Source organism: Psychrobacter sp. CX16, from assembly GCF_057396245.1.
In genome coordinates, this window is the sequence record NZ_JBXYJF010000006.1 from 1 (window position 1) to 112,510 (window position 112,510).

Here is a 112,510-nt window from a genome sequence, read left to right on the forward strand (position 1 = left end):
TCTTAGATGAAGATGGCAGCGATGATGACAACCTACCAGACCCTGTCACCGTGTCTATCACCGATAGCGTCGATAGTGTCCTTGAAGGCAGTAGCGGCAGTTTCCCAATTGAGATACGCGATCAAAACGGTGCGCTAATCAAAGCGGCAAGCGATGTGACCGTTGATGTGACCTACTCAGGTGTGGCACAAAATGGTACTGACTTTACCGGTGTGGTGCAAGTCACCATTCCCGCAGGCGCAAGCGCAACCAGTCTTGATCTTGCCACGCTTGTCGACAACCTTGTTGAGGGCGATGAGCTGGTGAACATCAGTATCAGTAACGCCCAAGGCGGCGGCTTTGAGGGCATTAGTGTCGATAGCACTGCCAATACGGCAGATATGATTATCACCGATGGTACTAAACCAACGACTATTAGCATTGATAATGTGACTGTTAATGAAGATGCAGGTACAGCGACCTTTACCGTTACGTTAAGTGGCACGACACCAACCTCCGATGTGACCGTCGATTATGCTACCAGTGATAATACTGCTATTGACAGTTCAGACTACACCGCTACATCAGGTAGTTTAACGTTTACACCAGGAACAACCACTCAAACGATTACCGTTGATATCTTGGATGACAGTGTATGGGAGACCACTGAAAATTTCAGCATTATACTTAGTAACGCTAGTAGCAACGCCACTATCTTCAACAACGGTATTGGTACCATTCTTGATAATGATATTTTGGCTGTCAATGATAGTGCTGCAGCGATTGAAGCAGGTGGTATCAATAATGGAACCGGTTCTCAAGACGCAACAGGTAACCTGCTGACTAATGATGTACCAGACCAAACCAACGCTACAGTGACTGATATAAGAGTGGGAGGCATAGAAGGGACAGGTAATGCAGGTTCTCTAGGAACTGCTTTAATAGGTACTTACGGTACTTTGACAGTTAATTCTGACGGCTCATACGTTTACGAAGTTGATGATAGCAATGCAACAGTTCAAGCATTAAATAACGGTAATACGTTAACAGAGAGCTTTAACTATACGATGTCAGACGGTACGCTATCAGACATTGCGGTACTTGATATCACTATTGAAGGTAATAATGATTATGCCATACCGACTGTTACCTCAGTAGTCGTATCAGAAGAAGGGCTAACGGAATATGATGCTATTGCCGATATAGAAGGTAATAACGATACTACAGATAGTCCTACTGCAAGTGGTCTCATCAGTTTTACAGATATTGATAACTCTAATTTATCCGACTTCTCTGTAGATATTACAGGACCTGCGAACATCACTGTAAAAGGTGAAGCAGTAAATTGGGTTTGGGATGATGCAACTGATCTTTTAACAGGTCAAGTGTTGCTTGATGGTAATTTGATAGATGTCATGACAGTTGAAGTTGGGGCAATTACCGGAATTGGTTCAATATATCAAGCAGACTATGATGTTACTCTACTACATGCTGTAGACCATGCTTCAAACAATGACGAAGATCAATTAGATATTTTATTCGATGCTATTGTAAACGATGGTTCTGGAACGGCAACAACTAGTTTCTCAGTTACCGTCGAGGATGATAGACCGTTCATTGCAGAAGGTGACGTGGATATTGCAGTTGCTCCTGCAGACTCTAATATTATGATTGCTTTAGATACTTCTAAAAGTATGGATGTAGTGATAAATACAGATACTAACGAAACTCGTCTCGACTTAGCTATTGCGGCTATTGAGAAATTACTAGATGGATATGCAGAAGCGGGTGAAGTTAGAGTTCAGCTGGTTACTTTTTCAGGGGCTGCTGAGGCTCAAACTCAATGGTTAACTATAGATGAAGCGAAGACGGAGCTAGCGAGTATTACAGCCGATGGAGGCACTAATTATGACGCCGCCTTAAATACAATTATGAATAGTTATAATAATTCAGGGGCTATATATGGTGGTAATAGTTTCTCATACTTCCTAACAGATGGTATTCCAACATACGGTCATGGAACGGTCAATGATTTTGATGATTCGACGCTCAATGGTACAGGCTATAGTAATAGTACGCACCCTGATCAAGGTATTCAAACGGGTGAAGAAATATTGTGGAAGACCTTCTTAAGCGATAATAATATTAAATCTTATGCATTTGCATTTGGTTCTGGTGTCAATGATACCACCGAACTGGATCCTATCGCTTATGATGGTCAAACGGGTAACAATGATGATGCTAATTTGGCACGAGTGATAACTGATCTGAGTCAGCTTGATGATATTCTTGTTGATACAGTACCTGATTTAGTGACCAGAGATTTAGTCAAAGGAGACTTATTGGCCGATCAAGCGGGTTATGGTGCTGATGAAGGTAACATTTCAAGCTTTACCATTGATGGTACTATCTATAGTTACAATGGTGATGACGGGACTATGATAGTAACGGGAGATATGGCCAATACTCACACTTATGATCAGTCTACAACAACCGTAATGGTTGATACTTTAGCAGAAGGTGTATTGTCCCTTAACTTCGAATCAGGTGTTTATTCATATAAAGCTAAATCTACCATTGATGACTATGAAGAAACTGTTAGCTTTACAGTCATAGATGATGACGGGGACGTTGTCACAGCAGATCAAACGATATTTATATATAGTCTATCTGCAACTGATGATAATATAATTACGAATGAAACCTCAGGTGTACTACCTGTAGATCAAGAGGTACTAGTTGCTAATGACAATACCTCTCCTAATTCGTCAGTCACGACAACATTTGATGTGAATGGTGGCTCTACAAGTGGTATTAATCCAGTAATTTTCACAAGCTTTGGCAATACAGCCAGTAGTTTCCTTGAAACTGTTGTAAATCCAAATGATTCAGGTGATAACGAGTTGAATGGGCAATTAGCGAATGCAATAGATCTGACGGATCGTTCGCAATTTGGATTATCGACAGATGCTAATGCACCCAGTAGTACAGCCGCTTTAGTCAACTTTTCAGGACGTATAGAAGACGAAGGTTCAGCTGATAAAGATATGATTAAAGTATATCTAAAAGCAGGCGAAGAGCTTATATTAGATGTCGATGGTGGTTCTGGTGGTGCCCAAAATGACAATATTGACACACGTATTCGACTACTGAATGCTAATGGAGTTGAGTTGGCTGAAAATGATGACTCCTTAAATTTAGATACAGGGTCAGTCGTGCATCCAACTAGTACCAATGCAGGGACTCAAGATTCTGCCTTGGTATACTCAGTGATTGAAGATGGTGAATATTATGTGGAAGTTGGCAGTATTCAAGGTAATAATTATAGTGCAGATGCAGGCTCTTATAGTATTTGGATAGGTATAGATGACTACAGTAATTCAAACTCGTTTGATTATACAATTAGTGAGAATCAAGAGTCTAACTCTGCCTTAGTTAATATCGAATTCCAACAAGGTAACACCGTACTGGGAACCAGTAATGATGACACTTTGATAGGTCGCGAGATTCAAGACGATGATCTTCAAGGTATGGGTGGCGATGATATCCTTCAAGGTAAATCTGGCAATGACACCTTAACGGGTGGTTTAGGCGAAGATATCTTTATCTGGACTTCCAAGGATAAAGGCAGTGTGGGTTCGCCAGATAATGATGTGATAACTGATCTATCATCTGGAGATAAAATCCATATAAGTGACTTACTCCAAGGTGAAACTATTGGGGATGCTATAAGTTTAGCTGAGTACCTAAACTGGGATGCCGCCAATGAGGTATTAAGCATTAGTACAAATGGAGGATATAGTAGTGGATACTCTGCGGTTCAAACAGATTTAACGATTAGTCTTGAGAACTATACCGGTGATTATACTAGCTTAGTTAATGACTATATTATTTAGTCTTTAATTTATAAAATATCTATTTAAAAACTTATAATTTATAACCATTACTTTAAGCAAAAATATTAGGTAGTTAAGAGAAGTCAATTAACTAGCTAATATTCGGTAAAGGTCAATAAATGCACCGTTTATAAAGAGCTACGTTAAACTTAAGTTACCTTATATTCAACAAATTAAGTCCAGAATTAATTTCTGGATTTTTTTTGTTTTTATTTTTAGTTTAGGGCGTGTGGAACATTGGTATAAAAAGGAGGTGACAAAAAAATAGCAAACGACAACCCTTTAAGTTCTCACACAAAAAGAAATCGTTTGCTATGCCTCGAACCATGCTCAAAGATGAACAATGGACAAGACTAAGACCTATACGACTAGAACTTAAGATGTATGACAAAGGGAATCTTAGACGTACTGTAGAAGGTGTACTTTATCGTATGCAAACAGGGTGTCCTTGGCGTGACGTACCTGAAGATTTTGGCAAGCCTAATACTATCTACAGGGCTTACCACCGTTGGTTTAAGAATGATAAGCTAGTTAAACTTTTTAAGCTTATGATTAAAGACTCAGACCTTGAGTGGGTGTTTATAGATGGTACCCATATAAAAGCTCATCAACATAGCAACGTAGCTTATGAGAAGGAGCAGGCCATTAGTAAAAGTGTAGCTGGGCGTGCCTCTAAAATCCATCTAGCAGTAGATGCTCATGGTAACCCTATCACCTTTATTATCACTGATGGTACCACTCATGATGTTAAAGTTGCGACAGACTTAGTTGACCAAGTGGATTTGAGTGATACGGCAGTTGTCTGTGCTGATAAAGGCTATGACTCAGAAGATTTAAGAGAGCATATTGAACAAACTGGTACAGGTAGCAATATTCCTAAAAAAAGTAATTCTAAAACAGGGAATAGCCATATGGACTGGGACTTGTATAAGATCAGACATTTAGTTGAAAACGCCTTTGCTAACTTAAAAAGGTTCCGTGCTATAGCAACAAGATTTGATAAACTCAAGCAAAGTTATGAAAATAATGTCGCTTTAGCTTGTGCTTACATTTGGCTGAAATTATGAATGTTCCACACGCCCTAATTAATTAAAAAACTTTTCATTTAGTATGTTTGTACTATAAACCTAACTAGTGTTCTCATCTATAGTAAATAACTCAAGGTAATAGGTACAACTTCCAGTACCTATTAACACATCAGAAATAGATTAAAAGGGTATATGTATGAACACTCAAACAAAAAAATCAGTAGTTAATGAAAATTTAGAAGTTTCAATATTATCTCAAACAGTAACTCAATCATTCATAAGCGAAAACCTTTCTTTAGAAGATACAGTTACAGCGTACTCGGTTGTCATTGATCCAATAACTGGTGACGATATCATCAATATTGCAGAAGCTAATCAGGATATTATTATAACCGGTCAAGTATTTGGTAATTACGAAGTTGTATTGGAAGTCAATTTAAATCTGAATGGCACCACTTATATTGCGACTATTGCTCCTGATGGAACTTATAGTGCCTCTATTGCAGGTAGTGATTTGGCAGGTTCTTCTTCTATTACTGTCGAAGCTGTGGTAGGTGCAAATTTTGAGAATACTTATACGGTTAAATCAGAACGCGTATATGACACTCAATTAATAGCTCCAATCAAACCTACCGTTGTTATCACTGAAGATGCAAATAATGATGGATTCATAGATGTTAATGAATTACAAGGCAATGTTGATTATCTAGTCACTGTACCTGAGGGCGTAGAGGTAGGTGATAAACTAGTAATTGAAGTCCATCATGGTATATATGATGCTATTACATTTGAGCAAATAATAGTCACGATTACACCAGATATAATTAATAATGGTTACATTGGCACAGTTCCCAATAGCGACTATATGGTAGACCCCGCTTTCGTTAGAGTTGAAGCAACTATTCAAGACCAATATGATAATTTATCAGATCGAGCAATAGATTTGGCTAACTTTGATGCAACACCTATTGATCCCTGCCTAGATCCAGGCGTAGATGCCGATCCTCAATTCTTATGGCATTTAGGAGCGAACCTAACCGCTACACAAGGTCCATCAGATCATCATGGCAAAACCGGTGGTAAATATGGTGATGCTATTAGCTATGCCACAAGTGATTCAAACGATGCCATTTATATAGGGTATGAGGGATTTGATGCCGCTGGTGCATTGATAGAATCCTGCTGGGATGGCGACTTTGAGCGAGATTCAGAAGACGGCAATGTGCTATGGAACCTAGAGACCTATGCCGGTAATGATTTGGTACATATCCGCGAAGATCAAAATGCCTTTACTTCGGCCAAACTAGGCAGCGGCAATGATACGTATTACGTACAAGGCGAGATGGACTCAGTATTAGGGCTTGCACAGAGCAATTTAGAAGCACGTAGCTATATTTATACCGAAGAGTGCCATGATACCGTTGTTATTGGCGGTAATGGCGATGGCAAAGTTACTGGTTGGGGCATTGATGGCGGCCGTATCTTCACCGGTAGTGGAAATGATAAAGTGGTAGTATATGGTGAGATGGATGATGGCGGTGTCATCGATTTAGGCGCAGGGCGGGTTGAGTTTGCTTTAGACGAGCAGGCTGCTGCCTCGGTAGATAACGAAACGAATACTAACTATTTAACCATCACCAAAAACCTTGGCAACGCAGGCTTATATGACTTTGGTCACGTATTTGGCGGTGCAGGCAATGACAATGTGTCCGTGGGCACTTTTGTTGAAGGTGCCAGTGTGATTGATTTAGGCGAAGGCACCAACAACGTCACTATTGGCGATGATTTAGACGGTCAAGCTAAAGTGATTACTGGTAGCGGCAATGACACGCTGGTCATTGGCGATGATACCGAAGACTACTCGTCTATTAACTTGGGTGATGGCAACAATAGCATTTCGATTGCCAGCACCGTTGAAGACCACAGCGTGATTAAAACCGGCAATGGCGACGACACCCTAGAAGTGGGTTATGCCATTGCTAACTATGCCGACGTAAACCTAGGCGATGGCAACAACAACATCAATGTCGCCGATGACATCGATGGTTATTCTGGCGTACGTACGGGTAGTGGCGATGACGTTCTAAACATCGGTGACGATACCGAAGATGGTTCAATAGTGGACTTAGGCGATGGCAACAACTCTATTACGATTGCTAGCAATGTGGAGGATAGCTCAAGCATTCGTGTGGGCAGTGGTAATGACACTATCAACGTGGCCACCTCGATGCTTAACAGTAGTGAGATACGCCTAGGCGAGGGTAACAATACGCTAACCTTTGGCAAGAGCATTATTGGTGCTACCAAAATTACCGCAGGTGCGGGCGATGACGTATTAGAAGTGGGTTATAAAACAGACGGCACTACCATGATTGACTTAGGGGCTGGGAACAACACGATTAGCACGGGTGACGATGTGGATGGCTATACCAAACTGACCACAGGCGATGGTAACGACACCTTAACCATTGGCGATGATACCGAAGATTATGCAGTTATCAACTTAGGCAATGGCGATAACGTGATTCACGTTGCTGATGCGTTAGAAGACTGTTCAAGCATCATTACTGGTAATGGTAGTGACACGTTAACTGTAGGCGGTTCGACTTGGAACTCGGCCACTGCAGAGCTTGGCGCAGGCGATGATGTGGTGACCATCAGCGGTAATATGTATGGCGCATCAAGCATCCATTTGGGCGCAGGCGATGATGTGATGACGGTTGCTGGCAAAACCTTAACTGGTAGCATTGCAGGCGGTGCGGGTCAAGATACGTTAGTGCTGGATTACACTCAAGACAGCAGTGCGGTAGATTGTAACTTGCATGTAACCAATGCCACTACAAAGCATATCACTGGCATTGAAATGATTGAGCTTGCCGGTCAAAATGCATTGGATGTGCGTTTTGAAGACTTACTAGCTGATACTGGCCGTGATGGCGCTTTGTTTATTCAAGGCGATAGCAGCAGCAAGGTTGATTTGGGCTCAACAAACTGGAACAGCGATGGCGTAGAAAAAGCGCAAATGCGTGATGCCACTACTGATGGTACTTGGGCTAAAGCCGATAGTGCGACCGTTGATGGCGTCACCTATGATGTATATCATCACTCCTATGCGACTGATAACGCAAATGATGTCTACATTGAACAAGGCCTTATTGTTATTTAGAACCCTTAAGGATCATGTATCTAGTATCACAATTCAATACGTAAAAAGACCTAAAGTACTGTATTTAAATAGGTTGATTTAAAGAACGGCTAGAACCGTATTAAAAAACATGGCTACAATTACTTCGTTATGATTAGAATTAAATAAAGTATTTTTTCAATCTATTGTTATTATGTATTGAATAGATGTTACTGAAATTTTATAATCTTAATGATGAATACTGGTTATAAGTCTGCAAGTAACGTAAATTAACGATAACTTTTAAATTATTAGATTTCTTTGAAACTTAAGATATTTCAATATTTCAAGGCCTATTTATTGATAAAACTTACGTTTTCAAGAAGTCTATAATTTAATTATAAATAGGAGAATAAAAATACAAATAAAATTGATACAATGTGGTAAGGTTGTTATACGGAAACTTATATAAAAGTAATAATGAATAATTTAATGTAAGTAACTGTAAAACTATTGTAGAAGTAATTATCTTTAACAACTTTTATGAACCTAAGGCCATGAATAACATTAAAAGCAAAAAAAACATTTTATTAATAGATGACCATGAGTTATTTAGGGCAGGCTTACGACTCATTTTAGAGTCAGAAATTGATGTCAATATATTCGAGATAGAAAAAATTAGTGATTTATCATCTTTAAAAACTGAAATGGACGTGATATTGCTAGATATATGTTTACCTGGAGTGAACGGTATAGATGGCATCTCGATTATTCAAAAACATTGGCCTACAGCAAGAATTATGTTGCTTTCAGCTTCTAGCTATCATTACGATATTAATTCCGCACTACAGGCTGGAGCGAATTGCTTTTTAAATAAAAATTCAGCACCAAAAACTATTATTAAAACTGTTCAATCATTACTAAAAAAGCGAACATCAAAGTCTTTAACAACCAGTATTACATCTAAAAATTTGATAGATATACCAAAGATTATGCTTAGCAATCGTCTATTAGAAGTATTGAGTCTATTAGCTGAAGGAGCGAGTAATAAAGAAATATCTGATAAACTATGTATTAGTGAGCATACCACGCGTAATCATATTTCAACATTAATGAATCATTTCGATGTCCATAATAGGACTCAAATTATAATTGAGGCGCAACGAGCTGGTTACCTCTCTAAGTTTGACTAATTATCAACAAATCTTTCTTCCTTCCTTTTAGTGACTTGAAGTTATATCATTTTAGAACTTACGCACTACCTCTCAAAGAAATAGTACGATATAGCCTCAGATTAACAAATAAGCGCCAGAACCCCCCCACCATATCAAGGTATGCCTACGAATTTTTCTTTAAACTATGTGGTATTTATATGAACCTACATCCTTTGATACGTAATAGATGTAAGGGGTTGCTAATAATCAATCAGTCTAAGTACATTAACGTATATTAAAAATTTAGGGCACTGTTTGGGCACCAATGAATGATAGTGTTTTGACCGCCACTGTTACTCGTGATTTTCTAAGTTATTCACAGAAAGTTACGCTTTTAGCTAGTAACATGACATTGATAGACTCTAAAAAGCTGAGATCTAAAGTCTATAAATATGAAACATACGCTGTAATCAATACTCAAAAATAAGTATTGTAGACTCAAACAAAAAACCCGTAGTCATTGACTACGGCTTTTTTGTTTGTTGTCCGATTTATTTATCTGACTGTTTACTCTTGCGCATTGGATAAGGGCCTCCCAGACACTTGTTTATTCTCATGGCAGCTTAGTTCTACTTATTTAGTGTTTTAAATTTGGGGGTATTTCTCTACTGCCATATTTGTTTGTCTTGATCCATTCCAAGAAACTCACCGACAATCTCCATGCATATAATCTCGGTGTCACTTAGTTTAGGAGCATAACCGCCTCTTATTAAAGGCTTTTGAACGACTAAGTTGTAATATTGTTCTGCCATTAGATAGATATTAATGATAAATTCGTCAAGTGGCATCTCATTGTCCTTTAGTCTTCTTGGTCGAAAACTTGTAGGATGGTGAGGTGCCCTTATTTTTTCAACCCCTTAAGAGAGTTGAGAGTGGGGTCTATATATCTTATGTTTGACTAAACGGCAACCAAAGCTATGACCACCAAAATACTAGGCAAACTACACCCGTCAAGATACAGCCCGTTGCCATACTTTATCGAAAAGGTACCGGCAGGCTTTCCTTCGCCTGCATCGGGCTATATAGAAGCCAGTATTGACCTTAACGAGCTATGTATCAGTCATCCCAATGCCACCTTCTTGGTTCGCGCTGGCGGGTTATCTATGATAGATGCTGGTATTTATCCAGAAGATTTACTCGTTGTCGACCGAAGCCTTGAGGCGCAGCATTGTGACATCATTGTTTGTGCTGTTAACGGTGAGTTTACGGTCAAAGAGCTGTGTCTTGAGCCAGAGCCTAAGTTGGTGGCTTATAACGATGACTTTGATGATATTCCTTTAAGTGATGACATTGAGTTTGAAGTATTCGGTGTGGTCAAAAACATCATTCGCGAAGTGAAGCGTGGCCGTGGTCAACAGCGACGTTTTGACTTCTAAACTAAATATCTGACCCTCATTATCTATCAATCACAGCCTTTCATCTTATCTTTTTAAGTGTTAAGCGACAATCCTCGTCGCAAATCATTTGTTAGATCTACTCATTCCTTACTCAATTCTGCTATCTTAGTGATGTATCTATTTGGTGAGAGGCTTATTCTACAAAAGCTCTTTATTCATTATCCTTAGTATCAATTAGATTGAAACTAGCCTATGTATGCTCTGATTGATTGCAATAGCTTTTACGCTTCCTGCGAAAAGCTGTTTAGACCTGACCTTAAAAACAAACCTGTTGTCGTTTTATCTAACAATGACGGCTGCGTGGTTGCGCGCTCACCAGAAGCTAAAGCCTTAGGCATTAAAATGGCCGTGCCTTATTATCAAGTCAAAGACTTTTGTACTCAACATAACGTTGCAGTGTTTAGCTCAAATTATGCGCTGTATGCAGATATGTCACACCGAGTGATGAGCACCTTGGAGTCGCTGTGTCCTACGGTCGAGGTGTATTCGATTGATGAAGCCTTTTTATATTTGGCAGATTATCCAGTGGCTATGCAAGATTTAGATGCCTATGCCAAAAAGATTAAGCAAATCGTTGAGATGTATACAGGTATTTCGGTTGGTGTGGGAATTGGAGAAACAAAGACACTAGCGAAGTTAGCTAACTATGCTGCTAAGAAATACCCCGCTACTAGAGGAACATGTGTATTAACCAATCCAAGATGGATTAGGCGACTGATGCAGATTACAGATGTCGGTGAGGTATGGGGCGTAGGCAGGCGTTATAAAAACAGACTCAAAGCAATGGGGGTTGAGACCGTATACCAACTGGCAATTTGTGAGCCTAAAAAAATACGTCAGCACTTTGGCGTGGTATTAGAGCGAACGTGCCTAGAGCTAAACGGACAACCTTGTCTCGATATTGCAACCATTGAGCCCAAAAAGCAAATCATCTCATCCCGATCTTTCTCAACACGTATCACGTCGCAAAATGATTTGGCAGAAGCAGTATGCGCACATGCCGCACGTGCTGCTAATAAACTGCGTCAGCAAAACAGCGTATGTCGCTTTATGACTGTATTTGCTAAAAACAGTGCATTTAATAAAAACGAGAAATACACACCCATATCAGGTCAATATCAGTTTGAAACACCAACTGCGGATACTAGAGATCTAGTTACAGCAGCTAGAGCAGTAATGGCAAAGATTTACAAAGACAACATTCGTTATGCAAAAGCAGGGGTTATGCTGTCAGGCATTTGTCAGTATGATGAGGTGCAGCTGGATTTATTTAGTGCAGGCGTTGATGCTGAAGCTTATAATAAAAAACAGGCACTTATGGCAGTGATGGATGAGCTAAATAGCAAGTACCAAGCAGACCGGCATCAGCAAAGCGCTCTGTTTATAGCCAGTGAGGGGATAAAGGAGGCACAGGGGTGGCAGATGAGTCGTGAGTTATTAAGCCCTTGTTATACAACCAGAGTGAGTGATGTGATTGTGGCGAAATAAGGTGGTCAATTGAATTGACCTAAGCCTTTTTCGTCATCATCACATTAAACCATTCATCATCTCGATTCTCTCTTAGATCAGAGGTAATCCAGCAATCATACTCAATCGTACAATCAACATAAAGCTGATGCAGCACCTCTAACAATCGCTCTTCATTCATATCACAGAAAAAGCGCTCTCCGTCCATTCTCTCACCCGTGCCATGTTTAAAAGAGGCGTACATAATGCCCTCAAATTTTAAGGTTTTGATTAAATCCATCATCAGGTAAGGCAGTGCTTTAAAAGGAACATGCAATAAAGAGGCGCAAGCCCAGATCCCCGTGTACTTATCTTCCCAACCTTGGACTTTAATCTCATCAAACAGGACGTTTAGCCACTTAACCTCACTGAGCTTATAGTTTTTCTTATTAATCTTAATCATCTCTGAGCTACCATCGATAGCAGTGACATTTATTGCGTATCTATTAGAGATCCAAAAAGCATCACGACCAGAGCCACAGCCAACATCTAAGACATGATGAGGAATACCGAGATGAAATGGCAACTGGTAAACAAACTGATCACACAAATCATTAGTTCGGAGATTTTTCGTTTGCTCTATATAAGTTTTAGCGTTTTGGTTATAGTAGTTTAGAGTCTCTGTGGTTTTCATATTTATCTACCTGCATATTAAACCCCCCACCATGTCAAGGTGAGGCTCTACTATATTTTGATTTAATGAGCCTTGGTGTACCAGCATACGATATTGAATATTAAAGCATAAGCTATGAAGCAACATAAGACGAGATATCGCAAAATTCGAGGCATCAACCGCCGCAAACGCCATATAAAAGACTGGGGCGACTATTACAAAGACCTTGATGTAGAAGCATTAAAGCAGACGCATTGTGATTATGTAAAGTTTTGGGTGCATCCTTGGTCGAGTCTGAGCTTTACCAATAGTGTCTATCCTGAACCAGAGGGAGAACTTAGAACGCTATTGATTGACAATTTGCTAATGATATATCAATCGTGGGATACATCTTTAAAGCCATTGGATACGCCTTATTATTTACAAATCTGGCTGTTCGAAAATCAGTTAAGCCACTCACAAGTCGTTTGTGCTATTGATGACCTGAAAGATTTTTATCAAAACGCATTTAGTCCTATAGACGTTCAGCCCAGTGACGGGATACAAAGCTCACAGCATTATAACGAAGCTACAGCTAAGTATTTAGACCGTTATAACTGGGCGCAATATCGCTATACTCACGCCTTTGATATGGACGATGCTTGGGATGCTGAGAGTTTTGCACTGATAGCTAATGAGCAGCGACTAGGTGAGCATATTATTGGTGATAAAGCTTATCAAGTGGTTGAGATGGACAAGGTTTGGCTGGTATCGAAGACATAGTGCGTGCTTCACTCTAAGTGAGTAAGCTTATGGAAGAAACATGACAATTATAAAAAGGAGGTAGCATAATGCCTCCACTAGTCATAATAAATAAAGAGATTTCGGTGTCCTTTTTAAAAGCTTTCGTTTTACGAAATATTTGAATATATTCGTCTGTTTATTGAAAGTGGTGAGTTAGAGTTTGCGTTTTACGATATTAGAAAGATAGTACACTTATGATATGTTGATAGCGTTTAGTCATCGTATTTAACAAAAGCCATGGAGTTTATTCGTATTAAGTTAATCTTATTTATTTTCGTGCTAGGTTATTCAGTAATATCTGCTCGTTTCTGGTCAAACAGGTACCTGCGCTATCTATTACCGAGTTTTTTACTGCTATTCGTTATGATTGTGGGTGATTTTCAACGTCAACATATCAACATCAATAGTTTGCTTGGATTTACAGGACTTTATGTCTTGTTCCTCTATATAAATTATGGAATATATAAAGAATGTTTTAAGAAGTAACAGGCCTGCTTTGTATGAATGCGAAATGTATTAAGAGTAGATAAGACAGTGCAGCAGTACTGTCTCTAATACAGACCTTCGCGACCCTTCTCAAATTTTAAAAGATAATGGATAAACCATGACCGACATAACGCGTGTATCAACCTTTCAAAACGACATCATTAAAGATATGGTGGCTAAGGGCAGGATTGGCTACGAATAAAATGGTGTCAAAAATATCACGAAAATCACAGCTGTCGACAGAACAGTGTTTATAAACCCTAAAACAGGCGCAAAGGATGACAAATAACCATAAGACGGATGACGCAAGCATTGAAATTTATGAGCTGGACGATGGGCAAACTAATATAGAGATTCGCTTAAAGAAAGAGACGTTGTGGCTATCTCAAGCACAGTTGGCGACTCTTTTTGATAAAGATACCGATACGATTGGCTTGCATCTGAGGAATATTTATAAAGAAGGTGATCTGGATGAAAAAGCAACTACCGAGGAATCCTCGGTAGTTCGTCAAGAAGGCAATCGACAGGTACGGCGTAAGATTCGTTTTTATAATTTAGATGCGATTATCTCGGTAGGCTATCGGGTAAATTCTAAGAAAGGTACGCAGTTTCGGATATGGGCGACCAATCGTTTAAAGGAATACTTACAGCAAGGTTATATCATAGACAAACAGCGCTTTGAGAAAAATGCAGATGAGTTGCAACAAGCGTTGGCATTGATTAAGAAGACAGCACAAAGCCCAGCGTTAAAGACGGATGAGGGGCGAGGGCTGGTGGAGATTATCAGCCGTTATACGCAAACCTTTTTGTGGTTGCAGCGTTATGATGAGGGTTTGCTCGATGAGCCAGATGTTGAGGTGGGCGGTGTGTTGCCAAGCCCTGATGAGGCAATGGCAATGTTAAATGAGTTAAAAGCACAGCTTATAGATAAGGGTGAGGCGACCAAGCTGTTTGCAAACCCTCGGGGTGATGGGCTGGCAAGTGTGCTAGGTACGCTTGAACAAACGGTATTTGGCGAGCCTGCATACCCCTCTATTGAGAGCAAGGCAGCACATCTATTGTATTTTATGGTTAAGAATCATCCGTTTACCGATGGCAACAAGCGAAGTGGTGCGTTTATGTTTGTGGACTTTTTGCACCGCAATCATCGCCTGCTTAATAGTCAGGGCGATATGGTGATTAATGATACAGGACTTGCTGCACTGACGTTACTTGTTGCAGAGTCTGACCCCGACCAAAAAGAGACGCTTATTAAGCTAATTATGAATATGCTGTCACTTGAAAATACGATTTAACACATTTGCGATAAACAAAACAACCAAACGGACGAACCATGACGGATATCACGCGGGAATCAACCTTTCAAAATGACATCATCAATAAGATGGTGGCCAATGGCTGGGTACAAGGCACGAACTCAGGCTATCATCGTGAAACCGCCTTGTATGAGCGTGATGCACTTGATTACGTACAACGCACTCAAGCGGATGAATGGGACAAGTTTTGTCGATTATTTCCACAAAACCCAGAGTGTGAGTTTATCAACCAACTGGTTAAGCAGTTAGGTAAAGCCAGTGAGCAGACCATTGATAGAGCCTCACGCACTTACGGTACAGCTCTTTAGCGGGTAACACTGCATCAGCTTATTTTAATATCGATACTATTTGAGTCTCAGTCATTCGTTTGCTCATATCAAAACTCCTTATGGGTGTTTTATAAGAAATTCTACGTTTGAGCTGTGTTATTTTAGGGGATAGTTACACGAGGTTATTCCAAAGCACATTGATTGGTGCGCCCACAGGGACTCGAACCCCGATCGATCGCTTAGGAGGCGACTGCTCTGTCCTGTTGAGCTATAAGCGCATAGATTGAAATGGAGATAGAAAGGAGAATTATTTTATCATAATTAATCAGGTGTTTGCCCCTCTTTTATAGGCGTATTTTCTATGACAATATCAAGCTATGAGCATAACAAGAATCTATCCGTGAGGCTAATAGCCATACTCACTAATGCTATAAGTTTCTAACGCTATAAGTGACTAGTGCTATAATACCGCCATAATCGATATTTATGAAGGGTTTACATCATGGCACGTACCGCTAGCGCATTACATATTTTAGTAAAAGACAAAGAACTGGCTGAAGAGATTATTACCAAGCTGAAAAAAGGTGCACATTTTGATGTGCTAGCCAAGAAGCACTCTACATGCCCATCCGGTAAAAAGGGCGGCGATTTAGGTGAATTTAGAAAAGGCCAAATGGTGCCAGCATTTGATAAAGTCTGCTTTAATGGCGAGCTTTTAACTCCGCATTTAGTAAAAACCAAGTTTGGTTGGCATGTGGTTAAGGTACTTTACAGAAACTAAGCGCTAGAGCCAAAGCCAAAGGCTTGATGGTAAAGGCTATGTATTTAAGACAGTAAAGATAAGGATAGGTTTCAAAGCAAATCTATCTAAAATTGAAGCAATGAAAAAATGGATAAAGATGGATATTGAAAGCGGCACTGATAGTCAAACAGATACACAAATAGATAACCCGATAGAGATTGTCTATGAAGATGAGCATCTAGTAGCCATCAATAAAGAAGCGGGTCTATTGGTGCATCGCAGTTGGCTTGATAAAGGGGAGACGCGCTTTGCCATGCAGCTTACCCGTGATGCTGTAGGTTGTCATGTATTTCCGGTACACAGATTAGATAGACCAACCTCGGGCGTATTATTATTCGCTAAGAGCTCTGCTGTGGCTCGCAGTATCACCGAAGCCTTCACTGAACGCAGAGTTGCTAAGCAGTATTTGGCTGTGGTGCGCGGCTTTATGCCAGAAAAAGGCACCGTTGATTATGCGTTAAGCTTTAAGCCGGATGCCATCGCTGATAAATTTGCTGATTTAGACAAACCTGCTCAACAAGCAGTGACTCATTGGCAGAGCTTAGCCCAAATTGAGCTGCCATTTGCCGTATCAAAAAAGCACAATACCAGCCGTTATAGTCTAATACGCTTAATGCCTGAAACTGGGCGAAAACATCAGCTGCGTCGTCACATGAGACATCTGTTTCACCCGATAGTAGGAGATACCAGCTACGGCGATGGACGCCACAATAAATTTTTCCGTACTCAATATGATTGCACGCGCATGATGTTACACGCTCAGACTTTAGCACTTGATCATCCCGTCACCGGTGAGCCGTTATTATTAAAAGCGGGATTCGATGATCAATGGAACCGCATCTTGGAAGCGTTTGATTGGGTAGATAACGCTAAGCTTAACGCCGTAATCTTTTAGTAGTTCGCTGACTATAATAGTTACTCAAAAATCCCTTTTATCGACACACCCTTAACATCAGAGTCAGCGTTTTTGTTAAACAGTTCATCTACGGTATTGTCATCGTTCTCTATACTGTCAAGCATAGATGCGCCATCAAGCTTGGATGACTGTAGCCGTTTTTGTACACTGCTGGCTAGCAAAAAGCGCTTAAATAAATCCGTCGCTGAATTGTTCCCCGCTACTGGTTCATTGTCCGCTACAGGGCTCGAGACATGACTGTCTGAATCCAAGATATACCCCTGAATCTTAATAGGATTTGTTTGCTCAGCGTTTGCCGTTTGGGTCTTTAATGATGCAAAGTCAAAAGGTATCTCATCTACCTGAGTCTCTAGCGTGTCATTAGAACGATTAGACTGACGATGATATAAACCCTCAATCGCATCGGCATCACTAATCACAACGTGTACCGGCGAGTGACTACGCACATAATCTGGTAGCTCATCTGCGCCCACATAGCTCACATGGGTGGTGATATGCGGATAATACTCATTGAATTTGTTGATAATGGAATCCAAAGATGGCTCAAGGTTTGCACGGACAACAATGTGAATGGTTTGATTGGATTGGGTAGATCCTGCATTCTCACTGACCGAAATATTATCACTGTCTGTGAATGGCAGTGGATGCGATATATTCTGATTTTGATACCATAAAATGCTAAATAGCACTGCAATGATCAGCACGATTAATCCAACGACCAATAGCAGGTAAAAAGACAAAGGTTTGTGTAAGCGTTTCATAAAGCAAGGCTCAGTAGGTCGGTATGGATGAGATAGAATGGTCATTTTAGGCGAATAAGCTACAGCTTATCGCACAATGGCGTTAGGTGAAAGTTTTGTTACTTGAGTAAACATAGTAAAGCGGTCTTATATTGACTTTATCAGTCGCTGAAATGGTTCTGATGGCAATACTTACGACAGTTGCTGACGTTTAAAATCAATCAAGGGTTTTCTTAAGCAAATAATCAGTTATGCTTATACCCACAGCTCCTTATAAAACATCTAAAAAAAGAAAAACCCTCTATGTTCAAGATTATCCAATCGCATCGCACCGAAAACTTAGTCGATGAACTGCTGGTCGAATATCAATCTGTGCAGCAGTCTATTTTTGATCCCTTTGTGGTTATTGTGCCGTCAATGGTTTTGGGCGATTGGCTCGATAAAACCATTGCTAGCCGTGCTGGTATCAGCACCCTTGTGATGACTAAGTTTTGGGGTCAATATCAGTGGACGCTGATGCAAGATGTGTTAAGTCGCCACAATGCTTATCTACTGCAAAATAACCCTGATGAGACTGTGCTCAATGTGCCTGAAGTAGCGGTGCTGTCACCGACTGTGATGCAGTGGCGTCTGTTTGGTTATCTCACTTATTATCAGCAAACTATTATCGAGGATGATAAGCATCCCGTGTATCCGCTGCTGTCGTCATTAATTGATGAGCCACAAGAAGGCGTTGAGCCGGATAAGGCGCAGCAAGATGCAAGGATTTGGCAGCTGGCAAGTGATTTGGCACGAGTGTTTAACCGTTATTTGACCCACCGTGAGGATTGGTTAAGTCTGTGGTCGGATAATAAGCCACTTGATGTGGACACATTGATTGCAGAAAAAGATGCCTTAGCTTTGCGCTTTGATAAATATGCACGCGGCACCCCAGAATGGTTGGTTGATCATTATGTTGAGTTGGAAGCAGCTCAGCGTTATCTGTGGTCGCACCTGTTCGCTGATGTGCATCAGTATCGTGCTGAATTAGAAAAGAGCTTTTGGGAAGCTTTAGAGAGCGATAAGGCTGGCGAGCGCGAACAGTTACCCAAAGTACTGCGTATTTTTACCATTCAGCAGCTGCCACAGACTGAGCTTTATTTTTTGCAGCGTCTATCTCTTTACATGGATATCACGTTACTGCACTACAACCCTTCTAAGCTGTTTTGGGCGGACATCGTCGATAAGTCGTGGTTACAGCGTCAGCAGATTATTAACCCTGAAAGCGTGTTTTTACGTGACTATGGGCATAGTCTGTTATCGCGTCTGGGCAAGCAGTCCCGAGACACCTTTGCCATGCTCGCTAATTTGTCCGGTAATGAGCTGTATAAAGATGCGGTTGTGGATTGGCAGGATAATTTTGACGTTGAGTTGTCTGAGGATTTTATCAATGACTTTGAGCAAGATTCAGCTTCTCAAACCCAAAACAGCACCAGTTTATTAAGACGCTTGCAAAATGATGTGTTGATGCTTGATGAACGCTCAACGCAGCAAGCGACTGCAGTTAAAGTGTCACAAGCCATTAGTGATCACATTGAACTAAGTTCTGATGATAACGCTGATACAGAAACGAGCACTCATGATAATGATAAGAATCTAGACACGGCTGCTTGGTATGAAGATGAGGTACTTGAGAATAAACGCTTTGAAAAAGAGCGCCTGTGGTCAATGTCGTCTCAAGATAATAGCCTAAGCATTCATTCGTGCCACAGTCTGCAGCGTCAACTTGAGGTGCTGCGCATTATGATTGGGCGCTGGTTGAATGAGCCATTACCGCCTGGTGCAAAAAAGCGTCACATTTCAGATATCGTGGTGCTACTACCCGATGTAGAGCGTCATTATGCGTTAATTAGCTCAATCTTTGTTAATGGTAAAGGTCAAGATGGCCTGACTCTACCAGCAAAGGTAACGGGTGTGGTTGATGCCTCCATTCGTCAATTATGGGAGGCGATTATTGGGTTCTATAAGCTACTTGGTAGTGACAGCGCCCGCTTTGAAGCTGCTGAAGTATTAGACTGGTTAATGCTGCCGCCACTATACGAAAGCTTTGGTTTGACCCATGATCAGATGAGCCGTGGCTGTGATTTATTGGTTGAGGCGGGCTTTATTCGTGGTTTTGACGAGTGGCATCTGAAGCAGACGTTAGATGGTAATGACTTTGATTACCGCTTTAGCTTTGCCCAAGCGTTAGACAGATTAACCTTGGGGCTAATTATGCCCGAAGCGCAAATGAGCGACTGCCTGTATCCGCTTGAGACGCAGCAATGGCCAAGTACGGCGATTGCTGAGATGAGCTTGCCATTGTCTGAGGTAAGTCTTAATGATGCGCCTATTATTGAAGCGCTGTGCCGCATTTATAGTGGCCTGCTTGCCCGCCGTGATGACCACAAACAAAAGTTAAAAGCTGAGGATTGGCTCGATCAAATTGAGCGCCAAGTGATTCATCGTTATTTTGGTGATGTGGACCAGACCCGCAGTATGCGCGCCATTTATAACGCCATGAACGGCTTTAAGTCGAGCCTGCGCGCCAACCGTCATTATAGACAATATGCCAGTAGTGATAACTCCGATAACCGAGAAGTTGAGCAAAGGCTGGCGAGAGTTGAGCAATTACCGCTAAAGCTAAGCTTTATGCTCGATAGTATTGAGGCGGAGCTTGAAAGTCAGCAAGTGAGTGCTGAGCCAACTGGCGTGATTACCTTCGGCCGCTTCGGGGCGTTGAGAAATGTGCCGTTTGATTTGGTGGTCATGCTCAATATGAACCTCTCTGAGTTCCCAGCGCGTGACCGTGATAATCGTTATGATTTGATGAAAGCGACTATTTCACGCCGCGGTGACCGAGTGAGTGAGGACGATGACAATGGGGCGTTCTTGGATGCCTTATTGTGCGCGCGCAGTGCTTGCTGGATATTTTATAACGGTCAAAGCCTGACCGATACCCACGAGCACTTGCCGGCCAACCCAGTCAGCGAGCTATTGCAATTCTTGCAAGGGGAGGTGCAATGGCAGGTCAATTCGCTCGATAGTCTACCAGAATTGGTAGACCCAACCACCGAAAGTCTAAAACGTCATCTGCCTAAGCTGGTCAAACAGTGGCTGGTTACCGAGCATCCAGCATTGCCTTTTGATAAGCGTTTGTTTGAGCAAGCGATAGAAGATAGTGAGTCTGAGACGAGTTTAAAAGAGCATGAACCCTTACGAGAAAATAGCCTAAGCAATAAAAATAAAGACTCAAATCAGCAGGCAGCATCGACTGACTTAAACGACTCGAATAAAGAGCCTTCTGATTTTGATGCTTTAGAGGGTATATTAGATAAAGCAATGCAAAAAACCAAACTGGCTCAGCAGCGTCAGTTCCCGCCAGCACCTTTGTGGCAGGCAGTGTTTCACACTCTAAAATCTAGAGACTCTAGCGAACTTCCGCAGTTGGTCAAATTACCGAATCAAGCCCATTATCAGGCAATCGCTCAGCTATTAGGCAGTGGGTTAGGTCAATTAGGAGATATCAACTCTCAAAACTTGGCCGCTCTGAATGACTTATTAGCGATTGATGCCAAACTAGATCCTAATGAACAAAATAAAGCCTTGGCTCAAGCCTTATTTGATATTGGTGAGATTGATGTTGAAGGGGTGTTGGCTTATCAAGTGCGTCACCCAGCCAAAGCCTTTTTGCGCACACAACAGGTGCATATCGTACAGGGTGAGGAGGCAATGGCGAACCAAGAGCCGCTGTTTTTGGATAACTTGACCACCTATCAGATTAAAGACTATTTAATTCATGAATTAGCCAATGCTTCAGTCGCTAATCAGTCAGATAGCTTAGATGATTCGGATAATTTGGAGAAGCAGGTAGATACGAAATCTCAAGACAGGCCAATTTTACTGTATCAAAAAATAATGCCTGCGGGGGTAGCCCGCCATACTACCTTGCCCAATCAACAGCAAAAGCTACAACAACAGTGTAAGGCTTTTAAAGAACAATTGATTGTTAATGGTGTTGATATTGAAGAATCGAACACAGAGCTGCCAATTATTACGCCCATTATCGAGCATCCCGTACAGATTGAACTGGCAAGTGTGTTTAATCAAAAAGGGGAGACTACACTGTTATCCTTTTTGCCGAAAACGATTAAGATTAAAGGTGTGGTACCGATACAGGTTGATGAAGATGGCGCATATCTAAAGGCAGGCGTGTCGTATGCCAAGCAGTCGCCTAAGCATTGGTTTAATATCTTACCTAACTCCGCTAGCCCCAGACATTTGCTTAAGTTTTGGTTATCCCATCTGAATTGGCAGGTGGCCAGACACACCACAGATGAGCAGGTGGCGTTAAATGACGGCATGAGTGTTTGGCGTTTTAATAAGTCAGGCACTAAAGTTAAAAAGCTTGAAAAAGCGACTGCCTATAAGCTAAGTCCCGTTGTTTATGAAGATGCTGTGATTGAGCTGATTAAATGGGCCGTTTTCGCCAAGCTATCGGGTCAAGTACCGCTTACCTTATTGCCAGAGTATGCATTTGGTTATTTGGACAATTGCCTAAAAGCTCAAGAAGAAGAGAGTGCTGATTATTGGCCAAAACGAGGTGATTTCTCAGAGTGGCTATTCCCAAATTATACGTCAGATACGATATATGATACTTGCTCGCAACATGCCATTTGGCAATATATTCTACGTGATCAAGATGCGTTTAAGGCATTAACGGCTTCTTTAACAGCCTTGGCTCAGCCTTTGTATGAGCCTTTATTTGCTGCGCTTGATGGATTAGAAGGCTGATTTTGCTAAAGCTAATCTCTTGATAATTTGATCAGCCCCTTTGGCTTTATAGATAATAATAAAAGCATATCCCCTTATGACAGACATGACCGATACCAATAAATTATACCCATCTTATCCATACTCACAGCAAGATGAGGATGTATCCGTTACGACAGATGCGTCTACTCAAGCACATCAGGGGGACAATAAAGAGGTGGTACCTGCAGTCGATGTCGCTTTAAGTGGCCGCCACCTTATTGAGGCCTCAGCAGGGACGGGTAAAACGTGGACGTTAACCGGTATTGTACTGCGCTTGCTTATAGAAGCGCGGCGTGCACCTGAACAAATCATTGCTACCACTTTTACTCGCGCGGCAGCGGCAGAAATGCGTCAGCGTATTCATGATCGTTTGGTGAATTTCTATCAATTATTGCAATGGGTCAATAACCTAAGTGCAGATCTAGCTAATAAAGAAAATTTATACCCAGCTATCTTGCAAGTCACCCCTGAGGGCAGTAAGGACAATCAGACAGAGGAAGATGCAAAAAAGGTTAGTCTCGGGGCCGATGAGTTAAATCAAGACATAGAGCATGACAAACAGCAAGAGGCAGAGCAAAAAGCCACTGCCAAGGAAGCTCGTGACAGTTGGTTAATAGAACAGGCTAAGTTTGCCGGTCTAGATGATGTCATGAAGGACCCAATTAACTTACACTTGGTGGGTTATTTGCTAGATCATGTATACAGTTATCCGATGACAGATGCCATTCGCCGCACCGCATTGGTGTTAACCACGCTTGATAAACTGTTTGTGGGCACACTTGATAGCTTGGCGCAAAAATGGTTGGCAGAATACAGTAGTGAGACCGGTCATCAGCAAGGTATGGCGATAATTGAGGATAGTCATATTGAGCAGGTGACCGATAGTATTATTCATGATGAGTTGCGTCAGTTTCAAAGCCGTTTGTATCATGAGCAGCCGAAACTGTATGCCCTAATGGAGCAGCAAGGTAAACTGACGGCAGTTGGCGATCATAAGTCGTATGTGAATCGCTCGCTTAACTTTATTTCTGCGCCTATTGATGAGGTATCGCTGAATGAAGCTTTTGACTTTGCTGGATTTGAGGAGCTAATAGAAGCGTTTTCTCAGCTGGACTTGAGCGATATTAAGCCGTATTTAAATCCTGATTATAGAAAGTCACAAGGGTTTAATGGTCGATCTAGTTTACACACTCGATTTGAGTATATTAATGAGATTCATGAGGTAATCTCCGAAAGAGGTTTGAATTTTGAAAGCCACTTAAGTGCAGATGCTAAGAAGCTGCTAGGGTCATTAAGAGACGCTCAGTTTCCTAATGAAGACGGAAAAATAAAGAACTTTAATAAGAACAAAGAAAAGCAGCACCAAACTTTTTTTGAGCTAGAGACCATCAGCCAATTAATGGTAATTATGGATCAGATGGATGGTCTAAATCAGCATGTTTTATTATTACTGGCCAATCTAAACCGTCATATCGTATTGGCAGTGCGCGAGAGATTACCGGTAATTTTAGAAGAGCGCGGTGAGACTACTTTTAGTTTGCAAATGGTACGTCTTAACCAGGCATTAACTGGTCGTCAGGGAGAGAAGCTGGCACGTTATATTCGTCACCACTATCCGGTTGCACTTATTGATGAATCACAAGATATAAATGGCGAGCAAGCCATTATGATTGAAAGAATTTATTTACCAAAAAATAAGCGTCAGCAAGGAGGCAATGAAGTTAAGCAGTCAACTAGTAATAAGTCTAATCAAGAGTTTTTATTATTAGTTGGGGATCCGAAACAGGCGATTTATGGATTCCGTGGAGGCGATGTGGCCAACTACAACTACATGAAGTCTCAATTTGATAAAAGTAGCCTGTGGACGTTAGATACTAATCGCCGTTCCAATGAAGGGGTTATTGAGGCATTAAACTGCTGGTTTGGCAGGCCGACACCGGCAACGGGTGACAATAAATTTGCTGAATTAGGTAGTCAAATTTACTATCAACACATTACTGCCGACAAGTTAGAGAAGCAACTGTCTTGGTTTAATGAATTAAAAAGCAATCACGCCTCTGCACAAGACGATCCATCAGTAGTTAAGCCTGATATAGTCACCGACGTGCTCTCTACAAAACCTGTGAGCTTACTGCATCTGCCTTATGATAATGATCTTGAATACGATGAACATGAAGTCACGGCCCGTCATATTGCCGCTTTATTAAACAGTGGTCAGACCCTAAAAGGAAAGCCTATTCAGCCTAGCGACATCGGGGTGCTGGCACGTGCTAAAAAAGATTTAAAACAGGTAGAAAATGAACTGGTTAAATTAAATGTGCCTACTTTGACTACCAGTGATGTCAGTATTTTTGAGACTATCATGGCCGAAGACGTAGCAGCTTTGCTTAGCGCCATGCTCTATCCATACCGTCATGACATGATCAATCGGGTGCTGACCAGCCATCTGTATGGCCTGAGCATTAAAGAAGTCAAAGCCATGATGACTGATCATGAGTCAGGCATTACACAAAGCGATGAGATGCCTGTTAAAGGGATTGTCAGCAGTAACGATAGCTTTGCTGATACTAGCAAAAAAAGCTATCAAGACTTTATCAGCTATCTTAAAGAAGGGGCTCAGCGCTGGCAGAATTTTGGCATCTTATCAGCCATGCATTATTTACTAGATAAAAGCCCAGTACAGCCCCAAGGCGTTTGGCAGGCTTTAGCTGCCCACCCTGAAGGCGATCGATATATCATGGATTTGCGCCATGTGATGGATATCTTGGCGCAATATGGTATTGGTATGGGTGAACATGAGCTGCTGGCATGGTTTAGACAAAACATAGATGCTGCGCCCAACAGTGACTGGGCCAAACAGTATCCACTGCCTACAGAGTCTGGTGTGCAGCTGATGACCATTCATAAATCAAAAGGTTTGGAGTTTCCCATCGTCTATGTGCTAGGTATGGGAAGTGCCAGTCGCAAGTCAGGTAATAAAGAAGACTACGGGTTGTATCTCTATAACGCCCAGCAATCCGCCAATGCTTTGGCACGCCAATCTGGTAATCCGCGCCGTTTTTCACCGGTGAAGGACTCTGCCACCACGCTAGGCTATTACACCGATATTGAGACTCAGGAGGATTTCGAGGAGTTTCGTCGTCTTGGTTATGTGGCTTTTACCCGTGCCAGTGAGCTGCTTTATGTCGTGCTACAAGACCCCAAGGATAAGAAAGGGTTTGATTTAAAGCCAGTATTTTATTGGTTTGACTCAACCGAGCCAAAGTTTGAGCTACCTGATAGGCTTAAAAACACAATTGGTATGGTGCGTGGGCAAAAAGTGCATGAGTTTTATGAAGACAACTATGCTAAAACTAAAACTCAGAACCCACAAGACAGCGTGCGGGCTATCAAAGGTGAGGCTGATATAGAGCCTATTAAATACGACGACTTCTCCGATGTGATGCGGGTCAATTATTTCTATGGTTGGGCCAAGACCAGCTTTACGGCTTTAGCACGTCAATTAGATGAGTCAACACAGGCAATGGCTGTGGTTGATGAGCGTATCGATGATGCTACCTATATTGATATTAGTGAGTCCGATACCGCTATAAGTGCTCAGGCAGACGATCATAATATACCCATTAAAGCGGTAGATGACATTCGTTTTAGCTTTGTGAAAGGCGCTAATGCCGGTACGTTTTTGCATGAGATATTTGAGAAGATACATTTTACTGATCCTGATCAATGGCCTGCGGTGATAGACAGAGCCGTCAGTGGCTACCAGCTGCCTCTGGTATATGCCAGTGTGGCCCATCAAAAGCGAATTTTAGAGGGTAGTAGACAAGGCGCTAATACTAAAAATTACAACATTGATGAGCAAGGGCTTCAGCACCAAGCGTTAATAACATGGATTGATGAGGTGCTGCATACCCCCTTACTTGCATCAGGACAGAAGCTGGTAAATATCTCACCTAAGCAGCGTTTTGCAGAGATGGGCTTTAATATGGGATTATCTGAAACCTTTAAAGCGCAGCAAATTAACAGCTTATTTGAAAAGTATTTGCCTGATCAAGTTGATAAACACATTCGTCTAACCGCCCAAAGCAGCAGTCAATTGTATCGTTATCTGCGCGGTGAAATTGACTTGGTTTATGAGCATGCTGGCAAGTTTTATGTGGTGGATTATAAGAGTAACTTTTTAGGAGATAGCCTAAGCAATTACGATGAAGCTACCTTAAAGTTGGCCATGAGCAAAGCCGGCTACTGGTTGCAAGCGGCGATTTACCAAGTGGCGCTGCACCGCTTTTTATCCATGCGCATTGCTGACTATAAAGGCAATGAGGCCAAGTATCTAGGTCCTGTTGAGTATGTGTTTTTACGAGGGGCTTATAATCCTTCAGCAGAGACTCAAAGTGCTGGCAGTAATACTCGCTATGGACTGGTTACTTGGGATATTCCCATTGAGTTCGTCAAAGCATTGGACGAGCTGTTCGGTAAGCCTCAGTAGTAAGGACAGCTATTGCTCTTAGCCATTACGATTTAAATTTTAACTCCATTTATAGGTCTGATAACTTAATGAAAACCAATAATAATACTGCTAACACTCGTGTTGAAGAGAGCTGGGCGGGCACAATTAGTGACTACATTTTACAGCGCCGAGCTCAGACTTATTCCGCTTATGTTCAGCCAAGCGATACGACTACCTCAGCACAATTGGTAGAGACTGACAGTTATCTGTTTAAAGCCTTATTTATGGTGCTCGCTAAACAATTGGAAGAAGGGCATACCGTTTTAACGCTACGCCAAGAAGAGTGTGAATTAGCCTTACAAGGTAGGGTAGAGGGTAAGGTTGCGACGCTTTACGGTTGGCAGCACGATGTATTACAGAGCTTGGCCGCACCTTTGTTTGATTTGATTGATAGCGCCACAGCTTTGGCAGCTGTGACACAAAATCAAGGTGACAATGAGAGTGAGCTGTTACAGTTCGATAACGGTGACCCTATCTTCAATTTACTGAATATTTTAATCACTCGTGGCACACAGCTGTGGTTGCAGTTAAATCTGTCTAATAGCAGTAAAGCACAGTTGGTTGAACGTTTTAAACTGGTCCAGCAGTTATATGAGTTAATGCAGCTTTATAATAATAAAGTGAAGGTTTCAGGGGAAGCAAATACAGAAAATAGCCTAAGCAAATTTATCCAGCATATCGATAAGCATCCGCTTTTTACCCAACTATTAATACAACAAACAGAAAAAGAAAATAGCCTAAGCAAAAATAATATAATTTCAAAACAAACACCCATCATCTATCAAACCAGTCAAATAAATCAAAAAACCAAAATCACTTTTTGGTTACACCGAACTTGGCAGGCGGAGTTCAACCTTGCTAAAACCATAAAAAACATCCTAAATCAGTCTATTAAGCCATTAGATATTAATATTCCTGATAATCTTAATGTTCAGCAGGTGCAGGCAGTTAAAGTCGCCAATGAAAATGCTTTTAGTATCATCACTGGGGGGCCAGGTACCGGTAAGACTTATACTGTGGCGCAATTGGTTATTGCTTTACAGCAGGCCCAAGCAGACAGTAATGCAAAGCAAGCGTTAGGGGAGGGCGCAGCCATTCGGTTTAGCACAGACAGCGCTGGACTTGCCTTATCGGCACCCACAGGGAAGGCCGCGCAGCGTATGCAAGAGTCACTACAAGAAGCTTTAGATAGTGCGCAAGTGGAAGTACAGCTACAAGAAGCGAAGACCATTCATCGTTTGCTCGGTATTGGTAGAGAGGGTAGACCGCGTTACCATGCTAGTAACCCTTTGGGTGAAGATATCGTTATTGTCGATGAAGCGTCAATGCTTGGGGTGGAGCTTGCTAACTATCTGGTTAGTGCTATTAAGCCAGGCGCTCGCCTGATTTTATTAGGTGATTCCAATCAACTAGCTGCAGTAGATGCTGGGGCGGTGCTCTCTGATTTGTGCCGTATCGATGCGCTACAACCGGTTCATGCCCAACTGACCGAGAGCCGTCGTTTCCATGCGGATTCTGGTATTGGTAAATTGGCTACTGAAATTAATAAAAGTGTTGCAGATATGCATCAAGTGTGGCAATTATTAAACAACGATGAAGCATTAAAGTTTCAAAGCGTGAATATTCAAAGCGGTAATTCTATAGACTCTGGAACAGAGGCAAACAAAAAAGTATCTTCTAATACTCAATTAGAAAATAGCCTAAGCAATAAAGAGATATTATCAAAATTAACCCAAAATTACACCTCATATTTAAAAAAAATTCATTTGCAACTAATAAATCCAATAGCGAAATCTGTGCCAACAAAAGTAAGCAATACAATTTCAGAGCTTATGAACGAGTTTAATAAATTTCGTATATTAACAGCAGGGCACAACGGAGAGTGGGGTGATCACAATATCAATGATTACCTGACTCGGTGGCATATGACGGAATTGAAGCTACCTTTGGGTAAAAGCCCTTGGTTTCATGGTAGACCGGTTATGGTTCTACAGAACAATTACGAACTGGGTCTGTTCAACGGAGATATAGGTATCTGCTTGCAGACTCAGCAGAAAGGTGAGGGCAGTCGTCTCGAAGTATTCTTTGAGAATAAAACCCAAGGCATTGCCGTCAATTTGTTAAATGATGAGCTGATAGCCACTGCTTATGCGATGACCATTCACAAGTCGCAGGGATCCGAGTTTGATCATGTTGCAATTACCTTTGATAACAGCAACAGTCGACTGCTTAGCAAAGAACTGATTTATACCGCGGTAACCCGTGCAAAGCAAAAGGTGAGTATTTACAGCACCAAGCATGCCTTACAAAAGGCTGTCCAGACGCCGACGCAACGTTATACTGGTCTAGCACTACAATTTGATCAGCACAAAGTAAGTTCTTCGTATTCTTCGTATTCTTCGTAATCGCCAAAGTTTAGATATAAAAAAGCACCTAGTGATTAGGTGCTTTTAAATTAAATAAAATCTATTTGGTTAAGAGGTTTATTTAATTCGGGATTTTATCTTCTTTAATAGCATAGATGCCTGGCAGATGACGCAGATAACCATGGAAGTCCATACCACAGCCATAGACGTATCTATCATCAACATCTAAACCAACAAAGTCAACTTCAAAGCCTTTTACTTTGCGATCATGATTTTTATTCAGTAATACACAACAGTCAACTGACGCTGGGTTTTCTTTCTTGAGCTCTTCAACGATGGCCTTTAGAGTGATGCCTTCATCAAAAATATCATCAATCAACAACACATGCTCGCCTTCGATATCTACATCTGGCTTAAATGCCCACATCAAATCATTAGTACCTTGGTTATCACGGTAGCGCGTCGCATGAATATAATGCATACGGTGATAGAAGGTTAGATGGGTCAAAAGTTGACCGGCTGGAATTAATCCGCCATTCATCACGACCATCACGATAGGATTAAGACCGGCGTAATGCAGGTTTAACTGGGCAGCCAAACGCTCATAGGCAGCAGCGACTTCAATACTACTGATTAAGCATTCTGAGTTACGCAGTGTTTTTTCGATTTCTTGGTTGCTGATTTGGCTCATAATAGCGTCACATCTTGATGTAAAAGGCGTTATTTTAGCAGGATTCGCGAATTTGAGCCAATCTCGTTAACAATAACGGCTAAATATTATTTCTTTTCAAAGATAAATGGCTTATAAAAGGCGACCAGACGGTTTAAAGAATCAAGTGGCAATTGTGGGAACAATTTATTGATAGCCATTTCAAGTGCTTTATTAATTCCCGCTTTGGCGACAGGTATTGATTTACGCTTGAACATTCCCAGTGGCAAGGTCTCAGAAAAACGAGTAATAAAGTGATCAATTACTGCATGATTCATGGCCATTAACGCTGCTTGCAATTTTTCTTTATCAACTGAGTCTTCAGTTACTGAATCAAAGCCATCATTAATTGTTTTTGCAGTCGCGTCATCTAGAACGAAGCCAATACGCATCTCACCATTCTTATCTTCATGAACCGTTTCATTTTTTAGATAATCAAAGTTTGGCATGACCTCTTTATTGCTGTCTTTGCCAAGTAAGATATTCAGCATAGTGTCGGTTACGCCCTCAATTTTGTTGACGATGCCTTTCATTTTTGCTTTGCGTTCTTCATCAGGAATTACGCTGATTAGATTAACCAACAAACTATCGATAATTTCATGACCAATCTGGTGTGAGATATCGTTACGTAGTGGATAGTAAGGTTCGTCACTGTTTGACTGAATGGTTTGTTCAGCCTGATCGATCATGTTTGAAAGCTTGTCCGTTGGTTTGAATCCGAAATATTTAGTCATGTTAAATCCTTTTATGACAGTACTGAAAAATAAGGTAGGGTGAGTCGAGCACCGTTGCAAAAAATTAACGGCAATATATTAGTAAGTTTGAATGTGACTAAATGCTCTTATTGAGAATTGATAATAGCATTCAAATAGCACAGCCACTTAATTTTAAGTGACTTTAAGGTTTAATAGCATATATATTCTTATCAGTTTGTTCAAGATGTTTAAAAGACAAAATTTTATTCTGTGCAATAAATAAATACTGTTAAATCAATATCCATGCTTTAGCTATGATTGCACTAGCCAGCAAATAGTATAGATACGATTAATAGAGCAGGTCTAAGATACTATATTTTTCGAGTATCACCCTAATACGGTAATGGTTAAGCCTATTATTATTCTTTATAATGCGTTATTAAGCTTTAACCATTTAGTAAGGATGCTGTTATAAATATTAGGATGTTTAGAGCTTATCTTTCACTTTACCGCAATCCCATTAAATTTTATTAGCTTTTAGATGCGACATCTGTCTTGTAAGTCAAGAAAGATGGGTTGCTGCAATGAGGTTATGACAAATTTAGAATGTCCAAGGAGCGACAGATGAACAGTGCAATTATTTTACTGTTTGGGGTATTAGCTATGCTATGTGGCTATTTATTTTACTCCAGATATTTTGCAAAACATATTTTGAGGCTAGATGATTCTACGCCCACGCCTGCCCATACGATGAAAGATGGGATTGATTATGTACCAACCAATAAGTACGTATTATGGGGGCATCACTTTACCTCAGTAGCAGGCGCAGCACCTATTATTGGCCCTGCAATCGCTGTTATTTGGGGCTGGGTGCCAGCTGTATTATGGGTAGTATTTGGTACTATCTTTATGGCCGGTATTCATGATATGTCTGCGGTTTGGGCCAGTATGCGCAACAAAGGTCAGTCTATTGGCTCAATTGCCGGCTCTGTGATGGGTGGCCGCGTTCGTGCACTTATGATGGTCGTCATCTTCTTACTGCTATTGATGGTAAATGCGGTATTCGGCGTGGTTATCGCTAATATGATGATTAAAACCCCAACCGCTGTGTTGCCAGTATGGGGCGCTTTGGTAGTGGCCTTTATTATCGGGCAATGTATTTACCGCTTTAAGATGAATCTGCCTTTGGTATCTTTACTTGGTGTGATTGCGCTGTATGGCCTTATCTATTTAGGCACCCTGTTCCCGATTGTGATTCCAGAAACCATCATGGGTTTACCTGACAATGCGGTATGGATTTTATTCTTATTCATCTACGCAGCAATCGCCTCGTTGTTACCCGTTTGGATGTTATTGCAGCCTCGTGATTATATTAATGGTTTGCAGTTGTTTGTTGGTTTGATTTTGCTATATGGTGCGATTTTAATTGCAACACCAGACGTTGTAGCGCCTGCAATTAACCATAACTTGCCAGTTAATACGCCATCGATTATACCGCTACTATTCGTAACTGTAGCCTGTGGTGCGATATCTGGTTTCCACGGATTGGTCGCAACCGGTACCACCTCAAAACAGATTGATAAAGAGCAAGATGTGCGCTTTGTTGGTTATTTCGGTGCAGTCGGTGAAGGTCTATTAGCCTTAGGCGCAATATTAGCAGCAACCGCAGGTTTCGCCAGCCTAAGGGACTGGGAAGCCGTCTATCAAAAGTTCGGTGATGGTTCAGTTGGTGCCTTTATCGATGGTGGCGCGGCGATCTTAAATGCTGGTATGGGTATTGAGGTAGTGTTATCGCAAACTATCTTAACGGTAATGGCCGCCTTATTCGCGGGCACTACAATGGATACAGGGGTGCGTCTACAGCGCTATATTTTCCAAGAGTTTGGTGAGGTTTACAACTTGCCAGTGCTTAGAAAAGGTGTGGTAGCGACATTACTTGCCGTGGGTAGCTGTCTATTAATTGCCTTTGGTGCTGGTGGTATTGATGGGTCAGGCGGTATGTTAATCTGGCCACTATTTGGTACAACCAACCAATTAATGGCGGCATTGACACTAATGATTGTCACGGTTATCTTGTTACGTAAAGGTAGAACCGTTTGGTATACCTTAGCGCCATTGTCATTTTTGTTAATCATGGCAATCTTTGCACTGATTCTACAACTGAAGAGCTTCTATACCGATGGTAACTGGTTACTTATCATTCTAGATATTATTATCTTGATTGCCACTGTATTGGTAACTTTTGAGAGCTTCTCTGTATTACGTCGTGAATGGCGCCAACATAGACCTTAGTGCTTACCAGACTAAGACTTACCGATTTAAGACTTACCGATTAAATTTTACAGACTGAACCTTATAGAACTGGAGCTTATAAAACTGAAGATTAAAACGCTGGCTTATGCCAGCGTTTTTTTGATGCTATCAAATAATATTATCTGACTGTAGTGTTTTTATTTCCTCTGTGCTCAGCCCTAAGTCTTGCAAGACGGATAAAGTGTCAACGCCAAGTTTTGGGGGCGGCGTGTGGAATTGTACGGGGGTATCAGATAATTTTATGGGACTACCTAAAACTCGTATAGGACTGTCTTTAAAGCTGACTATCATATTGCGTTCTAAGACTTGCGGCATTGATAAAGCTTCTGCCACGTTATTAATAGGGCCACAGGGTACGCCTGCGCTGTGGAGTAAATCGAGCCACTCATCACGAGTTTTTAGTTTAAATTTATTTGCTAAGATATCTGTTAATTCAACATAATTTTCCACACGTTTCGGGTTGGTCGCGAAACGTTCGTCTTTATGGATATTTAATTCTAATACCTGACAGGTTTTTGCAAACTGGTTATCATTGCCACAGGCAAGAATTAGGCGTTTCCCATCCGCATTTTCAAAAACTTGGTAGGGGCAGATGCTAGGATGAGCATTTCCTACCCTTGAAGGCGTAATACCAGAAGCTAAGTAATTCATCCCGTAATTTGCCAGCATTGAAATGGCACTATCAAGTAGAGAGACATCAACCAATTGACCTTTGCCAGTATGATGTCTTGCCAGCAAAGCAGCTTGAACCCCAATAGTTAGCTCAAGACCTGCAAATAAATCGACAACAGGCACACCGACTTTGTGTGGTTTACCATCGTGATCTCCAGTAAGGCTCATAATTCCTGACAAACCTTGACTAATAAAGTCATAGCCCGGCTTATGAGCATCAGATCCAGTTTGGCCAAAACCAGTCAATGAGGCGTAAATTAGCTTTGGGTTTAATTCTTTGATAGAGTCGTAATCCAAACCGTACTTTTTCAGCCCGCCGACTTTAAAATTTTCTACCAGTACATCACTATCTAATGCCAGTTGTTTAATTAATTTCTGACCTTCTGGTTTAGACATATCAATCGTTATAGACTTTTTGTTACGATTGACGGTTGCATAGTAGGCAGATATCGAATCATGACATTTATTATCATCGTCGAGATTATTATCGTCATTATTATGATTCACACTATAACTATCTATAAAGCTTGGCGGTGTCCATTGACGTGTTTCATCCCCCGTCTTTGGTCTTTCAACCTTAATAACTTCTGCACCTAAATCTGCCAGTATTTGCGTGCACGAGGGGCCTGCCAATACTCGTGACAAGTCTAAAACCTTAATTCCTACTAACGCTTGAGCTTGTTTTGTTTGAGTTTGCATATAGTTCCCATTAGTTATATTTAGATATTAAAAAATATTTAAACTGATAAAAAACCCTAATGTGCATAGATCACTTTAGGGCTTATTGATGTTTAGTTTTAGCGTATAATTTTAGAATATAGTTTCGGTAGGTCAGCTCAAAGTTATCTATTTTACGTCAGCATCTTCTAATTCTAATACCCCTTTAATGCGGTTTAGCATAGCCACGGTTTCAGGATTGAGATATTCTTTTTTGTTGCCAACCACGAAAAGTATTAATTTGTAGGCTTCAATTCGCTTAGATTTCTCTTTAAGCAGAGTTGTTAACGTGGAAATAGAATCCAATTCCGCAAATCTAACAATAAGTGTTTGATCTTGAATTATATCTGCGATATCGGAATGGGATAGGCTTTTGAAAGGTTCCTGTTTAGTGATGACTTCAGTCAAGCGCATTAGTTGGTCACGGTCGATGTTGTTATCAGCAACGATATTTGCCAAAATAAGCATACGGATAACGGCCTCGATGTAGCCACCTTCTTTTATTTTTCTAAGTACTTCCTCAACTTTTGGTAAGTCACGTAGGGCAGCTTTGTCTAAAAGACGACGTGACCCTTCTTTATTGCCATACTCACGTAGCCAAGGCATGGACCAAATACCATAGAATAAATTCTCGGTAATCATTCCATGCAAATCTCCCCAAAAGTCTAATGTGATACTTAGACTATCTATAAATGTTCTTTCAATTTGTAAGAAAAGGTTGTCTTGTTCAATGGGTTCAATTGCTGGAAGTTTGACATAACCATAATCTTGAAAGGAGCTTTGTCTATTTTCACTGTTTTGTTCAGAAATGCCTTTTACTTTATTTTGCTCAGTCTTGACTGAAGGATCTTGCTTTTCGACTTTATCAATATTTGTATTCGTATCGGTAACAGATTTAGTAACCATTTCACTTAAATTACTGGCAGCCATTGCTAAAGGGTTCTTGCTACTCCAAAGACTTCTTTGTATTCTTAATGGATGCATAGATCTTAGAATTTGAGCAGACGTTTCATTACTCATAGCTTGGATGAGAGGGCGTAAGCTTTGCTCGTAAAGTCGGGTTTGAGCTTTTGATGAGCGATGAACTGCTCTAAATATTTTTTCATCAGTGCGACATTCACCTATTGCTTTATTTAAGTCATCAAAGGTGCGACGTACTAAGTCAACGGAAAAGGTTTTATCATGACCTTCCCCTTCAATATTCTCAATTTTCATTTCGTATAGACCAGGTGGTAGCACTTCAATCATATCCATAATTGAGGCAATACCCTTGTGTTCACGTTTGGCAATTTTTGAGCTGACAAATATGCCCAAATGGCCAACTTGATCGTGAATCATGTAGATAATACGTTGACCACAGACTTCAACTTCTTTTTCATCCGTATAAGCATCTAAAATCCATGCTAATGCTTGAGGGGGAGGGGTTATGTCATCACCATGCGAGGCGAATACGATAATCGGAGCTTTTACATTCCGTAAGTCAATATTAACCCCTTTCTCTAACTGACCTGTATTACGAGCAATACGATTACCGATAAAAATATTCTCTACAATCCAGCGTATTTCTGCTTCATTCATCAAGAAGAAGCCGCCCCACCAACGCTCAAAATCTAGAAACCGCTGACGGTTAGCCAATGGGTTTTGGTAGAGGTCGTAGTATTTACCCACATAATTTCTAAAAGGATGCATTTGTTCAAAATTATTAACGAGCCATGCACCGTCGAAAACACCATTGGTCATATCGGCACTCATCATCGCCAACCAAGTGCCCCCATTAACGCCTGCTTTATAGCGCATTGGGTTAACCCCAATTTCACCACTCCATGCAGCAACAGGCGCACCATTCATAACAATAGGACCTGTAATATCTGGGTTGGTTGCGGCTAAAATAAGTGCAGCCCAACCGCCTTGACAGTTTCCTACAACAACAGGAGCTGCTGCATTTGGATGCCTTTTCTCAACCTCACGAACGAACATAGCTTCTGCATAAGTAACGTCGGCAATGGTTTGTGTGGGCTCTGGAAGACGCTTAAAGGCAACAAAGTATACAGGGCGTCCATTTTTAAGAGCGACACCCACTTGGCTTTCAGGCTTGAAGCCGCCAATACCAGCACCATGTCCAGCTCTTGGGTCAATGATAATGTAGGGGCGATTGTTTTCGTCAGTTACAATACCTTCAGGAGGTTTGATTCTAAGCAGCACATAATTACTAGGACGTTCAAGAGTGCTAGCATCCATAACCACTTCATAGTCATAGTCCAAGACCGGAGGGCAGCCAGCGCGCTCGTGCTCTATGAATATATCACCACGATCTTTGAGGACGTCGGCTGTCTGTAGAAGACGCTTGGTACTATCTGTACTATAGCTTAGCCACTCTTGCCAGAGAGTATAGGGTGTATTTATCTTTGCTAAGCTGTCCTTAACATTTTTAGCATCTTTATTCAATGTTTGGACATTTTGTTGAATTTGCTCGTAGCATTGTTCTTGATGACTTGAGGCAGCCTTAAGTAACAACTCAGTGCTTTCTGTTCTATAGCGATTTTCACGAGTGTATTCTTTAAGGACACTGTCAGCCTTATAAAATTGGTTTTTTACCATATCTTGTAGATTAGGTAGCGAACCCGTTTCTGTACGATGGGGATTATTGCGATTTAACCACACTTCTGCTTTATCTGGATTTTCAATATTTTTAGCAATTGTATGTGTCATGATGTGCTCCAGTGGTTTTAGGTAAATGCTTTTAAGTTGATGTTGTTAAGTAAATGTAAGTAAATGATTGATAAAATAAATGATCTTCAAAAAAAACGATTTAAATACTTACACAAGACTTATCTAAACACTAGTTGGTCTCAAAGCCTCGTCTGCCCTAATAAGTACATATTCTCCTGGTGCATCACACAGTACTTGCCATTTATTACCTGTGTAATCTATACCAGGTTGTCTTTTATCGACCTCACCATTCGTATATTTTTGAATCCATTCTCCCCAATGTAGCCACCAGCTACGCTCTTGTTTTTCTGCTTTATCAAACCACTCATCAGGATCGGTAACATTTTCATCGTGAGTATAAAAGCCGTATTTACCTGTAGGCGGATTGATGATACCTGCTACATGCCCAGACTCTCCCAGTACAAAGGTGACATCGCCGCCTAGAACTTGAGTGGACTGGTAACTGCCCTTCCATTTAACAATATGGTCTTGCAAGGTGGCGACGACATAAGTTGGGGTGGTGACTTTTGATAAATCAATCTTTATGTTAGAGAACTTCAGTTGACCTTTCTGGATCAGCTTATTGCCGAGATACATATCACGCAAAATAAAGCTATGTAGAGCAGCGGTGACGTTTGTACAATCAGAATTCCAATATAATAAATCGAACGGAGTAGGGCGCTCACCTTTAAGGTAGTTTTGGATATAGTAGTTCCAATAAAGGCTATTCTCTCGTAAGAGACTAAAAGCAACGCCCATCATACGTCCATCAAAAACCCCTTTTTGGTTGCCTTCCTGCTCAAGCGCACTAACAATACGTTCATCAATAAAGACACCCAAATCTCCTGGGTCATTAAAGTCGAATATTGTGGTCCAAAAAGTGGCACTAGCAATGCGCTCAGCTTGATGGTTCTCCGTTAGCCAAGATAAGGTCAACGCAAGCAGCATACCCCCGATGCAATAACCAATAACATTCGCATCAGGCTCACCTGTTATTTCACTAATCACATCTAGTGCAGTCAGTAATCCTTCATGCATATAGGTTTCCATATCCACGTCTTTATAGGCTCTAGTAGGATTAACCCAAGATATGACAAAGACACTATGTCCCTCAGCTAAAGCCCAGCGGATGTACGAGTTTTTTTCTTTAAGATCAATAATATAAAATTTGTTTATCCACGGCGGTACGATCAATAAGGGGCGCTTATGTACTTTGGTAGTTGTAGGATTATATTGAATTAATTCAAACATACGATTACGAAATACGACCTTGCCCGCCGTGGTTGCGATATTCTCACCAAGCTTAAAAGCACTATCATCAGTCATACTAATATTCAGAACATGAGCACTTTTTTCCATATCTTCTGCGAGCTGTTTTAATCCTTGTATAAGGTTTCTGCCACCTGTCTCTTTAGTGAGTCGCAATACCTCAGGATTGCTCCATAAGAAATTACTGGGCGCAATTGCATTTAGCCATTGCCGAGTAAAAAAGGACAGACGTTGTCTTGTTTTTTCATCGATGCCTTCAGCGCTATCAATGGTATTCATCATACTGCTTACGGTTAATAGATAACTTTGTTTTAAATAGTCAAATAATGGATTACTTGTCCAATCCTCATCATTAAAACGTTTATCTCCTTTTTCAGGGGTAATAAGTGGCTCAGTTTTATTTCCTGATATAGTCATCAATGTATTTTGATACAACTTAATTTGTTTCTGCCATAGGCAGGTTTGCTGCTCAAGTAAGCTAATAGGACTTTTATCTATAACAGCGGAAGCAAAATGTTGCCATTCATCCAAGACATCAAAAAAAATGGATTGGCTAGTAGCACTTTTATTAGTCATACGTTTTAGGGTTTCATTTAAAAATCTTTTGCTTAATTCATTCAGGTTTTCTATAACTTCTTCTATAAATTGGCTGGCATCTTGTTTTTGTTTGTTAGTTGTTTTATTAATAGAGAGGGTATTAGTATTAGATTTTTTGTTATCAAGCTCTTTACTCTCATTTTCATCACTATCTTGTTGTTTATCATTTAAGTGTGCTGAATGAGGTGTTGAATGAATAGGCATCATAAAATGGCTGAAGTAATCAATAGACTCCTGCCAAATTTTCATATTCGTTTCGATAGGGTTAATTGGTTCTTTGGTATCAATGAGAAGCGATTGTCCTAACTCATTAAAATAGTTCAACTGATTTAAATAATATTGACTGAATTCATTGAAATAAAATGGATTATTCATTGTAATTTGATTATTTGAGTAGTGAGATGGTTGATTTATTTGATCATCAGTAGCATTATCTTTTTGACTATCAGTTTGATTGCTATACATGTTAATACCCATGTCTAAATTGATTTTGCAAGAAGTTCAAGCGAAATAGCGGGGACGGGGATAGTAGAAAATAGAAAAAAGTATAAAATAGAGGATATTTAAAACAATTATTGAAAATCTTATTAAAAACAAGGTGGGATACTAACTAATGCTATCCCACCCTGCTGAAAATTGCGTATTAGTAAAAGTTAAGTCTCATAGCAAAAGTAACTTACTACATGTTTGCACCTATTTTTAACGCTTATTTCTTATATTTATGTCTTTAAGAACAGGGAGTAAATAATAGATAGTTACTAGAAGAACAAGAAGACTATTACTTAATTATAATTTGGGTTTGACATCTGTCTTGGCTGTAGAACCCGTTGTTTTTACACTTTCAGTACTGGCAGAACTAGTAGTAGGTTTTGTAGCCGCTTTGGTAGCAGTTTTTACGGCGTCAGTCGCTTGTTCAGTCGCTTGTTCAGCCATTTTGCTCATATTTTCGGTAAATTCTTGAGCTGTTTTTGCAGCTTGGTCAGCTGTTTTCTGCATATTTTCCTGCATTTGCTCATTCGTATCACCATATACTTCAGTCATAACCTGAACAACCTCTTCTTGCATATTTTTACCAAGTTCAGTAAGACGCTGAGCGTCAGAAAGCATTTGTTGACTAATACCATTTAGCATTTCTGCTTGCTTGCTACTAAAATCCTTAGCTGACTCAGGAGAGTCAATTTCTGCAACTTGACGCAAACTTTCTAGACCAATTTCAGAGTAAGAACGCATTGTATTTAATGAAAACTCAGTCATCTGTTCAGCATTTTTTAAAAAGGCTTTATTTAACTTTGATAAAGGCTCAAACATTTTTTGAGCATTATCGTTCAGTTGATTGATAAAATCTTGTTGATTTGAAAATGACATTTTATTTCTCCAGTTATTAGCAGTTTAGTGAACACAAGGCTATTTATAGCGGTATATAACGAGACAACTTTAGTAAAGTAAAAAATCAAAATTAAGACATATACTGACCGCCATTGACCGATATGGTTTCTCCGGTGACAAATATGGCGTCATCACTAATAAGATACATACAAGCTGCGGCGATTTCGCTTGCACAAGCCAAACGATTCATTGGAATTGTAGATTTAATTTTATCCATAATATGTTCAGGCACAGCTTCTACCATTGGCGTAAGAGTATAACCTGGAGCGACGACATTGGCGGTAATAAATGAGCTAGCACCTTCGTAAGCCAGCGCTTTAGTAAAGCCTATAATTCCAGCTTTAGCAGCGGAATAGTTGGTCTGACCATATTGACCACGAAGTCCATTTATAGAGCTGATATTGACTATTCGGCCTGACTTTTGTTTGAGCATTTTTAAAAATACAGGGTGAATAACGGTATATAACGACATTAAATTAGTATCAATAACCTGTTTCCATTGCTCAAAAGTCATTTTCTTAAAGCTACTATCACGGGTGATACCTGCGCTATTTATCAAAGCATAAATGTTTTCATATTTATCAATGGTATGCTGTATGGCTTGATTCGTTAATTCATGATTGCTTAAATCTACTGCTAGAAATTCAAAATTATTGGGGTCGAAGTTGTTATCCTTACACCATTTATCTATACGCTGCGGATTTTCCGCACTTAAGGTTGCGATAATAAAATAGTCATTTTCGATTAATTTATGACAAATAGCAGTGCCGATACCACCTAAAGCACCTGTGACTATGGCGACTTTCTTGTCTTTGATATTTGGTGTCACTGCTTGCGTAGCTTGGGACGGAGTTTTAGACATCGAAACCTTCTTTTTAATATTAAGTGACAGTTATTTGTATCGTTCTACTTATGTAAAAAGTATTAATATAAGAGAGGCACATTCAATGACGCCATCCCTCTTAACTATGTAATACAATACTTGCTCTGTAATACAATACTTGCTCTAATTGTGAGTTAGACTTGTTTTTATTTGTCTAGCATTACTTGATCATATTTTCATAGTAATAAGATTATTGGGTTTACTATTTTCTTAATGAAATATTATCTATATCCTTATAATAGCTATGGATTATGACAGTCTTAAGATAAATTCAATTTAATTTGTAAAAATAATATTAAACTTCTATGTCATTTTAGGTTTATCTTTGAAATTGATAGCTGGTAAATTTAAAGAATATGCATCAGCTTATTGGATGCTGTATTGAGGATTATTTAATGATGATAGACGTTAGAGGGGTAAGAGATGAGCGAAGCAAATTCTATATGGAAGCGATTTGTTGAGGGGTTAAATGAGTTTTATCATGCGCCTTACCGTCAGACTCTAGCACGTGCGGCTCGTGATGAAGAAGATTTATTTATGTTACTGCTATTCTCAGAGAGTCTTGGTATCGATAATCCTGCCAGCTTTTATACTTTAGAGCTGCAACCTATATTTTTAGAGAAATTCCACGACTGGCATATTCGTATGGGAATGCCGCGCTGTCCACTACAGCATGGCGGCTGTTGCTAGCCATTAATGAAGAAGACATTTAACACTTAACCCTTATCTATCAAAACCCTTTCTTATACACAATAAACATAAGTCATATCCTATGCAAACATTGTCCCACTTGGTTAATCAATTAAAGCAAACACCTATTATATTTGTTGGCGGTAAAGGCGGCGTTGGCAAAACCACAACTGCGGCTGCGCTAGCCTCTCAGTTTTCCGCGCGCGGTGAAAAAACCTTGGTTATCTCAACCGATCCAGCACACAGTCTAGGTGACGTGTTTAACCAATCTTTGAGTCATTCCATTACCGCACTGACACCGAATCTTGATGCGTTAGAGTTGGACCCAGATATTATTATCGATGAGCACTTTGCTCGGGTAGAGCGTACGATCAGCAGCTATGCCAATCCTGACATGATGCCGAAGATTAAGCAGCATCTACAGCTGTCAAAAAGTGCGCCAGGCGCGCAAGAAGCGGCCATGCTAGAGGCCATTTGTCGTTATTTGGTGGATACCTTAGAGAGTGGTGTATATGAGCATATAATTTTTGATACGGCACCGACAGGACATACCTTACGGCTACTGATGCTACCTGAGATGATGGAAGCATGGACGGATGGTTTACTGACTCAGCAGCGTCGTCAAGCCAAGTTAAAAGGTGCAGCCGATAATTTATTCCCACACAAGCCAAAATCTACATTAACCAATCCCTTTGCTGATGCAAAGCCGGTCGACAAATGGCAACAAGCTGTCAATGAGCTCAATAAGCGCAAGGCACTATTTCAAAAAGCAGGTGCGTTATTGCAGGAACGTTCAAAAACGGCTGTGATATTGGTATTAACCGCAGATAATTTACCGATAGAGGAGACGCGCCGTGCCGCCAAGCAATTAACTGAGGCGCATTTGGCACCGGCGGCATTGGTGGTTAATCAGCTAATTTCCCCGCAGCAAAGTGACGATTTCTGGAAAAATAGAGCAGCCCGCCAGCAAAGACTGCTTGCAGATATCAAGCAGTTCTTTGAAGCGTATCCATTATATGAGGTATATTTGCAGCCGTCTGATATTCGCGGTGTCGATGCGCTTGAAAGACTTAGTTAGCATAAGAGCGCTACTGTTTATCTTCCCGTCTAGAGCGTTTTAATTTATCGGATAGTGACCATGCAGCATCTGCTCTGAGTTCTGCCGCGACATCGCTTTTGCCACTAGATAGACCGCTCCACTGCGGTTTACCACGTGCTTTTTTGAGCTCGCTAGGTAATTTATTCGGGTCCCAAGGCGGCGTTGTAGTTTCTTGCAGCTCCGTAATGGGCGTATCTTCTGTGGCTGCATGACCACGGTGACGCAGTGAAGCCAATAAATCTAGCGAGCGCGTTGCCAATAAGGTTAGGGTTGCTGGATCAATATACAATCGCTTTACGCCGCTTAACTTATCAGCGATGCTACTGGTATTTGATAGTATGCCGCCTGCGATACCGCCAATAGCCGCGCCCAGTCCTAATGTTGTACCTAGCGCAGCGGCATCAATACCTAAGCCTAATAACGCGCCAGCAGCAGCTCCTGATGTGGTACGCAAGCCGTAGCTTTTTAATAATTCAGGGTCGAATGGATCTTGTTGATATTCATTAAGCTCAAGCGGGGTAACCACCGCTGTATTGTCATAAAACTTATATAGATTTAGCAATTTACTCTGCATCGCGCGCTCAGACTGACGCACTGCTTCTTGCATCTCAGTCAAGACCGGCAATGGGTCATCATCTTCATCAATCTCACGCACATAAGCGCCGACTTCTAACAAAAAGTGAGCAATGATAATGCTTGCCTGTTCATACAGCTGCGCCCAATCTTCACGGCGACGCTCAATCAGCTGATTTAAAATCTCAGGATGTGTCAGCATGGTCGCAAGATTCTGCCAAAGCGTCATCTCATCTTCGAATTCAAAGGCCACCGAATCAAAGCGCGTTGAAATATGCAGGTTACGACGTGCCAGCATGGTCTGCCAGTCGCTGATATTGGCATCTTGACTATCAGTAAAATTAAACACAGGCATCACGGGAATGGCCGACCAAGATAATATTGCCAGCTCGTCTTTATATTTACCCAACACAGGCTCACGCGCATCAATCACGTAAATCGCCATATCACTGGCCAGTAATTGACGAATCACCTTGGCTTCTTGGGAATAATCGTCTAAATGGCTAGTCGTACTACCGTCTTGTGCATCACTTTTTGCAATATCACTGGCTAAGAACTGCTGCAAACGCTCAATACCATCACGGCGACTAGCCGTATTATCCTCAAGCCAATCCATTAACCCCGAAGCGTCTTCTAGACCTGGAGTATCAAATAGTGCCACCAAAGATTCACCCGTTTGACTATCGCTAATCAGCGCGCGCTCGACATGGCGGGTAGTGGCCGCCTCATTTTTGACTTCACCAAAATACATATCACGCAGTAAAGTACGCAAAATAGAGGTCTTACCAGTATTGGTATGACCGACGACGGCTAGTTTTAATGGCTCGCCACCTGCCAGCGTCTTTTGCGGAATATTATGAATATAATCACTCATGCTTTTGCCAGACGTGTTTTCTGCCAACGTTTCAGGGTCAGTATGGTTTATCTCAGCGGTCTGTGAGTCTGTACGGGTTTGTACGGGCTGATTGTTTGACTGACTGTGCTGAGAAGGCGGCGTATTCGCATCAGAGTTAAATGCCTTATCGCTGAATAATCCGCCTGATGATGATTGTGGATTTTGATTATTTTGGGTAGTCATAAAAAGCTCAAATATATGAATAAATATAAGGGATTGATGAAAGTGAGTCTATTTTAAATTATAAGGTGCTTGGTGGGCTGATAAAGGCTTTAACCTTATTTTTCAGTCCCTTGACAGTAAAGAACTTAACCCACATACGCGCAAAAAACGAAAATATCAGACTAAACATACTATCATTACTGACTTCACCATGAGCACCATAACGTACAGGGTTATTTACGGTATCTTCTTCGACGTAAGTGCCGAACCAGTGGTCAAATATGATGAGTACGCCACCATAATTTTTATCAATATAATCAGCATTCATGCCATGGTGAGCACGGTGATTCGAGGGCGTATCAAAAATATATTCCACCCATTTTGGCAGTTTACCCACGGTTTCGGTATGGATAAAGAACTGATAAACCAAATCTAGTGCATAAAAGAAGAACACCCAGACCGGATGCACGCCAAGCAGCATTAAAGGCGTGAAAAACAGCCACCAGCCAGTGACAGAGTACAGTAGACTCTGACGCATGGCCGTCGATAAATTCATCCTATCATCGGTATGGTGCACGATATGCGCCGACCAAAACCAGTTGGTGCGGTGCGAAGCACGGTGGAAGCAGTAATAGCAAAACTCTACTGCCACAAATATAGGCAGGGCAGTGAACCAATTAACCTCAATCGTAAACAGTCTAAATTGGTATAACCACAGACAAATTGGCAGTACCACTAGCGCCTGAATCACCATCTCAAAGACAATATACGAGCCGCCTAAGTTAAAATTAGTAACTGCACGGCGCACACTAAAGCTTTGGGCATGGTTATGACGTTTTTGATATATCCATTCTGCAATAAACATCAGTAGAAATGGGCCGCCTAACAAAGGTAGCAGCCATTCTTGCCAGTGCTCAGGCAAGATACGCATTAATAAAGGCTGCATGCCCTCAGGGCTGATATTAATAATACTATGATTAATCTGCTCTTTTAGGGCATCCAATTGCCCAGCGATACTATCCATGTTTATTCTCTATTTTAAATTATGTTACCAGACCGATATTACGCTCAGCCAAAGCCGTTTGCCACTGCTGTCTGCGTACGCTATCGTCTGTTGAGTCATCGGTGCTGTCTAGCAGTTGTACGATAAGACCGTGTTTGGCCTGCGTGGCAATCTTATCTAATTTACGCATTGTTCCGCGGTCAGGTAGGGCAGTCGCGTGAATGCCGAGCAATACCTGTAAGTCATGCGATTGCAAATAGTTAAGCAGTTTGTCCATATCATCGCGGTCATCGACAATACCAAAATTCTCAATATTATTATCAGAAAACTCGTTACCGGCATGATGATACCAAGTATTGTCCGAATGTGGATATTCTAATAGTGCGACCAATTTGCGGCCATGAGCAACTTTTGCGACAGGAGCGATGGGCTGCACTTTCTCTACAAAATCATCCTCATCAATCACTTTGCGTTGCCAAAAGTTTAGTATTTTTTGGTAATAAGGCTGATTGATATCGAGTTTCATTTTTTGACGATTAAACATCAGCGCACAAAATGCCCATGCAATCGCCCGTGGCACGATGCCGTACATAAGTAGGCTACCGATAAGTAAACTGGCCCATTGTCTGGCAATAGATAGAGGCATAGCTTCTGTCGCCAATCGGCTCTGAGTAATGGCATCCGCATCGGGTACATTAAAGCCAACCATACTCGGCAGCCAACCAAGCGCATGAGTTAAGCCCATTAATGCCTCATTAGACAGTAAAGTCGACTCCCAACTAAAGCTATATTGACGCACAATCAGCAAAAAGATAATCGCAAACAGCATTCCCGTTAAGGTCGCAAGCCACAGCTGATGGCTAAACTTACTTAGATACCAACGCATACCAGTATGATGCAGCTGCTGATCATAAAGCTCAACCGCTGCTTGAGTCACATCATCTTTACCACGGATTAATACCTTAGGACTAATAAAGCTGGTAATAATACTTGGTGACTGGCTCCCACGATTAATCAAGGTAAAAACAAGCCAGCCAAGCAGCATTAAGGTGTGAAATCCGAGTAGACAGACCAATACATAAAAGAAGTTCACTACATTGGCTTGCAGCAGGGTAAACAGCCCCAGAAAGCCTGAAACACACCACAAGATACTCATTACTAAAATAATGCCTTTGATACGGCCATCAATTTTACTAAGGATATTTGCCAATGCATTATTGCTATCAATACGTTCCGCTCGGCGATGCAGCTTCTGTAGGTTTGAGCCCTCTTCACTTTGCATCTTTTCGGTAATCAGCAGCGGATCTGTCGCAAACACATGATTTCCAGTCTCAAGCTTACGTACCAGCTCCGTCAATTGGTCTTGTTTTGATAGCATGATGGTCCTACTTGTCTAATGACACTGTACGATTGGTATCAGCGTCTAATTAAGAGTACAGATAGTAAATGATAAATCAAAGGATGAATGTATCTATTGTACTCAAAAAACCGCTAAGTTGTGACAGCAATGTGACTTGCTACTAGTTTTTGACATTAAAAAACCTATCAATCCAGTGGGAGTGATAGGTTTTAGAGGCCTTAATTTCACCTATTAATTATTAATCCGCCGCTTATTTATAAAGCGCTAGAAATAAGTCTATATCAGCAAATAAAGCATACCTATAATTCCAACCGCAACGATTAATAGCAGTAGGTTAATCAGCACGCTTTTAGCACTAATATTACTCACCGCAGGTAAGGTAACCTTACGTTTCGGCTCTTGCAATACCATATCAATATGCTCGAGACCATCTTCATAATAAGGCTCGTTTACCGCTTTAAATCCAAGCGATTGATAAAAATCAATCAAGTAGGTTTGAGCAGCGATATCAATGGGTCCCTTGCCATATTTGCTACGGCAATGCTTAATTGCACGCGTCATTATCTGGCGTGCCAACCCACTACCACGATGCTCCGGCAATACTAGCACACGCCCAATACGGGTATTGGGATGCGGTGCGCTAATAGTAGCTGATTCAGCAACACCAGGCGGTATAATCCGGCAGTAGCCAATTAACATTTTGTTTTTATGCGCTACCAAATGCAGTGAATCTAAGTCCAAGTCATCAATATCTTGAAAGACGCAGTGCTGTTCGACCACAAAGACCTGAGAACGTGCCTGCAAGATATAATACACATCAATGGTGCTTAGCTCATCGAACTTTTTTATAGAAAAACTAACACTCATAGTACGGGTCTTATCGATGATTAGCCATTTAATGTCTGGCTAATTTTATCTAAGTTTAAGCTGTCTGACATGGCGTTAAAGATATCATAATAAGCGCCGTGCTTCGCATACAGCTCTTCATGGGTACCAGTCTCAACAACACGGCCATCATCAATAACGATTAGGTCATCGGCATCAATAATTTGTGAGATATTATGCGAGACAATAATAACGGTACGGTCTTTTTTGATTAAGTCTAAACTTTTCTTAATCTGCTGAGTGGCAATCGCATCAAGGCTTGCAGTAGGCTCATCCAAAAAAACAATCGGTGGATCTTTTAGGAACATACGTGCCAGTGCAATACGCTGCTGCTGACCACCTGAAAGCATTATCGCCTCGCTATTATAACCCTCTGGCATACCGACGATTTGATCATGAATAGAGGCCTGCTTAGCCGCCTCAATAATCTCTTCATCAGTGGCATCCATATCACCATAGCGAATATTGTCAGCGATGGTACCAGAAAAAATGTGGTTTTTCTGTAGTACCAGACCAATTTGTTCACGCAGATTATGGGTACTGTAATCGTTTAAATCACGACCATCTAGGCAGATTGTACCACTGCTTGGGTCATAGAATTTAACCAGTAGATTAATAATGGTACTTTTACCTGCGCCGCTTAGGCCAACTAAAGCAGTAATGCGATTCGGATGAATCTCAAAGCTCACATCATGTAGCGCTTTTTTGCCATTAGGATAAGAGAAGTTGACATCTTTAAGCTCAATATGGCCTTTAAGATCAGTACACTCAATCTCACCTTCGCTCTCAATGGCATCATCGTCATCTAGAATATCGAAGAAGCCTTCTGCATAGGTTAAGGCATTATTAATCTGGTCATAAATACGGTGAAGCTCACGAATAGGGGCAGCGACGTTTTGGAATAACAGCACATGGAACATAATCGCACCAATGGTCATCTGACCATTTAGCACAAAGTAGGCAGTCAAGACGATAATGACCACCACGCCAATCTGTTCAATAAAGCTCTTGCCAGCATTATACATAAACGCAATACTGCGAATACGAAGCTGATTGGTGGTCATATCTTTTTGGATTTCCCAGTGCTTATTAGACTCGATTGGCTCACGCACAAAAGATTTAATAACCGTGATAGAGTCAATAATTGAGATAACTAGCCCACTTTTGGTCTCACGGTATTGGCGCATCTGCTTACGAAAACCTTGTAAGCGATTGGCCTGTTTTTGACTGACAAAGAAGTAAATCGGCACAATAATCAGGCCGACCATGCCCACCCAGAAGTTGGCATTAAACATAATAATCAAGGACACGATGGCACTGGCAAACAGCGGCAGCATATCGATAAAGAAGTTCTGTACCAACTGCGTCAAGCTGCCCACACCCAAGTCGATACGGGTCTGCAGCTTACCACTGGCATTTTCATCACTGGTATAAAACGCCATTTTGTAGGTCAAAATTCGTTCAACCACTTTTTGTGATAAATCACGTGACAGGTTGATTCGAATACGTTCACCAAAATAGCGCTGACCAAAGGTGATGAATACATTAAGGATCTCTTTAACCAATAGTACCGAACTAATTAGTGTTAAAAGCTTGAGGCCTTCGACCCAAGGGTCAGGCAAGTCCGTGATACCGGTTAAAGAGTCAATCGTATATTGCAGTACGAAAGCATTAACCTGAGCCGTAAATGAGCCTAGTACCGTTAATATCAAGGTTAATATAAACAGCGTACGATAGGGACGGGCGAACACCGCCAATCGCTTTAGGATATACCAAAGCAGGCGACCACGGTCTTTGGGTTTGGAAGGTGGCTTTAGGTCAAGCGGAACACGTTTGGGAGGTGAGGCCATAAGGTATCATTTATTATTGATTAATTTAAATTAACGGTGATTACTATTAAAGCGCTCTATTCTAACCTCGAAATTACCCGTGTAACATAGTGAAAGTGTATAAAGCGTGTTTAAAACACAGCTGAGCATTGTGTTGCTCAGATAAACAAAAGTGGCCTAGCGAGCGAAATAAAAATAAGAGCCCAAATCGAATTCGACTTGGGCTCTTATAAAAGCTACTACAGTGACCTTTTGTGTTTTGGTATTAAAAATCAAAAAGTCATGGGCACATTTTATTTACTACTCACCAAACCTTTTAGTACTTCAAGCACTTTGGCGCTGTGCTCAGAGTTTTTAAGCTCTTCAAGTAACTCCATTTTGGACATGCTTTTAAAACGTTCTAAGTCTTCCATGTTCAAATCTTTAGCCATATCCATCATGCCTGATAGTGCGCTATCTTCATTATTATCGCCTTTTACTGCGCCTAGCATGTCATTTAAATTCATTGGTGCTTTCTTCCTATCATTAAAGTTTAAGTGGGCATATAACCCGTGTTGCATTTTCAATTCGTAAATTTAAAAAATATCAACATATGTTAATATTATCTTAAAAAACCACCGAATGGAAATAAAATTAAAAGCTATCGGCAGGTACAAAAACTTCACCCACCATAATACGGCGAGCAGAGCGGCTCATAGATACCTTTTTAGCTTGCCAGCGACCATTCACTTGTTCTGTTTTACCGCCCACGAGTAGTGTGCCTGATGGATGACCAAAACGAACTTCTGACAAATTACCACCGCCAGCCGCTTTATTTACTAACGTGCCTTGCGTGGTTGCTGCCGCAGCAATGGCTACCGCTGCTGTACCCATCATGGCGTGGTGTAATTGCCCCATACTCATGGCGCGTACCACCAAATCAATGTCCTGTTTATCAACGGCTTTACCACTTGAGGCCGTATAGCTTTGTGCTGGAGCAACCCAAGCGATTTTTGGAATATGTTGGCTCTTTTCAGCCTCGCTGACATCCTTAAATATACCCATCGCCACACCACCTTTAGCTCGGATTTTCTCAAGTCTAGTTTGTAGCTCTGGATTACTATTAACATCAGGTTGCAGTTCTGTGCCTGTAAAGCCTAAATCCTCAGCATTCATAAAGATGGTAGGAATGCCGGCATTGATAAACGTCGCTTGAACGCAGGCTTTATCTAGACCACAACCTGATAAATCAAAGTCATCCACCAAGTTACCCGTAGGGAACATTGCGCTTGATGCATCAACCGGATCAATAAATTCAATTTTAACTTCAGCGGCAGGGAAGGTGACGCCATCTAATTCAAAATCACCCGTTTCTTGAACGTGTACATCGCCTTGTTTGTCTTGATAGACAGGCACATGGGCGATAATGGTTTTATTGATATTTTGCTGCCAAATATTAACCTCACAAATACCAGTATCGATACTAGCGGCTACTTTATCTGCATCTACCAAGCCCATGTTAATCGCACACGCCCCAACAGCGGCCGTTAAGTTACCGCAGTTACCGGCCCAATCAATCATAGGCTTGCTAATATTGACCTGTCCAAATAGGTAGTTAACATCGTGACCGTCTTTATCAGACTTAGATAGGATAACGGTCTTAGATGTACTTGATGAACCATTGCCTAAGCCGTCAATTTGCTTACCATAAGGGTCTGGGCTACCGATAACTCTTAATAAGAAATTATCTCGAGCTTTGCCAGGTTGCTGACAGCGTTCAGGTAAATCATTTAGATTGAAAAACACCCCTTTTGAGGTGCCACCACGCATATAGGTGGCGGGGACAGGTATTTGGGGGGTGAATACATGTTTCGTCATAATAGTTTTCCTAAATAGAGTTTATAGCTTTAGATATAAATTTTAGTTTTAGGGTAGTTGTTTGTTTTCAAAAATTTTTAATAAAAAAACGCACAAGCACAATGAGTAGTGACTTGTGCGCTTAGTCAAATGCGACTTATAAGCTCATTATGAATTCAAATTAAGCCACACTACCTTCCAAAAACTCTTTAGCAAAGCGCTGTAGCATACCACCGGAATTGTACATTTTAAGTTCATCTGCCGTATCTAAGCGGCAAATTACTGGCGTTTTATCAACTGTACCGTCAGTACGATGAATAACAAGGGTCATCTCACCACCAGCTGATACTTCGCCCTCAATATCAAATACTTCAGAACCATCAATATTTAACGTCTTACGGGTGGTACCCTCTTTAAATTGAACGGGAAGGGCGCCCATACCCACTAAGTTTTGACGGTGAATACGCTCAAAATCCTCAGCGACAACACATTCAACGCCCGCCAGACGAACGCCTTTAGCAGCCCAGTCTCGGCTTGAACCTTGACCATAGCCATCACCAGCAATTATGATAAGGGGCTGTTTACGAGTCATATAGGTTTCAATGGCTTCCCACATACGCATCACCTCACCTTCAGGCTCTACTCGAGCAAGTGAACCTTGAATCACCTCGCCCTTGTCATCCCGTACCATCTCGTTAAGCAATTTAGGATTAGCAAATGTAGCACGTTGAGCGGTTAAATGGTCACCACGGTGCGTAGCGTAAGAGTTATAATCCTCAGCAGGTAGTCCCATTTTATCTAAATATTCGCCAGCGGCGCTATCAGGCATAATCGCATTAGAAGGCGACATATGGTCGGTAGTAATGTTATCACCCAATACCGCTAGCGGACGCATGCCTTTAAGCTTATTGGCTTCGGCCATTGTGCCTTCCCAGTAGGGTGGGCGACGGATATACGTACTCATCTCACGCCAGTTGTACTGTGGATTGGTAATAGCATCATGACGTTCTGCATCGACAATACCTTCATCAAACATCGGGATATAAACTTTGTTATATTGCTCAGGCTTCACCGCAGAGGCAACAATCGCATCAACTTCGGCATCATCAAACCAAATGTCTTTGAGGTAGACATCGTTGCCTTCTTTATCTTTACCTAATGAGTCTTTTTCGATATCAAAACGAATGGTACCCGCTATTGCATAAGCCACTACCAATGGTGGAGAAGCAAGGAAGGCTTGTTTTGCATAGGGATGAATGCGACCGTCAAAGTTACGGTTACCCGATAATACGGCTGTAGAGAATAAATCACGGTCAATGATTTCTTGCTGGATTTCTGGTTCTAAGGCGCCACTCATACCATTACACGTCGTACAGGCAAAAGCAACCACATCGAAGCCAAGTTGCTGTAGATCAGGCAGTAGATTTGCCTCTTCTAAGTACAGTTTTACCGCTTTTGATCCAGGTGCTAATGATGATTTTACCCAAGGCTTACGAACCAAACCTTTCTCTAAAGCATTACGGGCAACGATACCCGCAGCAATCATATTGCGCGGGTTAGAAGTATTGGTACAGCTGGTAATGGCAGCAATAATAACGGCACCATCAGGCATCAATCCATCTTCTGGCTCAACAAGCGGCTGATTAGCAGCGTGAGCAATACCCACTTCCGCTAAATCAGTGGTAGAAACACGGGCATGCGGACGTGAAGGCCCTGCGATATTACGCACCACTTTTGATAAATCAAAATTTAATACACGGTCATATTCAGCATCTTTCATGCCGTCTGCCCATAACCCAGTTTGCTTAGCATATGCTTCAACAACACTAATTTGTTGTTCAGTACGACCCGTTAGACGTAAATAATCAATGGTTTGCTCATCAATTGAGAACATGACGGCAGTGGCACCATATTCAGGTGTCATATTCGATATAGACGCTCTATCGCCGACAGACAGACTTCTAGCGCCATCACCAAAGCATTCAACATACGCGGATACAACCCCTTCGTCACGTAGGAACTCGGTCATGGCTAGTACTAAATCAGTACCCGTTATACCCGGCTGTAATTTACCTGTTAAATTTAGACCAACAATATTAGGCAAACGCATATAAGAAGGGTTCCCTAACATGACGCTTTCAGCTTCTAATCCACCCACGCCAATTGAGATAACGCCAAGAGCATCAACCATTGGAGTATGACTGTCCGTACCGACTAAAGTGTCTGGATAAGCAACGGGTTTACCATCCGCTTTATCCGCAATTACTTGGATCACAGGAGACATTTTTTCTAAATTAATTTGGTGCATAATACCGTTGCCGGGAGGCACAACGTTGACATTATCAAAGGCATATTCACACCAATTGATAAAATGGAAACGATCTTCGTTACGACGTTCTTCAATCGCACGGTTTTTCTCAAAAGCATTCTCTTCATAGCCTGCATGTTCAACCGCTAATGAATGGTCAACAATAAGCTGAGTAGGAACGATTGGGTTGACTTTTGATGGGTCACCCCCTTCTTCAGCGATGGCATCTCTCAAACCTGCAAGATCCACAAATGCCGTTTGTCCTAAGATATCATGGCAAACAACACGCGCTGGATACCAAGGAAAATCTAGATCTTGCTTACGATAAATATGTTGCGAAAGGGCTTCGGTTAAATCTTCTGGCGGGCAACGACGTACTAAATTTTCACATAATACCTTTGAGCTAAAAGGTAGCTTGGCATAGGCACCAGGTTCAATATCATTAACCGCTTGTTCAACATCGAAATAATATAACCCACTGTCTTCACCATTGGGTAATGGCAATGGCTTTTTGTAGTTGGAATTCATTGGTTGTGGGTGTTTGTGAGTGAGAACGGGCTGATTGGGATTTGGCATAGTTGGCTGTCCTTAGAATAATATGAAACTCATTGCAAATTTAATATGTTTTATAAGATATTTATAAAAACTATTTAATATATATCGATAAGCTCGTTAAGCTATAACGTCATTGTCATTTAGTTCTGTTTGTAGGGTTTATATAAGTTGATTTGTAGACTAGATATTAGATGATGAAATAGTGCGTATTAAAAATTAAAAAGGCCGCATCCTCATAATATTTTATAATAAAGATGAAGCCTTTTTACCAATTTAGAGAGTATTACCCACGCTCAGCGATAGGGGGCACTTCTCTTGGTTCTTCACCAATATATTCGGCACTTGGGCGAATAATGCGGTTGTTAGAACGTTGCTCAAACACATGAGCGGCCCAGCCAGTTAAGCGTGAACAAACGAATATTGGCGTGAACAATTTCGTTGGTATGCCCATAAAGTTATAAGTTGACGCATGGAAGAAATCAGCGTTACAGAATAGTTTCTTCTCACGCCACATAACTTCTTCACATTTTACTGATACAGGGTATAACACGTCATCACCCACATCTGCTGCTAATTTTTCAGCCCATTGTTTAATAATGACATTACGAGGATCAGAATCACTATAAATAGCATGACCAAAGCCCATAATCTTTTCTTTACGCTCTAGCATGCCCATCAAGCCTGATTCAGCAGCTTCAGGAGACTCAAAGCCTTCAATCAACTCCATAGCCGCTTCGTTAGCACCACCGTGTAAAGGTCCACGTAGCGTACCAATTGCTCCAGTAATACAAGAGAAAAGATCCGATAGAGTAGAGGCACAAACACGGGCAGTAAACGTAGAAGCGTTGAATTCATGCTCAGCATATAGAATTAAAGACACGTTCATCACTCTTTCATGCAATTCGCTTGGCTTCTCACCTTTAAGCAATTGTAAGAAATGGCCACCAAGCGTTTCAGCATCAGTTATACAATCAATTTTTTCGCCATTATGGCTGAAACGATACCAATAATTGATAATTGCTGGGAAAGCGGACAACATACGATTGGTTTTATCAAGCTGTTGATCAAAGCTTTCTTCAGGCTCTAAATTACCTAGCATTGAACAACCCGTTCTTAACACATCCATCGGGTGTGCAGATCGAGGTATACGTTCTAATACATCTTTTAAAGCTTGCGGTAAGTCACGTAACTTTTTGAGCTCAGCTTTATAGTCATCAAGTTGTGTCTGAGTAGGAAGCTCACCATATAATAATAGATAAGCCACTTCTTCAAAGATGCAATTTTCTGCTAAATCTTTGACATCATATCCACGATAAGTTAATCCTGATCCGGATTTACCAACCGTAGATAGTGAGGTTTGTCCAGCAATTTGTCCACGTAAACCTGCGCCTGATAGTTGCTTGCCTGCTGCCATGATACTTTCCTTTAAATTTAGGTTGCGTTAGTGTAGATATTATAGTGATAAATGGTACTAAAACTATTAGCCATATAAAAACATGTTATATAAGGCTTTTGGTTGATATCAAATATCTTTTTAGACTAGTTTTGATAAACATTACTTCTTCTGAGCAAATAGCTCGTCAAGCTTCCGCTCAAATTCATGATAGTTTAAGAAATCATATAATTCCATACGGGTTTGCATAGTGTCGACGACATTTTCCTGAGTACCGTCATCAAGTAGATGTTGATAAACATTGAGCGCCGCTTTATTCATCGCACGAAATGCCGATAGTGGGTAGAGCACCATTTCAACACCGACATTAAATAACTGTTCAGTCGTATACAGATCCGTTTGTCCAAATTCTGTCATATTAGCCAGTACAGGAATATTTAATACATCGGTAAACTTGCGATACATCTCAATATCAGTTAACGCTTCTGCGAAAATCATATCTGCGCCAGCTTCTTCAAAAGCAACGGCACGTTCAACGGCTGCCTCTAACCCTTCAACAGATAATGCATCTGTTCGCGCCATAACCACAAAGTCAGGATCTACTTTGGCATCAAGAGCCGCTTTTAGACGATCCACCATTTCACTGGTAGACACGATTTCTTTATTAGGACGATGACCACAGCGTTTTTGTGCCACTTGGTCTTCGATATGAACAGCTGCCACGCCTGCTTTTTCCATCTTTTTGATGGTTTGGGAGATATTAAAAGCACCGCCCCAACCAGTGTCGATGTCGACCAGTAGCGGCGTTTGCACCGCATTGGTAATACGGCTGGCATCTTCTAATACATTGTCTAAGCTGGTCATACCTAAATCAGGCAGTCCATAAGAGGCATTCGCTACACCAGCACCCGATAAATATATTGCCTTGTGACCAACTTGAGTCGCCATCATTGCTGTATAAGCATTGATAGTGCCGACGATTTGTAGCGGTTGATTATTAGTCGTTTGTTCAGAGATGGCATTACGAAAGCGCTTGCCAGCAGATTCAGTACTCATGGGCATTCCTTTTATTGTATTTGAGTTAGAATAACTCTTTTTCAAATTAATGAAAGCTACTAGAAAATTAATTAATAGGATATATATCCAGAAATCTAAAATAGAAGTAGAATATTGGTAGAGTACCTGCAAAATGAATTAGATAAAAGAGGTTAGACTATTGAGCTAGCTAAATAATAATAAGTTAATATTTATTATCATTTAATATAAATTAAACTTATTTATTTTTTAAATACTTAAATTCGTATTTGAGTGATTCCGAAGCATTATTATTCAGAACATGAAATTAAAACCTTAAACTTAATTAAAATTAATTTACATTTAGTTACAATTAAAATCTGACTACTTTATCCGCCGATAGGTAATACCGCGTTCTTCATATATATCATATACAACGTCTAAAAGTATTGAAAATGCGGGATGTGTGGGCGCTTGTAGTGCACAAAGATATATAGGAGAGGTTGCATCTTCATGGATTAATGAGCGGTAGCTAATTTGATCTGAACGTACCGATTTAAGACTATCAGGCACCAAGGTTATCCCTTCACCTGCTGCTACAAGACCTAATGCAACCTGTATATCACTAACTGAAGTAGTATGGTGGGGTAAAGCTGACTGTTTTGAAAATAGATGCAGTAAAGGCTCACTAATCAATAAAGGCGCATCGTTATTATCAGAAACTGTAATGGATACATTGGATACTGGTAAATGCGTCTGGTGATATAAGATTATACGGCTATCTTGTAATTGCTTGAGGTGAATATCACTCTGGTTTGCTAATTCATGTGTCTTAGGTAAAGCTGCTACATAACGCTCATGACGCAATAATATCTGGTTTAAATTAGCATCATCATGTGCAAAACGCCCGAAACCTACATCAATTTCACCCGCTTTTAATGCGTCAACTTGTCTGAATGAGCTGATATCTTTTAGATGAATATCTAAACTAGGTAAACGCAGCTTTAACCTTGAAATCACGGTAGGGAGTAGGCCGTATAACACTGAAGGTACAAAGCCTATGTTTAGGTTGTCAGGTGGATAAGCCAGTTTTTGAGTAAGAGTTATGCTACTGTCAAGCTCCCTTAATATAGAATCAACCTTTTCATAAAAGAATGCTCCAGCAGGGGTCAGTTCCAGGGGACGATGATAGCGATCGATAAGCTCTACTCCAATATCCTCCTCAAGCTGCTTAATTAGCCGGCTTAATGTCGGCTGTGAAAGCCCCGTAACATCAATTGCTTCACTAAAGCTTCCTAGTTGCGCCACAGTATGAAATGCTTTTAATCTTTTTAATTGCATTAACTTCTCTTAAAGGTGCTGATAATTATCTAGAACCCGCTTTATTGACCTAAAATAGCTATAGCTGCTGTTTATGATAGCTACTATTAAAAAAGCTTATTCAAAATCCATTGTGTGCCCATCTTTTAAGGTTAAACTGCCCTTAGTGACCTCTATGCTGATATTTTGAGGAGGTTTGATCGCCTCATATACTTTGGCATCGGAAATATTAACGTCAGCGTCGAACTCATAGTTCGCATTGGGTGCCAGAGGTGGGTCGAAGTTTACCAGCGATATAACCACGGGTTTAGGTTTTGCAAAATCAGGATGGTTAAGCATTAACGTCCCTTTAAAGCCATTAACAGGGACATTACTCTTATTCGTCATAACAAAAGACAGTTTTACGTTATTTAAAGTATCAGTGTCACTCGGTTTATAAGGCAGTAAAGTAATAGGGTATTGATCCCGTTGTAACTCCCTGTTTTCATCCGTCTTCTGACCTATAGGATTATTCGGGTGCAATTCTTCATATTTGCGCTGCTGTTCAATGGCCTCGTCAATAGTGACTTGAGTTGTAGCGCCTTGTTGTTGAGCGTCACTTAATTGCATACGCTGCATATAACGACTCAGTAACTGCTGCTCATCGTTAGATAAATCGTTATAAGCATCCTGAATCTCACCCTGCCAATTTTCAAATTCAATGGGCACAGTTTGACTTTTATGGTGATTACTTTGTGTATCACACCCTAGTGCTGCAAATAATATAAAGAAACCGGATAATAAATGACGGTTCCTGTGTAATAAACGAACACCAACTTGATGTTTGGTATATGTAGAGTTTGCTTTATTAATTTTCATACGACTCATAAACTCCCTGTAAAAACCGGCATGTTACTATTGCTATTAAAAGCAATTCCTTTTAAAAGTAAAATGCAGATTAAAGATTGCATAAGCAAATATACAATGAAATAGCTGCGATGCACCACAACTATTTAATACAGTGACCTAAAACAATAGACAGTACTTCAAAAATAAGGGCTGTCATCAAACAGCCCTTATTTTTGAGTCTTGCAAATAACCCTATATATTAGCCCATTAAATGATCTTTAATAATTGAGCCATAAATAACAATGCGATACCACCTAAAAAGATCAAGCCTGCAATACTATATAAGTTCATACTTGGCGATAGTTTTTGATGATTTTTAGCCAATGAATAGTTCAACCATCCAAAAATAGGGGCTGAAACGAAGGCAGAAATCATAGCAAACTTCAGCATTGCACCAAGCTGACCGGTAAAGAATGTAATGATAATGAACCCGCCAACAGCGGTGTAGGTGATCCAAAATAAAAGCTGCTTTTCATCCATTTTGACGTCATTTTTAATTAAACGCCAACTTTCTGCATTAATTCGGCCATAGCCATCTGCGCAAGTGATCGTCGTACCAAACATCACCATGAAGGCCACAAAGGCCACTAAAAGTCTTGACCACTCACCAATAGTAGCGGTGTACATGCTGATCAACTGGCTAATATACGCACCACCTTGTGTCTGAATCTCGACCCCAGTGCCATATTGTACAAAGACACCTAACGCCAAAAATACTAACGCTAAAAGCGCAGTAGAAATAAAGCCGACATTGAAGTCAACCAGACCCTGACGATGTGTTGTGTGATCTGCTTCTACTTTAGCTGATATCCACATTGAATTGATCGCAGAGAATTCTAATGGCGCGGGCATCCATCCCATTAACGCTACTATAAAGCCAAGTGTCGCCATGTTCCAAGGGGAGGGCGCGACAAAATCAGGCGCCATCACTGTAGGCTTGCCAGCGGCAATGATTACAGCAGCCAAGGTTGCTATAGTTAATGCCACCATGATTAATTTGGTCACTCTATCAAGCATTTTATAATGACCTAAAATTAGGATTAACCAAGACACACCCATGACGATCAAAGACAAAATTGTGGTGGAGATTCCTAGATTTTCAGGCAACATAAATCCTAAAATAGTAGCTGCAATGAGCGCTACCGCACCTGTACTAATCACAGAAGCCGCTAAAGACAGTATAAAAAACGCCCATAAATAAACTGGCGACTTTTTGGCATAACCAGCAACTAATGATTCACCAGTTTCATAGACATAATCTGTGCCAAACTTAAAGAATGGATATTTAAAAAAGTTAGCTAGTATTATCATTATCGCCAATTGCCAGCCATAAATCGCCCCTGCCTGCGTTGAGGATATAAGGTGTGAGCCGCCAATAGCAGCTGTTGCCAATAAGATTCCTGGTCCAAAAGTGCGCCATCGTACATTTTCAGAGTGTGCAGTAGACGCTGCTGAATTAGGGTGAGTCATAACATAATGCCTTTAAGTTAAGGTTGGATTGTGTGAAAGACAAGGTAGTATAAGTCGCCTGATTGCTTTGACATAAGAGGGTTATAAGCGGGTTATTCGATAAAACCTAACAACTGTGCTACAAATAATAGGGCAACCGCGGCTAAGAATAGTAGCCCAGCTATAGTATAAAACGTCATTGATTTAGACAGCTTTTGCTCGCTCTTAATTAAGCTATAATTCAGCCAACCAAAGATTGGCGCAAAACAAAACGCCGTAATCATGGCAAATTTCAACATAGACCCTAACTGACCTTTGAAGAAGACAATAATAATTAATGAACCAATAACAGAATAACTGGTCCAAAATAGGATTTGCGGGTGGCTTACCTTTGATTCACCTTTAATGAGACGGGTAGACTCTGCAAGGGCTCGACCATAGCCATCAATTAAGGTAATCGTCGTGCCAAACATTACCATGAATGCCACAAAGGCAACCAATAATCTTGACCAGTCACCGATGGTTGCGGTGTACATATTGATTAACTGGGTGACATAGTCACCGCCCTGAATTTTAATCTCAACACCTGAACCGTATTGAACAAAGACGCCTAAGGCTAAAAAACAAAGACCTAATAGAGCACTAAAAAGATAACCGGCATTAAAGTCAACCAAACCTTGATAGTAAGTTGTCTGATCCGTTTTAACTTTTTCAGCGGTCCACATTGAGGTAATAGCAGCAAATTCTAATGGCGCTGGCATCCAGCCCATTAACGCTACAATAAATCCTAAAGAAGCCATATTCCAGGGTGACATGGCAACAAAATCTGGTGCAATTGGCGTAGGATTCCCCGCTGCAATAATGACTGTAATCAAGGTGGTAATAATTAGCGATGCCATAATCCATTTGTTAAAACGGTCTAGCAGCTTGTAATGACCGACAATTAACATCAACCATGACACCCCTATGACGATTATTGATAATAGAGTAGCAGATGGCGTAAATTGCTCTGGAATCATAAACTCCAAAATAACAGAGCATAGTAGGGTAACGGCACCCACACTAATGACGGCAGATCCAATCATTAAAGTAGTGTAAACCCACAAATAAACTGGCGACTTTCTGGCATATCCTGCAATTAATGACTCGCCTTTGTCATAGACGTAATCTGTACTAAATCTGAAAAAAGGATATTTAAAAAAGTTCGCTAGAATAATTATAATCGCCAATTGCCAACCATAGATGGCACCAGCCTGAGTAGATGAAATGAGATGAGAGCCACCGACGGCACCGCTTGCTAATAGTATCCCTGGGCCAAAGATACGCCAGCTTAGTTTATCCTTCTTTTTGATGTCTAAATCCTCTTTAGTTGCATGAATAACTCTCTTCATAATTTCATCTATGAGTCAGTTGATAATAAGATCTGTTTACCATTGCAGCTGGTATCAGTCGTTAAGTACATCTATAACTTAACGACTGATGTCAAAGAACTCATTAATAATGTGTGTTTATAAAATTAAAAAAATTGAGTTTGATTAAAATGGCAACATGCCTATCAAAAAAACGAAGGGGTATTATATAACGTGAGCACAATAAATCGTCAATCGATAATTGCAAAAATAGTTAGGTAATCTTATAAATTATTTTTTGTATAAGCTTAACTTTTTGTATCAATATCAGGCTTAGAGATAGCACGCCATAACATGGAGAATAAGTCATCAAAGTTTTCAGTCAACGGCATTGGTGAGTGACGAATGACCTGCATGGTACCAATACGCATCACAAATCCCATAAACACATCAAATAAGACATAAAGCGGTACTTTATCATTAAGCACCCCTCGACGTTGACCGTCAGCTAAAACACTGGTAAAGGCATTAATCAGCTCTTTATTTTCGTAAATAGATATTTTGCGAATATCTGAGGTAGATACAGAGGTTAAGACCATCACAGCATCAGGATGAGAGTCCACAAAATCAAAACAAACCCACAAGGTTTTTCTCAGACGCTCTTTAACACTATCAATACCTTGTAGATGATCCATCATTCGGTTCGCAAGCCGCCCGAGTACGATATCCATAATCGTTTGGAATACCGTGTGCTTATCGCCAAAGTATTTATATAAGGTCTGCAACGAGACATTTGCTGCATTAGCGATTTGAATCATTGTGACATCTTGAGCATTGGCGCCAGCAAATAACTCGTGAACCGCTTTTTCTATTTTATCAAGCGTCGCAGGACGAATTTTTGATAGAGGTGCTAACGCTTTTTCATTTAATAGAGTGTCATGATGATCATGTTGAGTTGTTTTCATTAAAGCCCCTTAATTAATGGTAATTATAATTACTATTTTATAGCTAGTGATTGCTTAGCAAAATAAACTTTTGTAATATTGAACGGTAAGTAATGATAGATATGAGTTTTGCTCCAAATCTATTGTAATCATTTTTGGTAATAATTATTACCATTAATACAATAAACTAATTTATGGGTTAAGGATTAACGAGATGGGTATTGATACGTTTAAAAGCAATTGGATGACTGAAGAACATGAAATGGTATATGACAGTGCCTTAAAGTTGTTCCAAAGTTGGGAAGATAAAGACGAGCAATGGCGTGAAAACGGTATGATCGACCGTGAAGCATGGAATGAAGCGGGTGAAATGGGCTTCTTATGTGCATCAATGCCTGAAGAGTACGGCGGCGGCGGCGGTGACTTCGGTCACGAAGCAGCGATTCTTCTTGCTCAGGCTCAAGCTAACCAAGCTGGATTTGGTGGTATGGTTCACTCTGGTATCGTTGCTCCTTATATTTTGAAGCATGGTACTGAAGAGCAGAAAAAAGCATGGCTACCAAAAATGGCAACGGGTGAATTTGTTGGCGCAATCGCTATGACTGAACCGACAACAGGTTCAGATCTACAAGCCATTAAAACGTATGCCGTTAAAGATGGTGATGATTATATTATCAACGGTTCAAAAACATTTATTACTAACGGTCAACACGCCAACTTAATTATACTAGCCTGTAAAACTGACCGTGAAAAGGGTGCTCAGGGCGTTTCACTTATCGGCGTTGAAACAGATGGGCTTGAAGGTTTTGAGCGGGGACGCAATCTTAAGAAAACCGGCTTATCTGCACAAGATACTTCAGAGTTATTCTTTAGTAATGTACGTGTACCTCAAAAGAATGTACTTGGTGGCGTTGAAGGTCTTGGATTTATCCAAATGATGCAAGAACTGCCTCAAGAGCGTCTCATTATTGCATTAAGCGGTTGTGGTGCTATCAAACTAGCTTTAGAGCTTACTTTAGATTACGTTAAACAGCGTGAAGCATTTGGTCGCCCAATTTGGAAGTTCCAAAATACCCGCTTTAAGCTTGCCGAAGTTCAAGCAGACTATTTAGCAGTGAAAGCATTATGTGACTCTGCTATTGAAGCGATGATAGAAGGCAAATTAACAGCACCTCAGGCATCATTAATTAAATACTGGGTAACTGAAAAACAGTGCAACGTCATGGATGAATGCTTGCAATTATTTGGTGGTTATGGCTATATGAGTGAGTACCCAATTGCGCGGATGTATGCTGATTCAAGAGTCCAGAAAATCTACGGTGGCACCAATGAGATCATGAAAGAGCTTGCATCACGCTTTATGTAATCATTAAAGCTTTCTAGTAAGTTTTTATGAAAGTTTTCAGACTTATTAGCATGGTGCTACATCGCTAATTTTGTAAGCGATTGAAACGTGTCGCTTACAAAATTTCATAAACGATTTTAAACAATTTAAACGGATTTAAAAAAGGATTTATATGACTGAAGTTGCCTATATCTATGATGCCATTCGTACACCACGTGGCAAAGGTAAAAAAGAGGGTTCACTACATCAAGCAACGCCAATATGGTTGGTGCGCACCCTATTAAAAGAGATGCAGAAACGTCATGATCTCGATACCAGTTTGGTCGATGATCTGGTATTAGGTTGTGTTACTCCTGTGGGTGAGCAAGGGTCTGATATCGCCCGTATTGCAATTATTGATGCTGATTGGGATGAAAGTGTGGCAGGCGTTACACTATCTCGTTTTTGTGCATCAGGCTTAGAGTCTATCAACTTAGCCGCTACTAAAGTTATGTCTGGTATGGAAGATATGGTTGTGGCTGGCGGTGTAGAATCAATGAGCCGTGTACCTATGGGTTCAGACGGTGGGGCTTGGTATATGGATCCCCGTGTTAATGATGCAACGCAATTTGTACCCCAAGGTGTTGGCGCGGATGCTATTGCAACGTTACGTGGTTTTACGCGTGAAGACGTTGATGCCTTTGCTACTGAATCTCATAAAAGAGCCGCTGCTGCTTGGGAGAAGGGCTATTATGATAAGTCCGTCGTTCCAGTAACGGATATTAACGGTATGTTGTTATTGGATAAAGATGAGACCATCCGTCCTAATACTTCCGTAGAAACTTTAGCGGGTCTAAATCCCTCCTTTATTATGCCTGGTAAAATGGGCTTTGATAGTGTGATACTTGATAAATATACCACTATCGAAAAAGTAAATCATGTCCATCATGCAGGTAACTCATCAGGTATCGTAGACGGCTCAGCACTTTGTTTAGTCGGTAGCAAAGCGGCAGGCGAAAAAGCAAACCTTAAACCTCGTGCTAAGATCACTATGGCTTCAGTCATCGGTTCTGAACCAACTATTATGTTAACAGGTCCAACGCCAGCGTGTCAGAAAGCACTTCGTAAAGCGGGTATGACGGCCAGTGACATTGATTTATGGGAAATTAACGAAGCGTTTGCTGTCGTTCCTATGAATACTGCTGCAGACCTAGGTGTGTCGCTTGATAAAGTCAATGTTAATGGCGGCGCTATTGCTATGGGACATCCCTTAGGTGCTACTGGAGCGATGCTAGTGACAACGGTACTAGATGAACTTGAACGTCGTGACTTAAATACCGCCATGATTACACTATGTGTTGGTGGTGGTATGGGTATCGCAACTATTATTGAGCGTGTGTAATATTAAACGTGTCTAAGAGCTTGACCCTAATATTTAGTGAATCCAAGACATGGACATCACGTACGCATATTGAATTAGCGCATAATAAATAAGGATATAAAATGAGTATAGCTAGCGTAAAGGCCATTAACGCCCTAAATAACTTTACAGCCGAAGCTGACAACGGTGTTGTTACGGTTACTATCGATCAAACAGATCGCAAAATGAATGTTATTGGTGAAGGCTTTAATGAAGCTTTTGCCTCTTTAACTGACGCTTTTATTACGGACGAAGAAGCCAAAGGTTTGATCTTAACCTCTGGAAAATCTACCTTTGTGGTCGGTGCTGATATTGACCAACTGGCAGAAATTGAAACTGCTGAACAAGCTTTTGATTTAGTCGAAGACTTAAAAACCAGTCTACGTAAACTTGAGAAAGCGGGTAAGCCTGTTGCTGCTGCTCTTACTGGTACGGCTTTAGGTGGCGGTTTGGAGCTAGCTTTAGCCTGTCATTATCGTATTGCCGTTGATTCACCAAAAACAAAAATTGGATTGCCAGAAGTTAAACTTGGCTTGCTACCCGGTGGTGGCGGTACTCAGCGTTTACCACGCATTGTCGGTATTCAAAAAGCGTTAGAGATGATGACGCAAGGCAAAGAGCTACGTCCACAGCAAGCGCTTGAAATCGGTCTATTGAATGCGGTTGCTAGCGACAAAGAAGATATGCTTGCTCAAGCAAAACAATGGATTAAAGATAACCCTAAAGTTAGTCAGCCTTGGGATCAAAAAGGGTTTAAAATACCCGGTGGTGATAGTAAGCATCCTAAAGTTGCACAGGTTTTCTCGATTGCCCCTGCTATGGCAAATCAAAAATCACATGGCAATTATCCTGCAATTGTTCATATCATGTCATGTGTGTTTGAAGGCTGCTTAGTAGATATTGATAATGGACTTGAAATTGAGTCTCGTTATTTTGTCGCTTGTGCATTGTCTCCTGAATCTACTAACATGATTAACACCTTGTGGAAGCAGCTGAACAATATTAAAAAAGGTCAATCACGTCCTGAAGGGTTTGAGAGATCTAAAGTTAGCAAGATTGGTATTCTAGGTGCCGGTATGATGGGTGCTGGTATTGCCTATGTTTCAGCTAAAGCAGGTATTGATGTCGTGCTATTAGATACCAGTATTGAAGGTGCCGAAAAAGGAAAAAGCTACTCGACTAATTTGCTTGACAAAGCTATCAGCCGTGGCCGTTCAAACCAAGAGAAAAAAGAGGCCTTGTTATCACGTATCAAGACCACAGTATCTTATGACGATTTAAAAGGCTGCGATTTAATTATTGAAGCGGTATTTGAAGACATTGATATTAAAGCCGAATGTACTCGTAATGCAGAAGCTGTCATTCCAGAAACAGCAATTTATGCGTCTAACACCTCAACGCTACCGATCACTCAGTTGGCACAAGCCAGTAAACGACCCAATCAGTTTATCGGTCTGCATTTCTTCTCACCTGTTGATAAAATGCCATTGGTTGAGATTATCGTTGGTGAAAAGACAGACGATGCCACATTAGCAAAAAGCTTCGATTTTGTGGGTCAAATTTCAAAAACGCCAATTGTGGTAAATGACAGCCGCGGCTTCTATACATCACGCGTATTTGGTACATATGTATCAGAAGGTATTGCAATGTTAGGTGAAGGTATTCATCCACGCAGTATTGAAGTGGCAGGTATGAAGTCTGGTATGCCAATGCCTCCTTTAGCACTACAAGATGAAGTGTCATTAAGTCTGTCATTACATGTTATGCAACAGGCTAAACGTGCCTTAGAAGCGGAAGGTAAGACTTTTACCGCGCATCCTGCCCAACCAGTGATTGAAAAAATGGTAGAAGAGTTAGGCCGTGAAGGTAAAAAGGTTGGCAAAGGATTTTATGATTATCCTGAAAATGGTGAAAAACACTTGTGGCCTGAATTGACTGACCTGTATCCAACAAAAGATGAGCAACCGTCGCAACAAGATTTAGTAGATCGCCTGCTATACGTACAAGCCAATGAAACGGCTAGGTGCTATGAAGAAAATGTTGTCCGCTCAGTTGCCGATGCTAACGTAGGCTCAATCTTTGGATGGGGTTTTGCGCCAAATCAAGGCGGCACGCTACAATTTATTAATTCGATCGGCGTTAAGCGATTTGTCGAACGTAGTCGCGAATTAGCTGCTGCTTATGGTGATCGTTTTGAGCCTGCTGCTATTTTAGTCAAGATGGCGGATGCTAATCAGGAGTTTAACGATGACTAGCAAGTTATCAAATCCAATGGCTGACTGTTTGCAAGGTTTAAAGGTTGTTGACTTAACCCGCAACCTACCTGGACCCTTTGCAACCAGATTACTTGCAGATCTAGGTGCAGAAATTGTCAAAATTGAACCCATGAATGGTGATCCTGCTCGCGCATTTGGTGAGCTATTCAATGCTTTAAATCACGGAAAGACGACACTTAAAGTCGATTTCCGTGATCCAGAAGGCATTGCTACTATTAAAGAGCATCTCAAAAATGCAGATGTCATGCTAGATAGTTTCCGTCCTGGTGTTTTGGATGGTATGGGATTAAATGTAACCGCTTTGCATGACATTAATCCCAAATTGGTTATTGTTTCTATTACAGGTTACGGTGTTACCGAAGGTGAGGGTGTTAATCACGATTGGAGCAATAAAGCAGGACATGATATTAACTTTATGGCGCTTAGTGGTGTCCTCGATCAGCTTAAATCATCTGATGGTGATCAAGCGATGCCTAATATACAATTTGCAGATCTAGCGGGTGGTAGTGATACGGCCGTTATCGCACTTTTAGCAGCTGTGATTGCTGCGAAAAATACCGGTAAAGGTAGACACATTAATACCAGTATGACTCACAGTTTGTACAATCATTTAGTCATGCCAAAAGCAACTGGCAAATTGATTGAAAAGATGTCAGGTAAGAAACCGGCACCGCAGTATGACTTTTTAGGCGGCTTATTGCCCTGTTATCGACTTTATAAAACCAAAGACGATAGATATATGGCGGTTGGTTCTCTTGAGCTGAAGTTTTGGCAAGGGTTATGCGACGTATTAGATCTTCCGGATCTAAAGAATACGCATTGGCAACGAGGTGTAATGCCAAACCTGCCCGAGAGTCAAGCAGCAATGCAGAGCATTGCTGAAACGTTTGCAAGTCAACCTTTATCACACTGGTCAAAACTGTTTGAACAGGCGGATGTCTGCGTTACTCCTGTTTTAACGCTTGCAGAGGCTCAAAATCATCCTCTTTTTTCTCATCAGGATGAATATGGCGCAACAGCCGGTTGGCAAGTTGTAAGCTAGGTTAGCTAGGCATGGCATTGAGGTTAAAGTAGCTTTACTACTTGTTTTAATAAAACGTTATAGAGCTACTTTAATACTGTTTTATCATAACTCACTATACATTTTTATTATATTTACAAACTTTTCATACCTAAACTTTTTGTAAGGCCGATTATTCCGCCTTACTCCTAGAGGCTTGTCCTTAAATTATATTCGCAACGTTGTTTATTTTTATAGGCAGTATGAATTAAATGTCAATATAACCTATAGATTTACACGTTTAAATAAAATTACTGAGTGCCTCTTATTCGAGACTCTAATTAATAGCCCACGGAAGGTTAACGATGACTAAATTTTGGACCAATAATTATCCTGAAGGTGTTTCCGCTGATATTCCTTTCGATAATGAAACTCTCATTGATTTTTTTGATAGTATTTTAACTAAGTTTGCTAAAAATAAATTTATGACAAACTTGGATGTGTCATACAGCTATGCTCAAGTTGATCAGATGTCTCATTCGATTGCTTCTTGGATTCAAAGTACTGGTCTTCCTCAGGGTTCAACCGTAGCTATCATGATGCCTAATGTGAATCAGTACCTACCTATTGTAATAGGGGCGCTTCGTGCTGGTATGGTTTTGACACTAGTTAATCCTTTGTATACCCCGCGTGAGCTTAAGCATCAGCTTATTGATTCCGATGCCAAAATGCTGTTTATTTTAGAGCCTTTTTGTCATAGTCTTGATAATATTATTGAAAAAACGCCTGTTAAAACGGTCGTCGTTAGCACCATAGGCGATATGCTTGGCACTGCGAAAGGTACCCTAATAAATTTAGCAGCCAAACATATCAAAAAAATGGTGCCTAAATATCACATTAAATCCAATTCAAATCATCAAGTTTTAGATTTCAAAACTCTTTTGAAACAATCTAAAAAGATGACATACACTCGTCCTGATATTAAGCCCGATGACTTGGCTATGATTCAATACACAGGAGGTACCACTGGTGTTGCAAAAGGGATTTTAATTAGTCATCGCAATGTTGTTTATGGTACTAAGCAATATGATGAATGGTTTAAGCCAATTCATAAGGGTCTAAATAGTAAGGATCAACTAACTTGTGTCGTTGCATTACCGATGTACCATATATTTGCATTTATTATATCTTTACTAGGCTTACGCACTGGTCAACATCTTTTGCTAGTCACCAATCCAAGGGATATTGATGCCTTTGTAAAACTGCTTAGTAAAGAGCCTGTACATTTGCTACCAGCAGTAAATACTTTATTCCATGCCCTACTATTACATCCTAAATTTAAAGATATTGATTTCTCCCAGCTTAAGCTTTCTTTAGCAGGCGGTATGGCGGCGACCCCTGAAATGGCGAGAAAATGGCAGGAAACCACAGGTGTCCCTATTATTGAAGGCTGGGGCATGTCAGAAACGCTTGGAGTAGGGACAGCTAACCCCTTATCAAATACAGAGTTTACAGGCTCAATAGGCATGCCAATCTGTGGCATAGATCTCAAAATCTATGATGAAGATGAAAATCCGCTTGACATAGGTGAAGTGGGTGAGATTGTCATTAAAGGTGGAAATGTCATTTCAGGCTATCACAATCTCGATAATAGTCAGTTTTTCACAAAAGATGGTTATCTTAAAACTGGTGATGTGGGCGCTATTGATGAGAAAGGGTATGTCAAATTATATGACAGAAAAAAAGACATGCTTATCGTGAGTGGTTTTAATGTCTACCCGAATGAAGTTGAAAGTGTCGTAGAAATGCATCCTAAAGTAAGAGAATGCTCTGTAGTCGGTGTTGATAGTGACTCACAAGGTCAGTCAGTCAAAGTTTTTATAGTTAAAGACGACCCAAGCTTAACTAAAAATGAGATACATGAGTTCTGTAAAAAGAACCTTGCTGGCTATAAACGCCCACGTCATATCGAGTTTTTAGATGAACTTCCGAAGTCTACTGTTGGTAAGATTCTAAGACATCAACTTCGTTCAGAGAGTCAAGACGTCGCTGAAAAGGCTTAAATTTAATATTATCATTTTATATTTTTTAACCTGTATTTAGAAGCTAAAGTAAATAGGGATTTAGAAAAAAGCCAGTAATAGGTTGTGAATATACATTCATATCATGTAAAGGGGCTAATTTTTTTCATTAAATTTAGCTCCTTTTTTATATTTTATAATCGAAAGGATTAGGAGCTATATACAATTAATTCATCGAAATTTGTGAATTAATTTCCTACTGATGCTAACTTTAATTATAAAAAATATTAATATATATTTATTAAATATCTTAAAAAAATAGTGTAAAAACATCGTTTTTTGGCTATTATAAAGAAGTTGCACAATTTCATAAATTTATGTCTTATAAAGACATAAATTTATGAAGGTTTGACATTACATTTGCCTCACTGAAGAGGCGAGCTTAATTAAGCTTAATTACCAATGGAAGGTGAATAATGGATAAATTTTGGACCCAGAACTACCCTGAAGGTGTTGCCGCTGACGTACCCTTTGATAATGATACTCTGATCGATCTATTTGAAAAATCGTTAAATGAGTTTGCTAAAGATAAATTCATGACCAATATGGACGTATCTTACTCTTATAAACAAGTCGATCAGATGTCTCGTAACATAGCTGCATGGATACAAAGTACTGGATTACCTGAAGGTTCAGTCATTGCGGTCATGATGCCTAATGTACATCAGTATCTACCCATAGTTATTGGGGCACTAAGAGCCGGTATGGTACTGACTTTAGTCAATCCTCTTTATACTCCTCGTGAACTTAAACATCAACTTATAGATTCTGATGCCAAAATGATCTTTATTTTAGAGCCATTTTGCCATTCTATGGATAGTATCATTGAAAAGACCCCAGTTAAAACCGTCGTCGTAAGTTCAATAGGGGATATGCTTGGTACTACCAAGGGCGCAATTGTTAACTTTGCGGCTAAATATGTCAAAAAAATGGTACCTAAATACCATATCAAGACCACTTCTGAATATGCCGTACTTCACTTTAAATCCATTTTAAATGAGTCCAATAATCTAAAATATACCCGCCCTCAACCAAAGCCTGATGACTTAGCTATGATTCAGTATACCGGCGGGACTACAGGTGTTGCTAAAGGTATATTAATTAGTCATCGCAATGTGGTATATGGGACCAAACAGTACGACGAATGGTTTAATCCAATATATGATGATTTAAATAATATGGGCCAGCTTACGTGTGTAGTTGCTCTGCCGATGTATCATATTTTTGCCTTAATCATATCTTTCTTAGGAATACGTAAAGGACAACACCTTCTACTCGTCACTAACCCAAGGGATATTGATGCCTTTGTCAAGCTATTAAGTAAAGAGCCGGTAAATTTGTTTCCTGCCGTTAATACCTTATTTCACGCATTACTTTTACATCCAAAATTTAAAGATATTGATTTCTCCCAGCTTAAGCTTTCATTGGCTGGAGGGATGGCAGCGACACCTGAAATGGCGAGAAAATGGTATGAAGCAACAGGCGTCCCTATTATTGAAGGGTGGGGGATGTCTGAAACACTCGGCGTTGGCACTGCAAACCCCTTAACGAATAAGGAATTTACGGGGTCGATAGGTATTCCGTTATGTGGTATCGATCTTAAAATCTATGATGATAATGAGAATCCGCTAGGTATTGGCGAGATTGGTGAGATTGTCATCAAAGGCGGTAATGTTATCTCCGGCTATCATAACCTCGATAATAGTAAGTTTTTTACCAAAGATGGTTACCTTAAAACAGGGGATGTTGGATCTATCGATGAAAAGGGATATGTCAAACTCTTTGATAGAAAAAAAGACATGATTATTGTGAGTGGCTTTAACGTCTATCCCAATGAAGTTGAAAGTGTCGTTGAAATGCATCCTAAAGTAAGAGAGTGCTCTGTAGTGGGTGTAGATGACGAGTCCCAAGGTGAATCAGTCAAAGTATTTATCGTTAAAGACGATAAGAGCTTAACGGAAAAAGAGGTTTACGAGTTCTGTAAGAAAAATCTAGCTGGCTATAAATGTCCGCGTTATATTGAATTTATCGATGAGTTACCTAAGTCTACTGTCGGTAAAATATTAAGACATAAATTACGAACGTTAAGCAATAAATAATAGATAGTTAAACAATGATTCTAATCAGGTAAATATGTTGTTATTTACCCTCATTTAGTCGCAATGGATGTGGCTAATAATACTGCAATGGAGAATGTACAATGTCAAAAACTTTCACTCTTAATCAACTTGCTAGTGCTTTAGCATTAGTGTCTTTCGCTTCAATCGCTGGCGCTGCTGGTCTTGATCGCTCTGGTCAACCTAGTGCTGAGTTTACTAAAGAGGGTACTTATGCCTACGCTAGTGCTTATCGTATTAGCCCTGAAACCGATGGTGAATATACAGATAATGGCGTTACTAGAAAATATGAGGGTGTTGCTCAAGACTATAACGGCTATGGGTATGGTGTAAAAACTGATATAAACGATAAAGTTAGTGTTGGGGTTTTTTATGATCAGCCCTTTGGTGCCGAAATTGAAGTAGAAGGTGATAACAACCCTTTGGTGAATGGAGATGTCCATACCAAAGCAAGTGTAAAGTCTGATACTTTTACAGGTTTAGTGAACTTTAAGCTTGGCCAACATGATAATTTTAGACTGTATGGTGGTCCTGTCCTAAGCAAGCTTGAAGGTAAGTTAAATTTAGCGAGCGGTGAAACATCTGGCAATTTAAAAAACTTATCACTTATTAATGGTTATAATTTATATCTCCCAAAAGATCAAGAATATGGTTATATGGTTGGCGCAGCTTTCGTCAAGCCTGAGATTGGCTTAAAAGCGGCTATAACCTATCGTTCCAAGATAAAGCATGATGTCAAGTTTGGTGAACATATGCCAGCTATTGATTATGTGAATTTCAACCCTCAACTTCAGCAACTTGGATTAGTATCGCGTACCGATGAACATGCGGCGCTGGAATTACCAGAATCTATAAATATTGATTTTCAAACTGGTCTTAACCCTACAACGTTATTGACGGCAAAGGCGCGCTGGGTACCTTGGGGAAGCTTTGAAATCACGCCGCCTTTATTAGAAAAGAATGTTAAGACACTAGCTCAAACTGCTAAAGCGCCTTTAGTTGCCTACTCAGATGATTCTTATATGATTGAGTTAGGCTTGGGTAAGCGCTTATCTCCAGCACTTGCGATCTCTGGAACAATTGGTTGGGATAAAGGCGCTGGTAATCCTGTCACAGTACTAGGTCCCGCTGAAGGCTATTACAGCATTGGTTTGGGTGCTAAATATAATGTTACTCCAGAATGGTCTGTTGCGTTAGGTGGTAAATATCTTATGTTAGGTGATGCAGATACTCAGTTATCTTCAACCAAAGCACCTATGGGTAAGTTTGAAGATAACGATGCTTATGTGGTCGGTATGAAATTAGAATACGCTTCAAAATAGCTGAATACTAAGCTGCCATGATCATTCTTTAGAATGAATACCAAAAGTATTGTTAACATTAAAATTGGATCATAGAAAATAGTATTGTTAAATACGTAGCAATTTCACCATTTAGATGTAGAAATAACAGTTTCAAAGAATATTTCATCATTTGAATACTATTTGAATAGCACTTAGTTTGGCTGTATTTGTACAGGAATATTAAAAGTAGGGTAGTTGCCCCGCGTTATGCAAATACAGCCACCTTAGTAGTTATTCAAAATTTAATCAGACTTTTATAATGATTACGTTTTTTGACTTTTTACTATAGACTTAAGAAATGCCACAAGATTAATCGCTCAGAATACGCTAAACTGCCTCGCTAAGATGACATAATATTTATTTATTGATACCAAGCATTAAAGCTAAAGGCACCTCGTTATGGAACTAGCACCAACCCCTACAGAACAAAAACCAGTATTCATGCCAAGAGTCGGCAGTGACAGCCTTGTAAAAACTGACATGGTTAGAATTGAGCATCATGTGGGGTTTGCCACTCGACAGAAGAAAAAGACTATCAACGATCTGCACCGAGTCATTAAAAAGAAATATGGCTTTAAGAATGTATTGGAGCTGTCTAGCAAGTCAGGCAATAAGTTGAGCTTTCCGCTTAGCCCAGATAGCCTAAAGATAACCAATGAAGAAGATGGCAAGCAGTATAGCGTTGAAAATGCCTATCAAGCCAGCAAAGTCTTTACAAAAGGTGGACCCTTCGTTGATTTATTAGATACCGCGCCAAGACAGGCCCAAAAAGACGAGCGTCTGATTAATTCAGGTGATATAACAGGTTATGATTACTTTGGTATGGTTTGGGGCTTAGAGCCGTTAACTGCCTTTTATGACTGGCTGTATGTCAATGCGCTAAAACAAAATCCACAACTACATGAAGAAGTGCTTCAGTATCAAGCCTTTACAGACATCTCATTTAACCCAAAAAAGAATGTTCATTGTCCTGCCTATTCGCTAGCGATGTTCGTGGCTCTGCATAAACGCGAACTATTAGACGGTATCGAAGATCCAGGGACGTTTTATGATCTGGTTGCTAGGTTTGATTTAAGTAATACAGAGCATCTATTGGAAGAAGGGTGGTTTTAGACTAAAATAATTAAGCAGAGTAACTAATCCTACTTAGTTATTATTATCAATTATTCAACTATTATTTTATTTTGGTCTTTATTGTATTGGCATTTCCCTGCAATATAAGTTTGCTCAATAATCCTATCATCAGCAATCATCATTAATACAAACAACTCTTCTTCTAAGGTTGTCGTTTCAAGCATTCTATTTTTTAGTAAATCTGTGGCTTGAGTATCTATTATCACAAAATCAGCTTCACTGCCTATCGAAAAGTTACCAATCTTATCGTCTAAGCATAAAGACTGGGCATTACCTAACGTTATCTGATACAACCCTTGATGCGCTGATAAACGATTACCTTGTAACTGCTGAACTTTATAGGCTTCATTTAATGTGGTTAATAAACTTAGACTGGTACCCGCGCCAACATCGGTTGCGATACTCACTCCAGTATAACTTAGGGTTTTAGGTAAATTAAATAACCCGCTACCTAAAAACAAATTTGATGTAGGGCAGTGAGATATCTGGGTCCCGGTTTCTTGTAGTCTATTATATTCGCTATCGCTCAAGTATATGCCATGCGCAAGGGTTGTCCTCCTACCCAGCAGACCCATCTGGTCATAGACATCTAAGTAACCAGAATAATTAGGATACATTTGCTTTACCGCAGTAATCTCATCTTGGTTTTCTGCTAAGTGCGTTTGTAAATAAACCCCTTTATTTTGAGCGTATAGCTCTCCTGCCAGCTTTAACTGCTTTGGACTGGACGTAATCGCAAACCTTGGCGTTATAGCCACTGATTGCCGCCCATTACCATGCCATTCATCTATAAGTTTTTGGGTCTCTTTAATTCCTTTAGAAGTTTCTACACATAAATTTGAAGGGGCGTTTTGATCCATTAAGACATTACCGCAAATCATGCGGCTACCCAAGGTGTCACTTGCCTTAAAAAACTGATCAGCTGAAGAGTAATCGCTGGTAGCAAAAACCATGGCGCTTGTCGTACCATTAACCAATAATTGATTCAAAAAGAACTGGGACTTTTGATACGCAAATTCAGGTTGGTTATAGTTCGCTTCGGTTACAAAGGTATAGTTGTTAAGCCAGTCTAATAGTTGCTCTCCGTAAGCAGCAATCATATCTAACTGTGGATAGTGTACATGAGTATCAATGAAGCCTGGCATTATTAAGCGGTCTGAGTAATCATGTATTTGTATTTCTTTATTGCCATTTACTACATTAGAGCTCTGTTGTAGAGAATACTGCTCTAAAATGTCAGTTGCCTTCCCATAATTAACGATAATTCCTTTTTTAGCATCAAATACTAAGGCACCCTCTTCAATATATTCAGGTACGATATTTTCATTCTTATTTACTGGAATTATTGAGGTGGTCTGAGTAGTATCTTTTGAGGCAACGTAATGCAATAAGCGAGCTTTATAAATTTGAAGAGTCATAGAGTTTTATCTTTAAATATAGTATTTGCTAAAAAGAAGCTAGTTAAATTAATAATTAGCTTTGATTAAACTTTTGCAACACCTGTGCCACCACCGAAACGGCTACCGACATAGGCTGTTTACCGCCGATAGGCAATCCTATAGGCATATGAAGCAAACTTAGTGTATCTTCATTAAAACCACGTTTATCGAGTTTGTGCTTAAAACGATTGGCTTTAGTCTTTGAAGCGATACAACCAATAAATGCAAAACTTGGGGTAGAAATTTCGATGGTTTTTTTAACGATCTTAAAATCTAAGTCATGATCGTGAGTCATAACTAAAACATACTGAGGCGTGGGGTAGGCTTTAATAAATTCGGTCGGGTCATCAGTAATAAAGGTACGGATATGAGGAGGAAGATTTTTGACTGTATTCGTATCAAATATACCCTCTCGATTATCAATCCAAGTGACTTGGCAATCAAGTTCAGATAATATTTTTATCAAGGCATTGGCGACATGACCCGCTCCAAATATTAATAGCGATAGCGGCGGCGACAGATTAAAACACTCAAACATTACGGTAACGCTACCACCACAGCACTGGCCAAGCTTAGCGCCTAAGGGATAGTGTTTGGTAATGACAGAGGTATGCTGATGCTTATTACCAAAACTATTATTGCAGGCTATATTTTTATTTAATAGTTCTCTAGCAGTTGCAATCACATCAAATTCTAAGCCACCTCCGCCAAGCGTGTCATAGCTTTTATCTGCTGTAATTACCATTTTGGTTTGCAAGTCACGAGGGGCCGAGCCACTAACTTTGACCACAGTCGCCAAAACGTGAGCAATGCCATGATTTTGGCAGTCATTCAATGCACTATGCCAGCTTTTGTTATGGCTATTCATTGTTTTTGCCTAAATCTATTGATTGACTACTATGCACAGGAGTATGCGCTGGACCTCTACCACCTTCTACCTTGGAGCTAAAAATGGATTCTTTATTTTCCACGTTTTCCACATTTTCAATATTAGTTATAGAGACATATGGTGGATTGGTCTTTGTGGCATGTTCTATATAAGGGGTATATAAACTAAATAGGCTCCCTTGTTGATGTTGATTTTGCTGCTGGTTTTGTGGCTGTTTTTTGGTTTGTACTTCTGTACGGCTGCTATTCTCCCAATCTCCACCTTCAAGATTAATCACCGCTTTTAATACGGCTTCGGGTGTGGCCGGCATCGTTAATTCCGGATTGCGTTTATAATCAGCAAGGCTAGCCACAGCATTATTTATAGCACACCACACACTAGCTGCAAGCATAAAAGGGGGTTCGCCAACCGCTTTTGAGTTATATACCGTCTGCTCTTTGTTTTTACGATTATAAAGTTTAACCTGCCACTGCTTTGGCATGTCGTGGGCGGTCGGGATTTTATAATTAGCTGGGCTGTTTGAGGCTAATTTGCCACTTTCATCCCACAAAAGCTCTTCTTGGGTTAACCAGCCCATACCTTGGATAAAGCCTCCTTCTATTTGACCTTTATCTATCGCAGGATTAATCGACTGTCCCACATCATGGAGAATATCGCAACGAACAACTTGATATACGCCAGTTATGGTATCTATTTCAACTTCACAGCAAGCCGCTCCCAATGAATAATATAAAAAAGGTCGACCCCACGCTTTGTCTCGTTCATAAAATATTTTCGGGGTTTTATAAAACCCTGTGGAAGAAAGACTAACCCGATTTCTATAAGCGAGCGTAACGAACTCTGCGAAGGTGAAGACTTTTGACTCCTTTTTAGAAGCAGCTTGATTATTACTATTAGCCCGTTTTATAAATACATGATTATTTTCAAAGCTAATATCAGAGTCATCGATTTCAAAGGTGTCACATGCAAATTCAATCAGTCTGGCTTTGATAATTTGGCAAGCATTTTGAGCGGCTTTTCCGTTTAGGTCTGTCCCTGATGAAGCGGCAGTAGGTGAGGTGTTGGGCACTTTATCAGTACGAGTAGCGGATACCTTCACCGTATCTAAGTCCACATCAAACTCATTAGCAACCACTTGAGCTACTTTCACAAATAAACCTTGTCCCATCTCAGTACCCCCATGATTCAGGTGAATACTGCCATCGGTATAGATATGAACCAGAGCACCCGCTTGATTTAAGGTTTGCACAGTAAATGAGATACCAAATTTAACAGGCGTTAAAGCGATACCCCTTCTTTTAGGACTGTCTTGTAATGCAGCTTGCTTGTTGCAGCTAATAATCTCATTACGACGCTTTTTATAATCACAGTCTGTGGCTAAGCTATTCATCAACTCAGCTAAATCAAAATGTTCTATAGGTTGACCATAATGGGTTTGCTGTCCATTTTGATATAAATTCTTAAGCCTTATGTCATAAGGGTCTTTACCTAGCGAATAAGCGATATGGTCCATCATGTATTCGGCAGTCATAAGCCCTTGTGGCCCACCAAAACCCCGATACGCTGTATTTGAGACCGTATGAGTTTTACATCTATGACCCACTATACTAGCAGTCGGATAGTAATAGGCATTATCACAATGAAACATGGCCCTATCGACAATAGCATCAGAGAGGTCAGGGGAGTAGCCGCATAAAGCAGCCAACTGCATGTCTACCGCTTTTATCTTTCCTTGTTCATCAATCGCAACCGAATACTTATTATAGAATTCATGACGTTTACCCGTTACAACCATGTCATCTTGACGGTCTAAACGCATGCTTACCGGTTTATTATGGCATTTTGCAACTATACCTGCTAAGCAAGCCCAAGCTGCGGCCTGTGTCTCTTTGCCTCCAAATGCACCGCCCATACGGCGGACTATGGTGTTAACACTATGAAAGGGGAGTCCTGTAACTTCAGCAACCAGCTGCTGTACTTCACTAGGGTGTTGTGAAGATGTATAAACTTCCAAACCGCCATCATCACAAGGCACTACGTATGCGACCTGACCTTCTAGATAAAAATGCTCTTGACCTAACATGTGGATAGCGCCAGTGAGTTTTATAGGCGAATTTTTAAAAGAAGATAGCACATTGCCGCGCTGCATCTTATAACTGGGTCGCACAAATTGCTTGTGTTTTAATGCCTCAGCAATGGTCAAAATAGCAGGCAAGGGCTCATACTCTACTATGGCTTTTGCAGCCGCTTTTTTGGCAGCTCTATGACTGCTCGCAGCCACTGCAAAAATAGTTTGTCCTACATACTCTACCTCAGTATTTGCAATCAAAGGATCTCCTTTAAATACCGGACCGATATCGGTTGCAGCAGGCAAGTCGTTATAGCAAATAACATCCACAACACCTTCAGACGCCAAAACTGCCTCCAAGTTTATGTTTTTTATTTTGGCGTGAGCAATATCGCTTTTGCCAATCGCCATGTACAAGGTATTATTTGGCTTAACCATATCATCTACATAGGTAGCAATGCCCATAACATGGCTAATGGCGCTGTCATGTTTAGATGAAGAACCAATTTTGTGCTTAGGGGGACGCTTGCGTCTTACTTCATAGCTGTCAAATAACGCTGAATGATGGCTCATGGATAGGTCTCTATATTTTCAGGGTATATATTAATTTAAATGTTTAAATTTACTCACAAACTCTATTAATTAGATATAGTGGTGTATTTAGTGAGTAGTTGTTTACCACTTTGGATGATGAGTCGCTGGATAACCTGCATGCGATATTCACGACTGGCTCTTACATCACTTAATGGCGTCACATCCTCTACTAAAGCAGCGGCACAAGCTTTAAAGCTCTCCATCTCTAACGCAGCATTGGTAAGTTTTTGCTGTGAATTTAAAGCCAATAAAGGCACGGCAGCCATGCCGCCTAACCCTATACGGCTATCAATAATCTCATTAGAAGCTTCATTTAGGTCTATTCTTAACGCTAATAGACAGGCAGATATATCATCTTCAAAGCGTTTACTAATTTTATGAACCGTTAACTGTTGGTGCTCAGCCAATAGCGATACATGAATGGCCTTGATATAACTTCCAGATTGTAATTTTGTTTGTTTATAACTAATAAAAAAGTCTGCTAACGGTATGATTTCATCAACAAATCCTTTTATATCTTCGTTTATAGTTGGGTCAGTCGCTATTAGTGCGGTATCCAAATTAGTATGATTTGAACTATTTTGACGACAGTGCCTGATATGAACTTTGGCATCCAAAGCGAGTAGGATAGGGGGCAAATCACCTATAGGTGAGGCGTTTGCAATATTACCGCCAATTGTGCCCATATTACGAATTTGCGGTGAGGCTATACGCTTGAGTATTTTGGCGAACTGTGGAATGTGTTCTTCTAAAGGGCTTTGTAGCTGTTGATAAGTCATGCCAGCCCCCAATATTAGGGTTTGAATACCTTTCTCGTTATTTTCAACACATGACCAATGCTGAAGTTCATTAATATTCGATAATTGGATGATGGTTTTATAATCAACAAACTGTTGGGTAATACTCAATCCTAAATCTGTACCGCCAGCCCATAAAATAGCATCAGGATATAAGGCTAATAGTTGTTCTAACTCAGACTGAGATTTAGGTATAAACAATTGGTTTTCTTGATCACTTAAAGCTGGAACTAGTGCATCTTTACATTGTTGAATAGAACTTTGTTCGCTAGTTTTACTTTTATACTCGACTAAATCCAGTCCATCAAATCTAGAAAATACCTCCTTGTTACTCTGAGGTTGGAACATCTTTATACCTGCCTCAACGATAGGTCTGTAACCAGTACAGCGACAAAGGTTCCCTGCAATAGCTGCTATCACTTCATCTTCACTAACTGAATTGTTGCTATCGTTACTGTTAGCACTATCAGGTGTTGTACCATCAATTGAGTTTATATTAGAGCTATCAATCACTTGAATCTGATTCGATTTTTCTATTTTTTGATTTTCATAGAGACAAGCCAATGATATGACAAAACCTGGGGTACAAAAACCACACTGAGAACCATGACACTCTACTAAAGCTTGTTGAGCAGGGTGCAATTTGGCTTGTTCAGGATGATTATTAGGGTTGTCAGCAAGGTAGGAAGCAGTGAATAGCTGACAACCATTCATTAGCGATAATAAAGTGATACAAGAGTTAATAGTATAAAAGCGTCCTGTGTTATTTAAATCCGTGGTTTTTCTCACCAAAATAGTGCATGCACCACAATCACCACTTGCACACCCTTCTTTAGCATCAAAAAGGTTAAGGGTATTTCTTAAATAGTCCAATACCGTAGTATTTGGATTGATGTCATCAACTTTATATTCTCTATTATTTATTTTAAATTCAATCATTTAACTCTCTATTGACTATTAACTCTATGCTGGGATAAGGGTTACACATTATTGATTCAATCATTCTTAAAAACTGTTTTAATAGTTAAAAACAACTTCAATTAAACAATTGGATATAACCCTAAAATAAAAACCTGACTAATTGGTTAACTATATAGATAAGCATGTAGCAATAAATATGCCACCACAATTGAAAGTTAATTTTTTTGTATTGGTATGGTTATTGCTCCAAGAGTTTTAGTTTCGTATGTAATTTTATATCTTAATCAATTAAGGATTCATTATGAGTGCGTTAGATAAATATTTTGGAATTTCGGAGAAGGGCAGTAGCGTCAAAACGGAAATTGTTGCGGGCATAACTACTTTTTTGACCATGACTTACATAATTTTCGTTAACCCTATGATCCTGGCTGATGCTGGTATGGATCAAGGGGCAGTATTTGTCGCGACTTGTGTTGCTGCTGCGGTAGGTTGTTTTATCATGGGTCTATATGCCAAATTGCCTTTGGCCTTGGCGCCAGGTATGGGTTTGAATGCTTTTTTCACTTATGGTGTTGTTTTGGGTATGGGTCATACTTGGCAAATAGCTTTAGGAGCCGTATTCTTATCTGGTTGTATATTTATCCTATTAAGCCTATTTAAAATTCGAGAATGGGTTATTAACTCAATACCTCATACTTTAAAGCAAGGTATTGTTGCAGGTATTGGTGCATTCTTAGGGTTTATTGCTTTAAAAAATGCGGGCATTGTCGGTGCTAATGAAGCCACTTTTGTATCTTTAGGTGAAATAACCACCTTTGGTCCTGCGATGGCTGTTTTAGGCTTTATTGTCATTATTGGGCTTAGCTATCGTAATGTGCCTGGCGCGGTAACCATAGGTATTTTATTAACCACCCTATTAGGGGTTATCTACGGTGATGTGACCTTTGGCGGATTGATGTCAATGCCTCCACCGGTTGCGCCTACTTTGATGCAATTGGATATTGCTGGTGCCTTTGATATTGGTATGATTAGTGTGATATTTGCATTCTTGTTTGTTGATTTGTTTGACACCTCTGGGACACTAATTGCAGTGACCAAGAGAGCAGGGTTGATGAAGCAAGATGAAAAAGTGCCTAATTTAGGTAAAGCGCTTATTGCAGATTCTACTGCAACTGTGGCCGGTGCAGTATTGGGCACATCTTCTACAACCAGCTATGTAGAAAGTACAGCTGGAGTAGCTGCTGGTGGTCGAACTGGGTTAATGGCAGTAACGGTAGGTGTTCTGTTTTTATTAAGCTTATTTTTTGCGCCTTTAGCAGGTATGATTCCAGCTTATGCGACTGCAGGTGCGATATTCTATGTAGCAGTATTAATGCTTTATACATTAAAAGATGTGGATTGGGATGATTTAACAGAAGCCGCACCTGCTGCAGTAACATTAATATTGATGCCATTAACATTTTCTATAGCAGATGGAATCGCATTAGGCTTTATTACTTATACCGCTGTTAAATTAATCACTGGCAAGTTTTCTCAAATCAGTGTTGCTGTATGGGTGATTACAGTTGTTCTTTTAGCTAAATACATTTTTGCTTAGTTTCTAAATTAGTTTTAGCTTACTAAGGTCAAATATTTGATCGAGTTTAAGGTTTCAATAGTTTAGGTCGTTTAATTAATAAAAATAAGTTATAAAGTAAAAATATTTTTTCCATTATAGTTATATTTAAAAATTTATTAAACTTTTTAAGATAGCTTTTAATAAATATTTTACTTCATTTTTAATTAAATGATCATAGGGATTAGGAGCCAAACAATGAACTTTTTAACTCTTGTTAGCCAACAATTAACCCGTTTCACCGCAGTTGTTATTATTCTGGCTGCAGCTGTTACGTTCATTGAACCTTCAACATTCTCATGGGTGAAAGGAGATGCCCAAGTCTTGGTGCTAGGTGTTATTATGCTAGCAATGGGTATGACACTAGGTAAAGAAGATTATAAAATTTTAGCAAAACGTCCACTAGACATATGTATCGGTACTTTTGCTCAGTTTACAATAATGCCTTTAGTAGCTATCGCTATCTCAAAATTATTAAATTTATCACCTGGATTGACCTTAGGCTTAGTATTAGTGGGTAGCTGCCCAGGTGGTGTGTCATCTAATATTATGAGCTATTTAGCAAAAGGAGATGTTGCTTTTTCAGTGGGTATGACAACACTTTCAACTATTATTGCTCCTGTAGTGACTCCGCTATGGATGATTTATTTAGTAGGTCAAACGGTTGAAATGGACGGTTGGAGTATGTTTAGGTTCATGCTATTAGTAACTTTGATGCCTGTTGCTATTGGTTCTATCTTTAACATCCTATTTCAAAATAAAACTTGGTTTGAATCATTACGAAAGGTCATGCCGGGCGTTGCTGTAATTGCATTTGCTTGTATTGTCGGCGGTGTTGCTGCAATATTTGGTGCACAACTTTTTGAATCAGCTTTTATTGCCATTGTTGCTATAGCCATACATAACTTTTCAGGCTATATACTAGGGTATTTATCAGGAGCAATAGTGGGTACTAATACTGCCAAAAAAAGAACACTTGCTATAGAGGTTGGTGTTCAAAATGCTGGATTAGCGACAGGATTAAGCACTAAATTCTTTCCAACTAGTGCAGAATCTGCTGTAGTAGCTGCTGTGGCTACTATATGGCATTCAGTTTCAGGCTCTGTATTGGCAAATATGTTTATTTGGTGGGATAAACGGAAGGGAAATATTTCATTAGAGGCAGATAAAAGTTTTAGTACTAAATTAGGTACTGATAAATCAAAAGAAGATTTAAAAAGTAATTTGATCTCTTAATAAGTTTAAAGGTAGCTCTCAGATTTGCACAGAATAAAAATGATAGGGTGATAGTTCTAGGTCTGTGCAAATCTGAAGTACAGTTTTTAAAGCATAATTACTTATTATGTTTTATCTGTTAGATTAAGACGACCAAGTATTTGCAGTAGTATATATATAAATCAGATTCAAATAATATAAATAGGCAATACGTATATAGACCTTATTTAACATAATATACATTATGCGAAAACAAACCAATCGGATTTAAATGTTATTATCATTGAGAACTCGTTATAGTAGTTTTACCTTGAACAAGTTAGTATAAGCTACCTTTATTTAAAATAAATAAATCCGTACATATCTATCATCAAATTAATCTGACTATCATAATGACACACTCAAACTTTGATAACTTCGATAAAAGTCTTACTAACACCTTTGATCAAAATCATCTCTGGCATCCATACGCAACATTGCCACCGCAATATCCGAACATAGTCATTGATCATGCAGATGGTGTTTATCTTTATACAAAATCTGGTGAACAGCTTATTGATGGTATGTCGTCTTGGTGGGCAGCTATTCATGGTTATAATCATTCAGCACTTAATGATGCTATTCGAAATCAGTTAGATAAGATGGCTCATGTTATGTTTGGTGGCCTTACGCATCAGCCTGCTATTGATCTGGGTCAGAAACTCCTCTCTATCGTACCTAAAGGTTTAGATGCTATCTTCTATGCAGATAGCGGCAGTATTGCGGTTGAAGTTGCCCTAAAAATGGCACTACAGTATCAATTGGCGCAACATAATCCAGAACGCAATAAAATAGCGACCACCCGATCTGGCTATTATGGCGACACTTGGCATGCTATGAGTATTTGTGATCCTGTTACAGGTATGCACAATATCTACGGCAAACAGTTGCCCATACAGCTATTTATTGATAAGCCTCAATCTGGATTTGAGACACCTTTAGATGATGATATTAAAAATCAATTAGCAGACTTTTTTCAACAAAATCAGCAAAATATAGCCGCTTTTATAATAGAGCCCGTGGTTCAAGGTGCTGGCGGTATGCGTATTTATAATCCTGAATATATTAAAGTTCTAAGAAAATTATGTCATAAATATGACATATTGATGATTGCTGATGAGATTGCAACAGGTTTTGGTCGTACAGGTAAAATGTTTGCTTGCGAGTATGCAAATATTTCACCAGATATTATGACGGTGGGAAAAGCCTTGACGGGTGGCTACATGACATTTGCCGCCACTTTATGTCAGCATCATGTTGCCAAATGCATTGCAAATAGCGAATATTCAGCTTTAATGCACGGCCCTACGTTTATGGGCAATCCCCTCGCCTGCTCTGTGGCCTTAGCGTCAATTGAGCTCATTATTGAATATGACTATCCTAAACGAGCGTTACATATTGAACAGCAACTTAAGCAATATTTGCAGTCATTAAGAGGTTTTGATCAGGTTGCTGATGTGCGCGTGCTTGGAGCTATTGGCGTTATTGAGTTGCATGACGCCGTAGATATGCCAAGGTTTCAGCATTTGTTGATTGAAAAAAAGATTTGGATTAGACCCTTTGGAAAATTGGTCTATATTATGCCGCCAATTATTATGACCGATGATGAAATTCTATTGTTATGTGATAGATTAAAGCAGGTATTAAGGAGTTATTTTAATCCATAGTTTTAATAATGGTCAATTTAATAACTAAATTGAATTCGGGATAACAGTTTTTTAAGCCATTTTAATTTTAATTGTTTTAAAAAATTCCATCCCTAACCCTTCCTTTAGAAAAGGAAGGAAGCTAGCCTTAAAGATTTAAAATGAGATAAATGACCGTTTTTTTAAAAGATAAGATACATTGCTTTGCAATAGAGGGGTGCTTATAACCTTAAATTAGATGAGTTGATTATCACGAATTTAGGTTATGCTATTAAATATACTATTGAGTTAATAAAATTATGAGTGTGTATTTTATAACAGGGATTGATACAGATATTGGCAAAACTATTGCCACGGGAAGCTTAGCGAGAGCTTTACAGCAAAGAGGCTGTAAAGTCATCACTCAAAAGCTGGTACAAACAGGGAGTGACGGCATTGCTGAAGATATTATGACGCATAGAGACATAATGGGGATAGACTTACAGTCGCAGGATATCGATATGACGACTTGTACCTATGTATTGCAAAAGCCCGCCTCGCCCCATTTAGCGTCGAAACTTGAAAATACTATTATTGAGCCTGAACACATTACTAATGCAACCAATACGCTGAAACAAGATTATGACATTGTGCTGTTAGAAGGTGCTGGTGGGCTTATGGTGCCACTCACTGATTCGTTATTAACTTTGGATTATATAGCGGCACAACATTATCCTGTTATTTTAGTCACATCTGGCAGATTGGGCAGTATTAATCATACGTTATTGAGCATTGAAGCTATTAAATCTCGTTCATTACCTTTGCACGCTGTCTTTTACAACCATTGGCAACCTGACAAGCGTTTAGCGTCTAATTATGAACCTGACGTTGAGATTGTGGATAGCACCAAAGACTATTTGCAGTCTTACTTAGCTAAAAATTATCCTGATACTTATTGGGTTGATTTGACTAATAATTTAGCAATTAATACAGATGATATAACAGATTCAGACCGCAATTTAAACATTGAAAGTTATGCTGAGCGTCTGATTTAAGAAATACGAAGCAAACTTATTAATACAATTTATAGATTAAAAGCATCAAGCATATTCAATAGGCTCAATACTGTCTAAAAAGGAGGGGTTCTGGCTTTCAATCAGCCTTAGTTCATAGGTCGATTGTAGGTTCAACCAAAACTGGGCACTACCTCCAAAATATTTAGCCAGTCGCAATGCTGTATCTGCTGTTATGCCACGCTTTTCACGAACAATTTCATTGATACGAGCTGGCGTGACACCGAGATGATTAGCCAAAGCATTGGCACTCATATCACGAGGCTCAAGAAAATCTTCTCTCAATACTTTACCAGCGTGAATAGGTCGCATTCCATTTTTAATCATAATATTTGTCTCTAAATTCTTATTCTCTCTAACTTCTTATTGCTATTTGTTCAGGAAGTTATGAGTATACCTGTTAAATAAATCTTTATAATAGTCTTAATTAAAATTGACTGTTTCTAACATTAAGACTATGATAGATACCAGTGGTAGTTATCAAAAAACCATCACAAAGAATAGATATAAGGAGGACAGTATGCAAACAGCAAAGTTATTCGCATCAGGACGCTCGCAAGCGGTACGCTTACCCAAAGCATTTCGTTTTGAAGGTGAAGAAGTGGCGGTCAAACGCATGGGAGTTGGTGTTTTATTGTTACCTATTGAGTCTCCTTGGCAAATCATGCAATCCGCATTAGATGATTTCGAACCCAATTTTGAAATGAAACGTGCACCGCAGGGTGACCAAGTACGAGATGAGTTGTTTTAAGACAAGTTACTAGAGAGACGATTAGTTATGAAGTTTATGCTAGATACTAATATATGTATTTATATTATTAATCAAAAACCCATGTCCGTGTTTCAACGATTTGAACAATATCGGTATGGTGATATTGGTATTAGTAGCATTACCGCAAGCGAGCTTGCTTTTGGCGTTGAAAAATCAGAGTCTCAGCGCAATCGGCTGGCTTTGGAGAAGTTTTTAGCACCACTTGAAGTTTTGCCATATGATGAGCAAGCTGTTTGGCATTATGGGCGCATACGACATTATCTGCAAAGTTCTGGCATGCCCATTGGTTCACTTGATATGTTAATAGCCAGTCATGCGGCTAGCGAAGCGGTGACTTTGGTGACCAATAACACGAAAGAGTTTGAAAGAGTGCCTGATTTAAAACTGGAAAATTGGGTTTAAGTTTGTATCTTTTATTTCAGATTAAATGTTTCGTAGATGCAATCGAAGGTTAACTCGAAGGAGCGGTTTAGCCCTGACAGTAGCGGATATACTTGCTTGACCACTGGTTGTGGTGACTTAGCTAGAAGTGGTATCGAGATAACAGGAACATTTCTAGCTATTAGACACCGCTCCAGTGGGCAAGTAAGATAGAAGCGGATGGCAGGATTAGCTTAAAATCATGTGTTCACTATTTTTTTGCATCAGAGATATAACCCTCTAACCACTGCAAAAACTCATCACTGGTAGTGGCAACGTTTAGGCGTAAGTTTGTCGAATATTCACCATTTGGGTTAAACAGTTGCCCCGGTGCTATGAGCCAACCGTCATTATGCGCTTTAAGAGCAAGTTTTGCAGTATCACATCCAACATCAATCCAAACAAACATCCCTGACTGAGTGTGTTCAGGATATTCAATTCCCATCTTAGTCAGTTTTTGACGTAGCTGTTGATGCGCCGTATACAAATGCTGTTGCAGCTTCTTGAGTTGACGACGGCTTTCGCCATGCGCCCAGAGCTTATGTATCACTCGCTCTCCAAATTCAGGCGTGGTCATATTACTTAACGTTTTTATGCCAATAATGTCATCTATGAATTTATCGGGGCAAACTAACATCCCGACTCGCCAACCTGATGCCATATATTTAGAAAAACCTGTGGCATAAAATACCCGTTCAAACTGATCCAAACTTGAGTAGCGAAGTGCCGTATTGTCTGGTAATAAGGCGGCATATAAGTCGTCTTCCAAAATATAAGCATCATACTTATGTATTAGATTTAAGACCTGATGCACACGCGCGGGATGCAGGTTATAGGACGTGGGATTGTGTAAGACGCTATTGGTCAGGTATAGCTTTGGCCGATATCGTTCAAACATCAGTGTCATCTGTTCTATATCTGGACCTTGATGATCCCGTTTAATGCCAATTACTTTTATACCTTGCAATTGCAAACTACTGGATAGCCAAAACCAGCCAGGCTCATCAACCAAAACAACATCTCCCTCACTGAGTAATAACTGGGTGACGATTAGCACAGCTTGCGACACACCAGCTGTGGTGATGATGTTGTCAGCCGTGGTCTGCATACCAAGCATCGCTAGATACTGGACAAGGTGTTGTCTTAACGGCATATAGCCCTGAATATCTCCATAATCATAGATAAAATCATCCGCCTGATGGGTAACATGCCGTATTGCCCACGCCATCTTATCATTACGTACCCAGTCAAGCGGTAATACGCCAGAACCCGGTGAACGATCTAATGGCGTCTTAGAAAACATCTGTCGCACTAGCCACTTAGTGTCAATCTCCAGAGTCTTATCAGTCGTCTTGTCTTGCTCTTTGACAGTGGACATTAGCGATTGATCCTCAAAGGCTAAATTAGTCACGTAATAACCTGAGCCTTGTTTTGCTGTCAATACATTGGTCGCCACCAACTGCTCGTACGCTTGAGACACGGTAAAACTTGAAACCCCTAGTAATATCGCTAATTTCCTTACCGATGGCACCCGCTGATTTGGTTTGTAAACGTGCCATTCAATGCGCTTATTGATCCACTCTATAATTGCTTCAGTCTTAGTCAGGTTTGGATTTAGGCTATAAGTCTCAGACATAACATGACGCTCTTTTGATAGGTATTGAATAATTGGTAATGAATGACAGTTTGATTGATAAGGTGTTGATACTATCGGGAGTTGCTACTATCGGGTTTAATGCAAAAAGCTGTCTACTATTCATACTGCATAGGTAACCCATCATAGCATTATAAGTATTGCTATTTAATCTGTATTGTACTGTATGGGTTCATATTTTTTAAATAAAAAATTAAAATTCTTTAAACTATAAAACTGTTATGTTTTACCAATCATGACAGTTTGTTAACTGTTATTTTAATTGCATAGGTATTGTGTAGTTAATAGTCTATATAGTTAGTTTATCCGCAATTGAAATAATACATGGTCTTTAGGTTTTAGCTATTAAGGAAATTAGATATGGTTGCCATTGAGGGTAGCGTTATAGCTTTAGCCGTCTTTATGATAATCAACTCAATTACACCTGGCCCAAACAATATTATGCTTTTGCAAGGTGGTCTTAAACGGGGCTATTGGGGATGCCGTTGGCATATGCTGGGTATCAGTTTTGGTGTCGGTATTATGTTGTGGCTGAGTTATTGGGGTATGGCAGCAGTCATTGTTAATCACCCTACTATGATGCTGATGATTAAAATATTGGGAACGAGCTATTTGTTATGGCTGGCTTACCATATGGCCAAAAGCGACTTTGCGGAGATAGTGCGATTAGCGTTAGAAAGCAAGGATGGAGATATCGCCAATAAGCAACGTTTTGGCGAGTTACCTATAAGCTTTTGGGAGGCTGTGCTGTTTCAGTGGTTAAATCCCAAGGCGTGGACGATGACTATGGTCGCCCCTACTTTGGCTATTTTGAGTAGCAATGTATTAGCCGTTCCATTGGGACAATTAAAGTTTGGATTGAATAACTGGCCCCTACTCATAATGTGTATGGCGATTAATTTAACCTGTATTAGCTTTTGGTCAGCAGGAGGGCAGCAATTAAGAAGACTGGTTAAAAGGCCTCTAACCATGCGATTAGTGCATGCCATTATCGTATTGATGGTCGTTTATTGTGCGGTTGCCTTGTGGTTGTAGGTCGGTGATTGTAAACATAGTTAATTTACTTTAAACCTGTTAGGGTGTTAAGTCTGCTTAACAATCAATCTAAACGTGTACGTTTCATAATAGGTCTTTATTCAACCGCCTTGTTTTATTCAACCGCCTTTTGCCTTTTAGTAAGACAACTATATGGATTTTAGAGTTTAAAAAATAAATGGAAATGGACTGGATATGACCCTTAAAGAAAAGCTAATACTGCTCGCCATTGTCGTCATTTGGGGTGCTAACTTTATGGTAATCCGTTGGGGACTTGAGGATATGCATCCCTTTACTTTCATTTTCTTAAGGTTCTTATTTACAGGCATTCCATTAGTATTTTTCTTAAAGAAACCTGATGTGTCTTTGATCTATGTGGCTTTATACGGATTGATACTGGGTATTGGTGTCTGGGGGTTGGTGTTTTTAGCATTATTTAATGGTATGCCATCTGGAATGTCGTCATTGATATTGCAAACCAGTCCATTTTTAACCATTTTAATCGCTATTTTTGTATTTAAAGAAGCTTTAACCAAACAACAAGCGGTAGGCATTGTTATAGCATTCATTGGACTGTTAGTCGTCTGCTTATTTAAATCAGATAATTTTAGCTTGGCAAGTCTATTATTAGTGCTATTGGCCTCTACTTTTATGACATTAAGCCAAGTCATTATCAAAATATCCAAACCACAAGATGTGGTGAGCTTTACGGCGTGGTCAAGCTTATTTATTCCTCTGCCTGTTTTAGTATTAGCTGTGGTGTACACCCACTTTACCCCCACGGACTTTTCCATATTGGTTCAGTGGCCGAGCCTAAAAAGCTGGCTGGTGGTATTATTTGAGTCCTATATTATTACTATAATCTGTTACTCAATATTCGCAAGACTCATTACGAAGCATGGGCTTGCCGTTGTAACTCCTTATACCTTGCTTATCCCTATTGGCGGACTGTTTTTTGGCTGGTGGGTATATGACGAGATACTCTCTCAAACTGAAATTATTGGTTCGTTATTTATTTTATTAGGATTGGCCTTGTTGACGATTCGGTTTTCAAGGAAGTCTAAGACAGTGAGTGCTGACTGAGTGAGATTATTTGCAAAGATTTAACTGGTAACAAGATCTTTAAAATAAATTAATTGACAACACATTGAGTATCCTATGCAACTAGAAATCCATTTTATTGATGCCTTTACTGATACGGTTTTTAAAGGCAATTCAGCAGCGGTTATTGTGCTTGAGGATTGGTTAGACGCTACAGTAATGCGGAACATTGCCATGCAAAATAATTTGTCAGAAACGGCCTTTTTGGTGAAGTATGAGGCGGATTTAGATTTAAATATAGTATCGCCTAATTACCATATTCGTTGGTTTTCTCCCATTAAAGAAATAGATTTTTGCGGACATGCGACTTTAGCATCTGCTTTTTTGCTATTTAGTGAACAACCCGAACTATCTTCGGTACAGTTCTATGCCGAAGCAGTTGGACAATTAACCGTTACCAAACGGGTTGATGGCAAAATAGAAATGGATTTTCCAAATCAAATACCTCAACGAATAACTACCCTGCCCCACGCCCTAGTCGATGGGTTGTCTATTAAACCTAGTGAAGTTTATCAAAACGAGCAAGCCTATTTTGTGGTGTACGAAGCTGAGGAAGATGTGCTTACTGTTGAGCGAAATAATGAAATCTTAGCAACCCTTGCCCCATTTGATGTGGCAGTAACGAGTCTATCTAACTCTAAAGAATACAAACAGTATGACTTTATATCTCGCTACTTTTGGCCTGCAAGTGGGGGCGATGAAGACCCTGTGACAGGTTCAGCGCATACAGGACTTGCACCTTTATGGAGTGAACGTTTGAATAAAAAAACACTGCTTGCGTATCAAGCATCTTCTCGTGGCGGTGGACTGGAATGCACCGTACAAGGGGATAGAGTGTTGATATCAGGGAATGCGGTACGATATTTGTCTGGGGTTATTGAGGTTTAATTTTTATCATAAATGTCTAAATTATTTATATAGACCTTGAGTATAGGTTAACCAATATGATGACAGGATTAGAAGGCAGTGTTTTCGCTTTAGCCGTATTTATACTTATTAACTCCATAACACCTGGGCCTAATAACTTAATGCTATTGCATGGGGGTATTAAAAAAGGGCTGTGGGGATGTCGAGGTCACCTATTAGGCATAACGTTTGGTGCTGGCGTGATGACCTGGTTAAGCTATTGGGGGATGGCCGCTATCGTCGTTGATCACCTTACCCTTATGTTAGGTATAAAAATATTGGGTACGGCGTATCTTCTATGGTTAACCTATCAAATGGCGATAAGTGACTTTAGCACGATGGTCACTGAGGCTTTAAAACTTGAGTCTTCCGAAAATGCGGATGCAAAAATTAAAAAGAAGTTTGGAGAACTGCCTCTTACCTTTTGGCAAGCGGCGTTGTTCCAGTGGTTAAATCCAAAGACATGGACAATGACGGTCATGCTACCCAGTATTGCACTTATTAATTTAGCAAATACGAGCGCAAATTACGCATGGTTAGCAAATTGGCCCTTAATTATTTTATGCATGATTGTAAGTTTACTTTCTATAGCGGTATGGGCAGCTGGCGGGCAATGGTTACGACGTTTAGTACATAATCTTAAGTTAATGAAACTAATTCATATCATCATAGTGTTATTGACTTTATATTGTGCGGTTACTTTATGGATTTAGGGTAGTTGAGGTGATGTTTGGTCAATTGATTACTTTGAGCTTTCTTGTATTAATGATAACGCCTTTAAAACTGAGAATAATTTAAAAATGAGAGCAGATTATGACAAACAAAAATCACTATATACCTCAATATTCAATACCAAACATTCTTAATGATGTTCTTAAAGATAAATCCTTCTGCAAAGTACGAACCGTAACCACTTTTATCAATCTTACGAAAGATATGGACACATGGAAACACGTCATTGATGATGCTATCAAACAATGCTATACCTTAGCCGAAGCGTATCACTTGCAAGGCTATGAGGTTCAATCAATTCGTATTGTCACCAATCCCTTTGGTGAATATCTAGATACTAGAACTATTGAATCGGCTGCTCAAGGTTTAGAGAAAATCACCCACTTACTAGATCAACTAACCCATGATGCTAGTGCGCCCAACGATGCAAATAATGATGCATTCAATAATCCTGCCATCTCTAAAGACAACCAATCTAAACCGTTACGCATTCGCTTTGCTATCGGTGAAGCCAAAACCGTGCAGGAAATAGAGTTGTTACCTCAGCTTATCGCTCAATACGGCGACTTATGCAATGCGTGCGTCAATGTACCAGTCGATGACTTGGGTGTACTTGATAACGAGCTGATCGAACATTGCATCGAGACGGTGCAACACATCTCAAAGATCACCCCACGTGGCGAGGGAAACTTTAACTTTACGGTAAATTTTAATTGCGATGAATTTATCCCCTACTTTCCAGCAAGTTATCATAGCGGACAGACGGATAAAGGATTTGTGATTGGTCTTGAGACGCCAGACTTATTAGTCGCTACGTTACAGGCAGTGAATGAACATCATAATAAGCAAGTTCGTAAGGACAATCTAACAGATAGTATAAGTTACCAACAGCAACGCCAATTAACATTTGAAGCAATGAGCTACGCTCTGCAACATCATATCGATATCATAAATAAGATAGCTCAAGCTAATAGCTCACATTCAGACACTACAGCTTCAGGAAGTACAGTTTCAGAAGCTACGGATTGGACATACATTGGTATTGATACCTCAGCAGCACCTTCTAAAGACTGTACTTCAATGGTTGAGGTTTATAAATTGCTTGGTGTGCCATATTTTGGAGCGTCGGGTACGGTTGAAGCTTCTAGCTTGCTGACTCGTGTTTTTAAGTCCATCAAGGGTATTAACGCTGTTGGATTTTCAGGTTTGATGTTAGCGGTAACTGAAGATACGGGATTGGCTCAAGGCACAATTGATAATGACTTTGATATTAGGGCATTGTTAACCTTTAGCGCAGTTTGTGGAATAGGTTTAGATACCGTTCCAATTGCTGGTGATACGCCAAACGAGAAGCTATCGGCATTAATGCGAGATACAGGTACGATGGCGTTTAGACTAAACAAACCTTTAACGGTTCGAGTGTTTCCAGTACCTAATCTGTCTGCTGGCGAGATAACTCAGTTCGAGAGTGATGACTTGTGTAACTGTGCAGTGATGGCTGTGACTTAAGGGTTTAATTATTTGTCAATAACCTAAATAAGTAACCTAAATAACCTATCCACTAAATTATGCTATAACCGTGAGAGCGGTTTAGCCCTGATAGAAGCGGTATACTGCTCGTCAGGCGGGTGCGGTGACTTAGTTTTGGAGTGGCTACGATGGCAAGAGACGCTCCAAACTGTAGTCACTGCCCTGCCTGACGAGGAGATATAGCTGAAAGCAGGATTGGCTACAACAACCCTTATCCCGAATTCGGTTTAAGATAAAGACTGAATGAATTTACAACGGATTCTGTTTAAAAAACTCAACCATTAACTGGTAAATATCAGGGAATGCATTGAGTAAATCCTGCGGTCTTTCAAAAAATACTTCACTTAACACCGCAAAAAATTCAGCAGGATTGGTGGCGCCATAATCATCGATACCAGCTTTAGGATTGTGCTGAAAATCGGCAAACCCCTCCTCCATAACCTTGGTCCATTCGCTAGGGTCCATATCTGACTGTATCGGCGGAAAGCCATTCGCACGGCCGTTTAGCATATCTAGCTTATGCACAAATTCATGAATAACCACATTATGCCCATCACGCTTGCCAGCGTCTTTTACATCCTCCCACGATAGAATCACTGGGCCTTTAAGCCATGCCTCACCGCTGCGGTGTTGATGCCCTTGATGCACAATGCCCATCTCATCGGTCGTCGTCGTTTCGCTAATATAAGTATTGGGGTAAATTAGAATAGATGACCAACCTTTATACCATTCAATACCTAGATTCAGGATAGGCAGACAGGCTTGTAGCGCAATCGATTGCCGCATGATATCAGTGACCTCAAAACCCTGTACCCCAGAGATAGATTTGTCATGCAAGAATAGCGTCGCCAAATCTATTAATCGCACTAAATCTTCATCACTAAGCCTATCTAATATGGCTATCTTACCAGCGACTTTGCGCCAGTCATCTTCCGTACACGGGCTATGCTCTAATATCCACTGCTCTCGCCAATCTTTAATCATGCCAAACATAATACTGTCCTTTAATTATTTGCTTATCCGGCTTACCCAACTACCAACCGCATCAATTGGGTGCAAACATAGCCGCCCACCGTACCGACCGCATAGCCCAAAATACCTAAAAACACCCCAACCGGTGCAAGCGACGGATGAAACGCTGTTGCCACAATAGGCGCTGAAGATGCACCGCCAGTATTGGCATTAGAGCCGACTGCCAAGAAGAAAAATGGCGCTCGAATAAGTCTGGCAACCATAAATATAATCGCCACATGAATACTCATCCATAATGACCCAATGAGCAGCAGTCGCCACTGCGATACTAAGCCATTCAGGTTAATCTGCATACCGATAGCGGCGATTAATACAAAGATAAATACTGTACCGACCTTTGAGGCACCAATGTGGTCTAGCCGGCGTATCTTGGTGAATGAAAAACAAATACCAATTAGGGTAATTATCACCACCATCCAAAAGAACGAACTTGCAAAACTATACTGTACCGCCCACGAATATGGCGCAAAGTAATCTGCAATCTTACCACCTATAAAATGTGCAAGGCCTACCATAGCAAAGCATAGACCGAACATGGTCATTAAGTCATTTAGGCTGGCAGGTCGTGCATTTTCTCGCTCATAGCTCTCTACCGCCGCGACAACTTTATCAATACTACCGGTATCTGCCTTCAATAAACGGTCAATCTTGGCACTGTGTTTGGCCATAACTAAGATGGCCAATAGCCATAAAGAAGCATTGGTAGTATCAACCAGTATCATCATACCAAACAAATCATCGCTGACACCAAACAGCTCCTTCATCGCGGCTTGGTTCGCCGCACCGCCAATCCAGCTACCTGCCACTGCCGAGAATCCGCGCCATAGCGTATCGTCCATAAACATCTGAGGCGATATCCATTTGGCAATACCGAGACTAATCGGACCGCTAATGATAATGGCAAAACTCGCTGCCAAAAACATAGCAATTGCTTTCCAGCCCAAACCCAAAATCTTCGGCACATCCATTGAAAGTGTCATTAATAATAAGCTGGCAGGTAATAGATAAGTCGCTGTAAAGCCGTAGATTTGTGAGCCAATGCCATCGGCAAATACGCCTACGCTGTTTAATATGGCCGGAATAAAGCAGCACAAGACAATACCGGGCAGTACCGCATAAAATCGGCGCCAAAATTTACCCGGTAATCCTTGGGTATAAAATACCAAGCCAATAATCGCCATAATAACGCCAAAGGCTAATGGTAAGCTATCGATAGCGGTTATAAACGTTGATGTTGATGCGTCGGACATGTGCTGACTCCAGCGGAAACTAAGCGTACAAAAGTAATAATAATACGGTCAAAAAATAAGGTATAAAGGTAGCATAAAAAAACAGGTCAGTATAAAGAAGCGCTCTATGGGCCGCAACATATCAGCGTACTTGACTAGCCGGCCAAACTTTATGTCGATAAGACCATATAAAGCTATAAATCGGTAATTTATTTAGCGTAAAATGGTCATCCAAAGCAGCTAAGTATTTGATAAATAACTTTTGTTAGCCATCTTGTACCTAGCTATTAAATAACTATCAAACAATGACGGGTTGGAAATAATACACTAATCCCTATAAGATATATTTAAGCCCATTTTTAAATTGAAGAACCAAAGGATTTTATAATGAAGATAGCCGTCAGCGAAGGCATCGACTATGCACTTAACTGTAACTACCGTCTGACGGAAGTTGAAGCCACTGATTTTACCAATATTGCAGCCATTGTGGTCACCATGGAAGATTTGCCGACCGCACATGCTGAGATTGAAGACTTAGGCTTTACCATTCCTATTTTTGTGGCGATCAAATATGGTGATAGTGTACCCGATGAATGGCTGCCGCATGTATACGGTGTGCTGGAGCTTGCAGATGACCAAAAATACTATAACGGGCAATTAGTGAATGCTGCCGCGGCTCATTATATAGAAACTCTAGACCCGCCTTTCTTTCAAGCTTTGAGAGAATATACTGACTACGGTAATGCTGCTTTTGATTGCCCCGGTCACCAAGGCGGTCAATTCTTTCGTCGTCATCCTTCAGGTCGTCGCTTCTTCTTATACTTCGGAGAGACGTTATTCCGTGCCGACTCGTGTAATGCAGACGTAGGTTTAGGTGATTTGCTAATCCATGAAGGTCCTGCTTTTCAAGCACAGGCGCATGCGGCAAAAGTATTTAACGCCGATAAAACTTACTTTGTTTTAAATGGTACATCGTCATCGAACAAAATCGCCATTGGGGCATTGGTTGCTCATGGCGATTTGGTATTATTTGATCGTAATAATCATAAGTCTGTTTATCAAAGTGCACTGTCGATGAGTGGCGGCACCGCTGTCTATCTTGAGACTGACCGCAATGCGTATGGTTTGATTGGTGGTATTGCCTCACACTGCTTCGATGAGGCAGAGATTCGCGAGCGTATTAAAGAGGTAGCACCTGAGCGTGCTGATGCGAAGCGTCCATTTCGTTTGGCGGTGATTCAGCTTGGTACCTATGATGGTACTATTTATAACGCGCGCCAAGTGGTCGATAAGATTGGTCATTTATGTGATTACATCTTATTTGACAGTGCTTGGGTAGGTTATGAGCAGTTTATTCCAATGATGCGTGATTGTTCCCCATTATTACTTGAGTTAACCCCAGAAGATCCGGGTATTATCGTCACACAATCGGTGCATAAGCAGCAAGCAGGCTTCTCACAAGCGTCGCAAATTCACAAAAAAGACAACCATATCAGTGGGCAGGCACGTTATGTGAACCATAAGCGCTTTAACAACTCATTTATGATGCATGTCTCAACCAGCCCCTTTTATCCGCTGTTTGCTTCATTAGATGTTAATGCCAAAATGCATGAGGGCAAGGCTGGTCAACGTATGTGGCATGAGTGCGTTGTCGGTGGTATTGAAGCACGTAAAATGCTGCTTGATACTTGCACCATGATAAAACCTTTTGTACCGCCAACAATTGATGGCAAGCTATGGCAGGACTATGAAACTGAGCAAATCGCCAATGACATCCGTTTCTTTGAATTTAAAGAAGGTGATCGCTGGCATGACTTCGAACAGTATTCTGACAAACAGTACTTTATCGACCCATGTAAGCTGTTATTGACCACACCGGGTATCAATATGGATACTGGCGAATATGAAGAAACCGGCGTGCCAGCCCCATTACTGGCGCATTATCTACGTGAAAGCTCGGTCATTCCTGAGAAAGCGGATTTAAACTCTATCTTATTCTTGTTAACCCCTGCTGAGACTTTAGCGAAGTTCCAACATCTGGTAGCACGTATTGTCAGATTTGAAGCCCATATTAAGTCAAATAGCCCAGTGAGCGAAGTATTGCCGTCATTGGCTAAAGCGTATCCGCAATATCGCAGCTTGGGTATCAACGAGCTGTGTCAGCGTCTGCATGATTTTTATGCCAAACATAAGCTAAACCTATTGCAGCAGCAGATGTTCAAACGTGAGCACCGTCCTAAGTTTGCAATGCGTGCCTTTGATGCACACAATGCCTTTATCCGTAATGATATCGAGTTGGTGCCATTAGCAAGAATTAAGGGCCGTATTGCGATGGAGGGTGCGCTTCCCTATCCGCCAGGCGTTTACTGTATTGTACCTGGGGAGGTTTGGGACGGCGCCGTTCTGGATTACTTCTTGGCGCTCGAGGAAGGGGTTAACTCACTGCCAGGGTTTGAGCCAGAAGTACAAGGTGTTTACTGGGAGTATGATGTCAATGGTCGCAAACAGGCTTGGGCGTATGTGCTGAGAGATCCCTCTATTGAATCTTCTGAGCCACCGTTTAAAGAGCCTGAGCCTGCCGATCCTTATGATGATCCGGCGACTTTTGAAGACAGACAAGAGGCATTAACCCCCTTTGGTCATGTGTAATTAATAAGTCATATAACCAGAGATAAATAGCTCTTTGCTAAAAGCATTTAGCTAGTAGTTAATATATTGATAATTAGCTAGAAGATGTAAATAGAAACTATAAGAAGGCAGCCACTAGGCTGCCTTCTTGTTTATAGTAACTAGAAACCTTAATCAGGTTAAAGGATTTGCAAAAATTTCAAAACTAATATTTATCTCTGTTTTTTAAAGCGACTGTTCAAATATTGGATCAGTGTTGGCATGAAAATTGCTTAATTAAATTATAGCTGACCATTTGGTCAGAAATTTTAGATAAATTAATTTTTTATTCTTTTTTCCAATAAATCCCTTTATTAAGGTAGAAACAGGAAGCTAACTATGAATAAGCCCTCCTCTTCCCAGACAACAGGTAATTGCACCAATACTGATAACTCCATCAATAGTCCTACTATGCAAAGTAGTTTACTTTATGGGCTCTACGATAAACCGGCACCTGCAAAGGCCACACTGGCCGCTTTACAGCATGTATTAGCTAGCTTTGTCGGTATTATCACGCCTTCTTTAGTAATCGGCGGTGTTCTCGGACTTGGCGAGCATATTCCTTACTTGATTAGCATGGCACTGGTGGTGTCTGGGATAGCTACTTTCATTCAATCACGAAAAATTGGTCCAGTAGGCTCTGGACTAATGTCTGTTCAGGGCACTAGTTTTGGTTTCTTAAGTGCTATCTTAGCTGCAGGTTTTATCGTTAAAGGCAAAGGAGGTAGCTCAGAGGACGTCTTGGCGGTGATCTTTACCGTTACCTTTTTGGGTGCCTTTATCGAAATAGCTTTTAGTCAATTTATTACTAAGTTAAAGACTTTTATGAGCCCGTTAGTAACTGGGTGTGTTATTGTAACCATCGGACTGTCCTTAACTAAGGTTGGTCTTACTGATTTGGCAGGGGGCTTTAAAGCTGAGGACTTTGGCAGTCTGAGCAATCTGGCTTTAGGTGGTAGTGTCTTACTTATTGTGATTATAGTTAGTACGATTAAAAATAAATATATTCGTTCCAATGCTATTTTTATATCTTTGATGGTCGGTTTAATTATATCTATTTTCTTAGGAAAGATTGATTTCTCAAAAGTAGCCGAAGCTCCTTTATTTACCGCCCCTATTCCCTTTAAGTATGGCTTTTCTTTTGACTTACAGGCCTTTATTCCTATTGCTCTAATGTATGTTATTACCACTATCGAAACCTCAGGTGATTTAACGGCTACCTCCATTATTTCCAAAGAACCCATTAAAGGGCCTGTGTATCAACAGAGGATTAAAGGCGGTGTTTTGGGAGATGGCGTTAACTCTATGATTGCAGGGATGTTTAATACTTTCCCTAATACTACTTATAGCCAGAACAATGGGGTTATTCAGATGACAGGCGTTGCCAGTCGCCATGTGGGCATGTATGTTGGTGGGTTATTGTTACTAATGGGTATGTTCCCTTTTATAGGCTCTATTTTCACCCAATTGCCGAAACCAGTTGTGGGCGGTATCACATTATTAATGTTTGCCACAGTGGCTACTGCGGGTATTCGAATTTTATCAACCGTAGAGTTTACCCACAGAAATATTCTAATCATCGCCACCACTTTGGGCTTGGCATTGGGTGTGGCATTCGTACCTGAAGTGTTGTCAGAAATGCCCAAAATGGTGCAAAACATATTCGGCTCAGCAGTGACCGTAGCAGGTATCGTAGCAATCCTATTGGATACCGTGATACCTAAAGACTATGGGAGCGAGTTTGATAAAGTAAAACAAGCTAAAGCAGATGCTTCTTTTGAAAACACTGAGGTTGTCTCTAAATCTTAAAAAAACCTTAAAAAAAGGTCTTCATAGATAGAGGCTGTGGTCAGTCTATAAGCCGCAACCCCTGAGTATGAAGGGAACTAGAAAATCAGCTACCCGTTGTTTGTCTTGTTCATCGTAGCTGGTTTTTCCAAATAAGTGCAATATTTCGGTATCAAATTCAGCGTAGCGTTGGGTGGTGGTCCAGATAAGCATTAACAGTTGTAAAGGATCATCAATGGCTATTTTGCCTTGATCATTCCAGCTTTTAATGACTGCTGACTTTTGCTGAGCCCACTCACTCATTCTGGTGTTCATGAAGTCTTGCAAAAAAGGAGCACCGTTGATGACTTCCATCGCAAATAATTTATGATGATTGGGATATTTAAAGGCACTGTCTAATTTGAGATGAATAAAGGCTTCAATACTTGTTTTAGGATCGCTATCTTCATTGATATCTTCTAAACCTGTGTTCCAATCATCAATGATAGTTGTCAATACAGCGATATATAGCTTTTTCTTACTTTTGAAATAGTAATGCACATTGGCTTTAGGTACACCGGCTAAATCGGCTATGGATTGCATTGTCGCCCCTTTGAAGCCATTAGCCACAAAAACTGTTTCAGCAGCTTGTAGGATAAGCCTTTCGTTTTCAGTACGGATCTCTTGATGGGTTCTAGTGCTATTTGAGCTATTAGAACGATTAACATTTAGGTCTTTTGAAACGGACATTAGGATTTCCAATGCTAGATGAATGCAAATTTTCAACCGAGTGTATATTTCTCAAAATATTACAATCTTCTAATGTAGGCTGGTGCTTTTAGCCCAGCATAACGTATCTTTTAACCAAATATACTGGGCTAAAGCCACAGCCTACGCAAAGAGCTAGGTATTTATTTTATCTTAACGAATTTAAAGTCTTAAAGGTTATTAATTTTTATGAGTATTAGTCTAAAACAATTTAATTCATTACCAATAACTGAAGCAGTTAGTATTTTAGCCACTTGTTGTACTGCCCAAAATTGGGCACAAGCACTTGCTGCAAAAAGACCTTTTGACTCCCTAACCTCTTTGATGGATGCCAGTGATAATATATGGCATACCATGCATGAGTCAGATTATTTACAAGCCTTCGAAGGTCATCCTCAAATCGGTGATATCTCTACCTTAAGTAAAAAATATCAGAATACAGCGGCTAGTGCGGCTTCAGAGCAATCAGCAGTTAATGATGCAGACTTGGAAACCTTACAAAACTTAGCAACTGCTAATCAAGCTTATTTACAAAAATTTGGTTTTATATTTATTATTTTTGCCAGTGGCAAAACTGCCAAGCAAATGCTGGACCTTATTAATAAGAGAATTCAGAACTCTAGGCATCAAGAATTAGTAACTGCATCGAATGAACAAAATAAAATCACCCGTCATCGTTTGCAATCATTGTTTGACACATGATTTATCAATCAGTCAATAATAAATTGACATATTATCAATAGAAACAGCAAGGAATCCGAATGTCAGCCACTTTATCTTCCCATATTTTAGATACCCATCTTGGTAAACCCGCTGCAGGTATCACAGTTACTTTAAAGCGAATAGCTCAAGATGATTTACCCAATGCAGGTGCTACTAAATATTTAGCAGAAGGAATAACTAATAATGATGGTCGAGTTACAATCGATAATTGGTCATCTAACTTAGAACTTAATGACCCTGAAACCAATAGCACTGAACATAATAGCGATTTAACCCTAAGTACAGGAGAATATAGCCTTACTTTTGCAACTGCTGAATACTTCGAATCTCAGAATATTAAAGTGTTTTATCCCGAAGTGGTCATCAATTTTATTATTTCAGATAGCAGTCATTACCACATTCCCTTATTAATAAGCGCCCATGGCTATAGTACTTACAGAGGGTCCTAATTTGACAAAAATCAACAGCTTTGAGATTAATAGATATAGAACTACTAATATTTTTACGAGAAGGATTGATTTAAATGGGCGGATATTTACTTGAATGGCTACAGCTATTTTTTCGCTGGTTTCATGTTATAGCTGGTGTGGCTTGGATTGGCGCTTCTTTTTACTTCGTTTGGTTAGACATGAGCCTGCAAAAACCCCCTGAATGGAAAAAAGAAAAAGGCATCTCTGGTGATTTATGGGCAGTACATGGGGGCGGATTTTATGAAGTAGCAAAATATAAACTCGAACCCGAAAAAATGCCTGAAAAATTACATTGGTTTAAATGGGAAGCTTATACCACTTGGCTTACGGGTATGGCCATGTTGTTTGTGGTTTATTATTTTAATGCTACAGCCTATTTGATAGACCCAAGTAAAGTTGCTTTTAGCTCAAATTTAACTGCGGTGGCCTTAAGTTTACTTTTCATTTTTGGTAATTATTTTATCTACGAAGCCATTGTGCGTAGTGAGCTTGGTAAAAATGCACTAATCTTCAGTGTGCTTATTTTTATTTTAATGGTTACGGACATCTGGTTGGCGTATCAGATTTTTAGTGATCGAGCAGCTTATATTCATATTGGTGCAATTTTAGGCACTATTATGGTAGGTAATGTGTTCTTTGGCATTATGCCTGCCCAAAGAGCTTTGGTTGAGTGCGTCAAAAACGGTGAGAAACCTGGAGCAAGAGTTGCTGAATTAGCCCTGCAAGCCAAAAACCGTTCGTTAATGAATAACTACTTTACCCTGCCATTAGTCTTTATCATGATTAGCAACCATTATCCTATGACTTACGCTCATGAGTCAGGCTGGCTGGTATTGGTTTATATCTCTATCATTACTGCAATAGTGCGTCATTATTTTAATCAAAAACATTTAGGTAATAAAAAGCCTCGTTATTTGGTAATCCCAGCATTATTGACTCTAGCGCTTATTTTCTGGATGCGCCCCGAGCCTGTTGAACCTGCTAAGTCTGTTGCAGCCAAAGCGAAATCTACTGCTAGTGTCGTTGAATCTGAAATTGAATCGAATATTGGTAATGAAACCAATTCTAGCGACACCAATGCCATCGATAATAAGGTTATGCAAGTTGTCAATAGTAGATGTGGCAGTTGTCATTCAAACGCCCCTACCCAAGCAGGTTTTAATACCGCACCTCAAGGGATAATATTACAATCTCAAGATGATTTAAAAACTCACAAAACAAAAATCTTAACGGCGGTTAAGAGCAAATATATGCCCTTGGGTAATATTACTCAAATGACAGAGGATGAACGTGCTCTATTGCTGAATTACCTAGTAAATCTTTAAATGGACTTTTGTATAAAATTTTTAGCCGATCTATTCCTTCGTAAAAATGTTTCTATTCGAAATTCCACATAGTTAAAGAGGTTTTTTGTGGCATGAATATTGCCATACTGTAAATATAGATAACTTTTTTGTAAGCATAATTATATACTGAACTAAGAGATAGCGGTTTTTCATCTTTATATCACAAATTAGACTGCTCTAATATCTTACGTGCCAAGGATTTATGAGTCGCCAATCTTCTTATCTATATTAATCCACCTCTCAAAAGGAAATTGACATGATATCTGATAGAGAACTGAAAGTTGGTAATACAAATTCAAGGCTATTTAACGAAGATTTAGCACCGACCCTTAAAGAAAAGCGAAACTGGGGTTGGTTTGAGATATTTAATGTATGGTCTAATGATGTGCAAAGCTTATTTGGTTATACTCTAGCTGCCTCATTATTTCTTACATATGGCCTTAGTGGCTGGTCTGTGATGGCTGCAATCATGCTGGCTGGTATAATCGTCATGTGGATGGTTAATCTTACTGGGAAACCGGGGGTTAAATATGGTATCCCTTTCCCAGTAGTTATCCGAGCAAGCATGGGCATTAATGGTGCTAACCTACCAGCCATTATGCGAGCTATAATCGGAATATTCTGGTACGGAGTTCAGACCTATTTTGCTTCAACAGCTGTAGCTATTCTCTTGACCTTATTTATTGGAGAGTCTGCTAATACTTTCTTAGGTCTATCCTCTACGGCTTGGTTGGCTTTTGCTATTGTATGGGGGTTCCAATTAATACTATTTTGGGCGGGCATTGAACCTATTAAAACTTTTTTAAATTGGGCAGGACCCTTCGTTTATATTGTTATGTTGGTTTTAATGGGAGTGGTCTGGTATAGCGCTGGTTCCGAACTAATGCCTGCAATTGGTACCATATTTGGTGAAAATAGTGACTATCCTGGTAGCAAATTTGATGCTTTTACCGCTATTGTAGGAACTATGATTGCTTATTTCTCTGCGGTGGTTATTAATTTTGGCGATTTCTCACGCTTTGTAAAAAGCGAAAAACAAATGAAAATTGGGAACTTGATTGGTTTGCCTTTAAACATGGTGTTTTTCTCTTTTATAGCTCTGGTAATTACCGCTGGCACTCTTGTCATGTATGGCGAACCATTAACAAATCCTTCTGATATCGTAGCACGAGTGGATGCCTTACCATTGACGATTGTTTCTGCATTAACTTTCTTTGCAGCCACTGTTGGTATCAATATGGTGGCAAACTTTATACCGCCAGCTTATGATTTAGCAAATTTATTTCCCAAACACATTAGTTTTAGACGAGGCGGCATAATTACAGCAGTTATCGCATTCTTTATAGGCGGATTATGGTTATCTTTCATTAGTCAAGTGGGCATCGTCGGTTTTGTTAATATTATTGGATCCATCATAGCCCCGTTTTTTGGTATTCTAGTGGTAGATTACTATTTAATCAAAAAACAGGAATTAGACATACAAGACTTATTTGATTCCTCCCCTTCTGGCCGATACTATTATCAAAATGGCTGGAATTTAAGAGGCGTAGCTGCTTTTGTATTTGCGGGGATAGTATCCCTCATTATTTCTCTAAATCCTTCACTAACTGCACTCGAAGGTTTTGGTTTTATAATAGGAGCATCTTTAGGTGGTTTAATTTATTGGGTGCTTATGCGTAAACAAGAAGCTGATCCCCTTGTTAAAGTGCTGGCAGTCTAAACCTTTTTCAATACTTAATATATTACATTAAAAAACACAAGGTGAGGACTTTATAAAATGGGTTCTCACCTTTGTTTCATTTTTAAAATAATCGGCTTTATTTTTAATGCATCTATGCATTTTTACAACCAACCATAAGAACAAAATATGACCTCAAATACATATAAACATGTTAACTTATTTGATAGCTCAGGAAGCTATTCTAGAGACCTAAAAGGTTACGAAAGCAGTCCTCCTGACCCAAAGTGGCCGGGTGGTGCTAAAATTGCCGTTCAATTCGTCTTAAATATTGAAGAAGGTGCAGAAAATAGCGTCATTCATGGCGACGCACAGTCTGAAAAATTTTTATCCGATATTTTAGGCACACCAGCCTTTGATAATCGTCATCAATCTATAGAATCTGCCTTTGAATACGGTAGTCGTGTTGGTGTATGGCGAGTATTAGATACGTTTAAAGAATACGGCTACCCTATCACCACCTTTGTATGTGCTGCAGCCGCTATGCGAACGCCACATATTATAGACCGAGTTTTAGAAGATGGCCATGAAGTCGCCAGTCATGGACTGCGCTGGATTACTTATCAAAATATGTACCGCGAAACGGAGCGGGAGCACATTGAAAAGGCAACTGATATATTTAAAAAGATGTTAGGCTATCAGCCCGCTGGCTGGTATACGGGTCGCGATAGCCCGAATACGCGCGAGCTTGTCGTTGAACAAGGTGGTTATAGCTACGATAGCGACTCCTATGCAGATGAACTGCCCTATTGGCTAAGTGTTAAAGTTCAAGAAAACCAAGGGGGTATCTCTAAAATCATTAGGAAACCACATTTGGTCATACCCTATTCGTTAGAGACCAATGATATGCGCTTTGCCTCATCTCCTGGTTATACCTCTGCTGAGCCATTTTTTCAATATCTTAAAGACAGCTTTGATACGCTGTATGAAGAAGGTCAGAATAATACTGGGAGCCAAGTTCCTAAGATGCTTTCCGTTGGGCTTCATTGTCGAATAATTGGACGTGCTGGTCGCATCAAAGCATTAAAGAAGTTTTTAAAATATATCAGCGAAAAACCCGATGTTTGGGTATGTCGTCGCAATGATATTGCCAAACATTGGTATGAGCATCATCCCGCTACTACAGACAATACATCTAATTGGCTATGATAGACCATATTTATTAACATACGTCGCTAAAATTCTAGAGAATAAACACTCGAAGTTATAGTTTCAATTTCCTTATAATCAATCCTTTATACATTTTTTAAGGAAGAGCCCATGTCATCTACTAGCATTCATCCTGGACAAATCATTCTGCCCGATAACTTCCCAGAGAAACTGCCGGATTTTGTCAACATAACCAATGTTGCTGACAGTCGCCTTGGTGCTAAAGTGCTGTTTGCAACCAATGACTTTTTTGCTCCGAAAGAACGCCTAATTAAACATGAACCGCCGGTGTTTGTGGTCGGAAAGTTTGATGATCATGGTAAATGGATGGACGGCTGGGAGACTCGACGCATGCGTGAGCTGGGTCATGACTACTGTATTATCCAGCTGGCGCGTCCAACTAGAATAATAGGTATTGACATAGATACCAGTCATTTTACGGGGAACTATCCTCCGTCAGCCAGTATTGATGCGATAAACGCACCAGAGTTGATACTAAAAGAAGATGAAGAACTCGAAGCAATGCAACAAGCTGACTGGGAAAACCTTCGGTGGCGTAGCTTTGTCGGTATGACACCCTTACAGGGGAATTCACATGAATTTATCAACATTCAAAAGCCAAAATCAACAGATATCATCACTCATTTACGCCTTAACATTTACCCTGATGGAGGGATTGCTCGATTACGTGTCTATGGTTATGTGCAAATCGACCCAAGTGAGGTCACTGATAAAACCATCGACTTAATTGCTGCTCGTAACGGTGGTAAAGCCATTGCGACCAATGATGAACATTTTGGATCGGTTGAAAACCTTTTGCTGCCCCATAAAGCACCTAATATGGGCGAAGGTTGGGAAACCCGGCGTCGCCGTGAGCCGGGTAATGACTGGTGTATTATAGGACTCGGTGCAGCGGGTATAGCAGAGGCTATTGAAATTGACACAAGCCATTTTAAAGGCAATTTTCCAGATAAAGTATCGGTTCAAGCTGTCTATGCCCCCGGTATGCCTAAAGACACCTTAGTCACTCAAAGCATGTTTTGGGAAACTTTACTTGAACCCCAAAAAACATCTGCTGATAGTGTGCATACATTTGATGACTTAAAGATCAAAACCCCTATTACCCATATAAGAGTCAATATTTTTCCAGATGGTGGGATAAGTCGAGTACGATTGCTGGGTAAATTTATTTAGAGTTTTGTGGTTAGATGTATTTAAATAAGCGATGTAACATATTAATTATGGCTTAATGTATAAGTTACTTAATATCGTATGCTAGATTAAATTGAGTACTTAAGCATAGTACTTAAGCTTAGAACTTTTAGTTTAGTAATAAAGTTTACTAATAAAATGTGGTATTAAAATAACGTAAGGGCAATTTGATGACACGAGTATTAACTCCAATACCAATAACCAAAGAAAACTTCGCGCCATTCGGAACTTTAATTGAACCTTATGATGATCAAGATAAAACACTTGATAATTGCTACGAGATTAATAATGGCTTTGCAATGCGACATCATGCTATTGCAACGGTCAGTATTGATGGCGGTGAGGTGGGCATGAGTATTTTTATGGCCAAGCCACGTACACTTCCAATAACCCTATCAGTTATGGAATATCATCCTTTAGGTACTCAAGCTTTTTTCTCCATGCAAGGTGAAGACTATATAGTCGTCGTAGCTCCAAAAGGCAAACCCCCTGAATCTGTCGATGAATTAAGCGTATTTTATGTTAAGTCGAATCAAGGGGTACAATATAATGCTGGCGTGTGGCATCATCCGCTATTGGCTTTAAATAACACCAGTGCCTTTTTGGTAGTTGATAGAATCAACGCTGGAGGGAATAACTGTATTGAGGTTAATATTAGTGATTGGCAAGTGAGTATTGAAATTTAGCCATTTTAAACCGGCAATTGAAGCATCCCACTAATCGATTTATAACTTTATAGACAATTGATCTAAAAACTTGCCATTCATGTACTAGTGTACTGAAACAATTTAAATGCCCTATTATTAAAAATAATCGATAACACTATTTTATAAGACCAAAATCCTCTATGTCTAAACATGACCACTACGACAGCTTAATTAGGCATCTGGCACATTGTAATGATGCTACCCAAATAAAAACGCTTCTTAAGGCATTATTGACGGATAAAGAGCAACTTGATATTGCAAACCGTATCCGTTTCTTTGAATTTAAAGAAGGCGATCGCTGGCATGACTTCGAACAGTATTCTGACAAACAGTACTTTATCGACCCGTGTAAGCTGTTATTGGCCACACCGGGTATCAATATGGAAACGGGTGAATATGAAAACACCGGCGTACCAGCCCCATTACTGGCGCATTATCTACGTGAAAGCTCAGTCATTCCTGAGAAAGCGGATTTAAACTCTATCTTATTCTTGTTAACCCCTGCTGAGACTTTAGCGAAGTTCCAACATCTGGTAGCACGTATTGTCAGATTTGAAGCCCATATTAAGTCAAATAGCCCGGTGAGTGAAGTATTGCCGTCATTGGCTAAAGCGTATCCGCAATATCGCAGCTTGGGTATCAACGAGCTGTGTCAGCGTCTGCATGATTTTTATGCCAAACATAAGCTAAACCTATTGCAGCAGCAGATGTTTAAACGTGAGCACCGTCCTAAGTTTGCAATGCGTGCCTTTGATGCACACAATGCCTTTATACGTAATGATATCGAGTTGGTGCCATTAGCAAGAATTAAAGGCCGTATTGCGATGGAAGGTGCACTTCCCTATCCTCCTGGTGTTTACTGTATTGTACCTGGGGAGGTTTGGGGCGGTGCCGTTCTGGATTACTTCTTGGCGCTCGAGGAAGGGGTTAACTCACTGCCAGGGTTTGAGCCAGAAGTACAAGGCGTTTATTGGGAGTATGATGTCAATGGCCGCAAACAGGCTTGGGCGTATGTGCTGAAGGATCCCTCTATTGAATCTTCTGAGCCACCGTTTAAAGAGCCTGAGCCGGCCGATCCTTATGATGATCCGGCGACTTTTGAAGACAGACAAGAGGCATTAACCCCCTTTGGTCATGTGTAATATGTTTTAAATGAGTCTGATTGAGGCTGATTGTGTCTCGTCCTAAAATAGGTTGATGATTTAAAACAAGCCAGATACCCCGTGTATCTGGTTTTTTCTATGCAGAACACCCATAACTTTGATGAAACTCGAAAGGCGTTCTCATATTCAAACTCAAATG

The 112,510-nt window shown here is 40.2% G+C and carries 79 protein-coding genes, 1 tRNA gene and 1 pseudogene; 46 read left to right on the top strand and 35 right to left on the bottom strand.

Annotated elements, in window-relative coordinates; all coding sequences use genetic code 11:
- The 4 genes from AC2SLM_RS03520 to AC2SLM_RS03535 all read left to right on the top strand — a co-directional run.
- The coding region (locus AC2SLM_RS03520; protein WP_486552035.1) for a beta strand repeat-containing protein at window positions 1–3,875 on the top strand (3,875 nt) is incomplete at its 5' end.
- Window positions 3,876–4,189: 314 nt separating this feature from the next.
- On the top strand, window positions 4,190–4,942 hold the full coding sequence (locus tag AC2SLM_RS03525) for an IS5 family transposase (RefSeq protein ID WP_486552036.1): 753 nt from the start codon (window positions 4,190–4,192) through the stop codon (window positions 4,940–4,942).
- Window positions 4,943–5,099: 157 nt separating this feature from the next.
- Window positions 5,100–8,069, top strand: coding sequence for a hypothetical protein (locus tag AC2SLM_RS03530; protein WP_486552037.1), 2,970 nt, complete (start codon window positions 5,100–5,102; stop codon window positions 8,067–8,069).
- 515 nt (window positions 8,070–8,584) lie between these two features.
- Complete coding sequence (locus AC2SLM_RS03535; protein WP_486552038.1) at window positions 8,585–9,220, top strand: response regulator; 636 nt, start codon at window positions 8,585–8,587, stop codon at window positions 9,218–9,220.
- Window positions 9,221–9,849: 629 nt separating this feature from the next.
- On the opposite strand, the pseudogene AC2SLM_RS03540 reads toward AC2SLM_RS03535, so the two are convergent.
- Window positions 9,850–10,029: pseudogene (locus AC2SLM_RS03540) on the bottom strand (IS982 family transposase); the annotation flags it as partial.
- A gap of 129 nt (window positions 10,030–10,158) precedes the next feature.
- Here AC2SLM_RS03540 and umuD point away from each other — a divergent pair.
- Both umuD and AC2SLM_RS03550 read left to right on the top strand, forming a co-directional pair.
- Window positions 10,159–10,617 (top strand): translesion error-prone DNA polymerase V autoproteolytic subunit, encoded by a 459-nt coding sequence (gene umuD, locus AC2SLM_RS03545; RefSeq protein WP_486541025.1) that lies wholly within the window; start codon window positions 10,159–10,161, stop codon window positions 10,615–10,617.
- 213 nt (window positions 10,618–10,830) lie between these two features.
- Window positions 10,831–12,126, top strand: a complete 1,296-nt coding sequence (locus tag AC2SLM_RS03550; RefSeq protein ID WP_486552039.1) for a Y-family DNA polymerase — start codon at window positions 10,831–10,833, stop codon at window positions 12,124–12,126.
- A 19-nt stretch (window positions 12,127–12,145) separates the two neighbouring features.
- Here the strand turns inward: AC2SLM_RS03550 and AC2SLM_RS03555 are convergent, their stop codons facing one another.
- The gene (locus AC2SLM_RS03555; RefSeq protein WP_486552040.1) at window positions 12,146–12,778 is read right to left on the bottom strand and encodes a class I SAM-dependent methyltransferase; all 633 of its coding nucleotides are present in this window, start codon (window positions 12,776–12,778) and stop codon (window positions 12,146–12,148) included.
- A 114-nt stretch (window positions 12,779–12,892) separates the two neighbouring features.
- Here AC2SLM_RS03555 and AC2SLM_RS03560 point away from each other — a divergent pair, with 114 nt between their 5' ends.
- The 3 genes from AC2SLM_RS03560 (at window position 12,893) to AC2SLM_RS03570 (ending at window position 15,650) form a co-directional block, all read left to right on the top strand.
- Window positions 12,893–13,519 (top strand): hypothetical protein, encoded by a 627-nt coding sequence (locus tag AC2SLM_RS03560; RefSeq protein WP_486552042.1) that lies wholly within the window; start codon window positions 12,893–12,895, stop codon window positions 13,517–13,519.
- A 785-nt stretch (window positions 13,520–14,304) separates the two neighbouring features.
- Entirely contained in the window at window positions 14,305–15,321 is a 1,017-nt protein-coding gene (locus tag AC2SLM_RS03565; RefSeq protein ID WP_486552044.1) for a virulence RhuM family protein/type II toxin-antitoxin system death-on-curing family toxin, read from the top strand.
- Window positions 15,322–15,359: 38 nt separating this feature from the next.
- Window positions 15,360–15,650: a hypothetical protein gene (locus tag AC2SLM_RS03570; RefSeq protein ID WP_486552045.1), complete on the top strand. Its 291-nt coding sequence runs from the start codon at window positions 15,360–15,362 to the stop codon at window positions 15,648–15,650.
- Window positions 15,651–15,813: 163 nt separating this feature from the next.
- Here AC2SLM_RS03570 and AC2SLM_RS03575 read toward each other — a convergent pair.
- Window positions 15,814–15,889: transfer RNA gene (locus tag AC2SLM_RS03575), tRNA-Arg, on the bottom strand.
- A gap of 224 nt (window positions 15,890–16,113) precedes the next feature.
- Here AC2SLM_RS03575 and ppiC point away from each other — a divergent pair.
- Window positions 16,114–16,392 carry a peptidylprolyl isomerase PpiC gene (gene ppiC / locus AC2SLM_RS03580; protein ID WP_486552046.1) on the top strand — a complete coding sequence of 93 codons (279 nt, stop codon included), beginning with the start codon at window positions 16,114–16,116 and terminating at the stop codon, window positions 16,390–16,392.
- Between the two features lie 118 nt (window positions 16,393–16,510).
- Entirely contained in the window at window positions 16,511–17,308 is a 798-nt protein-coding gene (gene truC / locus AC2SLM_RS03585) for a tRNA pseudouridine(65) synthase TruC (protein WP_486552047.1), read from the top strand.
- 20 nt (window positions 17,309–17,328) lie between these two features.
- Here truC and AC2SLM_RS03590 read toward each other — a convergent pair whose 3' ends face one another.
- Window positions 17,329–18,090: a hypothetical protein gene (locus tag AC2SLM_RS03590; RefSeq protein WP_486552048.1), complete on the bottom strand. Its 762-nt coding sequence runs from the start codon at window positions 18,088–18,090 to the stop codon at window positions 17,329–17,331.
- A gap of 282 nt (window positions 18,091–18,372) precedes the next feature.
- Between AC2SLM_RS03590 and AC2SLM_RS03595 the strand changes: the two genes are divergently transcribed.
- The 3 genes from AC2SLM_RS03595 (at window position 18,373) to recD (ending at window position 29,817) form a co-directional block, all read left to right on the top strand.
- Complete coding sequence (locus tag AC2SLM_RS03595) at window positions 18,373–22,881, top strand: exodeoxyribonuclease V subunit gamma (RefSeq protein ID WP_486552050.1); 4,509 nt, start codon at window positions 18,373–18,375, stop codon at window positions 22,879–22,881.
- Between the two features lie 76 nt (window positions 22,882–22,957).
- Complete coding sequence (locus AC2SLM_RS03600; protein ID WP_486552051.1) at window positions 22,958–27,391, top strand: UvrD-helicase domain-containing protein; 4,434 nt, start codon at window positions 22,958–22,960, stop codon at window positions 27,389–27,391.
- 68 nt (window positions 27,392–27,459) lie between these two features.
- Window positions 27,460–29,817, top strand: coding sequence for an exodeoxyribonuclease V subunit alpha (gene recD, locus AC2SLM_RS03605; protein WP_486552052.1), 2,358 nt, complete (start codon window positions 27,460–27,462; stop codon window positions 29,815–29,817).
- Window positions 29,818–29,899: 82 nt separating this feature from the next.
- On the opposite strand, the gene AC2SLM_RS03610 is transcribed toward recD, so the two are convergent.
- Both AC2SLM_RS03610 and AC2SLM_RS03615 read right to left on the bottom strand, forming a co-directional pair.
- A complete protein-coding gene (locus AC2SLM_RS03610; RefSeq protein ID WP_486541045.1) occupies window positions 29,900–30,469 on the bottom strand; it encodes a hypoxanthine-guanine phosphoribosyltransferase in 570 nt (189 codons plus the stop codon).
- An 86-nt stretch (window positions 30,470–30,555) separates the two neighbouring features.
- The gene (locus AC2SLM_RS03615) at window positions 30,556–31,221 is read right to left on the bottom strand and encodes a hypothetical protein (protein WP_486541047.1); all 666 of its coding nucleotides are present in this window, start codon (window positions 31,219–31,221) and stop codon (window positions 30,556–30,558) included.
- 585 nt (window positions 31,222–31,806) lie between these two features.
- On the opposite strand from AC2SLM_RS03615, the gene AC2SLM_RS03620 reads away from it, so the two are divergent.
- The gene (locus AC2SLM_RS03620; RefSeq protein ID WP_486552054.1) at window positions 31,807–33,474 is read left to right on the top strand and encodes a carbon starvation CstA family protein; all 1,668 of its coding nucleotides are present in this window, start codon (window positions 31,807–31,809) and stop codon (window positions 33,472–33,474) included.
- A 129-nt stretch (window positions 33,475–33,603) separates the two neighbouring features.
- Here the strand turns inward: AC2SLM_RS03620 and AC2SLM_RS03625 are convergent, their stop codons facing one another.
- The 5 genes from AC2SLM_RS03625 to phbB form a co-directional block, all read right to left on the bottom strand.
- Window positions 33,604–34,866, bottom strand: coding sequence for a CaiB/BaiF CoA transferase family protein (locus tag AC2SLM_RS03625; protein ID WP_486552056.1), 1,263 nt, complete (start codon window positions 34,864–34,866; stop codon window positions 33,604–33,606).
- A 147-nt stretch (window positions 34,867–35,013) separates the two neighbouring features.
- Window positions 35,014–37,593, bottom strand: coding sequence for a DUF3141 domain-containing protein (locus AC2SLM_RS03630; RefSeq protein WP_486552057.1), 2,580 nt, complete (start codon window positions 37,591–37,593; stop codon window positions 35,014–35,016).
- 123 nt (window positions 37,594–37,716) lie between these two features.
- Entirely contained in the window at window positions 37,717–39,924 is a 2,208-nt protein-coding gene (gene phaC, locus AC2SLM_RS03635; RefSeq protein ID WP_486552059.1) for a class I poly(R)-hydroxyalkanoic acid synthase, read from the bottom strand.
- Between the two features lie 321 nt (window positions 39,925–40,245).
- Window positions 40,246–40,824 (bottom strand): phasin family protein, encoded by a 579-nt coding sequence (locus tag AC2SLM_RS03640; RefSeq protein WP_486552060.1) that lies wholly within the window; start codon window positions 40,822–40,824, stop codon window positions 40,246–40,248.
- 91 nt (window positions 40,825–40,915) lie between these two features.
- Window positions 40,916–41,662 (bottom strand): acetoacetyl-CoA reductase, encoded by a 747-nt coding sequence (gene phbB / locus AC2SLM_RS03645; protein WP_486552147.1) that lies wholly within the window; start codon window positions 41,660–41,662, stop codon window positions 40,916–40,918.
- A 489-nt stretch (window positions 41,663–42,151) separates the two neighbouring features.
- On the opposite strand from phbB, the gene AC2SLM_RS03650 reads away from it, so the two are divergent.
- Window positions 42,152–42,418 carry a cory-CC-star protein gene (locus AC2SLM_RS03650; protein WP_486552062.1) on the top strand — a complete coding sequence of 89 codons (267 nt, stop codon included), beginning with the start codon at window positions 42,152–42,154 and terminating at the stop codon, window positions 42,416–42,418.
- A gap of 82 nt (window positions 42,419–42,500) precedes the next feature.
- Window positions 42,501–43,496: an ArsA family ATPase gene (locus AC2SLM_RS03655; RefSeq protein ID WP_486552063.1), complete on the top strand. Its 996-nt coding sequence runs from the start codon at window positions 42,501–42,503 to the stop codon at window positions 43,494–43,496.
- A 10-nt stretch (window positions 43,497–43,506) separates the two neighbouring features.
- On the opposite strand, the gene AC2SLM_RS03660 is transcribed toward AC2SLM_RS03655, so the two are convergent.
- The 15 genes from AC2SLM_RS03660 to AC2SLM_RS03730 all read right to left on the bottom strand — a co-directional run bounded on the left by AC2SLM_RS03660 (window position 43,507) and on the right by AC2SLM_RS03730 (window position 63,301).
- Window positions 43,507–45,168 (bottom strand): DUF3482 domain-containing protein, encoded by a 1,662-nt coding sequence (locus AC2SLM_RS03660; protein ID WP_486552065.1) that lies wholly within the window; start codon window positions 45,166–45,168, stop codon window positions 43,507–43,509.
- Window positions 45,169–45,226: 58 nt separating this feature from the next.
- On the bottom strand, window positions 45,227–46,171 hold the full coding sequence (locus AC2SLM_RS03665) for a sterol desaturase family protein (RefSeq protein ID WP_486552066.1): 945 nt from the start codon (window positions 46,169–46,171) through the stop codon (window positions 45,227–45,229).
- Window positions 46,172–46,190: 19 nt separating this feature from the next.
- The gene (locus tag AC2SLM_RS03670) at window positions 46,191–47,528 is read right to left on the bottom strand and encodes a DUF2868 domain-containing protein (protein WP_486552067.1); all 1,338 of its coding nucleotides are present in this window, start codon (window positions 47,526–47,528) and stop codon (window positions 46,191–46,193) included.
- 258 nt (window positions 47,529–47,786) lie between these two features.
- Complete coding sequence (locus AC2SLM_RS03675; RefSeq protein WP_486552069.1) at window positions 47,787–48,377, bottom strand: GNAT family N-acetyltransferase; 591 nt, start codon at window positions 48,375–48,377, stop codon at window positions 47,787–47,789.
- 20 nt (window positions 48,378–48,397) lie between these two features.
- Entirely contained in the window at window positions 48,398–50,245 is a 1,848-nt protein-coding gene (locus AC2SLM_RS03680) for an ABC transporter ATP-binding protein (protein WP_486552070.1), read from the bottom strand.
- A gap of 272 nt (window positions 50,246–50,517) precedes the next feature.
- Window positions 50,518–50,784 carry a hypothetical protein gene (locus AC2SLM_RS03685; protein WP_486552071.1) on the bottom strand — a complete coding sequence of 89 codons (267 nt, stop codon included), beginning with the start codon at window positions 50,782–50,784 and terminating at the stop codon, window positions 50,518–50,520.
- Between the two features lie 73 nt (window positions 50,785–50,857).
- On the bottom strand, window positions 50,858–52,081 hold the full coding sequence (gene prpF, locus AC2SLM_RS03690) for a 2-methylaconitate cis-trans isomerase PrpF (RefSeq protein ID WP_486552073.1): 1,224 nt from the start codon (window positions 52,079–52,081) through the stop codon (window positions 50,858–50,860).
- A 160-nt stretch (window positions 52,082–52,241) separates the two neighbouring features.
- Entirely contained in the window at window positions 52,242–54,896 is a 2,655-nt protein-coding gene (gene acnD / locus AC2SLM_RS03695; protein ID WP_486552148.1) for a Fe/S-dependent 2-methylisocitrate dehydratase AcnD, read from the bottom strand.
- A 310-nt stretch (window positions 54,897–55,206) separates the two neighbouring features.
- The gene (prpC, locus tag AC2SLM_RS03700; protein WP_486552075.1) at window positions 55,207–56,337 is read right to left on the bottom strand and encodes a bifunctional 2-methylcitrate synthase/citrate synthase; all 1,131 of its coding nucleotides are present in this window, start codon (window positions 56,335–56,337) and stop codon (window positions 55,207–55,209) included.
- Between the two features lie 141 nt (window positions 56,338–56,478).
- The gene (prpB, locus tag AC2SLM_RS03705; RefSeq protein ID WP_486541075.1) at window positions 56,479–57,372 is read right to left on the bottom strand and encodes a methylisocitrate lyase; all 894 of its coding nucleotides are present in this window, start codon (window positions 57,370–57,372) and stop codon (window positions 56,479–56,481) included.
- Window positions 57,373–57,714: 342 nt separating this feature from the next.
- Window positions 57,715–58,671 carry a LysR family transcriptional regulator gene (locus AC2SLM_RS03710; RefSeq protein ID WP_486552077.1) on the bottom strand — a complete coding sequence of 319 codons (957 nt, stop codon included), beginning with the start codon at window positions 58,669–58,671 and terminating at the stop codon, window positions 57,715–57,717.
- Window positions 58,672–58,767: 96 nt separating this feature from the next.
- Complete coding sequence (locus tag AC2SLM_RS03715) at window positions 58,768–59,517, bottom strand: hypothetical protein (protein ID WP_486552079.1); 750 nt, start codon at window positions 59,515–59,517, stop codon at window positions 58,768–58,770.
- A gap of 228 nt (window positions 59,518–59,745) precedes the next feature.
- Window positions 59,746–61,008: an NRAMP family divalent metal transporter gene (locus AC2SLM_RS03720; protein ID WP_486552080.1), complete on the bottom strand. Its 1,263-nt coding sequence runs from the start codon at window positions 61,006–61,008 to the stop codon at window positions 59,746–59,748.
- Between the two features lie 92 nt (window positions 61,009–61,100).
- Window positions 61,101–62,378, bottom strand: coding sequence for an NRAMP family divalent metal transporter (locus tag AC2SLM_RS03725; protein ID WP_486552082.1), 1,278 nt, complete (start codon window positions 62,376–62,378; stop codon window positions 61,101–61,103).
- 266 nt (window positions 62,379–62,644) lie between these two features.
- Window positions 62,645–63,301, bottom strand: coding sequence for a TetR/AcrR family transcriptional regulator (locus tag AC2SLM_RS03730; RefSeq protein WP_486552083.1), 657 nt, complete (start codon window positions 63,299–63,301; stop codon window positions 62,645–62,647).
- Between the two features lie 193 nt (window positions 63,302–63,494).
- Here AC2SLM_RS03730 and AC2SLM_RS03735 point away from each other — a divergent pair, with 193 nt between their 5' ends.
- The 8 genes from AC2SLM_RS03735 to AC2SLM_RS03770 all read left to right on the top strand — a co-directional run bounded on the left by AC2SLM_RS03735 (window position 63,495) and on the right by AC2SLM_RS03770 (window position 75,954).
- Window positions 63,495–64,646 (top strand): acyl-CoA dehydrogenase family protein, encoded by a 1,152-nt coding sequence (locus tag AC2SLM_RS03735; protein WP_486552085.1) that lies wholly within the window; start codon window positions 63,495–63,497, stop codon window positions 64,644–64,646.
- Between the two features lie 151 nt (window positions 64,647–64,797).
- A complete protein-coding gene (locus AC2SLM_RS03740) occupies window positions 64,798–66,006 on the top strand; it encodes an acetyl-CoA C-acetyltransferase (protein WP_486552087.1) in 1,209 nt (402 codons plus the stop codon).
- Window positions 66,007–66,107: 101 nt separating this feature from the next.
- The gene (locus AC2SLM_RS03745) at window positions 66,108–68,279 is read left to right on the top strand and encodes a 3-hydroxyacyl-CoA dehydrogenase NAD-binding domain-containing protein (protein WP_486552089.1); all 2,172 of its coding nucleotides are present in this window, start codon (window positions 66,108–66,110) and stop codon (window positions 68,277–68,279) included.
- Entirely contained in the window at window positions 68,272–69,342 is a 1,071-nt protein-coding gene (locus tag AC2SLM_RS03750; RefSeq protein WP_486552091.1) for a CaiB/BaiF CoA transferase family protein, read from the top strand. The genes AC2SLM_RS03745 and AC2SLM_RS03750 overlap by 8 nt, the downstream gene beginning before the upstream one ends.
- 323 nt (window positions 69,343–69,665) lie before the next feature.
- The gene (locus AC2SLM_RS03755) at window positions 69,666–71,363 is read left to right on the top strand and encodes an AMP-binding protein (RefSeq protein ID WP_486552093.1); all 1,698 of its coding nucleotides are present in this window, start codon (window positions 69,666–69,668) and stop codon (window positions 71,361–71,363) included.
- Between the two features lie 434 nt (window positions 71,364–71,797).
- Window positions 71,798–73,480 carry an AMP-binding protein gene (locus tag AC2SLM_RS03760; protein WP_486541097.1) on the top strand — a complete coding sequence of 561 codons (1,683 nt, stop codon included), beginning with the start codon at window positions 71,798–71,800 and terminating at the stop codon, window positions 73,478–73,480.
- A 101-nt stretch (window positions 73,481–73,581) separates the two neighbouring features.
- On the top strand, window positions 73,582–74,820 hold the full coding sequence (locus AC2SLM_RS03765) for an OmpP1/FadL family transporter (RefSeq protein ID WP_486541099.1): 1,239 nt from the start codon (window positions 73,582–73,584) through the stop codon (window positions 74,818–74,820).
- Window positions 74,821–75,240: 420 nt separating this feature from the next.
- Window positions 75,241–75,954, top strand: a complete 714-nt coding sequence (locus AC2SLM_RS03770; protein ID WP_486552095.1) for a DarT1-associated NADAR antitoxin family protein — start codon at window positions 75,241–75,243, stop codon at window positions 75,952–75,954.
- A 50-nt stretch (window positions 75,955–76,004) separates the two neighbouring features.
- Here AC2SLM_RS03770 and guaD read toward each other — a convergent pair whose 3' ends face one another.
- The 4 genes from guaD to AC2SLM_RS03790 all read right to left on the bottom strand — a co-directional run bounded on the left by guaD (window position 76,005) and on the right by AC2SLM_RS03790 (window position 82,701).
- On the bottom strand, window positions 76,005–77,393 hold the full coding sequence (gene guaD, locus AC2SLM_RS03775) for a guanine deaminase (protein WP_486552097.1): 1,389 nt from the start codon (window positions 77,391–77,393) through the stop codon (window positions 76,005–76,007).
- A gap of 55 nt (window positions 77,394–77,448) precedes the next feature.
- Window positions 77,449–78,282: a xanthine dehydrogenase accessory protein XdhC gene (gene xdhC / locus AC2SLM_RS03780; protein WP_486552099.1), complete on the bottom strand. Its 834-nt coding sequence runs from the start codon at window positions 78,280–78,282 to the stop codon at window positions 77,449–77,451.
- Entirely contained in the window at window positions 78,275–80,944 is a 2,670-nt protein-coding gene (xdhB, locus tag AC2SLM_RS03785) for a xanthine dehydrogenase molybdopterin binding subunit (protein ID WP_486552100.1), read from the bottom strand. The genes xdhC and xdhB overlap by 8 nt, the downstream gene beginning before the upstream one ends.
- Window positions 80,945–81,009: 65 nt before the next feature.
- Entirely contained in the window at window positions 81,010–82,701 is a 1,692-nt protein-coding gene (locus AC2SLM_RS03790) for a xanthine dehydrogenase small subunit (protein WP_486552102.1), read from the bottom strand.
- 283 nt (window positions 82,702–82,984) lie between these two features.
- Here AC2SLM_RS03790 and AC2SLM_RS03795 point away from each other — a divergent pair, with 283 nt between their 5' ends.
- From AC2SLM_RS03795 to bioD, 4 genes are all read left to right on the top strand, one after another.
- Window positions 82,985–84,280, top strand: coding sequence for an NCS2 family permease (locus AC2SLM_RS03795; RefSeq protein ID WP_486552104.1), 1,296 nt, complete (start codon window positions 82,985–82,987; stop codon window positions 84,278–84,280).
- Between the two features lie 216 nt (window positions 84,281–84,496).
- Window positions 84,497–85,534: a bile acid:sodium symporter family protein gene (locus AC2SLM_RS03800; RefSeq protein WP_486552106.1), complete on the top strand. Its 1,038-nt coding sequence runs from the start codon at window positions 84,497–84,499 to the stop codon at window positions 85,532–85,534.
- A 371-nt stretch (window positions 85,535–85,905) separates the two neighbouring features.
- Window positions 85,906–87,219, top strand: coding sequence for an adenosylmethionine--8-amino-7-oxononanoate transaminase (gene bioA / locus AC2SLM_RS03805; RefSeq protein WP_486552107.1), 1,314 nt, complete (start codon window positions 85,906–85,908; stop codon window positions 87,217–87,219).
- A gap of 278 nt (window positions 87,220–87,497) precedes the next feature.
- Entirely contained in the window at window positions 87,498–88,232 is a 735-nt protein-coding gene (gene bioD / locus AC2SLM_RS03810) for a dethiobiotin synthase (RefSeq protein WP_486552109.1), read from the top strand.
- Window positions 88,233–88,277: 45 nt separating this feature from the next.
- Here bioD and AC2SLM_RS03815 read toward each other — a convergent pair whose 3' ends face one another.
- The gene (locus AC2SLM_RS03815; RefSeq protein WP_486552111.1) at window positions 88,278–88,577 is read right to left on the bottom strand and encodes a HigA family addiction module antitoxin; all 300 of its coding nucleotides are present in this window, start codon (window positions 88,575–88,577) and stop codon (window positions 88,278–88,280) included.
- A gap of 193 nt (window positions 88,578–88,770) precedes the next feature.
- Here AC2SLM_RS03815 and AC2SLM_RS03820 point away from each other — a divergent pair, with 193 nt between their 5' ends.
- Both AC2SLM_RS03820 and vapC read left to right on the top strand, forming a co-directional pair.
- On the top strand, window positions 88,771–89,001 hold the full coding sequence (locus AC2SLM_RS03820) for an antitoxin (protein ID WP_486552113.1): 231 nt from the start codon (window positions 88,771–88,773) through the stop codon (window positions 88,999–89,001).
- Window positions 89,002–89,028: 27 nt separating this feature from the next.
- Window positions 89,029–89,424, top strand: a complete 396-nt coding sequence (gene vapC, locus AC2SLM_RS03825) for a type II toxin-antitoxin system tRNA(fMet)-specific endonuclease VapC (protein WP_486552115.1) — start codon at window positions 89,029–89,031, stop codon at window positions 89,422–89,424.
- Between the two features lie 229 nt (window positions 89,425–89,653).
- Here the strand turns inward: vapC and AC2SLM_RS03830 are convergent, their stop codons facing one another.
- Window positions 89,654–91,078, bottom strand: coding sequence for an aminotransferase-like domain-containing protein (locus tag AC2SLM_RS03830; RefSeq protein ID WP_486552117.1), 1,425 nt, complete (start codon window positions 91,076–91,078; stop codon window positions 89,654–89,656).
- A 378-nt stretch (window positions 91,079–91,456) separates the two neighbouring features.
- Here AC2SLM_RS03830 and AC2SLM_RS03835 point away from each other — a divergent pair, with 378 nt between their 5' ends.
- From AC2SLM_RS03835 to AC2SLM_RS03855, 5 genes are all read left to right on the top strand, one after another.
- Entirely contained in the window at window positions 91,457–92,131 is a 675-nt protein-coding gene (locus AC2SLM_RS03835; RefSeq protein ID WP_486552119.1) for a LysE family translocator, read from the top strand.
- Between the two features lie 195 nt (window positions 92,132–92,326).
- Window positions 92,327–93,214: a DMT family transporter gene (locus AC2SLM_RS03840; protein ID WP_486552120.1), complete on the top strand. Its 888-nt coding sequence runs from the start codon at window positions 92,327–92,329 to the stop codon at window positions 93,212–93,214.
- A gap of 75 nt (window positions 93,215–93,289) precedes the next feature.
- Window positions 93,290–94,120 carry a PhzF family phenazine biosynthesis protein gene (locus tag AC2SLM_RS03845; RefSeq protein WP_486552122.1) on the top strand — a complete coding sequence of 277 codons (831 nt, stop codon included), beginning with the start codon at window positions 93,290–93,292 and terminating at the stop codon, window positions 94,118–94,120.
- Window positions 94,121–94,176: 56 nt separating this feature from the next.
- Window positions 94,177–94,851, top strand: a complete 675-nt coding sequence (locus tag AC2SLM_RS03850) for a LysE family translocator (protein WP_486552123.1) — start codon at window positions 94,177–94,179, stop codon at window positions 94,849–94,851.
- A gap of 100 nt (window positions 94,852–94,951) precedes the next feature.
- The gene (locus AC2SLM_RS03855; RefSeq protein WP_486552125.1) at window positions 94,952–96,379 is read left to right on the top strand and encodes a DUF711 family protein; all 1,428 of its coding nucleotides are present in this window, start codon (window positions 94,952–94,954) and stop codon (window positions 96,377–96,379) included.
- Window positions 96,380–96,649: 270 nt separating this feature from the next.
- Here the strand turns inward: AC2SLM_RS03855 and AC2SLM_RS03860 are convergent, their stop codons facing one another.
- On the bottom strand, window positions 96,650–97,393 hold the full coding sequence (locus AC2SLM_RS03860) for a M90 family metallopeptidase (RefSeq protein ID WP_486552126.1): 744 nt from the start codon (window positions 97,391–97,393) through the stop codon (window positions 96,650–96,652).
- A gap of 32 nt (window positions 97,394–97,425) precedes the next feature.
- A complete protein-coding gene (locus AC2SLM_RS03865; RefSeq protein ID WP_486552127.1) occupies window positions 97,426–98,682 on the bottom strand; it encodes a DUF819 family protein in 1,257 nt (418 codons plus the stop codon).
- Window positions 98,683–99,048: 366 nt separating this feature from the next.
- Between AC2SLM_RS03865 and AC2SLM_RS03870 the strand changes: the two genes are divergently transcribed.
- Both AC2SLM_RS03870 and AC2SLM_RS03875 read left to right on the top strand, forming a co-directional pair.
- Window positions 99,049–101,310, top strand: coding sequence for an ornithine decarboxylase (locus AC2SLM_RS03870; RefSeq protein ID WP_486552129.1), 2,262 nt, complete (start codon window positions 99,049–99,051; stop codon window positions 101,308–101,310).
- Window positions 101,311–101,667: 357 nt separating this feature from the next.
- Entirely contained in the window at window positions 101,668–103,137 is a 1,470-nt protein-coding gene (locus AC2SLM_RS03875; protein WP_486552131.1) for a uracil-xanthine permease family protein, read from the top strand.
- Between the two features lie 45 nt (window positions 103,138–103,182).
- On the opposite strand, the gene AC2SLM_RS03880 is transcribed toward AC2SLM_RS03875, so the two are convergent.
- Window positions 103,183–103,845: a TetR family transcriptional regulator C-terminal domain-containing protein gene (locus AC2SLM_RS03880; RefSeq protein ID WP_486552133.1), complete on the bottom strand. Its 663-nt coding sequence runs from the start codon at window positions 103,843–103,845 to the stop codon at window positions 103,183–103,185.
- A 207-nt stretch (window positions 103,846–104,052) separates the two neighbouring features.
- Between AC2SLM_RS03880 and uraD the strand changes: the two genes are divergently transcribed.
- The 8 genes from uraD to AC2SLM_RS03920 all read left to right on the top strand — a co-directional run bounded on the left by uraD (window position 104,053) and on the right by AC2SLM_RS03920 (window position 112,350).
- The gene (gene uraD / locus AC2SLM_RS03885) at window positions 104,053–104,565 is read left to right on the top strand and encodes a 2-oxo-4-hydroxy-4-carboxy-5-ureidoimidazoline decarboxylase (protein ID WP_486552134.1); all 513 of its coding nucleotides are present in this window, start codon (window positions 104,053–104,055) and stop codon (window positions 104,563–104,565) included.
- Window positions 104,566–104,624: 59 nt separating this feature from the next.
- On the top strand, window positions 104,625–105,035 hold the full coding sequence (uraH, locus tag AC2SLM_RS03890) for a hydroxyisourate hydrolase (RefSeq protein WP_486552135.1): 411 nt from the start codon (window positions 104,625–104,627) through the stop codon (window positions 105,033–105,035).
- Window positions 105,036–105,109: 74 nt separating this feature from the next.
- Window positions 105,110–106,381: a urate hydroxylase PuuD gene (locus tag AC2SLM_RS03895; RefSeq protein ID WP_486552137.1), complete on the top strand. Its 1,272-nt coding sequence runs from the start codon at window positions 105,110–105,112 to the stop codon at window positions 106,379–106,381.
- A 277-nt stretch (window positions 106,382–106,658) separates the two neighbouring features.
- Complete coding sequence (locus AC2SLM_RS03900; RefSeq protein WP_486552138.1) at window positions 106,659–108,122, top strand: NCS1 family nucleobase:cation symporter-1; 1,464 nt, start codon at window positions 106,659–106,661, stop codon at window positions 108,120–108,122.
- A gap of 147 nt (window positions 108,123–108,269) precedes the next feature.
- Window positions 108,270–109,289: an allantoinase PuuE gene (puuE, locus tag AC2SLM_RS03905; RefSeq protein WP_486552140.1), complete on the top strand. Its 1,020-nt coding sequence runs from the start codon at window positions 108,270–108,272 to the stop codon at window positions 109,287–109,289.
- A gap of 111 nt (window positions 109,290–109,400) precedes the next feature.
- Window positions 109,401–110,483, top strand: coding sequence for an allantoicase (alc, locus tag AC2SLM_RS03910; protein WP_486552142.1), 1,083 nt, complete (start codon window positions 109,401–109,403; stop codon window positions 110,481–110,483).
- A 188-nt stretch (window positions 110,484–110,671) separates the two neighbouring features.
- A complete protein-coding gene (locus tag AC2SLM_RS03915; protein WP_486552143.1) occupies window positions 110,672–111,187 on the top strand; it encodes an ureidoglycolate lyase in 516 nt (171 codons plus the stop codon).
- Between the two features lie 161 nt (window positions 111,188–111,348).
- Window positions 111,349–112,350, top strand: coding sequence for an Orn/Lys/Arg family decarboxylase (locus AC2SLM_RS03920; protein WP_486552145.1), 1,002 nt, complete (start codon window positions 111,349–111,351; stop codon window positions 112,348–112,350).
- The last annotated feature ends 160 nt before the right edge of the window (window positions 112,351–112,510 follow it).

What these genes read in the sequence shown, in the direction of transcription:
- AC2SLM_RS03670 (WP_486552067.1), bottom strand. Translation starts at nt 47,528, where the DNA reads ATGCTATCAAAACAAGACCAATTGACGGAGCTGGTACGTAAGCTTGAG.
- AC2SLM_RS03870 (WP_486552129.1), top strand. Translation starts at nt 99,049, where the DNA reads ATGAAGATAGCCGTCAGCGAAGGCATCGACTATGCACTTAACTGTAAC.
- AC2SLM_RS03655 (WP_486552063.1), top strand. Translation starts at nt 42,501, where the DNA reads ATGCAAACATTGTCCCACTTGGTTAATCAATTAAAGCAAACACCTATT.
- guaD (WP_486552097.1), bottom strand. Translation starts at nt 77,393, where the DNA reads ATGACTCTTCAAATTTATAAAGCTCGCTTATTGCATTACGTTGCCTCA.
- uraH (WP_486552135.1), top strand. Translation starts at nt 104,625, where the DNA reads ATGTCAGCCACTTTATCTTCCCATATTTTAGATACCCATCTTGGTAAA.
- AC2SLM_RS03590 (WP_486552048.1), bottom strand. Translation starts at nt 18,090, where the DNA reads ATGAAACGCTTACACAAACCTTTGTCTTTTTACCTGCTATTGGTCGTT.
- AC2SLM_RS03630 (WP_486552057.1), bottom strand. Translation starts at nt 37,593, where the DNA reads ATGACACATACAATTGCTAAAAATATTGAAAATCCAGATAAAGCAGAA.
- truC (WP_486552047.1), top strand. Translation starts at nt 16,511, where the DNA reads ATGGATATTGAAAGCGGCACTGATAGTCAAACAGATACACAAATAGAT.
- AC2SLM_RS03615 (WP_486541047.1), bottom strand. Translation starts at nt 31,221, where the DNA reads ATGACTAAATATTTCGGATTCAAACCAACGGACAAGCTTTCAAACATG.
- AC2SLM_RS03550 (WP_486552039.1), top strand. Translation starts at nt 10,831, where the DNA reads ATGTATGCTCTGATTGATTGCAATAGCTTTTACGCTTCCTGCGAAAAG.
- recD (WP_486552052.1), top strand. Translation starts at nt 27,460, where the DNA reads ATGAAAACCAATAATAATACTGCTAACACTCGTGTTGAAGAGAGCTGG.
- AC2SLM_RS03725 (WP_486552082.1), bottom strand. Translation starts at nt 62,378, where the DNA reads ATGAAGAGAGTTATTCATGCAACTAAAGAGGATTTAGACATCAAAAAG.
- AC2SLM_RS03915 (WP_486552143.1), top strand. Translation starts at nt 110,672, where the DNA reads ATGACACGAGTATTAACTCCAATACCAATAACCAAAGAAAACTTCGCG.
- alc (WP_486552142.1), top strand. Translation starts at nt 109,401, where the DNA reads ATGTCATCTACTAGCATTCATCCTGGACAAATCATTCTGCCCGATAAC.
- AC2SLM_RS03815 (WP_486552111.1), bottom strand. Translation starts at nt 88,577, where the DNA reads ATGATTAAAAATGGAATGCGACCTATTCACGCTGGTAAAGTATTGAGA.
- AC2SLM_RS03640 (WP_486552060.1), bottom strand. Translation starts at nt 40,824, where the DNA reads ATGTCATTTTCAAATCAACAAGATTTTATCAATCAACTGAACGATAAT.
- AC2SLM_RS03530 (WP_486552037.1), top strand. Translation starts at nt 5,100, where the DNA reads ATGAACACTCAAACAAAAAAATCAGTAGTTAATGAAAATTTAGAAGTT.
- xdhC (WP_486552099.1), bottom strand. Translation starts at nt 78,282, where the DNA reads ATGAATAGCCATAACAAAAGCTGGCATAGTGCATTGAATGACTGCCAA.
- AC2SLM_RS03895 (WP_486552137.1), top strand. Translation starts at nt 105,110, where the DNA reads ATGGGCGGATATTTACTTGAATGGCTACAGCTATTTTTTCGCTGGTTT.
- puuE (WP_486552140.1), top strand. Translation starts at nt 108,270, where the DNA reads ATGACCTCAAATACATATAAACATGTTAACTTATTTGATAGCTCAGGA.
- AC2SLM_RS03660 (WP_486552065.1), bottom strand. Translation starts at nt 45,168, where the DNA reads ATGACTACCCAAAATAATCAAAATCCACAATCATCATCAGGCGGATTA.
- xdhB (WP_486552100.1), bottom strand. Translation starts at nt 80,944, where the DNA reads ATGAGCCATCATTCAGCGTTATTTGACAGCTATGAAGTAAGACGCAAG.
- AC2SLM_RS03650 (WP_486552062.1), top strand. Translation starts at nt 42,152, where the DNA reads ATGAGCGAAGCAAATTCTATATGGAAGCGATTTGTTGAGGGGTTAAAT.
- AC2SLM_RS03720 (WP_486552080.1), bottom strand. Translation starts at nt 61,008, where the DNA reads ATGACTCACCCTAATTCAGCAGCGTCTACTGCACACTCTGAAAATGTA.
- AC2SLM_RS03625 (WP_486552056.1), bottom strand. Translation starts at nt 34,866, where the DNA reads ATGCAAACTCAAACAAAACAAGCTCAAGCGTTAGTAGGAATTAAGGTT.
- AC2SLM_RS03770 (WP_486552095.1), top strand. Translation starts at nt 75,241, where the DNA reads ATGGAACTAGCACCAACCCCTACAGAACAAAAACCAGTATTCATGCCA.
- AC2SLM_RS03570 (WP_486552045.1), top strand. Translation starts at nt 15,360, where the DNA reads ATGACGGATATCACGCGGGAATCAACCTTTCAAAATGACATCATCAAT.
- phaC (WP_486552059.1), bottom strand. Translation starts at nt 39,924, where the DNA reads ATGTATAGCAATCAAACTGATAGTCAAAAAGATAATGCTACTGATGAT.
- AC2SLM_RS03875 (WP_486552131.1), top strand. Translation starts at nt 101,668, where the DNA reads ATGAATAAGCCCTCCTCTTCCCAGACAACAGGTAATTGCACCAATACT.
- AC2SLM_RS03735 (WP_486552085.1), top strand. Translation starts at nt 63,495, where the DNA reads ATGGGTATTGATACGTTTAAAAGCAATTGGATGACTGAAGAACATGAA.
- acnD (WP_486552148.1), bottom strand. Translation starts at nt 54,896, where the DNA reads ATGAATTCCAACTACAAAAAGCCATTGCCATTACCCAATGGTGAAGAC.
- AC2SLM_RS03760 (WP_486541097.1), top strand. Translation starts at nt 71,798, where the DNA reads ATGGATAAATTTTGGACCCAGAACTACCCTGAAGGTGTTGCCGCTGAC.
- AC2SLM_RS03865 (WP_486552127.1), bottom strand. Translation starts at nt 98,682, where the DNA reads ATGTCCGACGCATCAACATCAACGTTTATAACCGCTATCGATAGCTTA.
- AC2SLM_RS03750 (WP_486552091.1), top strand. Translation starts at nt 68,272, where the DNA reads ATGACTAGCAAGTTATCAAATCCAATGGCTGACTGTTTGCAAGGTTTA.
- AC2SLM_RS03620 (WP_486552054.1), top strand. Translation starts at nt 31,807, where the DNA reads ATGAACAGTGCAATTATTTTACTGTTTGGGGTATTAGCTATGCTATGT.
- AC2SLM_RS03595 (WP_486552050.1), top strand. Translation starts at nt 18,373, where the DNA reads ATGTTCAAGATTATCCAATCGCATCGCACCGAAAACTTAGTCGATGAA.
- AC2SLM_RS03685 (WP_486552071.1), bottom strand. Translation starts at nt 50,784, where the DNA reads ATGCAACACGGGTTATATGCCCACTTAAACTTTAATGATAGGAAGAAA.
- AC2SLM_RS03860 (WP_486552126.1), bottom strand. Translation starts at nt 97,393, where the DNA reads ATGTTTGGCATGATTAAAGATTGGCGAGAGCAGTGGATATTAGAGCAT.
- uraD (WP_486552134.1), top strand. Translation starts at nt 104,053, where the DNA reads ATGAGTATTAGTCTAAAACAATTTAATTCATTACCAATAACTGAAGCA.
- AC2SLM_RS03840 (WP_486552120.1), top strand. Translation starts at nt 92,327, where the DNA reads ATGACCCTTAAAGAAAAGCTAATACTGCTCGCCATTGTCGTCATTTGG.
- AC2SLM_RS03920 (WP_486552145.1), top strand. Translation starts at nt 111,349, where the DNA reads ATGTCTAAACATGACCACTACGACAGCTTAATTAGGCATCTGGCACAT.
- AC2SLM_RS03565 (WP_486552044.1), top strand. Translation starts at nt 14,305, where the DNA reads ATGACAAATAACCATAAGACGGATGACGCAAGCATTGAAATTTATGAG.
- AC2SLM_RS03755 (WP_486552093.1), top strand. Translation starts at nt 69,666, where the DNA reads ATGACTAAATTTTGGACCAATAATTATCCTGAAGGTGTTTCCGCTGAT.
- AC2SLM_RS03830 (WP_486552117.1), bottom strand. Translation starts at nt 91,078, where the DNA reads ATGTCTGAGACTTATAGCCTAAATCCAAACCTGACTAAGACTGAAGCA.
- AC2SLM_RS03740 (WP_486552087.1), top strand. Translation starts at nt 64,798, where the DNA reads ATGACTGAAGTTGCCTATATCTATGATGCCATTCGTACACCACGTGGC.
- AC2SLM_RS03835 (WP_486552119.1), top strand. Translation starts at nt 91,457, where the DNA reads ATGGTTGCCATTGAGGGTAGCGTTATAGCTTTAGCCGTCTTTATGATA.
- AC2SLM_RS03820 (WP_486552113.1), top strand. Translation starts at nt 88,771, where the DNA reads ATGCAAACAGCAAAGTTATTCGCATCAGGACGCTCGCAAGCGGTACGC.
- AC2SLM_RS03850 (WP_486552123.1), top strand. Translation starts at nt 94,177, where the DNA reads ATGATGACAGGATTAGAAGGCAGTGTTTTCGCTTTAGCCGTATTTATA.
- AC2SLM_RS03600 (WP_486552051.1), top strand. Translation starts at nt 22,958, where the DNA reads ATGACAGACATGACCGATACCAATAAATTATACCCATCTTATCCATAC.
- AC2SLM_RS03800 (WP_486552106.1), top strand. Translation starts at nt 84,497, where the DNA reads ATGAACTTTTTAACTCTTGTTAGCCAACAATTAACCCGTTTCACCGCA.
- ppiC (WP_486552046.1), top strand. Translation starts at nt 16,114, where the DNA reads ATGGCACGTACCGCTAGCGCATTACATATTTTAGTAAAAGACAAAGAA.
- AC2SLM_RS03855 (WP_486552125.1), top strand. Translation starts at nt 94,952, where the DNA reads ATGACAAACAAAAATCACTATATACCTCAATATTCAATACCAAACATT.
- AC2SLM_RS03790 (WP_486552102.1), bottom strand. Translation starts at nt 82,701, where the DNA reads ATGATTGAATTTAAAATAAATAATAGAGAATATAAAGTTGATGACATC.
- AC2SLM_RS03675 (WP_486552069.1), bottom strand. Translation starts at nt 48,377, where the DNA reads ATGAGTGTTAGTTTTTCTATAAAAAAGTTCGATGAGCTAAGCACCATT.
- bioD (WP_486552109.1), top strand. Translation starts at nt 87,498, where the DNA reads ATGAGTGTGTATTTTATAACAGGGATTGATACAGATATTGGCAAAACT.
- AC2SLM_RS03900 (WP_486552138.1), top strand. Translation starts at nt 106,659, where the DNA reads ATGATATCTGATAGAGAACTGAAAGTTGGTAATACAAATTCAAGGCTA.
- AC2SLM_RS03715 (WP_486552079.1), bottom strand. Translation starts at nt 59,517, where the DNA reads ATGAGTCGTATGAAAATTAATAAAGCAAACTCTACATATACCAAACAT.
- AC2SLM_RS03730 (WP_486552083.1), bottom strand. Translation starts at nt 63,301, where the DNA reads ATGAAAACAACTCAACATGATCATCATGACACTCTATTAAATGAAAAA.
- AC2SLM_RS03665 (WP_486552066.1), bottom strand. Translation starts at nt 46,171, where the DNA reads ATGGATAGTATCGCTGGGCAATTGGATGCCCTAAAAGAGCAGATTAAT.
- umuD (WP_486541025.1), top strand. Translation starts at nt 10,159, where the DNA reads ATGACCACCAAAATACTAGGCAAACTACACCCGTCAAGATACAGCCCG.
- AC2SLM_RS03765 (WP_486541099.1), top strand. Translation starts at nt 73,582, where the DNA reads ATGTCAAAAACTTTCACTCTTAATCAACTTGCTAGTGCTTTAGCATTA.
- AC2SLM_RS03525 (WP_486552036.1), top strand. Translation starts at nt 4,190, where the DNA reads ATGCCTCGAACCATGCTCAAAGATGAACAATGGACAAGACTAAGACCT.
- prpF (WP_486552073.1), bottom strand. Translation starts at nt 52,081, where the DNA reads ATGACGAAACATGTATTCACCCCCCAAATACCTGTCCCCGCCACCTAT.
- AC2SLM_RS03710 (WP_486552077.1), bottom strand. Translation starts at nt 58,671, where the DNA reads ATGCAATTAAAAAGATTAAAAGCATTTCATACTGTGGCGCAACTAGGA.
- AC2SLM_RS03535 (WP_486552038.1), top strand. Translation starts at nt 8,585, where the DNA reads ATGAATAACATTAAAAGCAAAAAAAACATTTTATTAATAGATGACCAT.
- AC2SLM_RS03555 (WP_486552040.1), bottom strand. Translation starts at nt 12,778, where the DNA reads ATGAAAACCACAGAGACTCTAAACTACTATAACCAAAACGCTAAAACT.
- bioA (WP_486552107.1), top strand. Translation starts at nt 85,906, where the DNA reads ATGACACACTCAAACTTTGATAACTTCGATAAAAGTCTTACTAACACC.
- AC2SLM_RS03880 (WP_486552133.1), bottom strand. Translation starts at nt 103,845, where the DNA reads ATGTCCGTTTCAAAAGACCTAAATGTTAATCGTTCTAATAGCTCAAAT.
- prpB (WP_486541075.1), bottom strand. Translation starts at nt 57,372, where the DNA reads ATGAGTACTGAATCTGCTGGCAAGCGCTTTCGTAATGCCATCTCTGAA.
- AC2SLM_RS03795 (WP_486552104.1), top strand. Translation starts at nt 82,985, where the DNA reads ATGAGTGCGTTAGATAAATATTTTGGAATTTCGGAGAAGGGCAGTAGC.
- AC2SLM_RS03845 (WP_486552122.1), top strand. Translation starts at nt 93,290, where the DNA reads ATGCAACTAGAAATCCATTTTATTGATGCCTTTACTGATACGGTTTTT.
- AC2SLM_RS03745 (WP_486552089.1), top strand. Translation starts at nt 66,108, where the DNA reads ATGAGTATAGCTAGCGTAAAGGCCATTAACGCCCTAAATAACTTTACA.
- AC2SLM_RS03560 (WP_486552042.1), top strand. Translation starts at nt 12,893, where the DNA reads ATGAAGCAACATAAGACGAGATATCGCAAAATTCGAGGCATCAACCGC.
- AC2SLM_RS03610 (WP_486541045.1), bottom strand. Translation starts at nt 30,469, where the DNA reads ATGAGCCAAATCAGCAACCAAGAAATCGAAAAAACACTGCGTAACTCA.
- vapC (WP_486552115.1), top strand. Translation starts at nt 89,029, where the DNA reads ATGAAGTTTATGCTAGATACTAATATATGTATTTATATTATTAATCAA.
- AC2SLM_RS03680 (WP_486552070.1), bottom strand. Translation starts at nt 50,245, where the DNA reads ATGGCCTCACCTCCCAAACGTGTTCCGCTTGACCTAAAGCCACCTTCC.
- prpC (WP_486552075.1), bottom strand. Translation starts at nt 56,337, where the DNA reads ATGGCAGCAGGCAAGCAACTATCAGGCGCAGGTTTACGTGGACAAATT.